The 112463-nt window shown below is 70.5% G+C and carries 108 protein-coding genes and 2 riboswitches (2 of these 110 only partly in view); of the genes, 45 read left to right on the top strand and 63 right to left on the bottom strand.

Features of this window, described 5'->3' with window-relative positions; genetic code table 11:
- The 3 genes in view from EXU32_RS02765 to EXU32_RS02755 are tightly spaced (at most 12 nt apart) and all read right to left on the bottom strand, a layout consistent with a single transcriptional unit that may run on beyond the window.
- On the bottom strand, positions 1-809 hold the 5' portion of the coding sequence (locus EXU32_RS02765) for an alpha-1,2-fucosyltransferase (protein ID WP_130628522.1). It extends 49 nt beyond the left edge of the window; 809 of the gene's 858 nt are visible here — the first part of the coding sequence; its start codon is at positions 807-809; its stop codon lies off the left edge, out of view.
- Between the two features lie 12 nt (positions 810-821).
- Positions 822-2384, bottom strand: coding sequence for a lipopolysaccharide biosynthesis protein (locus EXU32_RS02760; protein WP_165399548.1), 1563 nt, complete (start codon positions 2382-2384; stop codon positions 822-824).
- Positions 2381-3355, bottom strand: coding sequence for a UDP-glucuronic acid decarboxylase family protein (locus tag EXU32_RS02755; protein WP_242612863.1), 975 nt, complete (start codon positions 3353-3355; stop codon positions 2381-2383). Before EXU32_RS02755 ends, EXU32_RS02760 begins: the two co-directional genes overlap by 4 nt.
- 93 nt (positions 3356-3448) lie before the next feature.
- Between EXU32_RS02755 and EXU32_RS02750 the strand changes: the two genes are divergently transcribed.
- A complete protein-coding gene (locus EXU32_RS02750) occupies positions 3449-4426 on the top strand; it encodes a glycosyltransferase family 2 protein (RefSeq protein WP_130628520.1) in 978 nt (325 codons plus the stop codon).
- Here EXU32_RS02750 and EXU32_RS02745 read toward each other — a convergent pair.
- On the bottom strand, positions 4389-4964 hold the full coding sequence (locus EXU32_RS02745; protein WP_165399547.1) for a phosphatase PAP2 family protein: 576 nt from the start codon (positions 4962-4964) through the stop codon (positions 4389-4391). The genes EXU32_RS02750 and EXU32_RS02745 overlap by 38 nt on opposite strands.
- Positions 4965-5137: 173 nt before the next feature.
- Between EXU32_RS02745 and EXU32_RS02740 the strand changes: the two genes are divergently transcribed.
- Positions 5138-5821 carry a hypothetical protein gene (locus EXU32_RS02740; RefSeq protein WP_130628518.1) on the top strand — a complete coding sequence of 228 codons (684 nt, stop codon included), beginning with the start codon at positions 5138-5140 and terminating at the stop codon, positions 5819-5821.
- Positions 5822-5898: 77 nt separating this feature from the next.
- Here EXU32_RS02740 and EXU32_RS02735 read toward each other — a convergent pair whose 3' ends face one another.
- A complete protein-coding gene (locus EXU32_RS02735) occupies positions 5899-7302 on the bottom strand; it encodes a polysaccharide biosynthesis tyrosine autokinase (RefSeq protein ID WP_130628517.1) in 1404 nt (467 codons plus the stop codon).
- Positions 7303-7501: 199 nt separating this feature from the next.
- On the opposite strand from EXU32_RS02735, the gene EXU32_RS02730 reads away from it, so the two are divergent.
- Genes EXU32_RS02730 through EXU32_RS02715 form a run of 4 tightly spaced genes read left to right on the top strand, consistent with a single transcriptional unit; the run spans position 7502 to position 14047 of the window.
- Positions 7502-9382 (top strand): glycosyltransferase, encoded by a 1881-nt coding sequence (locus EXU32_RS02730; protein ID WP_242612948.1) that lies wholly within the window; start codon positions 7502-7504, stop codon positions 9380-9382.
- Positions 9379-10716: an O-antigen ligase family protein gene (locus tag EXU32_RS02725; RefSeq protein WP_130628516.1), complete on the top strand. Its 1338-nt coding sequence runs from the start codon at positions 9379-9381 to the stop codon at positions 10714-10716. The genes EXU32_RS02730 and EXU32_RS02725 overlap by 4 nt, the downstream gene beginning before the upstream one ends.
- On the top strand, positions 10713-13766 hold the full coding sequence (locus tag EXU32_RS02720; RefSeq protein WP_130628515.1) for a glycosyltransferase: 3054 nt from the start codon (positions 10713-10715) through the stop codon (positions 13764-13766). Before EXU32_RS02725 ends, EXU32_RS02720 begins: the two co-directional genes overlap by 4 nt.
- Entirely contained in the window at positions 13763-14047 is a 285-nt protein-coding gene (locus EXU32_RS02715; RefSeq protein ID WP_130628514.1) for a PqqD family protein, read from the top strand. Before EXU32_RS02720 ends, EXU32_RS02715 begins: the two co-directional genes overlap by 4 nt.
- 2 nt (positions 14048-14049) lie before the next feature.
- Here the strand turns inward: EXU32_RS02715 and EXU32_RS02710 are convergent, their stop codons facing one another.
- The 3 genes from EXU32_RS02710 to EXU32_RS02700 form a co-directional block, all read right to left on the bottom strand.
- Positions 14050-14664, bottom strand: coding sequence for an FkbM family methyltransferase (locus tag EXU32_RS02710; RefSeq protein WP_165399546.1), 615 nt, complete (start codon positions 14662-14664; stop codon positions 14050-14052).
- 101 nt (positions 14665-14765) lie between these two features.
- On the bottom strand, positions 14766-16163 hold the full coding sequence (locus EXU32_RS02705; protein WP_130628512.1) for a sugar transferase: 1398 nt from the start codon (positions 16161-16163) through the stop codon (positions 14766-14768).
- A gap of 73 nt (positions 16164-16236) precedes the next feature.
- Positions 16237-16491 carry a hypothetical protein gene (locus EXU32_RS02700; RefSeq protein ID WP_130628511.1) on the bottom strand — a complete coding sequence of 85 codons (255 nt, stop codon included), beginning with the start codon at positions 16489-16491 and terminating at the stop codon, positions 16237-16239.
- A gap of 228 nt (positions 16492-16719) precedes the next feature.
- Here EXU32_RS02700 and EXU32_RS02695 point away from each other — a divergent pair, with 228 nt between their 5' ends.
- The 7 genes from EXU32_RS02695 to EXU32_RS02665 all read left to right on the top strand — a co-directional run bounded on the left by EXU32_RS02695 (position 16720) and on the right by EXU32_RS02665 (position 24831).
- Positions 16720-18939, top strand: coding sequence for an NADP-dependent isocitrate dehydrogenase (locus tag EXU32_RS02695; protein WP_130628510.1), 2220 nt, complete (start codon positions 16720-16722; stop codon positions 18937-18939).
- Between the two features lie 157 nt (positions 18940-19096).
- Positions 19097-19840: an aquaporin Z gene (gene aqpZ, locus EXU32_RS02690; protein ID WP_130628509.1), complete on the top strand. Its 744-nt coding sequence runs from the start codon at positions 19097-19099 to the stop codon at positions 19838-19840.
- A gap of 148 nt (positions 19841-19988) precedes the next feature.
- The gene (locus EXU32_RS02685) at positions 19989-21512 is read left to right on the top strand and encodes a molybdopterin-dependent oxidoreductase (RefSeq protein WP_130628508.1); all 1524 of its coding nucleotides are present in this window, start codon (positions 19989-19991) and stop codon (positions 21510-21512) included.
- Positions 21513-21663: 151 nt separating this feature from the next.
- Complete coding sequence (locus EXU32_RS02680) at positions 21664-22317, top strand: fasciclin domain-containing protein (protein WP_207233865.1); 654 nt, start codon at positions 21664-21666, stop codon at positions 22315-22317.
- A gap of 86 nt (positions 22318-22403) precedes the next feature.
- Positions 22404-22979 (top strand): ECF RNA polymerase sigma factor SigK, encoded by a 576-nt coding sequence (gene sigK, locus EXU32_RS02675; RefSeq protein ID WP_242612947.1) that lies wholly within the window; start codon positions 22404-22406, stop codon positions 22977-22979.
- Positions 22976-23746 carry an anti-sigma factor gene (locus EXU32_RS02670; protein ID WP_130628506.1) on the top strand — a complete coding sequence of 257 codons (771 nt, stop codon included), beginning with the start codon at positions 22976-22978 and terminating at the stop codon, positions 23744-23746. Before sigK ends, EXU32_RS02670 begins: the two co-directional genes overlap by 4 nt.
- 89 nt (positions 23747-23835) lie before the next feature.
- Positions 23836-24831, top strand: coding sequence for a malate dehydrogenase (locus EXU32_RS02665; protein WP_130628505.1), 996 nt, complete (start codon positions 23836-23838; stop codon positions 24829-24831).
- Between the two features lie 127 nt (positions 24832-24958).
- Here EXU32_RS02665 and EXU32_RS02660 read toward each other — a convergent pair whose 3' ends face one another.
- The 5 genes from EXU32_RS02660 to EXU32_RS02640 all read right to left on the bottom strand — a co-directional run bounded on the left by EXU32_RS02660 (position 24959) and on the right by EXU32_RS02640 (position 29924).
- Positions 24959-25294 (bottom strand): DUF3017 domain-containing protein, encoded by a 336-nt coding sequence (locus tag EXU32_RS02660; protein ID WP_130628504.1) that lies wholly within the window; start codon positions 25292-25294, stop codon positions 24959-24961.
- Positions 25291-26151, bottom strand: coding sequence for a bifunctional methylenetetrahydrofolate dehydrogenase/methenyltetrahydrofolate cyclohydrolase (locus EXU32_RS02655; RefSeq protein WP_130628503.1), 861 nt, complete (start codon positions 26149-26151; stop codon positions 25291-25293). The genes EXU32_RS02660 and EXU32_RS02655 overlap by 4 nt, the downstream gene beginning before the upstream one ends.
- A 29-nt stretch (positions 26152-26180) precedes the next feature.
- The gene (gene purH, locus EXU32_RS02650; RefSeq protein ID WP_130628502.1) at positions 26181-27779 is read right to left on the bottom strand and encodes a bifunctional phosphoribosylaminoimidazolecarboxamide formyltransferase/IMP cyclohydrolase; all 1599 of its coding nucleotides are present in this window, start codon (positions 27777-27779) and stop codon (positions 26181-26183) included.
- A 31-nt stretch (positions 27780-27810) separates the two neighbouring features.
- A riboswitch (ZMP/ZTP riboswitch) is annotated at positions 27811-27891 on the bottom strand.
- Between the two features lie 41 nt (positions 27892-27932).
- Positions 27933-28550, bottom strand: coding sequence for a phosphoribosylglycinamide formyltransferase (gene purN / locus EXU32_RS02645; RefSeq protein ID WP_130628501.1), 618 nt, complete (start codon positions 28548-28550; stop codon positions 27933-27935).
- Between the two features lie 219 nt (positions 28551-28769).
- Entirely contained in the window at positions 28770-29924 is a 1155-nt protein-coding gene (locus EXU32_RS02640) for a cell division protein PerM (RefSeq protein ID WP_242612946.1), read from the bottom strand.
- 123 nt (positions 29925-30047) lie between these two features.
- On the opposite strand from EXU32_RS02640, the gene EXU32_RS02635 reads away from it, so the two are divergent.
- Together EXU32_RS02635 and EXU32_RS02630 are read left to right on the top strand one after the other, a co-directional pair.
- Positions 30048-30554 carry an RNA polymerase sigma factor gene (locus EXU32_RS02635; RefSeq protein WP_130628499.1) on the top strand — a complete coding sequence of 169 codons (507 nt, stop codon included), beginning with the start codon at positions 30048-30050 and terminating at the stop codon, positions 30552-30554.
- Positions 30547-31350 (top strand): hypothetical protein, encoded by an 804-nt coding sequence (locus EXU32_RS02630; protein ID WP_130628498.1) that lies wholly within the window; start codon positions 30547-30549, stop codon positions 31348-31350. Before EXU32_RS02635 ends, EXU32_RS02630 begins: the two co-directional genes overlap by 8 nt.
- A gap of 199 nt (positions 31351-31549) precedes the next feature.
- Here EXU32_RS02630 and ribH read toward each other — a convergent pair whose 3' ends face one another.
- From ribH to sucC, 7 genes are all read right to left on the bottom strand, one after another.
- Positions 31550-32020, bottom strand: a complete 471-nt coding sequence (gene ribH / locus EXU32_RS02625; protein ID WP_130628497.1) for a 6,7-dimethyl-8-ribityllumazine synthase — start codon at positions 32018-32020, stop codon at positions 31550-31552.
- Positions 32017-33264 (bottom strand): bifunctional 3,4-dihydroxy-2-butanone-4-phosphate synthase/GTP cyclohydrolase II, encoded by a 1248-nt coding sequence (locus EXU32_RS02620; RefSeq protein WP_130628496.1) that lies wholly within the window; start codon positions 33262-33264, stop codon positions 32017-32019. The genes ribH and EXU32_RS02620 overlap by 4 nt, the downstream gene beginning before the upstream one ends.
- Entirely contained in the window at positions 33261-33872 is a 612-nt protein-coding gene (locus EXU32_RS02615; protein ID WP_130628495.1) for a riboflavin synthase, read from the bottom strand. The genes EXU32_RS02620 and EXU32_RS02615 overlap by 4 nt, the downstream gene beginning before the upstream one ends.
- Positions 33872-34963, bottom strand: coding sequence for a bifunctional diaminohydroxyphosphoribosylaminopyrimidine deaminase/5-amino-6-(5-phosphoribosylamino)uracil reductase RibD (ribD, locus tag EXU32_RS02610; protein WP_207233864.1), 1092 nt, complete (start codon positions 34961-34963; stop codon positions 33872-33874). Before ribD ends, EXU32_RS02615 begins: the two co-directional genes overlap by 1 nt.
- 142 nt (positions 34964-35105) lie before the next feature.
- Positions 35106-35235, bottom strand: a riboswitch (FMN riboswitch).
- 107 nt (positions 35236-35342) lie between these two features.
- A complete protein-coding gene (locus tag EXU32_RS02605) occupies positions 35343-36176 on the bottom strand; it encodes a lysozyme (protein ID WP_130628494.1) in 834 nt (277 codons plus the stop codon).
- Positions 36177-36383: 207 nt separating this feature from the next.
- Positions 36384-37274 (bottom strand): succinate--CoA ligase subunit alpha, encoded by an 891-nt coding sequence (gene sucD, locus EXU32_RS02600; protein ID WP_130628493.1) that lies wholly within the window; start codon positions 37272-37274, stop codon positions 36384-36386.
- 18 nt (positions 37275-37292) lie between these two features.
- Positions 37293-38474 (bottom strand): ADP-forming succinate--CoA ligase subunit beta, encoded by a 1182-nt coding sequence (gene sucC, locus EXU32_RS02595; RefSeq protein WP_130628492.1) that lies wholly within the window; start codon positions 38472-38474, stop codon positions 37293-37295.
- A 177-nt stretch (positions 38475-38651) separates the two neighbouring features.
- Between sucC and EXU32_RS02590 the strand changes: the two genes are divergently transcribed.
- Positions 38652-39578, top strand: coding sequence for a lipase family alpha/beta hydrolase (locus tag EXU32_RS02590; RefSeq protein WP_242612862.1), 927 nt, complete (start codon positions 38652-38654; stop codon positions 39576-39578).
- A 146-nt stretch (positions 39579-39724) separates the two neighbouring features.
- Positions 39725-40630, top strand: a complete 906-nt coding sequence (locus EXU32_RS02585; RefSeq protein ID WP_130628491.1) for a M23 family metallopeptidase — start codon at positions 39725-39727, stop codon at positions 40628-40630.
- 120 nt (positions 40631-40750) lie between these two features.
- Here the strand turns inward: EXU32_RS02585 and pcrA are convergent, their stop codons facing one another.
- Positions 40751-43198 carry a DNA helicase PcrA gene (pcrA, locus tag EXU32_RS02580; RefSeq protein WP_130628490.1) on the bottom strand — a complete coding sequence of 816 codons (2448 nt, stop codon included), beginning with the start codon at positions 43196-43198 and terminating at the stop codon, positions 40751-40753.
- A 160-nt stretch (positions 43199-43358) separates the two neighbouring features.
- Entirely contained in the window at positions 43359-44444 is a 1086-nt protein-coding gene (locus tag EXU32_RS02575; RefSeq protein WP_130628489.1) for a DUF2510 domain-containing protein, read from the bottom strand.
- A gap of 229 nt (positions 44445-44673) precedes the next feature.
- On the opposite strand from EXU32_RS02575, the gene EXU32_RS02570 reads away from it, so the two are divergent.
- From EXU32_RS02570 to ligD, 3 genes are all read left to right on the top strand, one after another.
- Positions 44674-45951: an MFS transporter gene (locus EXU32_RS02570; protein ID WP_130628488.1), complete on the top strand. Its 1278-nt coding sequence runs from the start codon at positions 44674-44676 to the stop codon at positions 45949-45951.
- A 21-nt stretch (positions 45952-45972) separates the two neighbouring features.
- Complete coding sequence (locus tag EXU32_RS02565) at positions 45973-46563, top strand: GNAT family N-acetyltransferase (protein ID WP_130628487.1); 591 nt, start codon at positions 45973-45975, stop codon at positions 46561-46563.
- A gap of 92 nt (positions 46564-46655) precedes the next feature.
- Positions 46656-47624, top strand: a complete 969-nt coding sequence (gene ligD / locus EXU32_RS02560) for a non-homologous end-joining DNA ligase (RefSeq protein ID WP_130628486.1) — start codon at positions 46656-46658, stop codon at positions 47622-47624.
- On the opposite strand, the gene EXU32_RS02555 is transcribed toward ligD, so the two are convergent.
- Positions 47625-47957 carry a TfoX/Sxy family protein gene (locus tag EXU32_RS02555; protein ID WP_130628485.1) on the bottom strand — a complete coding sequence of 111 codons (333 nt, stop codon included), beginning with the start codon at positions 47955-47957 and terminating at the stop codon, positions 47625-47627.
- Between the two features lie 33 nt (positions 47958-47990).
- Here EXU32_RS02555 and EXU32_RS02550 point away from each other — a divergent pair, with 33 nt between their 5' ends.
- The 3 genes from EXU32_RS02550 (at position 47991) to EXU32_RS02540 (ending at position 50804) form a co-directional block, all read left to right on the top strand.
- Positions 47991-48821, top strand: a complete 831-nt coding sequence (locus EXU32_RS02550; RefSeq protein ID WP_130628484.1) for a uracil-DNA glycosylase — start codon at positions 47991-47993, stop codon at positions 48819-48821.
- A gap of 55 nt (positions 48822-48876) precedes the next feature.
- Positions 48877-49866 carry a quinone oxidoreductase family protein gene (locus tag EXU32_RS02545; protein WP_130628483.1) on the top strand — a complete coding sequence of 330 codons (990 nt, stop codon included), beginning with the start codon at positions 48877-48879 and terminating at the stop codon, positions 49864-49866.
- 65 nt (positions 49867-49931) lie between these two features.
- Positions 49932-50804, top strand: coding sequence for a hypothetical protein (locus tag EXU32_RS02540; protein WP_130628482.1), 873 nt, complete (start codon positions 49932-49934; stop codon positions 50802-50804).
- 83 nt (positions 50805-50887) lie between these two features.
- Here EXU32_RS02540 and EXU32_RS02535 read toward each other — a convergent pair whose 3' ends face one another.
- The 3 genes from EXU32_RS02535 to EXU32_RS02525 are packed head-to-tail and all read right to left on the bottom strand — an operon-like array spanning position 50888 to position 53083.
- Entirely contained in the window at positions 50888-51223 is a 336-nt protein-coding gene (locus tag EXU32_RS02535) for a hypothetical protein (RefSeq protein ID WP_130628481.1), read from the bottom strand.
- A gap of 34 nt (positions 51224-51257) precedes the next feature.
- Positions 51258-51926 (bottom strand): NUDIX hydrolase, encoded by a 669-nt coding sequence (locus EXU32_RS02530; RefSeq protein WP_130628480.1) that lies wholly within the window; start codon positions 51924-51926, stop codon positions 51258-51260.
- Entirely contained in the window at positions 51923-53083 is a 1161-nt protein-coding gene (locus EXU32_RS02525; protein ID WP_130628479.1) for a glycosyltransferase family 4 protein, read from the bottom strand. Before EXU32_RS02525 ends, EXU32_RS02530 begins: the two co-directional genes overlap by 4 nt.
- A 43-nt stretch (positions 53084-53126) precedes the next feature.
- Here EXU32_RS02525 and EXU32_RS02520 point away from each other — a divergent pair, with 43 nt between their 5' ends.
- The gene (locus tag EXU32_RS02520; RefSeq protein ID WP_130628478.1) at positions 53127-53972 is read left to right on the top strand and encodes a PIG-L deacetylase family protein; all 846 of its coding nucleotides are present in this window, start codon (positions 53127-53129) and stop codon (positions 53970-53972) included.
- Positions 53969-55057: a lysylphosphatidylglycerol synthase transmembrane domain-containing protein gene (locus tag EXU32_RS02515; RefSeq protein WP_242612861.1), complete on the top strand. Its 1089-nt coding sequence runs from the start codon at positions 53969-53971 to the stop codon at positions 55055-55057. Before EXU32_RS02520 ends, EXU32_RS02515 begins: the two co-directional genes overlap by 4 nt.
- 16 nt (positions 55058-55073) lie before the next feature.
- Here EXU32_RS02515 and EXU32_RS02510 read toward each other — a convergent pair whose 3' ends face one another.
- Genes EXU32_RS02510 through EXU32_RS02500 form a run of 3 tightly spaced genes read right to left on the bottom strand, consistent with a single transcriptional unit; the run spans position 55074 to position 57971 of the window.
- Positions 55074-55883 carry a type 1 glutamine amidotransferase gene (locus EXU32_RS02510; protein WP_130628477.1) on the bottom strand — a complete coding sequence of 270 codons (810 nt, stop codon included), beginning with the start codon at positions 55881-55883 and terminating at the stop codon, positions 55074-55076.
- On the bottom strand, positions 55880-57223 hold the full coding sequence (locus EXU32_RS02505) for a Mur ligase family protein (protein WP_130628476.1): 1344 nt from the start codon (positions 57221-57223) through the stop codon (positions 55880-55882). Before EXU32_RS02505 ends, EXU32_RS02510 begins: the two co-directional genes overlap by 4 nt.
- Before the next feature lie 49 nt (positions 57224-57272).
- On the bottom strand, positions 57273-57971 hold the full coding sequence (locus EXU32_RS02500) for a lysophospholipid acyltransferase family protein (RefSeq protein WP_130628475.1): 699 nt from the start codon (positions 57969-57971) through the stop codon (positions 57273-57275).
- Between the two features lie 30 nt (positions 57972-58001).
- On the opposite strand from EXU32_RS02500, the gene EXU32_RS02495 reads away from it, so the two are divergent.
- Positions 58002-58478, top strand: coding sequence for a hypothetical protein (locus EXU32_RS02495; RefSeq protein WP_130628474.1), 477 nt, complete (start codon positions 58002-58004; stop codon positions 58476-58478).
- 3 nt (positions 58479-58481) lie between these two features.
- Here the strand turns inward: EXU32_RS02495 and guaA are convergent, their stop codons facing one another.
- The 6 genes from guaA to EXU32_RS02465 all read right to left on the bottom strand — a co-directional run bounded on the left by guaA (position 58482) and on the right by EXU32_RS02465 (position 65836).
- On the bottom strand, positions 58482-60059 hold the full coding sequence (gene guaA / locus EXU32_RS02490) for a glutamine-hydrolyzing GMP synthase (RefSeq protein ID WP_130628473.1): 1578 nt from the start codon (positions 60057-60059) through the stop codon (positions 58482-58484).
- Between the two features lie 53 nt (positions 60060-60112).
- Positions 60113-60457: a DUF3817 domain-containing protein gene (locus EXU32_RS02485; RefSeq protein ID WP_242612860.1), complete on the bottom strand. Its 345-nt coding sequence runs from the start codon at positions 60455-60457 to the stop codon at positions 60113-60115.
- On the bottom strand, positions 60454-61212 hold the full coding sequence (locus EXU32_RS02480) for an SURF1 family protein (RefSeq protein WP_130628472.1): 759 nt from the start codon (positions 61210-61212) through the stop codon (positions 60454-60456). Before EXU32_RS02480 ends, EXU32_RS02485 begins: the two co-directional genes overlap by 4 nt.
- A gap of 30 nt (positions 61213-61242) precedes the next feature.
- Positions 61243-63045: an FAD-dependent oxidoreductase gene (locus EXU32_RS02475; protein ID WP_130628471.1), complete on the bottom strand. Its 1803-nt coding sequence runs from the start codon at positions 63043-63045 to the stop codon at positions 61243-61245.
- Complete coding sequence (locus EXU32_RS02470) at positions 63042-64634, bottom strand: succinic semialdehyde dehydrogenase (protein WP_130628470.1); 1593 nt, start codon at positions 64632-64634, stop codon at positions 63042-63044. The genes EXU32_RS02475 and EXU32_RS02470 overlap by 4 nt, the downstream gene beginning before the upstream one ends.
- 80 nt (positions 64635-64714) lie before the next feature.
- Positions 64715-65836: a GuaB3 family IMP dehydrogenase-related protein gene (locus EXU32_RS02465; RefSeq protein ID WP_130628469.1), complete on the bottom strand. Its 1122-nt coding sequence runs from the start codon at positions 65834-65836 to the stop codon at positions 64715-64717.
- Between the two features lie 135 nt (positions 65837-65971).
- On the opposite strand from EXU32_RS02465, the gene EXU32_RS02460 reads away from it, so the two are divergent.
- Positions 65972-67633: a DHA2 family efflux MFS transporter permease subunit gene (locus tag EXU32_RS02460; RefSeq protein ID WP_130628468.1), complete on the top strand. Its 1662-nt coding sequence runs from the start codon at positions 65972-65974 to the stop codon at positions 67631-67633.
- 94 nt (positions 67634-67727) lie between these two features.
- The gene (locus EXU32_RS17300; protein WP_207233863.1) at positions 67728-68006 is read left to right on the top strand and encodes an antitoxin; all 279 of its coding nucleotides are present in this window, start codon (positions 67728-67730) and stop codon (positions 68004-68006) included.
- A 53-nt stretch (positions 68007-68059) separates the two neighbouring features.
- On the opposite strand, the gene EXU32_RS02450 is transcribed toward EXU32_RS17300, so the two are convergent.
- Positions 68060-69082, bottom strand: a complete 1023-nt coding sequence (locus EXU32_RS02450) for a dipeptidase (RefSeq protein ID WP_130628467.1) — start codon at positions 69080-69082, stop codon at positions 68060-68062.
- Between the two features lie 46 nt (positions 69083-69128).
- On the opposite strand from EXU32_RS02450, the gene EXU32_RS02445 reads away from it, so the two are divergent.
- On the top strand, positions 69129-70160 hold the full coding sequence (locus EXU32_RS02445; protein ID WP_130628466.1) for a P1 family peptidase: 1032 nt from the start codon (positions 69129-69131) through the stop codon (positions 70158-70160).
- Here EXU32_RS02445 and EXU32_RS02440 read toward each other — a convergent pair.
- Positions 70144-71121 carry a PepSY domain-containing protein gene (locus EXU32_RS02440; protein WP_130628465.1) on the bottom strand — a complete coding sequence of 326 codons (978 nt, stop codon included), beginning with the start codon at positions 71119-71121 and terminating at the stop codon, positions 70144-70146. The two genes, EXU32_RS02445 and EXU32_RS02440, sit on opposite strands and share 17 nt — an antisense overlap.
- An 11-nt stretch (positions 71122-71132) precedes the next feature.
- Positions 71133-72674, bottom strand: a complete 1542-nt coding sequence (gene guaB / locus EXU32_RS02435) for an IMP dehydrogenase (RefSeq protein ID WP_207233862.1) — start codon at positions 72672-72674, stop codon at positions 71133-71135.
- A gap of 178 nt (positions 72675-72852) precedes the next feature.
- On the opposite strand from guaB, the gene EXU32_RS02430 reads away from it, so the two are divergent.
- Positions 72853-73155 (top strand): WhiB family transcriptional regulator, encoded by a 303-nt coding sequence (locus tag EXU32_RS02430; RefSeq protein WP_130628464.1) that lies wholly within the window; start codon positions 72853-72855, stop codon positions 73153-73155.
- 31 nt (positions 73156-73186) lie between these two features.
- The gene (locus tag EXU32_RS02425; protein WP_130628463.1) at positions 73187-73432 is read left to right on the top strand and encodes an RNA-binding S4 domain-containing protein; all 246 of its coding nucleotides are present in this window, start codon (positions 73187-73189) and stop codon (positions 73430-73432) included.
- A 129-nt stretch (positions 73433-73561) separates the two neighbouring features.
- On the opposite strand, the gene EXU32_RS02420 is transcribed toward EXU32_RS02425, so the two are convergent.
- On the bottom strand, positions 73562-74257 hold the full coding sequence (locus EXU32_RS02420) for an aspartate/glutamate racemase family protein (RefSeq protein ID WP_130628462.1): 696 nt from the start codon (positions 74255-74257) through the stop codon (positions 73562-73564).
- Positions 74258-74376: 119 nt separating this feature from the next.
- Here EXU32_RS02420 and serA point away from each other — a divergent pair, with 119 nt between their 5' ends.
- Positions 74377-75579: a phosphoglycerate dehydrogenase gene (gene serA, locus EXU32_RS02415; protein WP_130628461.1), complete on the top strand. Its 1203-nt coding sequence runs from the start codon at positions 74377-74379 to the stop codon at positions 75577-75579.
- A gap of 131 nt (positions 75580-75710) precedes the next feature.
- Here the strand turns inward: serA and EXU32_RS02410 are convergent, their stop codons facing one another.
- Genes EXU32_RS02410 through EXU32_RS02400 form a run of 3 tightly spaced genes read right to left on the bottom strand, consistent with a single transcriptional unit; the run spans position 75711 to position 78435 of the window.
- Positions 75711-77201, bottom strand: coding sequence for an FtsX-like permease family protein (locus EXU32_RS02410; protein ID WP_130628460.1), 1491 nt, complete (start codon positions 77199-77201; stop codon positions 75711-75713).
- Entirely contained in the window at positions 77198-77908 is a 711-nt protein-coding gene (locus EXU32_RS02405; RefSeq protein WP_242612859.1) for an ABC transporter ATP-binding protein, read from the bottom strand. Before EXU32_RS02405 ends, EXU32_RS02410 begins: the two co-directional genes overlap by 4 nt.
- Entirely contained in the window at positions 77905-78435 is a 531-nt protein-coding gene (locus tag EXU32_RS02400; protein WP_130628459.1) for a helix-turn-helix transcriptional regulator, read from the bottom strand. The genes EXU32_RS02405 and EXU32_RS02400 overlap by 4 nt, the downstream gene beginning before the upstream one ends.
- A 202-nt stretch (positions 78436-78637) precedes the next feature.
- Here EXU32_RS02400 and EXU32_RS02395 point away from each other — a divergent pair, with 202 nt between their 5' ends.
- Entirely contained in the window at positions 78638-79780 is a 1143-nt protein-coding gene (locus EXU32_RS02395; protein ID WP_130628458.1) for a helix-turn-helix domain-containing protein, read from the top strand.
- Positions 79752-80579: a GSU2403 family nucleotidyltransferase fold protein gene (locus EXU32_RS02390; protein ID WP_130628457.1), complete on the top strand. Its 828-nt coding sequence runs from the start codon at positions 79752-79754 to the stop codon at positions 80577-80579. The genes EXU32_RS02395 and EXU32_RS02390 overlap by 29 nt, the downstream gene beginning before the upstream one ends.
- A 92-nt stretch (positions 80580-80671) precedes the next feature.
- Here EXU32_RS02390 and groL read toward each other — a convergent pair whose 3' ends face one another.
- Positions 80672-82279, bottom strand: a complete 1608-nt coding sequence (gene groL, locus EXU32_RS02385) for a chaperonin GroEL (protein WP_130628456.1) — start codon at positions 82277-82279, stop codon at positions 80672-80674.
- A gap of 103 nt (positions 82280-82382) precedes the next feature.
- A complete protein-coding gene (gene groES, locus EXU32_RS02380; RefSeq protein ID WP_130628455.1) occupies positions 82383-82676 on the bottom strand; it encodes a co-chaperone GroES in 294 nt (97 codons plus the stop codon).
- 188 nt (positions 82677-82864) lie between these two features.
- Between groES and EXU32_RS02375 the strand changes: the two genes are divergently transcribed.
- Positions 82865-84109 (top strand): class I SAM-dependent methyltransferase, encoded by a 1245-nt coding sequence (locus EXU32_RS02375; RefSeq protein WP_130628454.1) that lies wholly within the window; start codon positions 82865-82867, stop codon positions 84107-84109.
- Between the two features lie 106 nt (positions 84110-84215).
- On the opposite strand, the gene EXU32_RS02370 is transcribed toward EXU32_RS02375, so the two are convergent.
- A complete protein-coding gene (locus EXU32_RS02370) occupies positions 84216-85727 on the bottom strand; it encodes a DUF11 domain-containing protein (protein WP_130628453.1) in 1512 nt (503 codons plus the stop codon).
- Positions 85728-85924: 197 nt separating this feature from the next.
- Positions 85925-86173, bottom strand: a complete 249-nt coding sequence (locus EXU32_RS02365; RefSeq protein ID WP_130628452.1) for a hypothetical protein — start codon at positions 86171-86173, stop codon at positions 85925-85927.
- A 13-nt stretch (positions 86174-86186) separates the two neighbouring features.
- On the opposite strand from EXU32_RS02365, the gene EXU32_RS02360 reads away from it, so the two are divergent.
- The gene (locus tag EXU32_RS02360) at positions 86187-87200 is read left to right on the top strand and encodes a glycoside hydrolase family 3 N-terminal domain-containing protein (protein WP_130628451.1); all 1014 of its coding nucleotides are present in this window, start codon (positions 86187-86189) and stop codon (positions 87198-87200) included.
- Positions 87201-87242: 42 nt separating this feature from the next.
- Here the strand turns inward: EXU32_RS02360 and tsaD are convergent, their stop codons facing one another.
- The 6 genes from tsaD to alr are packed head-to-tail and all read right to left on the bottom strand — an operon-like array spanning position 87243 to position 92430.
- Positions 87243-88322 carry a tRNA (adenosine(37)-N6)-threonylcarbamoyltransferase complex transferase subunit TsaD gene (gene tsaD / locus EXU32_RS02355; protein ID WP_130628450.1) on the bottom strand — a complete coding sequence of 360 codons (1080 nt, stop codon included), beginning with the start codon at positions 88320-88322 and terminating at the stop codon, positions 87243-87245.
- Positions 88319-88846: a GNAT family N-acetyltransferase gene (locus tag EXU32_RS02350; protein ID WP_242612858.1), complete on the bottom strand. Its 528-nt coding sequence runs from the start codon at positions 88844-88846 to the stop codon at positions 88319-88321. Before EXU32_RS02350 ends, tsaD begins: the two co-directional genes overlap by 4 nt.
- Entirely contained in the window at positions 88843-89601 is a 759-nt protein-coding gene (gene tsaB / locus EXU32_RS02345; protein ID WP_130628449.1) for a tRNA (adenosine(37)-N6)-threonylcarbamoyltransferase complex dimerization subunit type 1 TsaB, read from the bottom strand. The genes EXU32_RS02350 and tsaB overlap by 4 nt, the downstream gene beginning before the upstream one ends.
- Positions 89598-90080: a tRNA (adenosine(37)-N6)-threonylcarbamoyltransferase complex ATPase subunit type 1 TsaE gene (gene tsaE, locus EXU32_RS02340; RefSeq protein WP_130628448.1), complete on the bottom strand. Its 483-nt coding sequence runs from the start codon at positions 90078-90080 to the stop codon at positions 89598-89600. The genes tsaB and tsaE overlap by 4 nt, the downstream gene beginning before the upstream one ends.
- Positions 90077-91222, bottom strand: a complete 1146-nt coding sequence (locus EXU32_RS02335; protein ID WP_130628447.1) for an alpha/beta fold hydrolase — start codon at positions 91220-91222, stop codon at positions 90077-90079. Before EXU32_RS02335 ends, tsaE begins: the two co-directional genes overlap by 4 nt.
- A complete protein-coding gene (gene alr / locus EXU32_RS02330) occupies positions 91222-92430 on the bottom strand; it encodes an alanine racemase (protein ID WP_130628446.1) in 1209 nt (402 codons plus the stop codon). The genes EXU32_RS02335 and alr overlap by 1 nt, the downstream gene beginning before the upstream one ends.
- A gap of 48 nt (positions 92431-92478) precedes the next feature.
- Here alr and mgrA point away from each other — a divergent pair, with 48 nt between their 5' ends.
- The 3 genes from mgrA to EXU32_RS02315 all read left to right on the top strand — a co-directional run bounded on the left by mgrA (position 92479) and on the right by EXU32_RS02315 (position 95702).
- Positions 92479-93522, top strand: a complete 1044-nt coding sequence (mgrA, locus tag EXU32_RS02325; RefSeq protein WP_130628445.1) for an L-glyceraldehyde 3-phosphate reductase — start codon at positions 92479-92481, stop codon at positions 93520-93522.
- A gap of 95 nt (positions 93523-93617) precedes the next feature.
- Complete coding sequence (locus EXU32_RS02320) at positions 93618-94175, top strand: glycine cleavage system protein R (protein WP_130628444.1); 558 nt, start codon at positions 93618-93620, stop codon at positions 94173-94175.
- Between the two features lie 222 nt (positions 94176-94397).
- Positions 94398-95702, top strand: a complete 1305-nt coding sequence (locus tag EXU32_RS02315; RefSeq protein ID WP_130628169.1) for an ISL3 family transposase — start codon at positions 94398-94400, stop codon at positions 95700-95702.
- A gap of 102 nt (positions 95703-95804) precedes the next feature.
- Here the strand turns inward: EXU32_RS02315 and EXU32_RS02310 are convergent, their stop codons facing one another.
- The 3 genes from EXU32_RS02310 to glmS all read right to left on the bottom strand — a co-directional run bounded on the left by EXU32_RS02310 (position 95805) and on the right by glmS (position 99583).
- A complete protein-coding gene (locus EXU32_RS02310; RefSeq protein WP_130628443.1) occupies positions 95805-97280 on the bottom strand; it encodes a bifunctional ADP-dependent NAD(P)H-hydrate dehydratase/NAD(P)H-hydrate epimerase in 1476 nt (491 codons plus the stop codon).
- A gap of 85 nt (positions 97281-97365) precedes the next feature.
- Positions 97366-97719 (bottom strand): holo-ACP synthase, encoded by a 354-nt coding sequence (locus EXU32_RS02305; RefSeq protein WP_130628442.1) that lies wholly within the window; start codon positions 97717-97719, stop codon positions 97366-97368.
- Positions 97720-97723: 4 nt separating this feature from the next.
- Positions 97724-99583, bottom strand: coding sequence for a glutamine--fructose-6-phosphate transaminase (isomerizing) (gene glmS, locus EXU32_RS02300; protein WP_130628441.1), 1860 nt, complete (start codon positions 99581-99583; stop codon positions 97724-97726).
- A gap of 58 nt (positions 99584-99641) precedes the next feature.
- Between glmS and coaA the strand changes: the two genes are divergently transcribed.
- Positions 99642-100598, top strand: coding sequence for a type I pantothenate kinase (coaA, locus tag EXU32_RS02295; protein ID WP_130628440.1), 957 nt, complete (start codon positions 99642-99644; stop codon positions 100596-100598).
- 329 nt (positions 100599-100927) lie between these two features.
- Here coaA and EXU32_RS17100 read toward each other — a convergent pair whose 3' ends face one another.
- From EXU32_RS17100 to EXU32_RS02275, 3 genes are all read right to left on the bottom strand, one after another.
- Positions 100928-101722, bottom strand: coding sequence for a hypothetical protein (locus tag EXU32_RS17100; RefSeq protein WP_165399545.1), 795 nt, complete (start codon positions 101720-101722; stop codon positions 100928-100930).
- Positions 101723-101926: 204 nt separating this feature from the next.
- The gene (locus tag EXU32_RS02280; protein WP_431603058.1) at positions 101927-103297 is read right to left on the bottom strand and encodes a PhoH family protein; all 1371 of its coding nucleotides are present in this window, start codon (positions 103295-103297) and stop codon (positions 101927-101929) included.
- 351 nt (positions 103298-103648) lie between these two features.
- Positions 103649-104404 carry an isoprenyl transferase gene (locus tag EXU32_RS02275; RefSeq protein WP_130628436.1) on the bottom strand — a complete coding sequence of 252 codons (756 nt, stop codon included), beginning with the start codon at positions 104402-104404 and terminating at the stop codon, positions 103649-103651.
- A gap of 128 nt (positions 104405-104532) precedes the next feature.
- Between EXU32_RS02275 and trhA the strand changes: the two genes are divergently transcribed.
- Positions 104533-105249, top strand: coding sequence for a PAQR family membrane homeostasis protein TrhA (trhA, locus tag EXU32_RS02270; RefSeq protein ID WP_130628435.1), 717 nt, complete (start codon positions 104533-104535; stop codon positions 105247-105249).
- Here the strand turns inward: trhA and EXU32_RS02265 are convergent.
- Together EXU32_RS02265 and mca are read right to left on the bottom strand one after the other, a co-directional pair.
- The gene (locus EXU32_RS02265; protein ID WP_207233861.1) at positions 105193-105495 is read right to left on the bottom strand and encodes a hypothetical protein; all 303 of its coding nucleotides are present in this window, start codon (positions 105493-105495) and stop codon (positions 105193-105195) included. The two genes, trhA and EXU32_RS02265, sit on opposite strands and share 57 nt — an antisense overlap.
- Positions 105492-106427 (bottom strand): mycothiol conjugate amidase Mca, encoded by a 936-nt coding sequence (gene mca / locus EXU32_RS02260; RefSeq protein WP_130631008.1) that lies wholly within the window; start codon positions 106425-106427, stop codon positions 105492-105494. Before mca ends, EXU32_RS02265 begins: the two co-directional genes overlap by 4 nt.
- Before the next feature lie 160 nt (positions 106428-106587).
- On the opposite strand from mca, the gene EXU32_RS02255 reads away from it, so the two are divergent.
- Positions 106588-107013 carry a DUF4307 domain-containing protein gene (locus tag EXU32_RS02255; protein WP_165399544.1) on the top strand — a complete coding sequence of 142 codons (426 nt, stop codon included), beginning with the start codon at positions 106588-106590 and terminating at the stop codon, positions 107011-107013.
- A gap of 170 nt (positions 107014-107183) precedes the next feature.
- The gene (gene greA, locus EXU32_RS02250; protein WP_130628433.1) at positions 107184-107678 is read left to right on the top strand and encodes a transcription elongation factor GreA; all 495 of its coding nucleotides are present in this window, start codon (positions 107184-107186) and stop codon (positions 107676-107678) included.
- Positions 107679-107731: 53 nt separating this feature from the next.
- Here the strand turns inward: greA and EXU32_RS02245 are convergent, their stop codons facing one another.
- The gene (locus tag EXU32_RS02245; protein ID WP_130628432.1) at positions 107732-108397 is read right to left on the bottom strand and encodes a WXG100 family type VII secretion target; all 666 of its coding nucleotides are present in this window, start codon (positions 108395-108397) and stop codon (positions 107732-107734) included.
- A gap of 128 nt (positions 108398-108525) precedes the next feature.
- On the opposite strand from EXU32_RS02245, the gene msrA reads away from it, so the two are divergent.
- Positions 108526-109203 carry a peptide-methionine (S)-S-oxide reductase MsrA gene (gene msrA, locus EXU32_RS02240; RefSeq protein ID WP_242612856.1) on the top strand — a complete coding sequence of 226 codons (678 nt, stop codon included), beginning with the start codon at positions 108526-108528 and terminating at the stop codon, positions 109201-109203.
- A 35-nt stretch (positions 109204-109238) separates the two neighbouring features.
- On the opposite strand, the gene EXU32_RS02235 is transcribed toward msrA, so the two are convergent.
- Together EXU32_RS02235 and EXU32_RS02230 are read right to left on the bottom strand one after the other, a co-directional pair.
- Positions 109239-109709: a hypothetical protein gene (locus EXU32_RS02235; RefSeq protein ID WP_130628430.1), complete on the bottom strand. Its 471-nt coding sequence runs from the start codon at positions 109707-109709 to the stop codon at positions 109239-109241.
- The gene (locus EXU32_RS02230) at positions 109706-111718 is read right to left on the bottom strand and encodes an NADPH-dependent 2,4-dienoyl-CoA reductase (protein WP_130628429.1); all 2013 of its coding nucleotides are present in this window, start codon (positions 111716-111718) and stop codon (positions 109706-109708) included. The genes EXU32_RS02235 and EXU32_RS02230 overlap by 4 nt, the downstream gene beginning before the upstream one ends.
- A gap of 129 nt (positions 111719-111847) precedes the next feature.
- Between EXU32_RS02230 and EXU32_RS02225 the strand changes: the two genes are divergently transcribed.
- Positions 111848-112463: the 5' portion of an SGNH/GDSL hydrolase family protein gene (locus EXU32_RS02225; protein WP_130628428.1), read on the top strand. Its footprint extends 380 nt past the window's final position; only the first 616 of its 996 coding nucleotides appear in the window; its start codon is at positions 111848-111850; the stop codon falls past the right edge of the window.

Below are 112463 nucleotides of genomic sequence, written 5' to 3'. Positions count from 1 at the left end.
TCGAGGGATGGCCACGGCGTTCCGTCGAAGGGCCTCGTACCGAAGGCCGGAGCGTGGATCAGCGCGTGATTGTCGCCGTAAAGGTGGTTGCTGATGTATGCGGCCCAGATGGAAAAAGACGAGTTCATGATGACGAGCTCCCGTGAGCGGGCGACACAGGTGAGATCATCCATGGGTCCCCCCGACTCGACGAAGTGCATGATGTGCTGCCCACCATCGAGATGGGACAACCGTTCGCGGCACCACGCCAGGTCATCGGACACGACGCGGATCTCCTCGGGGGCGCGCCCCTCGGCTCGCAAACGCTTGAGCACAACCTCGATGTACGCGACCTGGTCGAAGCTGAACTTGCCCCGCACCTCTGGGTCCGAAAAGTAGTCCCCACGACGCACGTTCAGTGTCACCCCACGCGCCAGCTCGACCGTGGGCGCGAACAGCTCCGACGGCATCAAGTACCGCTCGATGAAGTACGTGAGCTCATCACGGGTCGGCCCCTCCGGTCGCCCCACGGCCGTGATGTCCTCCCAGGAAGTCAGATCGCGATGATCCGAGAGCCTCACGTCTTCACGCCCGATTGTCAGCTCCGACGCGAGCAGCGGAAAGTACTCGAGCCAGCGAGTTGAGCGGGCGCTTCGCACCAAGCACAGGTCGGCCCCTCGCTGCCGCTGAGCACTCGCCCAAAGGCAGAAGAAGAGCTGGTTGCCGAAACCGGCCCACGGAGGCAGATCCTTGATCACGCGCGTCGAAGGACTGAACCACCTGACAACGCCCCCGACAACCGTGCGCGCCGTTGATCGATAACGCACCATGCGGCGATCCTCTCACTCGTGACGGCGTGGATCTGAGACCAGCCCAACACACATACGGGCCGGCCGTCGCAGTCGCCCAGGAACCGCCTTAACGAGCGCCTCACGGTCAGAAGTGGTCAGGCCAGTGCGGGACACCCGAACGGCCAGTATGAAGAGGGTCAACGACAGAAGGCCACCGACCGGCGACGAGATCCAGGCAGGCGCTGACACGTGTGCCATCCAACCAAACCAGACGACGTGGATCGCCACGATCGCGGCGAGCACAGGGGCGAAGGCCCGCGCCATCTCGGACCGGTCGACCTCGTAGGCGCGCATCTCGAGCACCACCATGAGCAGAGCCCGTACGAGCGTGCCCACCACCATCGAGGCAACGGCGCCCCAAGCACCCCACCACGGGATCGATGCCAGGGCAACGGCCGCCATGCTGACGAGTGCGACGAGATTGATTCGGAGGTAGCTGCCGCCGCGCAAGCGGGCCATGAGGGATGCGTAGGAGCCCGACCCGACGATGACGATGCCAGCGGCGCACGACATGACCACAAAGTAGTCCGCGCTCGCGGCGAACTGCACCCCGTAGATCCACGGGATCAGCGCCCCCAGCGCGGGGAGACCGCAGGAGAGAACGACACCCGCCATGATCGCTGCCACCCGCGTCACCCGGAGCAGACCGCCGCGCGCGTGCTCCTCCCCGCGTTCGCGCAGGGCGGCGAATGCCGGGAGGAGCGGGCCGACCGCTGCCTGCACGGGCGCGAGGATCTGGACCGCCAGACCGAAGGCCAGTGCGTAGAGGCCTACCGTCACCGAGTCGTCCAGCCACTCGAGGAAGAAGATCTGCACCCTGTCCGTCACGAGCTGGCTCACCAGGACGGCCGCCCCGGTGGGAATCGCGAAGATCCAGAAGTCGCGGGGCAGGCTCCACGGGGTCCGCGGCCGGAGCGCGGCCCGCCGCAGTCGTGGCGTAAGGGCGAGCAGAGGCAGTGACATAAGGACGCCAGTGGCGACGATGCGTGCGGTCCACACCGCCGAGGCGGTCGGACGGACGAGCACCGTCGTCACGACGATCACTTGGGTCACCAGGTTGCTGATCATCGCGATCTGGGCTGCCCGATCTGAGCGGTGCTGGGTCGCCAGCAGGATCGGTCCCGCCTGCAGCACTGCGGGACCGAAGATGCCGAAGACGATCGCCAGGAGGAGAAAGGGCCACGGCACGTCGACCACAACTGCGACGACGACGGCGACGAGTGGCGCCGCGACGAAGATGTTGTAGCCCTGCGCGCCGGAGACCAGCCGATCCACGTCGTGTGTTCGTCCTGCTTCGGAGGCCTTAGTAACGAATTGCATGAGAGCAGAACCGACACCGAGCGAGGCGGCAGCCGTTGCCAGCGCGAGGATCATCGTGAGGATCGCCAGACGACCGTAGTCCACCGCGCCGAGACTGCGCGCCACGACGACGTTAGCCAAGAAGGCAATGGGTACCGAGACCGCGACGTGGACCACCGTCCACGCCGTGCCGTTGATCAGCCCTTGGCCGACCCCGCGTCTAGCGGGTGGCGGCACATCGAGGGCTCCTGTCACGACGTGGGCAGCGCAGCGAAGTAGTCGATGGTGCGCTGCAGCCCGGCCCGCAACTGAGCCCGCGGCTCCCACCCGAGGACCTCGGTGGCCTGCGTGATGTCGGGACGTCGCCTGGTCGGGTCGTCCTGGGGCAGCGGCAGGTGGACGAGCTCGGAGCTGCTGCCGGTCAGCTCGAGCACGAGCTCGGCGAGCTCGAGCATCGTGAACTCGACCGGGTTGCCGATGTTGATCGGACCGGTCACCTCGTGCGGAGTCGCCATCAGCGACATCAGCCCGTCGACCATGTCGTCCACGAAGCAGAAGGAGCGGGTCTGGCTACCGTCGCCGTACATCGTCAGCGGCTCGCCCGCGAGTGCCTGGACGATGAAGTTGGAGACGACCCGACCGTCGTTGGGCTGCATCCGAGGACCGTAGGTGTTGAAGATGCGGGCGACCTTGACCGGCATGTCGTGCTGACGGCGGTAGTCGAAGAAGAGCGTCTCCGCGCAACGCTTGCCCTCGTCGTAGCAGGACCGGATGCCGATCGGGTTGACGTTGCCCCAGTAGTCCTCGGTCTGGGGGTGCACCTGCGGGTCGCCGTAGACCTCCGAGGTCGAGGACAGCAGGATCTTGGCCTTGGTGCGCTTGGCCAGACCGAGCATGTTGATCGAGCCCAGGACGCTCGTCTTCGTGGTCTGGACAGGGTCGCGCTGGTAGAAGATCGGGCTCGCGGGGCAGGCCAGGTGGTAGATCTCGTCGACCTCGACGTACAGCGGGAAGGTCACGTCGTGACGCAACAGCTCGAAGTTGGGGTGCTCGAAGAGGTGCGTCAGGTTGCGGCGGGTGCTCGAGTAGAAGTTGTCGACCACGAGCACCTCGTGCCCTTGCTGGAGGAGTCGCTCCGCGATGTGCGACCCGATGAACCCGGCCCCACCGGTCACCATCACCCGTCGTGGCGCCTGCGTCTGCTCATGTTCGGTCGGCTCAGTCACGGCGCCAGCGTATCGGGCGGCGTGACGGGCGGGGCCGGTTGCCGACTACCCTGAGGCTCCGGCTCGTCTCAGCGCATCTCGGAGGACCCCCGCATGAAGGTGATCGTCCAGATCCCCTGCCTCAACGAGGAGACAACCCTCCCCCTCGTGCTGGCCACGATCCCCACGTCGATCCCCGGCGTCGACGTCATCGAGACCCTGGTGATCGACGACGGCTCGAGCGACCGCACCGCGCAGGTGGCGCGCGAGCTCGGCGTCACGCACATCCTCAGCCACAGCAGCCCGCTCGGCCTGGCCCGATCCTTCCGCGACGGCGCGGACTTCGCCCTCGCCCACGGCGCCGACATCCTCGTCAACACCGACGGCGACAACCAGTACCCGCAGGAGCGCATCGGCGACCTCGTCCAGCCGATCATCACCGGCGAGGCCGACATCGTCGTCGCCGACCGACAGACCCAGACCATCGCGCACTTCTCCCCCTTCAAGCGGCGGATGCAGGCGGTGGGTTCTGCGGTCGTCAACGCGGCTGCGAGCACCGACCTGCCCGACGCGGCGAGCGGGTTCCGCGCCTACTCGGCCGCCTCGTTGATGCGGCTGAACATCGTCACCGAGTTCTCCTACTGCATGGAGACGATCATCCAGGCAGGCCACAAGCGGATGTCGATCGTCTCCATCCCCGTGGTGACCAACGAGAAGACGCGCGAGTCCCGTCTCTTCAAGAACATCTGGCAGCACATGGGCAAGTCGGCGTCGGCGATCATGCGCTCCTTCATCATGTTCAAGCCGCACGCCTTCTTCGGCCTGCTCGGCACGCTGCTGCTCCTGCTGGGCCTGATCCCCTTCGTGCGCTTCCTCGTCCTCGTCGCGATGGGTGACGGCGGCGGCCACGTCCAGTCGTTGATCTTCGGGACCGCGCTCCTCGTCGGAGCGCTCTTCTCCTACGCCCTCCTGATCATCGCCGACCTGCAACGCACCAACCGAGTCCTGCTCGAGGAGACCCTCGAGCAGCTGCGCATCCTGCGCTTCGGGCCCGTCACCACCCGCGATCCCGACGGGCGAGTCGAGCGCTGAGGCCCCGCACGACGCCAGCCACGGCGATCACGAGGAGCACCGAGGCGAGCACATCGCTCGGCCGGTGGGCGTGGCCCACGACATTGCCCAGGCACGCCACGGCAACCACCCCGCCGAGGCACCAACCGAGCCACGCCGGACGCTGCGAGGGCCACATCATCGCGACGGCGACCACCGCTGCGACGACGACGGTCGCGTGCGTCGACGGCATCGTGTTGTCGACATAGGAGTACCCGTGGTCGGGACGCGGCAGGCTGACCCGCAGCCATCGAGCCAGCGGGATCGAGACGAGAGGGACAAGGAGAGCCCCCGCGACGACAGCCCACCTCCCCACGGCCAGCCGCCATCCCGCCACCAGCACGAGGGCGATGAGCATGGCGAAGGGGAGGACCACACGTGCGGCGGTCGGCAGGACATCGCGCAGTGGCCCGTACGGCGGTCGTTGGACCCAGCCGAAGATCTGGTCGTCGAGCCACTGCCCCGGCACCGTGAGCACCGCGACGCCGTACAGGCCCAACAGGACCACGACAGCGGCCAAGGCGGAGCGCCCGTCGAGGCGTCGACATCCACGACCATCTGGTCCGTCATCGTGCACAGCGCGCCCCCTTGCCATCTCGACTTGGTCAGGGTATTGCCAGTTGACTGCCAAAGTCAGTAAGGTTTTGGTAAGTCGCGGGCATTACGCACCGCACACACATTGAGGGGAAGTCAATGACCGAGGCAACCAGCAGGCCCATCTCACGCAGGACGGTGGCCAAGGGCGCAGCGTGGACGGCTCCGGTCATCTTGGGAGGGGTCGCGGCTCCGGCATATGCCGCATCGGGCAAGACACCGGTCCTGTCCATCGGCGGTGCCTGCAAGGCCCCCGGAAACAGCTGCAACCCCTTTGTCAAGGGATACGTCGTCAACCTGACGATCACCAACCCCTCCAACAAGACCATTTGGCTCTACGTTCCCCCGTCAATCTCGGCCGTGGGGACCTCACTGGCCTTCGGCTACGCGGGCTACGACGACGGTGGCGTGCTCAACACGGGCAATATCGAGGTACCGGCGGGCGCCAGCGTCACCGTGAGGCTGAGCACCACCGCTCAGAACAGCGCCAACGCGGTCTTCACGATGACGTTGACCTTCGAGTGGGGTCACACCCCGGCCGCGGCCGGGGACACCGAGCACGACCCCGTCTCCGTGTCCACAACCGTTCCCGGGACGCCTCCCGACTGCTGCAAGGATGCTGCCGTCGCGACGACGAGCGCCCCCGCTGCCCGCTCGAGCGCCGAGACCAGCTCCTCGACGAGCACGGCTGCCGCCCCCACGTCGTCCTCGACATCGGCTCCGGCCACTCAGGCTCCGCCGGCTTCGCTGGAGCCCACCCCTGCCACCACCGCGGCGCCCTGATCGGGTCCACCACTGACTGATGACGAAGGGCGCCGCGCGAGATCTCTCGCGCGGCGCCCTTCGTCATGCCCGACTGCTCAGGTGCGGCTGCGGGTCTTCGTCTTGCGGGCACGCCGGGTCTCACGCTCGACCTCCTGCTCGTAGGCGTGGTAGCCGTAGCGGTAACCACCCTCTGCCTTGCTGGCGACGAAGTTACGGGCGAACCCCGAGACGCGCGCCCCGACGGTGTCGAGCTGTCGCAGCGCGGCGGCCAGGTCCTTCTTGCGGGTCCGGTCGGTGGCCACAACCATGAGCAGACCACCGGTGAGCCGCTCGATGACGACGGCGTCGATGACCGGCACGACCGGTGGGGAGTCGATGAGGACGAAGTCGTACGTGCCCACGAGGGAGCGCAGCAGCTCCTCCATCGGGGCCGAGCCGAGCAGCTCGCTCGGGTTGGGCGGGACGGGCCCTGCCGGGAGCACGTCCATGCCATGAGAGCCCCACGGCTGGATGACGTCGCGCACCTCCGCCTCTCCGAGCAGTACGGTCGTGAGGCCCACGCTGCCCTCCATGCCGAGGGTGCGCGCGACCGACGGGTTGCGCAGGTCTGCGTCGACGAGCAGCGTGCGACGTCCGGAGTCGGCCATCGCCAGCGCGAGGTTGGCAGCCGTGGTCGTCTTGCCCTCGCCGGGCATCGCCGAGGTGACGACGAAGGAATGTCTGCCGGTCGTGACGTCGACGAACATCAGGTTGGTGCGCAGCCGACGGATCGCCTCGGCATGCCGGCCATGCGGGTCGTCCTCGACGCTGACGAGCCCCGTGGTCGAGGACCGGTCGAGGGGCAGCGCGGCCAGCATCGGCGCATCGGAGTGCGCGCGGATGTCCTCCTCGCCACGGACCTTGGTGTCCAGGGCGTGCCGGATGAAGGCGAGACCGATCCCGAGGACGAGACCTGCGAGCAGGCCGAGGCCGATGTTGCGCACCGGGTCTGGGGACACCGGTCGCGACGGCGCCGAGGCTGGCTGGATCGGCGTCGAGACGACCTTCTGCCCCGACGACTTCAGCAGCGTGGAGAACTCGCCAGCCACTGCCCCGAGCTGGGGGCCCACCTCGTTGGCGACCGCGGCAGCCTCCTTCGGGTCGGACGAGCGGGCGGTGATGTTGAGGATCGAGGTCGAGCCGGTGACCTCTGCGCTCACGTTGATCGGGTGCCCCGTTGCGAGGCCGAGCTCCTTGCGCAGCGGGCCGAGCACCGCAGGGGTGTTGAGGATCGAGACATAGGTGTCGAGGTCGTCGCTGGTGAGGACGAAGACACTGCCCGTGCTCCGCGCAGCGTCCCCGCCGCGCCCCTCGGCACTGAGATAGATCCGGGCTCGGGCCTCGTACACCGGGGTCGTGAGCAGGGTGAGCGCCGTGGCGGCCAGGACGGCCAGCACGACGCACGCGGCGATGAGCTTCCATCGCGTCCTCAGGACATTCAAGAACTCGCTGAACTGCAACTCTTGCTCCTACCCCTGGGCGCGAACGGCCAGCGCCCGATGCGCGGCCGGTAAGGTCAGTGTGACGCCCCCCACCCACTCGCGAGGAGTCTATAAGGTGCGGATCCTTCGGATCTCCCACAGCGGTGTGGTGGACGACTGGCGAGCACGGGAGCGAGTGGTCCGCCGGGCCGGTCACGAGGTCACGTCGGTGACCGCCATGCAGTGGGACGAAGGGGGCCGCACCGTCCCCCTTCGACCGCGCGACGGCGAGGACGTGCGCGGAGTCCGCACCCTCGGCAGCCACCCGGCATTGTTCGTCTACGACCCCCGACCGCTGTGGCGTCTCCTCGGAGAGGACTGGGACGTGCTCGACCTGCACGAAGAGCCCTTCGCGCTGGCCACCGCCGAAGTGCTGGCCATCCGGGCACTGCGCCGGTCTCGCGCCCCCTTCGCCTTGTACTCGGCGCAAAACATCGACAAGCGCTACCCACCCCCCTTCCGTTGGATGGAGAGGTGGTCCCTGCGCCACGCGAGCGCCGTGAGCGTGTGCAACGACGAGGCCGGTCGCATCGTGACCGCCAAGGGGCTGACCGGGCGTGCCGTGACCATCGGTCTGGGGGTCGACGTCGAGCGTTTTTCGCCGGCAGCGGATGCGCCACGACGGCAGGGCTCCCGCGTGCTGGTGGGCTACGTCGGCAGGCTGGAGCAGCACAAGGGGGTCGACGTCCTCCTGGAGGCGGTCGCCGCCCTCCCCTGCGCAAGGGTGTCCATCGCCGGCGCGGGCTCGCGCGAACCCGAGCTGCGCGCCCGAGCCACCCACCCGGATCTCGCGGGCCGGGTGGACTTCAGCGGGCCGGTCGACAAGGCGGACCTGCCGGACTTCTACCGCGGCCTCGACGTACTCGCCATCCCGTCCCTCACGACGCCGACGTGGACCGAGCAGTTCGGCCGCGTGGCGGTCGAGGCGATGGCCTGCGGTACGCCGGTGGTCGCCAGCGACAGCGGTGCGCTCCCCGACGTGGTGCGCGGTGCCGGTCTGCTCGTCCCACCGGGTGATGCGGCCGCCCTGGCGAGTGCGCTGGACCACGTGGGCACCGACCCTGCGGTGTGGGCGACAATGCGACGTGAGGGGCTGGCGCGCGCAGACGCGTTCACCTGGGACACGATCGGTGGGGACTACGTGGCGTTGTACGAGGGCATCGGTGGCACGGGCGCGGTCACCCCCGCGACGGACCCCGAGGTCATCGTCGTGGCCTACCACCGACCGGACCTCCTGCGAGCGAGCCTCGAGCCCGTCCGCCACCTCCCCGTCACCGTCGTCGACAACTCGTCCGACCCGCTCGTGCGCGAGGTGTGCACCGACCTCGGCGTGCGCTACCTGGACCCGGGTCGCAACGGCGGATTCGCCGCCGGGGTCAACCACGCACTGGCCGACCGGCTCACGCCCGGCAGCGACGTGCTGCTGCTCAACCCCGACGCCGTGATCGACGAGGCCGGGGTCCGTGCGCTGCACGCTGCCCTGCGCGCCCGACCTGACCTGGCGAGCGTGGGGCCACGGCAGCTCGACGGCGACGACCGGCCCGGGCGGGTCGCCTGGCCCTTCCCCACCCCGTGGGGGGCGGCCCTCGAGGCGATCGGTCTCGGTGGTCTCCACGGCGGGCCGGGCTATGTCATCGGCTCCGTGCTCCTCCTGCGAGCCGAGGCCCTCGAGCAGGTCGGGGGCCTGGACGAGTCCTTCTTCCTCTACGCCGAGGAGACCGACTGGGCCCGACGCGCCCACGACCTCGGGTGGCGCCATGCGCTGGTGCCCGAGGTCACCGCACGACACCTCGGGGCCGCCACGAGCTCCGACCCCGGCCGGCGCGACGCGCACTTCCACGCCTCGCAGGAGCGCTACCACCGCAAGCACTTCGGGTCGCTCGGCTGGCAGGTCACGCGGGCCGCAGTCATCGTCGGGTCAGGGGCGCGAGCGCTGCTCCTGCGGAACGAGCGCGCACAGGCAGCTCGCGACCGGGTCCTTCGGTACATGCGCGGTCCGATCCGGGTGGAGTCCGACCTGCTGGGTGGCGCTCCGACGACTGCGTCCGAGCAACCATGAGCAGCACCGCTCGTGACCGCGTCACCGCCGCCGGCGCCCTCCTGCTCACCGGCGGCGCCGCAGCGGCCCTTGGCTGGTTTGCACCCCAGTACCCCGGCCTGGCCCTCGTGGCCGGGCTGGGCGTGCTCCTGCTGGGCATCTCTGCACTCCAGCCCGTCGCCGTCCCGCTGCTCGCACTCCCACTGCTCTACGTCGCTGCTCGGGTCGTCTACGGCGGCACGGACATCTCGGTGTCGGATGTCGCCCTCGCCATCGGCACGCTGTGCGCCCTCCTCTTCGTGCGACACCCGATCAGTGCGCCGGGGCGCAACCTCCTGTGGCTCGTCGCCATCTATCAGAGCGCGACCCTCTTCACCGTGGTGGCCAACCCCTATCTGGCCAACACCTTGGACTGGGCGCGCTCCGGCCTGCTCATCGCAGGCGGACTCATCCTCGGCTGGAGCGTCGGGAGATCAGGGATGGGCGGCGTGGGTCTGAAGCTCATGCTCGCTGCGGCGCTCGTCCTCGCCACGTGGACCATCGTGGTCGGTGTGCTGCAGGCCCTGCAGGGCGACTTCCGGCCCGTGTACCTCCAACCCGGCATGCACAAGAACTTCCTCGGAACGGTCATGGGCATCACGGCCTTGATCGCTTACGTCCGGCCCGCCTGGGCCAACCTCAGTCGCCGGGCCGGCGTCACTGCCTTCTGGTGGCTCGCCATCGGCATCGGCTTCACCCAGTCCCGCCAGGCGGTGGTGGCCTTGGGGGTGGCGCTGATCGTGCTCGTGCTGCGCAGCCGCACCGACCGGCGACGCTCCAAGGTCATCCTGCTCGGCATTGTCCCCGCCCTCGTGGTCGTCTTCACCCTCGTCCGCGACCAGGTGTCCAGCGACAACGTGCACAACTCCGTCTTCCAGCGACTCACCTGGTTCCAGGACGCCATCGACATCTGGCAGACGTCGCCGATCGTCGGGGTCGGGCTCCGATGGTGGTACACCGACCGCTTCCCCGGTGGCTTCCAACCGCCCAACGCCGAGCTCGAGGTCCTCACCTCCGCAGGCATCCTCGGGCTGCTCGGGTTCCTCGTCCTGATGGTCGGCACCATCGTCGTCCTGTGGAAGCTCCCCCCTGCCTACGGCACGCTCGCCGTCCTGGCCGTCCTCTCACGCTTCGTGCAGGGCCAGCTCGACCTCTTCTGGGTGGCCGCCCAGACCTCCATCCCCTTCGTCATCGCTGGCATCTGCCTCGGCGCCCTGGCCCGGCGCGAGCACGAGGATGCCGAGCAGGCAGCTCTCGGTGACCTACCGCTGCCGACCGCCGAGCAGACCACGGGAGTCGCAGGTGCCCGGGTATGAAGATCACCCACGTGGTCTGCACGACCAACTTCGCGGGGGTCGAGCGGCACGTCGCGATCCTCGCCGCTGCGCAGCACGACCAGGGCCATGAGGTCACGGTCCTCGGCGGCGACCAGAGACGCATGAGGGCATCGATCGACCGCGCTGGGGTCATGCTGTGCCCAGCCCCCGGCCTGAGGGCTGCCCTGCGCTGCCTCGCCGGGCCGGCCGGTCGTGGCGCAGACGTGGTCGCCACCCACATGACGACAGCCGACGTCGCGGCCCTGATCAGTCCGGCACTCGCCCAGACACCTGTCGTCAGCACACGACACTTCGCGGCGCCGCGAGGCGCCTCGACCCGAGCACGGTCCGTCGCCGAGCGACTGCAGTCACGGCTGAGTGCCGAGATCGCGGTCAGCGAATACATCGCCGGGGGGCTCGACGTGGACTCGACAGTCATCCACCCCGGGATCGCCGACCGACCCGACGCGCTCTCCCCTTCGCGGCGCGACCACACCGTCCTCGTCGCCCAGCGGCTCGAGGAAGAAAAGGCCACGGACATAGCCGTGGCCGCTTTCGCCGCATCAGGCCTAGCCGCCCAGGGCTGGCGCCTCGTCGTTGCCGGCGACGGAGCCATGCGCGAGGACCTGCAACTGCTCGCCGAACGTCTGGCCATCGGCCCGTCCACAGACTTCCTCGGCCATCGAGACGATGTCGCCCACCTGATGTCGGCTGCTGCGATCACCCTCGCACCATGCCCCATCGAGGGGTTCGGCCTCGCCGTGGTGGAAGCGATGGCCTCGAGCACGCCTGTCGTGGCCGCCGCTGCGGGGGGCCATCTCGAGAGTGTCGGAGGTGTGGACGACGCAGCGCTCTTCCCTCCTGGCGATGTCCGGGCCGCAGGTCGCCTGCTGGCCGAGCTGGCTGACGACGCAGAACGCCGCGACCGATACGGGCGAGCGCTGCGGGACCGGCAACGCGAGCACTTCTCGATCTCGGCCCAGGCCGCCACGACGGATGAGGTCTATCGACACGCGGTGGAGAGTCGACGTGGAGACCTCCCCCTCGCGCCGGGCAACGGCATCATCGTGATCTCGCTCGAGCCGTGGGACCGAGTGTGGAGGCGCAATCAGCACCTGCTCGCCGGCCTGCTGCGAGACGACCCCACCCTGCGCGTCCTCGTGGTCGAACCGGGTACCGATCCTCTGCACGACCTGCGCTCGGGCAGGCCGACCCGACGAGGCAAGGGGCTGCGTCGCGGTCCGCTCCTGCCCGGTGTCGACCCCGACAACCTGTGGCTCCTCGAACCGACCAAGCTCCTGCCCCGACGACTTGACCCCCGCCAGGACGAGCGTTGGGCGGACGCGGTCCGCCTCGCCGCCGCCAAGCTCAGGCTCGAGCACCCGGCCCTGTGGGTCAACGACCCGCAGGGAGCGCTCGTCATGCAACGCACCGGGTGGTCAACGCTGTATGACATCACGGACGACTGGCTCGAGGCCAAGCGCGGCCCGGAGACTCTCACGCGTCTGCGCAGGCACGAGGACGCGCTGATGGACCAGGCGGCAGCGGTGGTCGTGTGCTCACCCCAGCTCGTGAGGACCAAGTCTGGGCGGCGACCGGTGACGCTCATCGCGAACGCGGTCGACGGCGAGACCACCCGGCCGACCGCCAGACCTGACGACCTCCCGGTCGGTCCGGTCGCGGTGTACGTCGGCACCCTCCACGCCGACCGCCTCGACGTGGACCTGTGCGTGGCGACCGCGCACGCCATAGCCGCTGCCGGCACAGTTGTGCTCGTCGGTCCGGATGCGTTGTCACCGCCCGACCGGGATCGCTTGGCCGCTGCTGGTGTCGTGCGCCTCGGGTCCAAGGACCGTCGGGCCGTGCCGGCCTATCTTCAGCACGCCGACGTGCTCCTCGTCCCTCACGTGGTCGACTCGTTCACCGACAGCCTCGACCCGATCAAGCTCTACGAGTACCGCGCTGTCGGTCGGCCAGTCGTGAGCACGCCCGTCGCAGGATTCCGGGACAGCACCGACGAGCGGATCACGGTGACCGGGCAGGCAGGCTTCCCCGCCGCAGTGGCTGCGGCCATCCCGGCGACCTACCAGTACCCGAAGGGATCCGATCCCCAGGTCCCGACATGGGGTGACCGCGTCCGCGAGATCCGCAAGGTCGTCGATCGCGTCCTCGTGCCCGTGATGGTCTCTCCCACCGACGACACCCAGAGCTCGGTCCCCTTGAAGGTGCGTGTGCAGCTGGGACACGCTGCGGTTCAGCACATCGCCGGGCAGCAGGGGATCGACCTGCTCCACATCAAGGGCAGTGCGCTCGACCCTCGCCTGGCCTCCCCAGGGCGCTACTCGACGGATGCCGATGTGCTGGTCCGGCCTGATCACATCGAGAGGCTGCTCGCGGCGTGCGCATTGGCCGGGTACCGCACCCAGGCCCGGTTCCCCACCAGCTCACCCTTCGAGCACTCAACGACCCTGTGGCACCACCTCTGGGGATACGTCGACGTCCACCGGCACTACCCAGGCATCGGGCTGCCTCCAGATGTCGCCTTCGACCGCCTCTGGTCCGAGCGCGCCACCCGTCAGATCTGCGGGATCGACTGCCCGACACCCTCGCTCGCCGCTCAGGTCGCGATCCTCGTCATGCATGCGGGGCGCAACCCTCCAGGAGGCCAGTCGGACGGCGATGTGGCTCACGCCTGGCGCGGCGCCGACGAGGACCTGCAGCAGTCCGTGGGGCGTTGGGTGGACGAGTTCAAGGCGCAGGTGGCCTTCGCTGCCGGCACTGGTCAACTCGAGCAGCTGCCGCCTTCTCCCGAGCGAGAGCTGTGGTCTGCCGTCACCCGGCCGGGACGACTGCACGAGTGGCGGGCTCGCATAGCCGCGGCGCCCAACCTGCGCAGTCGCGCTGTCCTCGTGGCCAGATCTCCACTCGTGAACACCGATCACCTCGCCACCCGACTGGGGCGACACCCATCTCGCAGGGACATCGCAGTTGAGTTCGTCGATCGCCTGCGGCGAGCGCTCGACGAACTCACCGGACGGCCCCGCCCATGACGAGAGCGACGCCGCCGTACGCCGTGCCCCCGGGTGTGGGCTGGACCTACGGCGAGGCGGATGACGGGGCAGACCTGGTCTATGTCGCCCACCTGCCCAATGGGCCGATCTCCGTCCTGCCGGGCATCGCTGCGCTGATCTGGCGTGCGGCCGTCGAGGGCAGCATGCCCGTTGTCGACACTGTGTCCGCAACCACCGGGCATCCCGCCACCACGGTGCGCGAGGACGTCGAGTCCTTCGTCGCCGACCTGATCCGGCAACGGCTCATCGAGCCGACCTGACATCAGTTGCGGATGCGGCGCACCCCGCCCGGGTACTCGTGGACGATCTCCCCGATGCTCGCGCGCAGGTGGGTCGGGATGGCGGCGACGATCGCGTCCTCGCTCCCTTCGGTGTCGACCTTGACCAGGTCGATGCGTCCCTCCCGCTCGAGGACTGCGGTGAGCGCGTCGGCGACGGCCTCGCACCGGACCTCGACGGCCACCCGGCCCTCGGTCGTGGACTGGTACTCGGCGAGCCCGCTGTAGCGGCCCACCGGATCGATGAGGAAGGTGGCCGGTCCGGCCACCGGCGCGAGTGCCGCCTCGTGCACGACGCACCTGTCCCCGAAGGGAGCGACGTTGTGCCGCAGGGTCTCCAGGTTGTGGGGCACCGGCTCCCAGACGTGCACCCGGCTCGTGGCCGAGCGGCTGAGCCAGTAGGCGGCACTGATGCCGATGTTGCCGCCGATGTCGACGACGACCTCCGGGCGGCCGGTCCCGTAGTCGTGACGGTGGAAGACCTCGTTGACCGTGCGCACGTCGTGCGCGTGGGGCACGAGCAGGTCCAGCGGGCCGATCGGTGTGCGGAGCGTGACCGTCCAGGGGTAGTCACCGCTCCCCCGGACGTACCGGTCCAAGGCATCGACCGGTCGCCTGCTGGTCGTCAACGTCGACCAAGCCGCCCGGTAGTTGCGTGGACGGAAGGGAGCACTCCATCGCCGTCGCACGTCCGTCACCATCAGTAGGCCCCGTCCTTGGCCACCACGGCCGCGATCGTGCGCCACAGGATGATCATGTCCTGGGCGACCGACCAGTTCTCCACGTAGTAGAGGTCGAAGCGCACCGACTCCTCCCACGACAGGTCGCTGCGGCCGTTGATCTGCCACAGACCGGTCATGCCCGGCCGCACGAGCAGCCGTCGACGCACGTCACCGTCGTACTGCGACACCTCGGCCGGCAGCGGGGGCCGAGGCCCCACGAGGCTCATCTTGCCGGCGAGCACGTCGAAGAGCTGGGGCAGCTCGTCGATCGAGTAGCGACGGATGAAGCGGCCGATCGGTGTCACCCGTGGGTCGTCCTCCAGCTTGAAGAGGACACCACGGTCCCGGTCGGAGACCTGCGCCCGGCGCAGGTCCTCCAGACGGTCCTCGGCGTCGACGTCCATCGACCGGAACTTCGTCATGAGGAAGGTCTGGCCGTCCAGGCCCACGCGCTCCTGCCGGAAGAAGACCGGCCCCCCGTCGTGCAGCTTGATCAGCGCAGCGACCACGAGCAGGACGGGAGAGAAGGCCACGGCCAGCAGCAGGGCACCGATCCAGTCGATGATGGACTTCATCGCCAGCTTGGGCCCGGAGAAGGTGGGCGCCTCCACGTGGAGGAGCGGCAGACCGGCCACCGGGCGCGTGAGGACGCGCGGGCCGGCGATCTCGGTCAGCCCGGGTGACACGACGAGGTCGATACCGCTGCCCTCGAGAGCCCACCCGAGTCGGCGCAGACCGGTGCTCCCCAGCCCGTGGCCGTCGGCGCACGCCACGACATCGACGCCCAGCTCGATGGCCACACGACCGGCGTCCCGCTCACGCCCGAGGACGGGTATCCCCTCGATGGCCTGGCCCTCGCTCGCGCCGCAGACACCGATGACGCGGTAGCCCGCCTCGGGTACCGCGGCGAAGACCCGGACGAGCTGGTGGGCCGAGCTCTCGTGCCCGACGACGAGCACGTCGTGGCTGAGGTCGCCGGCCACGCGACGACCACCGAGCCAGGTGCGCCACAGGCGACGGGCCACCCACAGGCCGACGATCCCGGCCGGCAGCGCCAGCAGGATGTAGCCACGGGCCAGGTCCACCTTCAGGGCGAAGGCGAGCATCGCGACCGCCGCGAAGACCCACAGGGTCGCCTCGGCGATGATCCGGTACTCCGCTGCTCCGTGACCCAGGATGTGCGCCTCGTAGGCGCCGTTGACGCGCAGCGCCAGCCACCACACGAGCGCCAGACCGGCGCTGAAGGTCGTGTAGCTCAGGGTGAAGCTGTCCGCGCTCGCCGCGACATCGCTGCCGCGCCCGTCGATGCCGAAGCGGACGACCTGCGCACCGAAGGTCGCCCAGAGGATCACGAGCAGGTCGGTGACCGCGAGCATCCCCTGGAGAGGACGCAGAGCGGCACGACCCGCACCGACATCAGGGTGGACCAGACGTGCCGGCCCGACCACGTCAGCCCCGGTGCGTGGTGGTCAGTGCGCCAGGTCCTTGGGGCCCGTCAGCAAGGCGGATGGCCTCGGCCATCCGGCCTCGGGTCACAGCGCTGTCCAGGGTGCGCTCGCGCATCTGCGCCAGGCGGGTGGTGGCATCCATGTGGGGATGCTCGGCGGTGAGCCGGTTGGACCTCCGGATCAACATCCGCCCCATCACATAGGCCGTGACGGGTAGCGCCACCCAGCCCACGAACATCATGCTCTCGATCTGCACCGCAGCCCCTCCCAGCAGCCAAGGCGCCAATCGCCCGGGCACGGCCTCAGAAACCTCCCCGGTCCTGAGCCCCGATACGGGACCTTACCAACTGCTTACTCTTCTTGACTAGGCCTTTACCGGCAAGTCAGCGGCAAACAGAGCAGCACACGGAGCCGCGAGCACCCCCCTTCGGGCCCGTGGGAGAATCACGGGGAGACCCACCCCACATCCCACGGAGGGACACACATGACCGCGAAGATCATCTGGACCAAGATCGACGAGGCGCCCGCGCTGGCGACCTACTCCCTGCTGCCGATCGTCCAGGCCTTCACCTCAGGTACCGGGGTGGAGCTCGAGACCAGCGACATCTCGCTCGCCGGCCGCATCCTCGCCCAGTTCCCCGACCGCCTCACCGACGAGCAGCGCGTCCCCGACAACCTCGCCGCGCTCGGCGAGCTTGCCGGGACGCCCGAGGCCAACATCATCAAGCTGCCCAACGTCTCTGCCTCCGTGCCGCAGCTCAAGACGGCCATCGCCGAGCTGCAGGGCCAGGGGTACGACCTGCCGGACTACCCGGACTCCCCCAGCACCGACGAGGACAAGCAGGTCGCCGCGGCTTACGCCAATGTCCTCGGCTCCGCCGTCAACCCCGTGCTGCGCGAGGGCAACTCCGACCGTCGCGCCCCCCTGGCCGTGAAGAACTTCACGAAGAAGCACCCGCACCGCCTCGGCCCGTGGACCGCGGACAACACGGCGCGCGTCGCCTCGATGACCGAGGGCGACTTCTACGGCAACGAGAAGTCGGTCGTCGTCCCCGCCGACGACACCCTCACGATCACCTTGGCTGCAGCGGACGGCACCGAGGTCGTCCTCAAGGACTCCGTCCCGGTGACCAAGGGCGAGATCGTCGACGCCACCTTCATGTCGGCGAAGGCACTGCGGGCCTTCTACGCCGAGCAGATCGAGGCCGCCCGCGCCGAGGGCCTGCTGCTCTCGCTGCACCTCAAGGCCACGATGATGAAGGTCTCCGACCCGATCCTCTTCGGCCACGGTGTCGCTGCCTGGCTCGGCGACCTCGTCGACAAGCACGCCGAGGCCCTCGCCGAGGCCGGTGTCGACCTGCGCTACGGCCTCGCCTCGCTGTACACCCAGATCGAGAAGCTGCCCGCCGCGAAGCGCGACGAGATCCGCGCCGACATCGAGGCACTGTCCGCCGAGCGCCCGGCCCTGGCCATGGTCGACTCCGACAAGGGCATCACCAACCTCCACGTGCCGAGCGATGTCATCATCGACGCCTCGATGCCGGTCGTCATCCGCGACTCGGGTCAGATGTGGAACGCCGAGGGTGGGCAGTCCGAGACGCTCGCGCTCATCCCCGACCGCTCCTACGGCCCGATGTACGCCGCGGTCTTCGAGGAGCACAAGCGCAACGGCGCCCTCGACCCGGCCACCATCGGCACCGTGCCCAATGTCGGCCTCATGGCGCAGAAGGCCGAGGAGTACGGCTCGCACCCCACGACCTTCGAGATCCCGCAGGACGGCACCGTCACCGTCACCAGCTCCGCGGGTGAGGTCCTCCTCGAGCACACCGTCGAGGCGGGCGACATCTGGCGGATGAGCCGGGTCAAGGACATCCCCGTCCAGGACTGGGTCAAGCTCGCCGTCACCCGGGCCCGCGCCACCGGCTCGCCGGCCGTGTTCTTCCTCGACGAGCAGCGCGCCCACGACGCGCAGGTCATCGCCAAGGTGGGCGAGTACCTCCAGCAGCACGACACCGAGGGCCTGGACATCAAGATCCTCCCGCCGGTCGAGGCCGTGACCTACTGCCTCGAGCAGATCCGCGCCGGCAAGGACGCCATCTCGGTCACCGGCAACGTGCTGCGCGACTACCTCACCGACCTCTTCCCGATCCTCGAGCTCGGGACGAGCGCCAAGATGCTCTCGATCGTCCCCCTGCTCGCGGGTGGCGGCCTCTTCGAGACCGGTGCCGGCGGCTCCGCACCGAAGCACGTCCAGCAGTTCGTCAAGGAGGACTACCTGCGCTGGGACTCGCTCGGTGAGTTCTCCGCGCTGGGCGCCTCCCTCGAGCACCTCGCGACGCACTTCGACAACCCCAAGGCCCAGGTGCTCGCCGACACGCTCGACACGGCGATCGCGACCTTCCTGGAGGAAAACAAGTCGCCCGCCCGCAAGATCGGGCAGATCGACAACCGCGGCAGCCACTTCTACCTGGCCCTGTACTGGGCACAGGCACTCGCTGCCCAGGACACCGACGCCGAGCTCAAGGAGCGCTTCACCGGCGTCGCCGAGCAGCTGGCGGCCAACGAGGCGAAGATCAACGAGGAGCTCATCGGCGCCCAGGGCTCCCCGGTCGACCTCGGCGGCTACTACAAGCCGGACGCCGCCAAGGTCGAGGCCGCGATGCGTCCGAGCAGCACGCTCAACGCGATCATCGACGCGCTCTGACCGCTCACCCCGCTCGCCGGGGTGAGCACGACCCACGGAGGGCCCCGGCAACCGCCGGGGCCCTCCCTTCGTCCTGCGGGTGGTCCACCCGCTGTCTAGGATGCTCGCCGTGCCCGGATCGACGATCGGGGCGACCATCACCACGACAGGAGCCTGAATGCACCACTCCCTGGTCCACCGACTCGGCGCCGAGTTCCTCGGCACCTTCTGGCTCGTCTTCGGCGGCTGCGGGTCGGCGATCTTCGCCGCCCAGCACCTCGTCGACGGCAAGGACACCGGTCTCGGCATCGGCTTCGTCGGGGTCGCCCTCGCCTTCGGCCTGACCGTGCTCACGATGGCCTACGCCGTCGGTCACGTCTCCGGCGGCCACTTCAACCCCGCCGTCACCATCGGCCTGGCCACCGGCCGGCGCTTCGAGTGGAAGGACGTGCCGGCCTACGTCGTCACGCAGGTCGTCGCGGGTCTCGTCGCCGGTGGCGCGCTCTTCGTGATCGCCAGCGGCAAGGAGGGCTTCGACGCGAGCGCCGGCTTCGCGGCCAATGGCTACGGCATCCACTCCCCAGGTGGCTACTCGCTGGCCGCCGTGCTCATCGCCGAGGCGATCCTGACCGGGTTCTTCCTCTACGTGATCCTCGGCGCCACCGACGAGCGAGCACCGGTCGGCTTCGCCCCGATCGCGATCGGTCTGAGCCTGACGCTGATCCACCTCATCTCGATCCCGATCAGCAACACCTCGGTCAACCCGGCCCGCTCGACCGCCGTCGCCTTCTTCCAGGACGGCGCCGCCGGCCAGCTGTGGGCCTTCTGGCTCGCCCCGATCGTGGGTGCGGCCATCGCCGGTGCGACCTACGCTGTCATCACCGGCGTCAACCGCGCCGAGATCGACATCGAGGGCGTCTGAGGCTGATCCACATGGACGAAGGGGGCGCGCCGGCTTCGTGCCGGAGCACCCCTTGTCGTGTGGCGGGCGCCGTCGCGCCGGACCACGACGTCCGTCGTCCTGCGCGACGGCGCCCATCCGGGGGCGGCCAGTGCTCCGAACCCCCGACATGAGATCTCGGATCGCACCCGCTGCCGCCTGCGGAGTCCTCGCGGCAACCCTGGGCACGGCGGCGGCGCACCTCGTCGCGGCCCTGACCTCCCCGCCCTCCTCGCCCGTGCTGGCGGTCGGCAGCCAGGTCATCGACGCGACGCCGACGCCGGTCAAGGAGTGGGCTGTCGGGACCTTCGGCACGGCGGACAAGCCGGTGCTCATCGGGTCCGTCGCCGTCGTCACCCTGCTGCTCGCTGCCGTCGCCGGAGCCGTGCGTCCTCGCTCCCGGCTCCTGGCGACGGGTCTGCTGCTCGTGCTCACGGGGCTCGCGGGAGCGGCTGCGGTGCTGCGACCCACCGCTGACACGCTGGCCTGGCTCCCGGCCCTGGTGGCCGCGGTCGTCGGCGTGCTGACCCTGGACTGGCTCGTCACCCGGGTGGTCCCGTCCGAGGCCGCCCACGGCCGGCCCGACCAGCCCACCCGACGCAGGCTCTTCGCCCTCGGGGGCACCGGCGCTGCGGCTCTCGCCCTCGGCGCCGCCGGACAGGGACTGATCTCCCGCAGCCGGCCCGCGACGCTCGCCCTCCCGACGCCTGCCACGCCCCTGCCACCCCTGGCGAAGGGGGTCGACCTCGGCAAGGCGGGGATCGCTCCCTTCGTCACGCCCAACCGGGAGTTCTACCGCATCGACACCGCGCTGCTGGCGCCCAACGTGGACCCCGGCGACTGGCGGCTGACGATCGACGGCGACGTGCCCAAGGGCTTCTCCCTCGACATCGACGAGCTGCTCGGCCTGCCGATGGTCGAGCGCGACATCACGCTCAACTGCGTCTCCAACGAGGTGGGGGGCCCTCTCATCGGCAATGCCCGGTGGCTGGGTGTCCCCACCCGCGAGCTGCTGGCCCGCGCCGGTCTGGACGTCGACCCCAAGGACCCAGCCCTGCAGGTGCTCTCCACGTCGACCGACGGCATGACGATCTCCACGCCGCTGTCGGCGTTGCTCGACGACCGTGACGCGCTCGTCGCCGTGGGGATGAACGGCACGACCCTCCCCCGCGAGCACGGCTTCCCTGCCCGGCTCGTCACACCCGGCCTCTACGGCTTCGTCGGCGCGACCAAGTGGCTGACCCGGATGACCGTCACCCGCTACGACGCCGCGAGCGCCTACTGGACGGACCGCGACTGGGCCACCGACGGTCGCGTTCACACCCAGGCCCGCATCGACACTCCTCGGGCCCTGCGCCGCATCGCTCCCGGGCGCACCGTCATCGGCGGCGTGGCCTGGGCGCAGCGCCGGGGCATCAGCAAGGTCGAGGTGCGCGTCGACGACGGTCCCTGGCAGCGCGCGACCCTCGGCGCCGAGGCCGACGTCGACTGCTGGCGCCAGTGGTTCCTCCCGTGGAACGCCACTCCCGGTCGGCACGACTTCGTCGCCCGCGCGACCGACGGCGACGGACAGCTCCAGACGCAGGACATCGAGGCTCCGTTCCCCGCGGGCGCCACGGGCTGGCACCGGTCTGCCGTCACCGTCACCGACTGACCCTTCGAGACGCTTGCTACGCAAGCTCCTCAGGGATCCAACCCGCCGTCGCGACGCTTGCCGCGCAAGCTCCGCAGGGATCCAATCCGGTTGCGCCGCAGCTCCGAACCCCTCTCGCACCTCTTCCCATCCACGCCTTCTGGAGGCAGACATGATCCGCATGACCACGACCCGCACGGCCGCCACGCTCGCCGCGATCGCCCTCCCCTTCGCCCTCACCGCATGTGGTGGCACGGACTCGGGCTCCGGCAGCAGCAGCTCCTCGAGCGCCGCATCCAGCTCGACGCCGAGCGACTCGATGAGCTCGTCGCCGATGGCCGACAAGGCCTCCGCTCCCTTCGGCGACGGCTGCGCCTCCGTGCCGAAGTCCGGCAAGGGGTCCTTCGATGGCATGGCCACCGACCCGGTCGCCACCGCCGCGAGCAACAACCCCGCGCTGAAGACCCTCGTCACCGCGGTGACCAAGGCCGACCTGGGCTCGACGCTCAACTCCGCGAAGGACATCACCGTCTTCGCCCCCACCAACGACGCCTTCGCCGCCATGGACAAGGCCACGATGGACAAGGCCATGGGCGACCCCAAGGGTCTGCTGACGACCGTGCTCACCCACCACGTCGTCGAGGGTCGTCTGGCCCCCGAGGACCTGGCCGGCACCCACGAGACGCTCGCCGGTGACACGATCACCGTCGAGGGCTCTGGCGAGGACTTCACCGTCGGCGAGGCCGCCGTGGTCTGCGGCGACGTGCAGACCGCCAACGCGACCGTCTACATCATCGACGGCGTCCTCATGCCGACCGCCAAGTAACCCTGACTGACCACAGGGTGACCTGAGAAGGCATCATGTACCTCGTGCCTCCACCCCCCGACCACGACGCCCCGTACGACCCCTCCGTGGTCGATCGGGCGCCTGGTCGGGGGGCCGGCGAGCAGCTCGCCGACCGTCTTCGTCAGGTGGCGAAGGGGGACGAGGATGCCTTCGCCGCCCTCTACGACGAGACGGCACCGCGGGTGCACGGCTTGGTCCTGCGGGTCCTGCGCAATCCCTCCCAGTCGGAGGAGGTCACGCAGGAGGTCTACCTCGAGGTCTGGCGGGGAGCCAGCCGCTTCGACCCGCACAAGGGGTCGGCGATCGGCTGGTTGCTGACGATGGCCCACCGCAGAGCCGTGGACCGGGTCCGCTCCAGCCAGTCGGCCACGGTCCGTGACGACAGCTGGCACGCACGCAGCCGCGATGTCGCCTTCGACACCACGGCGGAGCTGGCCACCGCCAGGATCGAGGCCCGCAGGGTGCGCTCCGCGCTCGACGGCCTGACCCAGGTCCAGCGCGAGGCCGTCAGCCTCGCCTACCTGGGCGGCTACACGCACACCGAGGTGGCGAGCCTGCTGGACCTGCCGCTCGGCACCGCCAAGACACGCATTCGCGACGGACTCATCCGTCTGAGGGACCAGTTGGGAGTGACACCATGAGCGAGGATCTGCACAGCCTCTCCGGTGCCTATGCTGTCGATGCCCTGAGCGATCAGGAGCGCGCTGACTTCGAGGTGCACCTCGACCGGTGCGAGAGCTGCCGCGACGAGGTCGACTCCCTGCGCGCAGTCACCCCGCTGCTCGCCGAGACCGTTGCCGTCACCCCTCCCCCGGCACTGCGCGCCGACATCATGGCGGCCATCCGCACCACCCGCCAGGACCCGCCGGTCGTCGACGAGCCCGCCGCTGAGGCGCCTGCTGTCGCAGAGCCGGCCGTCGTAGAGCCCGTTGCCACAGCGCCCACCGAGGGGGCGACCGTCGTCCCCCTTCGTCGCCGGGTGAGCCGACAGTGGGCCGCGCTGGCCGCTGCCGCCGCACTCGTCGTCGGCGGCGGAGTCACGTGGCAGGTCGTGGAGCAGGTCACCACGAGCGCCGCGGACGAGGTCCTGGCTGCCGCCGATGCCCAGAGCTGGCAGACGACCACGGCGGACGGGGGCACGGTCCGCGTGGTTCGCTCCGACCAGTTGGGCAAGGCCGTGCTGCGGGTCGAGGGGCTGGCGGACCCCGGGAGCGGCAAGGCCTACCAGGCGTGGCTCCAGGACTCCTCCGGCTCCATGGTCCCGGCCGGCATCATGACCTCCACCGACGGCGAGATGCTCCTCGAGGGCGATGTCGACGGTGCAGCGGGCGTCGGCCTGACCACGGAGCCGGCTGCCGGATCACCGCAGCCGACCACCGCCCCGGTCGCCCTGATCGAGCTCGGTTGACGGACGGGGATGACCTCGGGTCCCGGCTGCGGAGTAGGGTCGACCCCGTATCTGCTGCCCAATCACCGCACTAAGGGGTACGACTTCTCGTGAGCACCACTCCCGTCAAGGTCGCCGTCACCGGCGCCGCCGGCCAGATCGGCTACAGCCTTCTCTTCCGCATTGCCAGTGGGTCCCTCTTCGGCCCCGATACCCCCGTCGAGCTGCGCCTGCTCGAGATCACCCCGGCCCTGAAGGCCCTCGAGGGTGTCGTCATGGAGCTCGACGACTGCGCCTTCCCGACGCTCGCGGGCGTCGAGATCGGCGACGACGCCGAAAAGGTCTTCGACGGCGTCAACCACGCCCTCCTCGTGGGCGCCCGTCCGCGCGGCCCGGGCATGGAGCGCGGTGACCTCCTCGAGGCCAACGGCGGCATCTTCGCCCCGCAGGGCGCTGCCCTCAACAAGGTCGCGGCCGACGACGTGCACATCACGATCACCGGCAACCCGGCCAACACCAACGCGCTCATCGCGATGAGCAATGCGCCCGACATCCCCAACGAGCGCTTCAGCGCGCTGACCCGCCTGGACCACAACCGGGCCATCAGCCAGCTGTCCGCCAAGCTCGGGGTGCCGGTCACCGAGATCAAGAAGATGACGATCTGGGGCAACCACTCCGCCACGCAGTACCCCGACCTCTTCCACGCCGAGGTCTCCGGCAAGAACGCCGCCGAGACCGTGGGCGACCAGGAGTGGCTGGAGAGCACCTTCATCCCGACCGTCGCCAAGCGTGGCGCGGCGATCATCGAGGCCCGGGGCGCGTCCTCGGCCGCCTCCGCCGCCTCCGCGACCGTCGACCACGCCCGTGACTGGGCCCTCGGCACCCCCGCGGACAACTGGGTCTCCATGTCGGTCTGCTCCGACGGGTCCTACGGCGTCCCCGAGGGCCTCATCTCCTCCTTCCCCGTCACCGTCAAGGACGGCAAGTGGGAGATCGTCCAGGGCCTCGAGATCGACGACTTCTCGCGCGCCAAGATCGACGCCTCCGTCGCAGAGCTCGCCGAGGAGCGTGAGGCCGTGACCAAGCTCGGTCTCATCAAGGGCTGACCGGCCCTACCCTGCATTGCCCTAGGGCAATGCAGGGTCTGGTGGCATGCGCTGGACCGTCAGCCAGTCCCGCCTGACAGATTGCCGAAGGGCCCCGCACCACTGGTGCGGGGCCCTTCGGCACGCGTCAGCGTGCGGCGAGATCCAGCGTGAACCCCGAGACCAGGACCGCCACGCCCAGCAACACGAGCAGGACGACGTCGACGACGGGACCGCGCACGGCGATCCCGCCCACCCTGGACCCGGGCAGCGCCACGCGGAGCACGGCCGCCAGCAGGAGCGCACCCCCGAGGGACACCGTCGCCCGGAGCATGTGGTCGGTGAGCACGAAGAGCAGCCCGACGACCAGGCCCGCGAAGATCACCCACCACGCTGCCAGCGGTCGGGTGTCGAGAGCAGGACGACGCTGGGCGTGGGCACCCACGCCCCCGTCCTCACGCTCTCCAGCACCCGGATCGCTCATGCCAGGCTGCGCTCCGCCGCCTCGACGACATTGGTCAGCAGCATCGCCCGGGTCATCGGGCCGACCCCGCCGGGGTTGGGGCTGACCCAACCAGCGACCTCGGCCACGTCCGCCGCGACGTCGCCCGCGACCTTGGACCTGCCGTCCTCGGCCACGATCCGGCTCACGCCCACGTCGAGCACGGCAGCGCCGGGCTTGACCATGTCCTTGGTGATGATCCCCGGGACGCCGGCTGCGGCCACGACGATGTCGGCCTGACGGACCTCGGCCGCCAGATCACGCGTGCCGGTGTGGCAGGAGACGGTCGTCGCGTTCTCGCTGCGTCGGGTGAGGATCAGGCTGAGCGGCCGGCCCACGGTGATCCCGCGGCCGACGATCACCACGTGTGCGCCCGCGATCGGCACGTCGTGACGACGCAGCAGCTCGATGCACCCCATGGGGGTGCAGGGCAGGGGCGCCGGCTCGCCGAGGACGAGCCAGCCCAGATTCGTCGGGTGCAGCCCGTCGACGTCCTTGAGCGGGTCCACCGCGGAGAGGATCCTGTTCTCGTCCAAGCCGGTCGGCTGCTGGACGAGGAATCCGGTGCACGCCGGGTCCTCGTTGAGCTCACGCACGACCTCGAGCACCTCGTCGAGGCTCGAGCTGGCCGGCAGGTCTCGGCGGATGCTCGTGACCCCGATCTCGGCGCAGTCCTTGTGCTTGGCGCCGACGTACCAGCGGCTGCCCGGGTCATCGCCCACGAGGACGGTCCCCAGGCCCGGGGTGACGCCCCGCTCCTTGAGCGCGGCCACCCGCACCGTGAGCTCGGCCTTGATCGAGGCGAGTGCCGCCTTGCCGTCGAGGATCTGTGCTGTCACGTGATGTCCTTTGCGGTCGAGGTGGCGGGTCAGTGGGCGAAGTGGCGGGTGCCGGTGAAGTACATCGTGATCCCGGCGGCCTGCGCCGCCGCGACGACCTCGTCGTCCCGGACCGAGCCGCCGGGTGCGACGACGGCCGTGACGCCGGCGTCGAGGAGGACCTGCAGCCCGTCGGCGAAGGGGAAGAAGGCGTCCGAGGCCGCGGCGGCCCCCTTCGCCCGCTCCTCGCCCGCGCGGTTCACGGCGAGGTGGCAGGAGTCGACCCGGTTGACCTGACCCATGCCGATGCCGACGGACCCCTGGTCCTTGGCCAGCAGGATCGCGTTGGACTTGGTGGCACGCACCGCGCGCCAGGCGAAGGCGAGGTCGACCAGGGTCGTCTCGTCGGCGGCGTCACCCGTGACGAGCACCCACGCGCTCGGGTCGTCGCCGTGGCCCTGGGTCGGCTTGTCGTCGCCCGTCGTCTCGACGACTCCGTCGATCGCGTCGCGCTGCTGCACGAGGAGACCACCGGAGATCGGGCGGGTCTCGACGCCACCGGGAGCCGGGGTCGCGACCTTGAGCAGGCGGCGGTTCTTCTTCTCCTTGAGGGTCGTCAGCGCCTCCGCGTCGAAGTCCGGGGCGACGATGACCTCGGAGAAGGTGTCGTTGAGCGCAGTCGCCATGGCCGCGGTCACGGGGCGGTTGGTGGCCACGATGCCGCCGTAGGCGGAGACGGGGTCGCACGCGTGGGCGCGCTCGTAGGCGAGCTCGATGCTCTCCCCCACCGCGATGCCGCAGGGGTTGGCGTGCTTGATGATCGCGACGGTCGGCTGGTCGCCGTGGTCGTGGGCGGCGCGCAGCGCGGCGTCGGCGTCGACGTAGTTGTTGTAGGACATCTCCTTGCCGTGGAGCTGCTCGGCCTGCGCGAGCCCGGAGGCGCCCTCGGTGACGTAGATCGCGGCGGACTGGTGCGGGTTCTCCCCGTAGCGCAGCCCCGACTTCTTGGCCCAGGTCCCACCGATCCAGCCGGGAAAGGGGGTCTCGTCGCTCGTGCTGACCACGGAGCCCATCCACGAGGCGACCGCGACGTCGTAGGTGGCCGTGTGGACGAAGGCATCGGTCGCCAGGCGCTGGCGCTGCGCGAGGGTGAAGCCACCGCCGCGCACGGTCTCGAGCACCTCGCCGTAGGAGGTGGGGTCGGTGACGATCGCGACGGACGCGTGGTTCTTGGCCGCAGCGCGGACCATGGTCGGCCCACCGATGTCGATCTTCTCGATGCAGTCCTGCACACCCGCGCCGGAGGCGACCGTGTCGGCGAAGGGGTAGAGGTTGACGACGACGAGGTCGAAGGGGGCGACCTCCAGCTCCTCGAGCTGGCGCACGTGGTCGGGCAGGCGGGTGTCGGCGAGGATGCCGGCGTGGACGCGCGGGTGCAGGGTCTTGACCCGCCCGTCGAGGCACTCGGGGAAGCCGGTCAGGTCCTCGACCTTGGTCACGGGCAGCCCCAGGCCGGCGATGGTGGCGGCGGACCCACCGGTCGAGACGAGCTCGACGCCGGCCTCGGACAGGCCACGCACGAGGTCCTCGAGGCCGGTCTTGTCGTAGACGGAGACGAGGGCACGGCGGACGGGACGGCGGTCTGACACGAAGAACTCCTGGGGTCGCTGTGGTGCGGGATGGGTGCACCCAGGCGGGCGATGCACCTCGACGTCGTCACTCCCCGGTGGTGACCCACCTTCGCCAGTCGTGTTGGGGCCGAGTCTACGGCCGCCCGCCATGGGCCGTGAAACCGCACGACCTCACGCTCGAGCAGGTCCCACGACCACTCGCCGGCCGTCGACGCGCCAGCCACCGTGCGCCATGCGCGTCACGACGTCGACGAGCATCTCGCGCTCGACGACCTTGATCCGCTCGTGGAGCGTGTCCTCGGTGTCGTCGTCGGTGATCGTGACGGTCCGCTGCTCGATGATCGGGCCGGTGTCGACCCCGGCATCGACGAGGTGGGCGGTCGACCCGGTGACGCGCACGCCGTAGGCCAGCGCGTCGCGCACCCCGTGGGCCCCGGGGAAGGCCGGCAGCAGCGCAGGATGGGTGTTGAGGAAGGTGCAGGCGTCCAGGGTCCGCGGACCGAGGATCTTCATGAACCCCGCGGTCACGACGAGGTCCGGCTCGTACCCGGCGACCCGCGCCGCGAGCGCGGCGTCCCAGGCGTCGCGGTCTGGGTGGTCGGCCAGGGGCTCGACGAAGGTCGGCACACCGGCGGCGTCGGCACGGGCCAGCCCGGTGCAGTCGGCGCGGTCGGTCCCCACGGCGACGACCTGGGCGGGGAGGGTCCCGGCCGCGGTGGCGTCGAGCAGGGCCTGCAGGAGGGTCCCCGAGCCGGAGACGAGGACGACGAGACGAAGGGGGGCGCTCACCCAGCGGAGTCTAGATCCCCTGCCATCCTGTCAGCCGGGCTCCCACTCCCTTCGCCCGCCCTCACCCTGTGGCACATCTCCTTAAGGTCGTGCGCAGGCCTGGCGCATCTCCTTAAGGTCGTGCGCAGGCCTGGCGCATCTCCTTAAGGTTGTGCGCAGGTCGGGCGCATCTCCTTAAGGTTGTGCGCAATCAGGCACGGCCCGTGGTCCATGGCGGCCTCAGCGGCGCAGGACCCACCAGTCGCGGGCGAGTGCGGCGAAGGCGCCCAGCGCCAGCTCGCCGGCCAGCGCGAGGGTGAGCACGACGGCGGGAGCGCCCAGTTGTGACAGCCGGGCCGCCCCCAGGGATCCACCGGCCAGGGCGTCGATCACGGCGACGGTCAGGGCCGCGACGACGACCGCCGCCGACACCGCGGCGAGCTTGGTCTGGGTCGCCGCGAGGCGGGGCACGCGGGCCAGCGTCTCGCGGCCGAGCCACACCCCGGCCACGATCGGCAGCAGGACGAGGAGGTGGGTGATCCACGGGAGACCACCGGGCTGGGGCTGCGCAGCCAGGACGGGGACCATCGGGAGCAGTCCGGCCTCGGCGCCCGACCACGTGGTCATCGCCCCGCCCGCGGTGGAGAAGCCCGGGCCGGCGGCGAAGGAGAGCCCCCAGATGGCCAGGTTGGGCAGCAGGGCCACCTGCAGCAGCACGAGGACCAGGCCGCCGAAGAACCCGGCCTCGAGTGCCGACTGGATCTGCGTGACCCGACCGATGTGGACGAGCGTGGCCAGCACGACGAGGACGGCGCCCATCGCGAGGAGGAGGAGCGCGCCCTTCGCTCCCGGGACGATGCCGCGACGCACCGACAGGGGCGCGCGGGACCAGAGGTCGGCGGGCCGCTCCGGCAGCCCGTGGGCCCAGGCGAGGCCGAGCGTGGGGACGAGGATGAGGGGCAGGACCAGGCTCACCAGCACCGGTCCCGCGGGAGAGAGCAGGCCGACGAGCGCGGCGAGCACCCCGATGGCGGTGTAGCCGGCCAACCAGGAGCCCTGCAGACGCAGGTCGGGAGCCTCGGGCAGACCGCGGCGCGCGCCCACCCTGGCGAGCAGGACGAGGAGGGCGGCCCCGAGCAGGGGGGTCAGCGCGAGGGCTCCGTCACCCAGGTGGAGCCGGGCGCCACCGAGGACGAGCCACAGCAGGCTGCCGGAGCCCACCGCGTCGCCGAACCCCGCGGAGGCGCGTGGGACGGCCAGGGCACCGAGGACGACGAGGAGGACCGGAAGTGCCCAACCGGTGGCTGCCGTCAGGGCACCCGCAGTCGCAGCCCGCAGCTCAGGGCGTCTCCGAGTACCGTCATCCACGGTCGTGGCCGACCGGAGGATCTCCATCACCGTCACGCCCCCATGGTCACCGACGAAGGGGGATGGTTGGTGGAGGCCAGCCGATGGTCACGAAAAGATTTCGGTTCCGGGAGCAACCCACGTGCCCCCGCAGGCGTCTGGAGGGGTGAGATGAAGGGAGGCGAAGCATCCGCCGAGGCCGAGTTCGACGACTTCTACCGCTCCACGGCGCAGGGCGTCGTCCACCTCGTGTACGCCGCGACGGGCGACCTCGAGCTGGCACGGGACTCCGCCCAGGAGGCCTTCGCCCGAGCATGGCAGCGGTGGGACCAGGTACGCGCGACCGACGAGCCGGGCGCGTGGGTACGGACCGTTGCCCGGCGGATCGCGATCTCCGCATGGCGCAAGGACACCAACAGGCACAAGGCCATGGAGCGGCACGGCGAGCCGTCCTCACCGGCTGGCCCCACCGTGGACCGGGTGACGGTCGTCACCGCCCTGCGCACGCTCGGCCCCGAGGTGCGCGAGACCCTCGCGCTGCACTACCTCGCCGACATGTCGGTCGAGGACATCTCCCGGCAGACCGGCACGCCACCGGGAACCATCAAGGCCCGCCTGCACCGCGGGCGCGCGCAGCTGGCCAAGACACTCACCGACAAGGAGGACCACGATGACTGACCATCACGACGACACGCCGTGGGACCTCGACGACGACGAGCTCGTCCGGTCGGCACTGATGTCCCTCCGGCACGACGTCTCCGCCCAGCCCCTGCCCGAGCCGGCCTTCGTCCGGGCCCGCGCCGAGGGCCGCGACGAGGTGTCGGGCGGCACGGTCACCACTCTGGCCTCGCGTCGACGTCGCTCCTTCGCCATCCTCGCGGGGGTCGCGGCAGCGGCCCTCATCGCCACGGGCGCCGGGCTCCTGGTCCAGGCCCAGGACGGCACCGCTCCCCCCGCAGCGACCTCCACGGACTCTGCCGGTGAGCCGACGATGCAGATGCTCGACTCCGCGGAGTGGTCGGCCGCCCTCGGCCTGCCGGTCGCGAGCACCATGGGCACCGCAGAGCCCGACGGCCAGTGCTTCCAGACGCCCCGGTCGGACACGTGGGAGCGGCGCGTCTCGACACTCTCCGACGGCCGGGTGGTCGCCGGGCAGTGGATCGGCACCGCCTCCGGTGGGACCAATGCCCCGACCGACGCCATCGACACGGCCGTGGCCCAGTGCGAGAAGACCTACACCGTCACCCAGCGGGTGACCGAGGACCTGCCCGGGGACTCCCGGTTCCGCTCCTGGCACGCCCGGGGCAAGGACGGGTCGACCTACTGGTGGGTCGAGGCGACCCGCGGTGCCTCGACCTCGTACCTCACCGTCGCCGAGCTCGACGGCATGACCTACACGTCGGAGGAGATGCGTCAGGTCGCGCAGTCCGCCCTCGGCGACGTCGACCTCACCACCCAGAGCATCGCTCCCTGAGGCTGCGGGTCACCCCCTGGGGCAGCGCGGCCGACCCGGGCCTGCGGCCGACCGGGCCTGCGGCCGACCGGGCCCCGGACGCATGACAGCGCCGACCCGGGAACAGGGGGGATCGACCAGGTCGGCGCTGCCCCGCAAGGCTAGACCTGCACGGCGCTCCGCGTCACCACCGCTGAGCCACAGCGCACCGTGTGCTCCGTCACGCTCGTAGACCGCGCAGGGTGACAGCCGTGGACAGCGCGGCCTCCGTGGCCTCGCGGCCCTTGTCCTCCTGGGAGCCGGCCAGCCCGGCGCGAGCGATCGCCTGCTCCTCGTCGTCGCAGGTGAGCAGGCCGAAGCCGATGGGGGTCCCCGAGTCGAGGGCCACCCGCGACAGGCTGTCGGTCGCCGCGGCACACACGTAGTCGAAGTGCGGGGTCCCCCCGCGGATGATCACGCCGAGGGCGATGACCGCGTCGTGCGTGCGGGCCAGCTGGGCTGCCACGACGGGCAGCTCGAAGCTGCCCGCGACCCGCACGAGGGTCGCCTCGATGCCGGCCTCGGCCAGCGCCGCCTCGGACCCTGCGACCAGGCCGTCCATGACCTCGGTGTGCCAGCTCGAGGCGACGATCGCGACCGTGAGGCCCTCCGCCCCGTCGAGCTGGATCTTCGGTGCTCCGTGACCACTCATGGTGTGCTCCCTTCGTCGTCGGTGCCCGGGAGCCACGGCAGGTCGTGGCCCATCCGGTCGCGCTTGGTGCGCAGGTACCTCAGGTTGTCGCTCGTGACCTGTGCCGCCAGCCCCACCCGCTCGACGACCTCGACGCCGAGCGAGGTGAGGGCCGAGACCTTGGCCGGGTTGTTGCTGAGCAGCCGCACGCTCTCGACCCCGAGGTCACGCAACATCTGCGCGGCGTGCGTGTAGTCGCGGGCGTCGACCGGCAGACCCAGGTCGGAGTTGGCGTCGACGGTGTCGGCGCCGGCGTCCTGGGCGGCGTAGGCCCGCAGCTTGTCGACCAGCCCGATGCCACGCCCTTCGTGCCCGCGGACGTAGACGATGACCCCGGAGCCGGCCGCGACGACCGCGGCCTGGGCAGCGTCGAGCTGCGGTCCGCAGTCGCAGCGCAGCGAGCCGAAGACGTCACCGGTGAGGCACTCGCTGTGCACGCGCACGAGCGGCGTCCCGGTGGTGATGTCGCCGTGGACGAGCGCGATGTGCTCGGACCCGTCGATGCCGCTGCGGAACCCGTGCGCGGTGAACTCACCGTGGGCGGTGGGCAGCCGGGTGGAGACGACGCGCTCGACGAGCGCCTCCGACCGTCGTCGCAGGTCGACGAGATCGGCGATGCTCACCAGCGGCCACCCCCGCTCGTCGGCCAGCCGACGCAGCTGCGGCAGGCGGGACATCGACCCGTCCTCCTCGACGACCTCGCAGATGACCCCGGCCGGTGCGCGACCGGCGAGCCGGCACAGGTCGACCGCGGCCTCGGTGTGGCCGCGGCGCACGAGCACTCCCCCGTCGCGAGCACGGAGGGGGAAGACGTGGCCCGGCCGGGCCAGGTCACCGCGACCGGTCGCGGGATCGGCGAGCAGGCGCGCGGTGCGCGCCCGGTCGGCGGCACTGATGCCGGTCGTCACGCCCTCCCGGGCATCGACGGAGACGGAGTAGGCGGTCCCCTTGGAGTCCTCGTTGATGGCGGTCATCGGCGGCAGCGCGAGACGGTCGAGCTCCTCACCCGTCATCGCGACGCAGATGACGCCGCTGCCCAGACGCACCGTGGCACCCATGAGCTCGTCGGTGGCCGCGTCCGCGGCGAAGATGATGTCGCCCTCGTTCTCCCGGTCGGCATCGTCGACGACGAGCACCGGGCGGCCCTCGGCGATCGCCTCGATCGCGCTCTCGATGGGATCGAGCAGGGTGTCGTCGTGACTCATCGGGTTTCCTTCGGGTCGAGCGCCAGCATGCGCTGCACGTACTTGCCGAGGATGTCGACCTCGACGTTGACACGGTCACCGACTCCCTTGCGGCCCAAGGTGGTCAGCTCCATCGTCGTGGGGATGAGGGCGACCTCCACGTGGTCGTCCCCGGCCACGGTGAGGGTCAGGCTCACGCCGTCGAGGCAGATCGAGCCCTTCTCCACGACGAAGGGGGCCAGCGCCGGGTCGATCGCGAGCCGCACCTCCTCCCACCGGTCGCCCGGTCGGCGCTCGGTGATCGTCGCGGTCCCGTCGACGTGCCCCTGCACGAGGTGCCCGTCGAGGCGGGCGCCGAGCACCATGGCGCGCTCGAGGTTGACCGCGTCGCCGACGACCAGGTCGCCGATGACGGTGCGGCGCAGGCTCTCCGCCATGACGTCGAAGGTGACGACTCCTCCCTTCGCCTCGTGGTCGGTGACGGTCAGGCAGGCGCCGTTGACGGCGATGGAGGCTCCGTGCGCGGGGTCGGCGGTGGTGACGCTGCCCCGGACGGTGATCCGGCTGGAGTCGGCGCCCGGCTCGATGGCGACCACCTCCCCGAGCTCTTCGATGATCCCGGTGAACATCAGTGCTCCCTCCTCACGGTGGCCGTGATGGCGATGTCGTCGCCGAGGCGGACGACGTCGGTGGTGGTGAGGCGCAGCGCCTCGGTGATGGTGGTGATGCCGGCGTCCGCGAGGACCGGCGAGCCGGCCCCGAGCAGCGTCGGTGCGATGTGGGCGACGACCTCGTCGACGAGGTCGGCCGCGACGAAGGAGGCCGCGAGGTGCGCTCCTCCCTCGAGCAGGACCGAGCGCACGTCGCGCTCGTGGAGTCCCGCGAGGAGTGCGGCGAGGTCGAGCCCCGCAAGGTCGGCGGGGACGGCGAGGACGTCGACGTCGGCAGCGCGCAGGCGAGCGGCGTCAGCCCCCTCGGCGACGACCACGAGCGTCGGAGCCGCGTCGTCGAGGACGCGCGCGGTGAGCGGCACCTCTGCGCGGCTGTCGATGACGACGCGCAGCGGCTGGACCGCACCATCGATGTCCCGGACGGCCAGATGGGGGTCGTCGGCGCGCAGGGTGGCACCGCCGACGAGCACGGCGTCGCTCTGCGCCCGCAGCCGGTGGACGTCGGCACGCGCCTGGGGCCCGGTGATCCAGCGGCTGGTCCCGTCGGCGGCGGCGGTGCGTCCGTCGAGGGTGCTGGCCAGCTTCCACGTGACGAGGGGGCGGCCGGTCGCCATGGCATGGAGCCAGGCGCGGTTGCCGTGAGCGGCCGCCTCATGCCCGATGCCTTCGATGACGTCGATCCCGTTGTCGCGCAACAGGTCCGCTCCCCCACCGGCGGCCTTGGTGGGGTCCGGGACGGCCACGACGACGTGGTCGACGCCGGCGTCGAGGAGCGCACCGGTGCACGGGCCGGTGCGACCGGTGTGCCGGCAGGGCTCGAGGGTGACGACCGCGGTGCCCCCTCGGGCGGCGTCGCCGGCCTCGGCGAGCGCCATGACCTCGGCGTGCGGCCCGCCGGCCCGCGCGTGCCACCCTTCGCCCACGACCCGCCCCGCCGCGTCGAGGACGACGCAGCCGACGACGGGGTTGGGCGCGGTGCGACCCAGGCCGCGCGCCGCCAGCTCGACGGCACGGGTCATCGCGCTCTCGATGGTGGTCTGCTGCTGCATCTGCCCTCTCCGTGGTCCGACGCGGACCACGGGGGCGAAGGGAGGCACGCCAACGGCGTGTCACGGCGTGCGCGGAGACCTCGGGAGATGCCCGATGACGTCGTACCGGAGAGGGCGGACCCACCACGGAACGACCGCGACGCCGCGTGCTGCCTCCCATCCGGACTTTCACCGTCGGTGCTGGAGTTTCACCAGCTCAACCCCACCTCGAGAGGAGGGGCTCGCGGACTGTCACCGCCGGCTCGGAATTACACCGACCCCGGAGCACGCGTACGACATGACTCGTACTCCGTCGAGGGTACCCCGCACCCATGGATGACCACACGCCCTGTCCCACCCTGCGGTACGGGCTCGGTGCACAGGTCACCCGATGCGTTCGTCAGTGCGTCGCGAAGTACCGCAGCCGCGCCAGCGTCCCGTTCCACACGTTCTGGTCGACGGGGGTGGTGGAGTACTGCCAGAAGCTGTAGGTGGACCAGCCGGCCGGCTTGGTGCCGGGTGCGCTCGCGTAGCGGGCGAGCCACAGCGGAGACTTCGCGGCGAAGGAGGTGTCGCCCCCAACGCACTTGTTCCACCAGCTCGTCGCCGTGTAGATCACCGGGTAGCGGCCGGTGCGGGCGCGGTACCGGTCGAGGAAGGCGTTGATCCAGGAGCGCATCTGGGTCTGGGTCTTGCCGTAGCAGGCGGCTCCGTACGGGTTCCACTCCATGTCGAGCGCCCCCGGGAGGGTCTTGCCGTCAGCGGACCAACCGCCGCCGTGGTCGACGAAGTGGTTGGCCTGGGTCGTCCCGCTGGAGCTGTCCGGCAGCGCGAAGTGGTAGGCGCCCCGGATGAAGCCCTGGGAGTAGGACCCCGTGTACTGGTGGCCGAAGGTGGGGCTGGTGTAGGTGCTTCCCTCGGTGGCCTTGACGTAGGCGAAGCGCTTGCCGGCCTGCCACTGGGCGGCCCAGTCGACGCGTCCCTGCCAGCTGGACACGTCGATGCCCGGCACCCCCGGGGGCGTGGCTGCCACGGCGGCCGTGCTCCGCTTGGGCGTCTGCTGCACGTCGTGCTGCCGCCAGCCCATCGCCGCCTCGCCGGGGCCCGTGACCCCAGCGTCTCGTGCCTCGGCGGTCGGGGTGCGCTCAGCCGGAGCGGCACCCGCGCCGGTGGGGACGAGCAGGCCGACGGCGGTGAGCGCCGCCGCGGCCAGAGTCATGGTGGTGCGGGACATCAGGGATCCTCCAGCGACGAGTGGTGGCCCTGGGACGGGCCGAGTCGCAGGCTAGATGCCGCAGGTGGCCAGCCGGCCACGATCGTCCCCGGATCCCGTCAGGGGACGGTCACGATGTCTGCAGACCTGACGAAGGGCGACTCCCACCTCATCGGTGGGAACCGCCCTTCGTCATCGGTCCCGGAAGACCTGGGTGCCAGGGGGCACTTACTTGGCCAGGGACTTCATGATCTCGCGCATGAGGTCAGCGGTCTCGGACGGCGTCTTGCCGACCTTGACCCCGGCGGCCTCGAGGGCCTCCTTCTTGGCGGAGGCCGTACCGGAGGAGCCGGAGACGATGGCGCCGGCGTGGCCCATGGTCTTGCCCTCCGGGGCGGTGAAGCCCGCGACGTAGCCGACGACCGGCTTGGTCACGTTGTCCTTGATGTACGCCGCAGCGCGCTCCTCGGCGTCGCCACCGATCTCACCGATCATCACGATCGCGTCGGTGTCGGGGTCCTGCTCGAAGGCCTCGAGGCAGTCGATGTGGGTGGTCCCGATGACCGGGTCGCCGCCGATGCCGACGCCCGTGGAGAAGCCGAACTCACGCAGCTCGTACATCATCTGGTAGGTCAGCGTGCCGGACTTGGACACCAGGCCGATGCGGCCCGCACCGGCGATGCTCGCCGGGATGATGCCCGCGTTGGACGCTCCGGGGCTGATCAGGCCGGGGCAGTTGGGCCCGATGATCCGGGTGGCCTTGCCCTTGCTGTAGTTGTAGAACTCCGCGGAGTCCTTGACCGCGATGCCCTCGGTGATGACGACGGCGAGAGGGATCTCGGCGTCGATCGCCTCGACGACGGCCGACTTGGCGAAGGCCGGCGGCACGAAGATGACCGACACGTCAGCGCCGGTCTCCTTCATCGCGTCGGCGACCGAGCCGAAGACGGGGACGGTCTTGCCGTCGGGGAAGTCGACGCTCTGGCCGGCCTTCTTGGGGTTGACGCCGCCCACGATGTTGGTGCCCGAGGCGAGCATGAGCGTGGTGTGCTTCATGCCCTCGGAGCCGGTCATGCCCTGGACGATGACCTTGGAGTCAGCAGTGATGAAGATTGCCATGTCTTTTTTCTACGTCCTTTACTTCGCGGCCAGCTCGGCGGCCTTGCGGGCAGCGCCGTCCATGGTGGCCTCGATGGTGACCAGCGGGTGGTTGAACTCGGCCAGGATCCGGCGGCCCTCCTCGACGGCGTTGCCGTCGAGACGGACGACGAGCGGCTTGGTGGCCCCGTCACCGAGGGTCTTCAGCGCGCCGACGATGCCGTTGGCGACGGCGTCGCACGCGGTGATGCCACCGAAGACGTTGACGAAGACGGACTTGACCTGCTCGTCGCCCAGGATGACGTCGAGGCCGTTGGCCATGACCTCGGCCGAGGCGCCGCCGCCGATGTCGAGGAAGTTGGCCGGCTTGGCCTTGCCCCCGGTGAAGTCCTCGCCCGCGTAGGCGACGACGTCGAGGGTGCTCATGACGAGCCCGGCGCCGTTGCCGATGATGCCGACGTTGCCGTCGAGCTTGACGTAGTTGAGGCCCTTGGCCTTGGCCTTGGCCTCGAGCGGGTCAGCTGCCTCGGTGTCCTCGAGGGCAGCGTGGTCGGGCTGACGGAAGTCGGCGTTCTCGTCGAGCGTGACCTTGCCGTCGAGGGCGACGATGTCGCCCTGCTCGGTCTTGACGAGGGGGTTGACCTCGACGAGGGTGGCGTCCTCCTCGCGGTAGACGACCCAGAGCTTCTTGATCGCATCGGCGATCGCGCTCTTGTCCGCGTCGTCGAAGCCTGCGGCGTCGACGATCTCCTTGGCCTTGGCGTCGTCGATGCCGACATTGGGGTCGACCGCGATGCGGGCGAGCGCCTCGGGGCGCTCGACGGCCAGCTGCTCGATCTCCATGCCGCCCTCGACGGAGCACATGGCCAGGTAGGTGCGGTTGGCCCGGTCGAGCAGGATCGAGAAGTAGTACTCCTCGGCGATCTGCGCGCCCTGGGCGATCATCACCTGGTGGACCGTGTGGCCCTTGATGTCCATGCCCAGGATGGCCTTGGCGTGAGCCTCGGCCTCATCTGCGGTCTTGGCGACCTTGACGCCACCGGCCTTGCCGCGGCCCCCGGTCTTGACCTGGGCCTTGACGACGGTGACACCGCCGCTCTTCTGACCGATGGTCTCGGCGGCGGCTCGCGCCTCCTGAGGGGTGGTGGCGACGGCGCCGGCAAGAACCGGGACACCGTGCTTCTCGAACACGTCGCGTGCTTGGTACTCGAAGAGATCCACGAGGTTGATTCCGTCCTCTGCTGTGGTAACGGGGTGCGGGTCGAGAGTAACCCCCGTCCGCGGGCCGGGGCACCTCCGGCCATGGGATGAGCTCCTCGGCGATCGTTGAAGCGTTGATCACAGAGTCGTCACAACACCTCACACGCAGGTGCTCTTGGGGGTTACTCTGCAGTCACCATGGCCCCGCAGACACGCACGGTGACCGCCACCGTTTCGAGGAGCGAGCCGGCGACGACGCCGGCCCGCCTGCGCACCGGCGTGTGCCAGCAGCTGCGGCAGATGGCCACTGCGCAGGCTGCGGTGGGCGCCGCCGTCGAGATCGTCTGGGCCACGACGCACCTGTCGCTCTACCCCTTCGGCGCTCGCGCACCGCGGCGCGGCGGACCGCGCAACGGGTACCGCATCGAGCACCTCAGCCCCGTCCAGCGGGGACGCCTCGTCACGGACGTGACCGAGGCGGGCACCCCGATCCTGCTGCTGCACGGCATGGCCGACAACCACTCGATCTTCGCCCTGCTGCGTCGTGGCTTGCTGCGTCGGGGGTTCAGCCGGGTGTTCTCCATGAACTACTCGGTCCGGACCAAGGACGTGCGCACCGCTGCGGTCCAGCTCGCCGAGGAGATCGAGACGATCGCGGCCGAGACCGGCTTCGAGCGGATCCACGTGGTGGCGCACAGCCTGGGCGGTGTCGTCGCGCGCTACTACGTGACGCGGCTCGGAGGCGACGAGCGCGTCCACACCCTCGTCACCCTGGGCTCCCCGCACGGAGGGACCCTGCTCGCCCACCTCGTGCCGGCGTCGCTGCTGCGGCAGCTGCGGCCGGGCAGCGCCTTCATGCAGGAGCTCAACCAACCGGCACCCGAGTGCCGCACCCGCGTCATCGCCTTCTGGTCCGACACCGACGAGGCGGTCGTGCCCGCGGTCAACGCCTCGCTCCACCAGGAGGGGGTCCACAGCACCAACATCCGGCTGCGTGGCGTCGGCCACCTCTCCCTGCCGATCCTGCCGAGCGTCGTGCACCAGATCGCGACCCGGCTGACGCAGCTGGACAGCGAGGGTGCGCCGACCGCGTCGGTCACCTCCATCGCCGACCGCCCCGCCTGACCTCGATCCGTCGACGTGGTCGACGAGGTCGACGAGCGCGCGCCGGCCGTTCCGCATGAGCCAGATCACCCCAGTTTTGCATAACGAAAAGGTCACGCTAGGGTTTCCGGGATTTGTCCACGACCCCCTGCGAGGACTCTCCCTTCATGTCTGACTACTCCGGACGGCACCGGCCGCCCACTCGCGCTGAGCGGCGCGCCATCGAGCACCGCTCGCGTCTGCCCAAGAGCTTCGGCCCTGCCTACCTCGTCCCCACCGCCGCGGCCGCCACCCTGGTGCTCACCGCTGCGGGAGCGACCGCGGCCCAGTCCGCGTCCTTCGGAGGCGGTGCGGGCACGCAGGCCAAGGCCGCCTTCCTCTCGGCGGACAAGGACAACGGCACCACGTCGCTGCTGTCCGACCCGAGCCTGGGTGACGACGCCCGCGAGGAGGTCGCCGCCTCCGCGCAGGAGAGCAGCGGTCTGGCCGCGCGCCGGCAGGCCGTCTCGACCTCGGTCGCCAAGGACCAGGGACGCACGCAGGAGCGCAAGCGCGTCGCCCGCGCCAAGGAACGCACGGCGATCGCCGCGGACAAGAAGAAGCAGGAGAAGTCCTCGACGGCTGCTCCCGCGTCCGCCGGCTCCTCCACGGCGCAGGGCGCGCCGCAGGCTGCGCCTCAGGGCGCCCAGAGCTGGGTCAAGCCGCTCGACAACGCCGTCTTCACCTCCCCCTTCGGCCCCCGCTGGGGCAAGCTGCACGCCGGACAGGACTACGCCGCCGCGATCGGCACGCCCCTGAAGGCCCTGAGCAGCGGCACGGTCATCGGCGCCGGCCCGATGAGCGGCTACGGCATCTACATCGACATCAAGTACTGGGACGGCACCGTCGTCCGCTACGCCCACATGAGCTCGTTCAGCGCCAGCGTCGGCCAGCAGGTCGCCCCGGGCGACGTCGTCGCCCTGTCGGGCAACACCGGCCGCTCCACCGGACCCCACCTCCACATGGAGATCCACCCCGGTGGCGGCGGCGCGATCGACCCGGCGGGCTGGCTCGCCGAGCGCGGCATCAGCTGAGCCACGGCTCCACCGACGAAGGGGGCCCGACGAGCGATCGCTCGTCGGGCCCCCTTCGTCTGCATTCCCCTATGGCAATGCAATCCGGGCGTGCATTGCCCTAGGGCAATGCACGGTTGGTCAGAGCTTTTCGAGGGGGGCGTAGCGCAGCAGCAGCCGCTTGACGCCGTCCTCTCCCCCGAAGTCGACGTGGGCCATCGACTTGTCGCCCTCGCCCTCGACCCGGATGACGGTGCCGAGGCCGAAGCTGTCGTGGGTGACCTTGTCGCCGTCCGCGAGGGCGATGACCGGCCGGTTGCCCGGCGAGCGCACGCCGGGCCGAGCGGCCAGGCGGGCGACCGCGGGCTGGCGACCGTCACGGGAGCCGGATCCGCCGAAGCCACCGAGCGGTGGGCCGGTGCGCTCCCACCGCACGAGGTCCGCGGGGATCTCGTCGAGGAAGCGTGAGGCCGGGTTGTACTGCGGCGTGCCGAAGGCGCTGCGCACCGCTGACCGGGACAGGTGCAGCCGCTCGCGGGCGCGGGTGATGCCCACATAGGCCAGACGGCGCTCCTCCTCGAGCTCGGTGGCGTTGGCCAGACTGCGCTGGTGGGGGAAGGTGCCGTCCTCCATGCCGGTGAGGAAGACGACGGGGAACTCCAGGCCCTTGGCCGTGTGCAGCGTCATGAGGGTGACCACCCCCTGCTCCTCGCCCTCACCTCCGTCGGGGATCTCGTCGGCATCGGCCACGAGGCTGACCTGCTCGAGGAAGTCGTCGAGGCTGATGACCTCACCGGTGGCCTCACGGGTCGCGTCGAACTCACGGGCGACACCGACGAGCTCCGCCAGGTTTTCCAGCCGGGTCTCGTCCTGGGGGTCACGGCTGGCCTGCAGCTCGCTGACATAACCACTGCGCTCGAGCACGGCCTCGAGGAGGTCACCGATGCCGGCGCCCCCTTGGTGGAGCTCGCCCAGCGCCTCGAGCAGGGCGGTGAACCCCTTGACCGCCTTGACCGAGCGGGTCGCGATGCCCGGCGCGTCCTCGACCCTGCCCAGCGCGGCGACGAAGGGGATCCGCTCGCGCTCGGCGAGCTGGGCGACGGCGAGCTGGGCCCGGTCACCGATGCCCCGCTTGGGGGTGTTGATGATCCGGCGCATGTTGACCGTGTCGGCCGGGTTGGTGACCACCCGCAGGTAGGCCAAGGCGTCCTTGACCTCCCTTCGCTCGTAGAAGCGGGTGCCGCCGACGACCTTGTAGGGCAGCCCCGTCCGGACGAAGATCTCCTCGATCGCGCGGGACTGCGCGTTGGTCCGGTAGAAGACCGCGACATCGCCGGGGCGCACCCCGTGCGCGTCGTGCAGGTCGTCGATGGTCTTGGCGATGAAGGAGGCCTCGTCGTGCTCGTTGTCCCCGACGTAGCCGACGATCTGCTCGCCGGCCCCCGCCTGCGTCCACAGGTTTTTCTTTCGCCGGGACTCGTTGCGCTCGATGACGGCATTGGCCGCGCTGAGGATCGTCTGGGTCGAGCGGTAGTTTTGCTCGAGGAGGATCGTGCGGGCGTCCGGGTAGTCCTCCTCGAACTCGACGATGTTGCGGATCGAGGCGCCGCGGAAGGCATAGATCGACTGGTCGGCGTCACCGACGACGACCAGCTCGCTCGGCTCGACGGAGTGGTCCGAGCGGGCCGCGTCCTTGTCCCCGCCGACCAGCTCCCGCACGAGCATGTACTGCGCGTGGTTGGTGTCCTGGTACTCGTCGACGAGCACGTGGCGGAAGCGGCGACGGTAGTGCTCGGCGACATCGGGGAAGGCCTGCAGGATGTGCACGGTCGTCATGATGATGTCGTCGAAGTCGAGCGCGTTGGCCTGCCGCAGCCGGCGCTGGTACTCGGTGTAGACCTGCGCCAGGATCTGGTCCTGCTGGGTCCCGCCGGTCTGCGCGTCCTCGTCGACCGACGCACGCCGGGCGAACTCCTCCTCGTCGACCAGCTCGTTCTTGAGGTTGCTGATCCGGTGGCCCAGGGAGCGTGGCGGGTAGCGCTTGGGGTCCAGGTCGAGGTCGCGCATGACCATGGCGACGAGGCGCTGGCTGTCGGCGGCGTCGTAGATCGAGAAGCTGCTCTTCATCCCGACCTTGCCGGCCTCGCGGCGCAGGATGCGCACGCACGCGGAGTGGAAGGTCAGGACCCACATCGCCTTGGCCCGGGGGCCGACGAGGTCCTCGACGCGCTCACGCATCTCGGCGGCGGCCTTGTTGGTGAAGGTGATCGCCAGGATCTGGCCCGGCTGGACGCCCCGGGCACCGAGCAGGTGGGCGATGCGGTGGGTCAGCACCCGGGTCTTGCCCGAGCCGGCCCCGGCGATGATGAGCAGCGGGCCGCCCGCGTGCAGGACCGCCTCGCGCTGGCCCGGGTTGAGGCCGGCGACCAGCTCCTCCGGGTCCCGCTGGACGGGAGTGTGGTGCCGGCTGTGCGCGGCCCGGGTCGGACCCTCGTCACTCATCGCCCAGGTGGGGACACCGGTATCGGTGACCTCCTGGCTCCAGTCACCGGGCAGGGCATCGGGAAGGTCGTCGAAAAGGCTGCTCATGTCGCCGACCAGCCTACGTCGCAGGACCGACACCCTTTGAGCCGCTTGCAGGGCAAGCTCCAGATTCCGCAGCGGTCGAGGCGTGTGAACGCCCGAGGCCGTCACGCCTCATTCACCGGTGGTACGTGGCTTCGCCCTCAGGCCTCGACTGGCCGTGTGGTCAGGTGATCCCGCCATCGTCCGAACGCACCGATAGAGGCAGCGCACCGTCCTGCCGGACGTTACGGGAGCTGACGAAATGCCCAAGGAAGTCTTCGATGTCAGTAAGACTGCGCAGCTGGGGATGCGTCGCCAGGAGACGCGAGAGCTCCTTGGCACCGTCTTGTGCGGTCAGCTGCTCCATGCGCTGCTGTGCTTCCAGCGTCACGTGGTCAGGATCGCTGATGCGGGCATGGGATAGCCGGCGCCACATCTCCTTCTCGATGACACCTGCTGTCAGCCAAGCCTCGACGTGGGCGCGCCACTCCGCGGTACTCATGTTGATCCGAGTGTCGTCCTCGTCCGGAAGCCTGCGCCACCCGACGGCCGGAGTCGCGTCGGCCTCAGTCCCGATGGCGCGGATAGTCGTCACGTGCTGCGTCCACGTTGCCCCGTCCCAGAATCGCAATTGCATTCCGTGCCATGGGTCCGTGTACCAGTCGGCCGGGTACGTCGACGCCCCGGGCAATGGCGAGACGTGGTGGGTCCATGCCGAACCGTCCCACCAGCGAAGCTGCACTGGGTTCGACGGATCGGCATGCCATCCAGAAGCCGCCGCCCACGAGGTCTGAGCACGCTCCGCGTATTCGTGGGTCCACGCAGCGCCATTCCAGAAGCGGAGGCGGGTTGAATCAGGAGATGTCTCGTACCAACCCGCAGGAATGACTGCCGGAGGGGCGGTCGTCTCTTCCTCCTGGCGCTGCAGCTTCCGGCGGTGCGCAAACCTCGCGCTGGCTACACCGACCGCGATGCCAACCCCGGCAACAAGCGCGAAGGGAACCAGTCGCGAGATGTCGGGCGTGTCCGACTCCCAAGATGCCACGTCGTGGTCACGGGGCCAGTCGAGGACCTCACTAGGGGCCCTGTCGCGGTCAGCGTCCTGTTCGACCTGGTCGCCGATGACCGGATGCGACATATCGCCCGTCGACTTGTCGCGGGCGAGAGGACTCTTGAGCCCGTCGTGCTCGCGAGAGTTCGAGAAATCGGCATTCTCCTTGAGGAAGATCTCGCGAATCTCGCGACGGTAACCGAGGGGCGGCTCAGTCACGTGCGACCTGCTCGAAGAACCTCACCGGCGCAAATGAGCGGGCGGCGACTCCTCAGATGACAGCCTTCCAGGGCCCTCCGGCACACAGCCTCATTCACGGCGTCTCCCTCGTCGTGCTCGCGATACGCGTCGTCTGAGTGTATGCGCGCCGTCGACCGTCATGGCGTGCTCGTGGTCGGGGTTCACGCCCAAAGGACCGACGCCGTCGTCGGCCGGATAGCGTGCCGCGGTGAGCCCCATCCGCGACGACCTGAGCCTGCTGCGCGAGCGCCGCTTCGCCGCGCTCTTCGCCGCACGGACCCTGTCGATGCTCGGACTGGCCTTCGCCCCGGTCGCGCTCGCCTTCGGCGTCCTCGGCCTGCCGGGGGCCGATGCCGGCACCCTCTCGCTGGTCGTCGCGGCCGAGGCGATCCCCCACGTCCTCGGGCTGCTCCTCGGCGGCGTCGTGGCCGACCGCTACCCGCGTCGGTTCGTGATGTTCGCCGGGGAGTGCCTCTCCCTCGTCGCGTGGCTCGGGATCGGCACCATGCTGCTGGTCGGGTGGGCGCCGATCCCGATGGTCTGCGCCTTCGCCGTGCTCACCGGCCTGGCCGGAGCGGTCGTCTGGCCGGTCCTGTCGGGGATCATCCCCGAGGTGGCGCCCGCCGGGCACCTCCAGCCGGCCAACGCCCTGCTCGCCGTCGGCGCCAATGTCGCGCGTATCGGTGGGCTGATCGCGGCCGGGGCGGTCGTCGTCCTCGTCGGGCCGGGCTGGGCCCTCGTCGGTGCCGCAGTGATCTACGCGGCGGCCGCGACCTTCGCCTGGCGGATCGGCTCCACCCCCCGCCCCGGACGCGAAGGGGGGACCTCCGTCGTCGGCGAGCTGCGGGAGGGGTGGGTCGAGTTCTCCTCACGTGAGTGGCTGTGGGTGGTCGTCGCGCAGTTCGCGCTGCTGGTCCTCGCGTGGCAGGGCGCCCACACCGTCCTCGGACCGGTCGTGGCCGAGGCCGAGCTCGGCGGCGCCGGAGCGTGGTCGGCGATCCTCACGGGCGAGGCGGTCGGCATGCTCGTCGGCGTCGTCATCGCCCTGCGGATCCGGCCGCGCCGACCGATCCTGCTCGGGGTCGTGCTCACCTCGCTCACCGCGCTGCCGTACCTGCTGCTCGGGGTGGGCGCCCCCCTTCCGCTCATCGTGCTCGGCGGGTTCGTCATGGGCCTGGGCATGGACACCTTCACCGTGCTGTGGCAGACGACGATGCAGCGCGAGGTCCCGGCCGAGGCGCTGTCCCGGGTCGCGTCCTACGACGCCTTCGGGTCGATGCTCTTCGGGCCCGTCGGGGTGCTGCTCGCCGGGCCCGCTGCCGTGCACTTCGGCGCGCACCGGGCTCTGCTCGGGTGTGCTGCGCTCATCCTGCTGTCCAGCCTGCTGGCGCTGCTCTCCCGCGACGTGCGCACCCTGCGGGCGCCCGAGCGGATCACGCCGGTCCCCGAGGGTGAGTTCACGCCACCGGTCGATCCGGTCGTCTGACCCGGGATCTAGGGTGGGCGCATGTCCCTGATCGTGCGCCCCGACCCCCGCTACCAGACCTCCTACCTCGAGGCGCACGACGAGTTCGGCGGCGTGCACCGCGACGGCGACGGCGACCTGGCGCAGGCCGCCGACCCGACGGTCGGCTTCGACGGCTTCACCTTCACCCGGGAGGGCCTGACCGACCCCGAGGAGTTCCGCCGGCTCGTGCAGGTCCGGCGGGCCGACGAGCTGCCCGAGACGCCCCGGCCGAACGGCTACGTGCCGTGCACCTACCTGTGGATCGTCGAGGGTGACGAGTACCTCGGCTCGATCGCCCTGCGCCACGAGCTGACCGACTTCCTCCTCGAGCAGGGCGGGCACATCGGCTACTCGATCCGCCCCACGGCGAGGCGGCAGGGGCACGCGAGCACCGCCCTTCGTCAGGTGCTGGAGCTGGCTGCCGAGATGGGCCTGGAGCGCGTCCTGATCACCTGCGACGAGGACAACGCTGCCTCCCGGGCGACCATCGAGGGGGCCGGCGGCGAGTACGAGGACTCTCGTCAGGGCAAGCGGCGCTACTGGGTGACGACGATCGCGACCGACCGCCCGGAGGGCGCCCGGATCGGGTGACCCCTCGAGACGCTTGCTGCGCAAGCTCCTCGGGGACCGTGAGGAGGCGCGCCCAAGCTCCTCGGGGACCGTGAAGTGAGTACGGTCGGTGCATGGCGCGCGGCGAGCACGGCGAGGACGTCCATCTCGATGTCGGTGGCCGGGATGTGCGCATCTCCTCCCCCGACCGGGTGTACTTCCCCGAGCGCGGTGAGACCAAGCTCGACCTCGCGCAGTACTACCTGTCCGTCGGCGACGGGATCCTGCGCGCGCTGCGCGAGCGGCCCACGATGCTGCACCGCTTCCCCAAGGGTGTCGAGGGCGCCAAGGTGCACCAGAAGCGCCTGCCGAAGGGAGCCCCGGACTGGGTCGAGACCGTCCGCCTCCACTTCCCCCGCTACGACCTGCACGCCGACGAGCTGTGCCCGACCGAGCTGGCCCAGATCATCTGGGCGGTGCAGATGAGCACCGTCGAGCTGCACCCGTGGAATGTCCGCCGCGCCGACGTCGACCGGCCCGACGAGTGGCGGATCGACCTCGACCCCATGCCGGATGCTCCCTTCGAGCGGGTGCGGCGGGTGGCCGGCGTCGTGCACGAGGTGCTCGACGAGCTGGGCATCGTCGGCTTCCCCAAGACCTCCGGCGGGGCCGGGCTGCACGTCTACGTCCGGATCGAGCCACGGTGGGAGTTCGGCGACGTGCGAAGGGCGGCGCTCGCCTTCGCCCGCGAGGTCGAGCGGCGGGTCCCCGACGAGGTGACGACGACGTGGTGGCGCAAGGACCGCGACCCGGCGGCCATCTTCGTCGACTACAACCAGAACGCACGCGACCACACGATCGCTGCCGCCTACTCGGTGCGGGGCAATGCTGCTGCCACCGTGTCCACCCCGATCACGTGGGACGAGGTCGCCGACGTCGAGCCGCAGGACTGCACCATCGCGACGGTGCCGGAGAGGTTCGCACGACTCGGTGACCTGCACACCGACATCGACGACATCGCGCACGACCTCACGCCGCTGCTCGAGTGGGCCGACCGCGACGAGGCCGAGGGGGCCGAGCCGCCTGCCGACCCCGAGGACTGATCAGGGGGCGCGACGCAGACAGGCCTCGATCCAGTGAGCCAGACCGGTCTCGTCCTCGACGGCATCGGGCGAGACGTCGAGCCAGCTCGGCCCCATGCCCCGGCCACCCATGTCGGCGACCCGGGCGTAGTAGCGGCCGGCGTCGGCCAGGAGCCGCTCGCCCTCCTGCGGGTCGACCCGCACGAGCAGGCCGCCGCCACCCCGGACACCCATGAGGATCGAGCCCCCGACCAGGAAGATCAGCGCCCCGAACATGCGCCGCTCCTCCCACTCGATGCCGCGGGCGAAGAGGGCGTCACGCACCCGGTCGGCGAGCTGCTCGTCGATGGCCATGGGTCCACGGTGGCAGATGTCTAGGGTGGGCGGGTGGCTGACGACGTCCTGCTCCCGCACCCGGTGACGGGTGCTCCCTTCGCCTCCCCGGTGCCACCGGGTACCGGCTGGCCCGACGACCTGGCCACCCCCGAGACCCCTGTCGCGCGCACTGCCGCCCAGGTGCGCCGCCTGGCGAAGGGAGCGATCGGCCAGGACGAGCTCGACGCCCGCATCTCCGTCTGCCGTGCCTGCCCGCGCCTGGTCACGTGGCGTGAGGAGGTCGCCCTCACCAAGCGGGCCGCGTTCAGCGACGAGCCCTACTGGGGACGGCCGGTGCCGACGCTCGGCCCGCCCGACGCGCCGGTGCTCGTGGTCGGGCTCGCACCAGCGGCCCACGGCGCCAATCGGACCGGCCGCAACTTCACGGGTGACCGCTCGGGTGACTGGCTCTACGCCGCGCTGCACCGCGCGGGGTACGCGAGCCAGCCGCAGTCGTGGGCGGCCGGCGACGGGCTCACGCTCGACGGGGTGCGGATCGTCGCACCGGTGCGCTGCGCTCCCCCGCAGAACAAGCCGACGACGCTCGAGAAGCAGACCTGCGCTCCGTGGCTCGATGCCGACCTGGCGAGGAGCGCTCCCTTCGTCCGGTCGATCATGTGCCTGGGCTCCATCGGGTGGGACGCGACGATCGCCGGCGTGCGCCACGCGGGGTGGGAGGTGCCCCGGCCCAAGCCGAAGTTCGGTCACGGTGCGCGCGCCACGCTCCGCACCCCGGACGGGCGCGAGGTGGCGCTGGTCGGCTGCTACCACGTGAGCCAGCAGAACACCTTCACCGGCAAGCTCACCGAGACCATGCTCGACGAGGTCATCGCCTCCCTGTGACCTCTCGAGACGGCGCTGGCGCGCCTCCTCGGGGAGCGGGTCCTAGGGTGGCCGCATGACCACCACCACAGCCCTTGTCGTCACCCGTCACGGCGGACCCGAGGTCCTCGCCCTCGAGGAGCGGGAGGTCCCGGACCCCGGCCCCGGCGAGGCGCTCGTCGAGGTCGCAGCTGGTGGCGTCAACTTCGTCGACGCGTACAAGCGCGAGGGGATCTATCGCATGTCTCCGCCCTACGTCCAGGGCTTCGAGGCGGCCGGGACCGTGAGGGCCGTCGGCGAGGGTGCGGCCGTGGCCGTCGGTGACCGGGTCGCGTGGTCGATGGTCGATGGCCTGCACGCCGGGCTCGTCATCGCCGACTCCAGCCGGTTGCTCCCGGTCCCGGACGACGTCGACCTCGAGACCGCTTGTGCCGCAACCTTGCAGGGACTGACCGCGCATGCACTCGTCACCGGGTGCTACCCGGTGGGCGAGGGCACGATCGCTCTCGTGCACGCGGCCGCGGGTGGGGTCGGCCAGCTGCTCACCCAGATGATCACCTCACGTGGTGGCACGGTCATCGCGACCGCCGGGTCCCACGCCAAGCTCGAGATCGCCCGCTCCCGTGGCGCCTCCGAGCTCATCGACTACTCCGACACCGACGACCTGGCCAGCGAGATCACGGCTGCCGCGCAACGGCTCGGCGCCACGAAGGGAGTCGACGTCGCCTATGACGGCGTGGGCAAGGCGACCTTCGACGCGTCGCTCGCCTCGCTGCGCCCCCGCGGCACCATGGTCCTCTTCGGCGGGGCATCCGGGCAGGTACCCCCCTTCGACCTGCAGCGGCTCAACGCCGGGGGGTCACTCTTCGTCACCCGCCCGTCCCTGGCCCACTACATCAGCGAGCGGGAGGAGCTGATGATGCGCGGGCGAGAGCTCTTCGACGAGATCTCCAGCGGACGGCTCGACATCGCCATCGGTGGCCGGTACTCCTTCGCCGACGCTGCCGAGGCCTACCGGGCGCTGGAGGGCCGGGAGACGACCGGCAAGCTGATCCTCGTCCCCTGAGGGAGGCGCGGCCCTGCTGTGGAAAAGTCGGCGGCCGCTCGGGCCGGCTGCGCCAGTGTGTGGGGATGTCAGTCGTCCCACTCATCGTCGCCCAGCACGGCGGCTCGGCCACGCGTGCCGAGCTGCTCGAGTACACGACGCAGGCGACGCTGGACGATGCGCTCACGGCCGGGCTCGTGGCTCGGCACCGGCGTGGCGTCTACGGCCTGCCGCTCGACGGGGTGCCCGCTCGCGCGGCACAGCTCGGGGCACACCTGAGCCATCGCAGCGCCGCCCTGCACCACGGATGGGGCGTGCTCCACGCCCCTGACCCTCCCGAGCTGGTCGCCCCTCGGTCGCGGCGCATCCCGGTGCCCGACGACGTGGCCCTGCGGCTTCGCACCATGGCTCCGGGCGACGTCGGGCTGCGGGCGACGAAGCCGCTGCGCACCGTCATCGACTGCGCCAGGGACCTTCCGCTGGCGGAGGGGCTGGCCGTGGCCGACTCGGCACTGCGCTCGGGCGCGGTGACGGCCGAGGAGCTCGCCGCGGTCGCGCTTCCCCGGACGGGGCGGACGGCCGCGCGTCGGGTCCTGGACCTGGCGAGCGCGGAGGCGGCCAACCCCTTCGAGTCGGGCTTGAGAGCTGCGGCCATCGAGGCCGCCGACCGCCACTGGGCGCCTCAGGTGCCGATCCGACTGCGTGACGGGCGGGTGCTGCACGCCGACGTCGGCAACCCCGACACCCGGATCGCTCTGTGGGCCGACAGCCTGGAGCTCCACAGGACCCGCGAGGACGTCCGGCGTGACTCCTGGCGGCACGACGAGATGACACTCGCCGGGTGGGTCGTGCTCCACTTCGCGTGGGAGCACGTGATGTTCCACCCCGACTGGGTCCGCGAGGTCATCGGGTGGGTGACACGACAACGCGTGCCGCACTGCAGCTCACTCATCGCCTGACGAGGAGTGGGGCGACAGGCGCCCCTTCGCCGGCGAGCTGCAGTACGACACGCGGTGGATGCGGGTGGGTCACCCGCGCGAGATCACCAGGCGAAGGCGATGACGGCGTTGACGACCGCCAGACCAGCAGCGACCAGGGCGAGGGTCTTGCCGTTCTCCCCGCGCTTGCTCTTGGCGTTGCCGATCTCGGCGCAGGCGAGGACCGCGATCATGACGACGAGCTTGGTGCCGATCTTGGCGTTGTTGACCTCGGTGTCACCCGCCTCCGCAAGTCCGGTGAGGCCGAGACCGAGCAGCAGCTGGATGCGCGCGCCCCAGACCTGGACGAGGTGTCCTCGACCAGCGACGAAGGGGCCGACGACGATCGCCAGCATCGCGAGCATGTGCAGGCTGTAAAGGACGAGACGCAGGGCTTCCATGCCCGGCAGCCTAGGCGACCACGGACGGTGTCTCCTACACCGGGTAGGAGACACCGCCGGGGACGTGCGGCCAGGCCAGGCGCACCATGTCGGAGAGGGGCAGGTCGCCCACCTCGCCCAACGGGACCCATGCCGCAGCAGCCGTGGACCCGTCGACCTCGACCACATGGGCGGGCGTCGGGTGCGGGCAGGTCGCCGAGTGGATCAGCCGGACGGCGTGGAAGTCCTCGTGCCGCTCCCCCGCCGCGACGTCCCCGACCCAGTGCCGGGACTGCACCTGCACGAGGGCATCGACGACGACGTGCTGCCCGGCCTCCTCGTGGACCTCGCGCACGACGCCGTCGAGCGGCGCCTCGCCGGGGTCGACCCCACCGCCCGGCAGGGTCCACAGCCCGGCCCCGCCACCGACCCAGGACGCGAGCTGCGACAGGAGCAGCCGGCCCTCGTCGACGACGATCGCGTAGGCCGCCAGCCGCTGCAGGGTCCGGGCACCCGGCGCCCCGACGGGGACCTCCGGCGCCGGCTCCACCGCACGCGGGTACACCTCGTAGCTGATCTCCACCAGGTCCGCCACGAGCTCGGACCGCACGGGCACACCGGCCCAGCCCTGCTCGGCCAGCAGTTCCTGCGGGTCCTGCCCGTGCCGCACGGACCAGCGCCCGACCTCTCCCCTGTCGCCGAGGGCCACGACGACGACCCTCATGCCCCGGCCCGTCGGTACTCCGCCACGGCCAGGTCGACCACGCGGTCCCAGGTCTGCGCCGGCGGCGTCCGCCGGTTGTGGCGAGTGATCCGGGCGCGCAGGCTCTCGTCGGCGACGAGCCGCACCAGCGCGTCCGTCAGCCCGGGATCGTCAGCGGCGAGCAGACCCGACAGGCCATCGGTGACGACCTCGCGCACGCCCGAGTCGCCACGCGCGATGACCGGCAGTCCCGTCGTGCGCGCCTCGAGCGCCGCGATGCCGAAGGCCTCCAGCCGGGTCGGCGACAGGTACACGTCGGCGTCGGCCCACGCCCGCGCGAGCTCACCACGGGTCACCCGACCGGGCAGACGCACCACGTCGCGCAGCCCGAGTGCCTCGACCCGGGCCTCGAGCCACGGCCGCAGCGGGCCCTCGCCGTAGACGTCGACCGTCATCGCGCCGGGGCCGAGCCGCTCGTGGGCCGCAGCCACGACCGCCAGCAGGGCGCCGACCCGCTTGCGGGGAGCCAGCCGCGAGGCCGTCACCACCCGCACGGGGCGGGTGCCTTCGAGACGGCGCTGGCGCGCCTGCGGATCCTGAGGAGCGAGTCCGCGCAGCGGGCGAGCGTCTCGAAGGGCAGGCAGCGTCGGGAGATCAGGCACGCGCCACGCGCTCGGGTCGATGCCGTTGGGGAGCACGGCGACGGGCGCTCCCTTCGCCGCCTTGCGCACGCCCTGAGCCGCGAAGCCCGAGACGGCCGACAGGGCCGCGCCACGCCGCACCCAGCGGCGGACCGCCGGACCGAGCGGACGGGCCGCACGGTCGAGCACGCAGTGCCAGGTGAGCGCCGTCGGCAGCCCCAGACCCGTCGTGACCCCGGCCATGTCCCAGGCGAAGGGAGAGACCACACCCATGTGCACGTGCGCCACGTCGAAGCCGCCTGCGACGAGCAGCCGACGCACCTGCGGCGCCGCCATCGGGTTGACCGGCAGCCCCAGTGCGAGGGGCGTGCTCAGCCGGTGCACGCGCACACCGTCGACACCCGGCCCGCCCGCAGTCGCGGTGAAGACCTCGACCTCGTGGCCGGCCACGACGAGCTGGGCCGCGAGGTCACTGACCTGCGACTCGATCCCGCCGGTGCGCGGCGGGTAGCAGTCGGAGAGCAGGGCCACCTTCACGGCTCCAAGGGTGCCACGGACCTGTGTGGCAAGGTTTCACCCGATGGACTCCGCAGCTCGCACCCTCGTGGTCTTCCACGCCCATCCCGATGACGAGGCACTGCTCACGGCCGGGACGATGGCCCGTGCGTCCGCCGCCGGGCACCGGGTCGTCCTCGTCGTGGCCACGGACGGCGCGCTGGGGCTCACCGACGAGTCAGCCTTCGGGAGCCGGGGCGATGCCCTCGCGGCCACCCGCAGCCGGGAGCTGTCAGCCAGTGCACGCGCCCTCGGCGTCGCCCGCACCGTCGAGCTCGGCTACGCCGACAGCGGCAGCGGACCCGACGTGTGGCCGGACCCGCCGGGGGGCAGACGCTTCGTCCGCGTGCCGCTCGAGGAGGCCGCCACGGCACTGGCCGACGTGCTGCTCGAGGAGGGCGCCGACGTGCTGACGACGTACGACCCCAACGGCGGCTACGGCCACCGCGACCACGTGCGCATCCACGAGGTCGGCGCGCGAGCCGCCCAGCTGGCCCGCGAGCGCGGGCTCGACGTCCGGGTGCTCTGGGCGACCGTCCCGCGGGACCTGATCTGCCGGGCCATCGACCTCGTCGCCACGGTCTACCGATTCCCCCCGGAGTTCGACCGCAGCAGCTTCGACCGGGCCTTCTCCTCGTCGTCCGAGATCACCCACCGCTTCGACGTGCGGCGCTTCGCCGGGGCCAAGCGCGCCTCCATGCGCGCCCACGCCAGCCAGGCCGCCGACACCGGCGGTGGCGACCGCACCCTCGGGATGCTCGTGCGCATCCCCCGGCCGATGTACGACCTCGTCTTCGGCCGCGAGTGGTTCGTCGACCCGACCGCTCCGGCCGGCACCACCCAGACCAACCTCTTCGAAGGGCTGTCGTGACGACCGCACCGTCCGAACCCGCACCGACCGACGCTGGCCCCACTGCCACCAGGCGGACCTCTCCCTTCGTCCGGGGGCTGCAGATCTGCCTCGGCCTCGGCCTGGCCGTCGCGATGCTGTGGTGGGGCCTGCCGTACTTCGCCAAGACGTCGTGGAGCGAGGTCTTCGACGTCCTGGGCACCGTCCCCCCGTGGAAGGCGGCCCTCTTCATCGGCCTCGTCGTCGCGGGCCTGTACTGCTACACCTTCGTCATGACCGGCGCGATGCCCGGTCTGAGCCACACCAGGGCCCTGATCCTCAACGTGTGCGGCTCCTCGGTCTCCAACCTGCTGCCCGGCGGAGGCGCCGTCGGGCTGGCCGCGACGTACTCCATCGCCAAGTCCTGGGGCTTCTCCGCCGCGAGCGTCACCACGATGGCGGTGGTCACCGGGGTGTGGAATGTCCTGACCCGGGTCGCGCTGCCGATCATCGCCGTCCTCGGGCTGGCTTGGGGTGCCACCGATCTGCCGACAGCCATGCGCGAGGCCGCGTGGGCCGCAGTGCTGTCCGGCACCGCGATCGTCGTGCTCTTCGCCGTCGCCATCGGCACGGACGCCGGAGCGCGGGCGATGGGTCGGGCCGTCGATCGGCTCGTCCGGCTGGTGCGTCACGGGCACGGCGACACCGTCGAGCGCGGACTGACCGGGATGCGAGAGCGCACCGCCGACACCGTGCGCACCGGATGGCTGCAGATGACGCTCGGGATGGTCGGGTTCTTCGGCCTGTACTACGTGCTCTTCCTGCTGTGCACCGAGACGACCGGGATCGAGCTGCCCTTCGGCCAGCTCTTCGCGGCCTACGCGATCGGCCGCCTGCTCACTGCGGTCGGCGTGACGCCCGGTGGGCTCGGCGTGACCGAGACGGGCACCGCTGCCGCGCTCGTCGCGTGGGGCGCCGACCCGGCCGCGTCGATGGCCGGCGTCGTCCTCTTCTCGATCTTCACCCACCTCATGGAGATCCCTCTGGGAGCCATCGGGTGGCTGGCGTGGAGCATCATGCCCAAGGCCAGCGCCGAGGAGCTGGCCGACGCGGAGGCGCCGGCCTGATCGGGACCTTGACCGGTCAGCCGAGCAGGCGTCGCACCTGACGGGTCTGCGCCTGCCGCGCCACCTCGTCGTCCAGCTGCGCGGGCTCGAAGTCTCGCCCCGTCGCCTGCTCGGCCGCCCACCCGATGAGCCTGTCCGCGAGGCGCGGGTTGGCCGGCAGCACCGGGCCGTGGAGGTAGGAACCGATGACGTGGGCGGTGACAGCACCCTCGGTGCCGTCGCTGCCGTTGTTGCCCTGGCCGTGCCGCACCGTGCCGAAGGGAGCCTGCCCCGCGCCGAGCAGGGTCGAGCCCGAGTGGTTCTCGTACCCGACGACGTCACCGTGGTCGGTGCTCAGCACGACCGGGCCGATCATCCGCTGCTCGTTGCCCCGGGTCGTGACGTCGAAGATGCCCAGACCGGGCAGCGTCTTGCCCTCGACGGTGACGAAGGCCTTGCCGAAGAGCTGGTACATGCCGCAGATCATGAGCATCGCGGCCCCGTCGGCGGCGAGTCCGCGCAGCCGGTCGGCGATGCGCTCCAGGTCGTCCTCGACCGTGGACTGCCCCGAGTCCTGGCCGCCGCCACCGACGACGAGGTGCGCCTGCTCGGGGAAGGGCTGGCCCGGATGGTGCTGGTGCACGACCGGTACGTAGCCGTGCCGCCGGATGCGGGCGGCCAGGCAGCGGGTGTTGCCGAGGTCGCCGTAGATGCTCATCTCGCGCGGGTAGAGATGGACGAGGTGGATCTCGCCCTTGCCCTCGTGACCCGAGTCGGCGGGCAGCGAGGAGCCCTCCGGCTCGCCGAGGATCGGGATGTCGCGGGTGCTCGTGCCGGCATCGCTCATGCCGCGCCTCCGGTCGTGTCGGGGGCGTCGACGCCCATCTCGGGCAGGTCGTAGCGCTCACCGAGCATCCGGCGCAGGGCGAGCATCGCCGTGTAGGTGCAGAAGATGCGCTTGGGCTCGTCGTGGTGATCGGCGAGGAAGGTCTCCAGCGCGCGGGCCAGGTCCACCTCGGTCGCGGCGACCGGCACGTCGTCGTACTGCAGCCGCAGGGCCATGTCCCAGCCGCGCACCCCCGTGGTGAGCGCAACGCCCTTGTCCCGCAGCGACTCGAAGCTCACGTCGTAGAGCCAGGAGACGTCGCGCCCGTCGGCGTAGTCGTCGTTGATCGCGATCATCGTCGCGGTGGGCGTGCTGCCGTAGGTCCCGAGCGCCACGGTGAATCCGGCGGGGTTCTTGACCAGCACCAGCTCGAGCGGCGTCCCGTCGGCGTCGACCACCTCACCCCGGCCGAAGGGGGGCGCCACGGTGCGCAGTGCCTGCTCGGTGGCGTCGGTGCGGAAGTCGCTCCCGAGGAGGTGCCGGGCCATCGCGGTCGCGGCGGTCGCGTTGATCATGGCGGCCAGGCCGCGCTGGCGGAGCGTGACGGGGCCGACCCGGCCCCCTTCGCCCTCGGCGCCGAAGGTGATCTGCAGCCGCTGCTCGTCGATGGGGGTGAGGAGTCCGTCCCGCTCACCGGCGGCCGGCGGCGCGAAGTCGTCCTGCTCGCGGGAGTCGTGCTCCGACAGCTCGCCGAGGCGGTCGGCCGCGGCGGCGTCGAGGCCGAACCAGCTGACGTCGATGCCGGGCGCCAGCGTCGTGGCGATCCGGTTGACGAAGGGGTCGTCCCGGTTGAGCACGACCCCCTGCGTGGTCATGGCGGCGAGCTGGGTGAGCAGCCCTGCGGTGTGGTCGATCTCGGCGAAGCGGTCGAGCTGGTCACGCGCGACGTTGAGCAGCAGCGCGTGGGTCGGGGCGACGGCGCGACCGAAGTGGAGGGCGTGGGCCTCGTCGAGCTCGAGGACGGCGATGTCGGCCTGGAGTCGGCCGCGCCGGAGCCTCTCGCTGAGCAACGAGGAGATGACACCGCGGGTGAAGTTGCTGCCGGTCGGGTTGGTGAAGACGGTCTCGCCGTGGGCGCGCAGCACCGCTACGAGCATCTTGGTCGTCGTCGTCTTTCCGTTGGTCCCGGAGACCACGACGATCCCGCCCCGGACATCGGCCAGGGCGTGCGCGAGGAAGCCGGGGTCGATCTTCTCCGCGACCAGGCCGGGCAGCGCGGACCCTCCGGTCCCACCGCCCCTGAGGCGGGCGGCGCGGCGGGCGGCCTTGCCGGCGAGGGCGGCGACAGTGGTCTTCAGCACCGCGCCAGCGTACCCAGCCGCGTGGGCGGCTCGTGCCCGACGCGCACGCTCAGGCGGCGTCGGGGCGGTTGGCGTAGTCGTCGGAGCGTCCTTGGGGCGAGCGCTCGGCGATCGCGTCCATCACCTCGTCGGTGACCGCGCGCAGCAGGCGGGCCTTGACGAACTGCGCCTCGAGGGCCGCGACGTCGACGGGTGGGGCGAAGCGCACGGTGACGCGATGGGGCCGCAGGCCGCGGGCGTCGATCGGCTGCGCCTTGTCTGTCCCCTCGAGCGCGCACGGGATGACCGGTGCGCCACTGGCCAGGGCCAGCCGGCCGACCCCGGTGCGTCCCTTGTGGAGGAGGCCGTCCCTGCTGCGGGTGCCCTCGGGGTAGATCCCGAATGCTCCCCCGGCCGCCAGGTGCTCCTCGGCGAGCTCGAGGGAGCGGGCCGCGGCGCGTGCGTCGGACCGGTCGACCGGGATCATGCCGCCGAACTCGCCGAACCACAGCCGGCCGATCCAGCCCGAGACCCCCGTGCCCTGCAGGTACTCGGCCTTGCCGAGGAAGCCGACCTTGCGACCCGCGGCGAGCGGGATGACCATCGAGTCGACGAAGCTGAGGTGGTTGCTGGCGATGATCACCGGGCCGGTGGGTGGGATGTGCTCGGCCCCCTCGACCCGCAGACGCAGATAGGCCCGCAGCGGAGGTCCCACGACAACCCGTCGCAGGAGCCACTCGAGGGTGCGCATCGCCAGGTTGCCAGTCACTCGGCCAGAGTAGTCATTAGCCTTCGGTCCATGACGAGCGTCCCACCGCAGCCCGCGCAGCATCCGCACTCCCCCCAGCCGGTCATGCCGGTCTCCGGGCCACAGGCCGCCTGGATGCAGCCTCCCGCAGGCCACGGGGCCCTCATGCTGACCATGCAGGGCAGCCGCGTCTCGGCCGGGCTGACCCCTACGGTGCGCATCGACGGCTACCCCGTCCCGGCGTCCTTCGGGCCGAACTTCTACCCCCTTCGCCCCGGCCAGCACCGCGTCGACGTGCACGCCCAGTGGATGCGGCAGTACGGGCAGGCGGCGATGCCTCTCGACATCCGCGAGGGGCAGACGGTCCCCGGCTTCTACGCCGTCCCGTGGCACCAGTTCACGACCGGGTCCATCGGTCACCAGCAGCAGTCGCGCAAGGGCATCGGCGTGATGCTCACGCTCCTGATCGTGCCGCTGCTCGCCGTCTTTGCCATGTGCCTGCTCGCGCTGGTGTACAGCGCGAGCTGACGATCACTCCCACTCGATGGTGCCCGGCGGCTTGCTCGTCACGTCGAGCACCACGCGGTTGACCTCTTCGACCTCGTTGGTGATGCGATTGGAGATCTGCGCGAGGACGTCGCCCGGCACGCGGGTCCAGTCGGCGGTCATCGCGTCCTCGGAGGAGACCGGGCGCAGCACGATCGGGTGACCGTAGGTGCGACCGTCGCCCTGGACCCCCACCGAGCGCACGTCGGCGAGCAGGACGACCGGGCACTGCCAGATCTCCTTGTCCAGACCGGCTGCGGTCAGCTCCTCACGAGCGATCGCGTCGGCCCGGCGCAGGATGTCGAGGTTGGTCTCGGTGACCTCACCGATGATCCGGATCCCCAGACCGGGACCGGGGAAGGGCTGACGGTCGACGATCGCGTCGGGCACACCGAGCTCGCGACCGACCTGGCGAACCTCGTCCTTGAAGAGGGCGCGCAGCGGCTCGATGAGCTTGAACTGCAGGTCATCGGGCAGGCCCCCGACGTTGTGGTGCGACTTGATGTTGGCCGCGCCGGTGCCGCCGCCGGACTCGACGACGTCCGGGTAGAGCGTGCCCTGCACGAGCCACTTGACCGGGTGGCCGTCGTCGGCACCGTCGCCGACGACATCGCGCGCCGACTGCTCGAAGACGCGGATGAACTCGCGACCGATGATCTTGCGCTTCTCCTCCGGGTCGGTGACGCCGGCGAGCGCGCCGAGGAAGCGCTCCTTGGCGTCGACGACCACGAGGTTGACGCCGGTCGCGTCGACGAACTCCTGCTCGACCTGCTCGGCCTCGCCCTGGCGCAGCAGGCCGTGGTCGACGAAGACACAGGTCAGCTGGTCGCCGACAGCGCGCTGCACGAGCGCTGCGGCGACGGAGGAGTCGACGCCGCCGGACAGCGCGCACAGCACGCGGTCCTGGCCGACGGTCTCCTTGATCAGGGCGACCTGCTCGTCGATGACATTGTCAGCGGTCCAGTCGGGTGTGAGTCCGGCGCCGCGGACGAGGAAGTTCTCGAGCACGGGCTGGCCGAAGGTCGAGTGCATGACCTCGGGGTGCCACTGCACGCCGTAGAGCCGACGCTCGTCGTCCTCGAAGGCCGCGACCGGGGCACCGGACGTGCTCGCGGTGACCCGCATGCCTGCGGGTGCCTCGGTGACGGAGTCGCCGTGGCTCATCCAGACCGACTGCTCGGCGGGCTGTCCGTTGAAGAGCGTGGACTCGCGGTCGCTGACCTGCGCCCGGGTGGAGCCGTACTCGCGCAGGCCGGTCCGCTCCACGGTCCCGCCGAGGGCCTTGACCATCGCCTGGAAGCCGTAGCACATGCCGAAGACCGGGACGCCGGCCTCGAGCAGCGCGACGTCGAGCCCGGGAGCGTCGTCGGCGTACACCGACGAGGGGCCGCCGGAGAGGATCACCGCGGCCGGGTCCTTGGCGAGGATGTCCGCCACCGACATCGTGTGCGGCACGACCTCGCTGTAGATCTTGGCCTCACGCACCCGTCGGGCGATGAGCTGGGCGTACTGGGCGCCGTAGTCGACGACGAGAACCGGGGAGGTCTTGAGCGAATCCGTCACCCGCACAGGCTACCGGGACCCGGCCCCTCCCCCTTCGCCCCGTCCGCGGGCGGTCAGGTGGTGAGCGGGGTGACCTCGCGGACGACGCGGCGCTCCTCGACGAAGGCGACGAAGGGGATGCACGCCAGCAGGATGGTCAGGACCATCCGGCCCACCGGCCAGCCGATCTTGAAGCCGAGGTTGGCGGTCGCGACGGCGAAGGCCATGAAGATCAGTCCGTGGACCGGCGACCACCAGGCGAGGGCGTCGTTGCTCATCGCGTACTTGAGGACCATCTCGACGATGAGGACGAACATCGCCAGGCCCGCGAGGATCGCGGTCACGCGGAACATGCCCAGGGCCGTCCCGATCGTCCTCGGGTCGGCGGTCGTCGCGCCCTTGGTCTCGTCGTTGCTCACGTGCTCTCCTCCATGCTCTTGGCAGACTCCTCCGCCTCGTCCTGATCGGCGCGCGCGGCCTGGCGCACCATCTTGATCCACATCCACAGCGCGAAGGCCGAGAACAGCCACCACTGGCCCGCGTACATGACATTGCGGAACTGCAGCGAGGTGTCCGGCAGCGGCGGCGGGACCCGCTCGAGCCCGTCCGCGCTCGCGGAGCCGTCCTCGCTGATCGCGAAGACAAAACCGTTGTAGATGTCGCCGTCCCACACGTTGACCAGCTGGGCGATGTCGACCGAGGTCAGCTCACCGTCTGCGGAGCCACCCGACTGGTCAGGTGGCTCCGGTGGTGCCAACGAGCCGACGAGGTCCACGGTTCCGTCAGGGGCCGAAGGGGGGTCCTCCCCGGCGGGTATCCACCCACGGACGACCACGAGGTTGGCCCCCGTACCGTCCACGACGAAGCGGTCGAGCACCCAGCTGACCTTGGCGTCGTCGAAGCGGCGGTTGACCACGACCAGCGGGTCGCCGGTGTACTCACCCCGCGTCGACACCTGCTGGCCCGACCCCTCGTCGGGGAAGGTCGCGTGCGGCGCGACCACGTCGGTCAGCGGGCGGACCGGCCGCTCCTGGACCGCGCGCACCGCGTCGGCCCTCGCCACGTCACGGGCCACGGACCACTGCCAGCGTCCGGCTATGATCCCGAGGACCGCGATGAGGAGGGCCACCACGAGCAGCCACAGGAAGCGGGGTCGAAGGGCAGTCCGGAGCACCCGCTCAGGCTACGCGAGCAGGTTGGAGGGTCAGGACGACACCCCGTGGCGGACGGCGGGCATGGGCAGGGACACCTTGGAGCTGGTGTGGGTGAACTCGCGCACGGCCGGTCGACGCGCCGCGATCGGCTCGACCCGACGGTAGGCATCGCCCTGCGCCGGGCGCACATCGCCGTCGCCGGTGTTGGGCCACATCGAGAAGGTCCGCTCCGACTGCGCCGTGATCGTCAGCGACGGGTTGACGCCGAGGTTGGCCGAGACGGCCGACCCGTCGACCACGCTGATGCCGGGGTGACCCCACAGCCGCTGGTAGGGGTCGATGACACCCGTGGCGGGCGAGTCACTGATCGCGGCGCCCCCGAGGAAGTGCGCGGTGAGCGGGATGTCGAAGGCCTCGCTCCACGTGCCACCCGGGTGGAAGGGCTGACCGAGCCGCGCTGAGAGCTTGTCGGCGAGGACCTTGATGCCGTCATGACCGGCCTTGATGTAGGTGGGGTTCTCCTCGCCGTGTCCCTGCTTGGAGGTGAGCCGGCGACGACCGCCACGCCCGTCCGTCAGGTAGGTCGTCAGCGAGTTGTCCAGGGACTGCATCACCAGACCGATGACCGTGCTGTCGGCGAAGTGGGTGCCCGGGGGGAACCACGCCTTGAGCGCCGGGAGGTTGCGCGGCAGGTCGGCGATGAGCTTGACGAAGCGCGGGGTCCTGCCCGTCCTCGGCGGCGCGAGCAGCGTGGTGAGCATGCCCATGGCATCCGAGCCCTTGCCGTACCGGACGTTCTCGATGTGGGTGGCCGCATCCGGGTGGAAGGAGGAGGTGATGGCCACTCCCTTCGTCAGGTCGTACTCACCCTCAGGAGGCGTCGAGGCGAGCGCGCCCACGAGGGCCTCGGAGTTGGTGCGCGTCAGCTCACCGAGCCGATCGCTGATCCCGGCGAGCTCGCCGTCGGCCTTCATCGCGTGCAGGAGGTTCTGCGTGCCCCAGGCGCCGGCCGCCACGACCACCTTGTGTGCCGTGGTGACGCGAGCGCTCTTGTCCCCCAGTGCATCCGTGGCTTCGTGGCGCACCCGGTAGACCTCGCCGGGTCCCTCGGTCCCCGGGACCACACCGACCCGGGTGACGGTGCGCATGGGCACGATCTGGGTGCCCAGCCCCTCGGCCAGGGCGAGGTAGTTCTTGACGAGCGTGTTCTTGGCACCGACGCGGCACCCCACCATGCAGTTGCCGCACTCGGTGCACGTGGTGCGCGTGGGGCCGGCGCCACCGAAGTAGGGGTCCTCGATGGTTCGGCCCTGCTCCTGGGCAGAGCCGTCCTCCCCGAAGAGCACCCCGACGGGCGTCTTGCGGAAGGTCTCCGGCACGCCCATCTCTGCGGCCGCGTCGCGCATGGCGTCCTCGACGACCGACTCGCACGGGTTGGTGACGACACCGAGCATGGTGCTGGCCATGTCGTAGTGCGGCAGCAGCTCGGCCTGCCAGTCGGTGATGTGCCCCCACTGCCGGTCCTTGAAGAAGACCTCCGGCGGGACGTAGAGGGTGTTGGCGTAGTTCAGCGAGCCTCCCCCGACACCCGCACCGGCCAGGACCATGACGTCCTTGAGCAGGTGGATCCGCTGGATCCCGTAGCACCCGAGCTTGGGCGCCCACAGGAAGTTCTTCAGGTCCCAGCTGGTCTCGGCGAAGTCGGAGTCCGCGAACCGTCGACCTGCCTCGAGGACGGTGACGCGATAGCCCTTCTCCGACAGGCGAAGGGCGGCGACGGAGCCTCCGAAGCCGGACCCGATGACGAGGACGTCGGTGTCGACCGTCGTGTCGACCGCGTGGTCGTCGTTCACTTCATACCCACGATCTTCATGGCCCGCAGGCTGAGTGTCAGTGCCGCTGCGTGCGCCTTGTCGCTCATCCCGAAGGCGGGCGCGATCGGCACGAGGTACTGGGCGGCGACGGTCTGGGCCTCGGTGTACTTCAGGATGCCCTCGGCACCGTGGCGACGACCCATCCCGGAGTCCTTCATCCCGCCCATCGGTGCGCCCATCGACGCCCATGCGGCCGCGTAGCACTCGTTGATGTTGACGGTCCCGGTCTGGATCCGGGCAGCGATCTGGCGGCCTCGCTGCACGTCGCGGGTCCACACCGACGAGTTGAGGCCGTACTGGGTGTCGTTGACGAGCGCGATCGCGGCGTTGTCGTCGGCGACGCGGTAGATCGACACGAGCGGGCCGAAGGTCTCCTCGTCGCGGCAGGTCATGGCCGCGGTCACGCCCTCGAGGACCGTCGGCTCGTAGACGAAGGGCCCGACCTCGGGGCGGCGCCGGCCACCGGTGAGCACGGTGGCGCCCTTGGCCTTGGCGTCCTCGACGTGCTCGGTGACGGTGTCGAGCTGGGCCTGGCTGACCAGGGAGCCCATGTCGTAGCCGTACTCGAGAGCCGTGCCGAGGGTCATCGCCTCGACCGCCGCGACGAACCTCGGGATGAACTCGTCGGCGATCGCCTCGTGGACGACGACCCGCTCGGTGGAGATGCACAGCTGTCCGGCGCTGGAGAAGCACGCCCGCACGGCGCCCTCGACCGCCCGGCCGAGATCCGCGTCGTCGGCGATGTAGACGGAGTTCTTGCCACCGAGCTCCATGCTGAAGGACACGAGTCGCGCGGCGGCCGACTGGGCGACCCGGCGGCCCGTGGGGGTCGATCCGGTGTAGCAGACGTAGTCCGTCTGGTCGACGACCGCCTGGCCGGCCTCGCGCCCGGCCCCGAGCACCACCTGGAAGACACCCTCGGGCAGCCCCGCCTCGCGGAGCAGCTCGACGCCGGCGAGTGCGGTGATCGAGCCCTGCTGGTCGGGACGCAGGACGACGGCGTTGCCGGCCATGAGGGCGGGCAGTGCGTCGGTGATCGCCAGGCTGAGCGGGTAGTTCCACGGGGAGACGATGCCCACGACGCCCTTGGGGTGGTGCAGGACGCGCGTCTGCGTCAGGACCGGGTAGGCACCGGCGACCCGGCGCGGCTTGAGGTGCCCCTCCGCCGTGCGGGCGTAGTAGCGGGCCGCGAGCGCGGTGTCGAGGACCTCCTCGAAGGCCTGCTTGCGCACCTTGCCCGACTCGATCTGGATCAGGTCGAGCAGCTCGACCTGCTTGGCCAGCACGAGGTCGTGGAAGCGGAGCAGGATGCGACGACGCTCGTCGAAGGAGGTGGCGGCCCACCGGACCTGGGCGGCACGGGCAGCGGCCACGGCCCGCGTGACGTCCTCGGCGCGCGACAGCGGCAGGGTCGCGATCGGACCGCCGGTGAGCGGCGAGGTGCGGGTGAAGGTCTCTGCGGTCGGGGAGGCGACCACCCGACCGGCATAGCGCCGGGCGCGCCCGGGGTCGACCGCGTAGGTGGCCGTGGGGTCCAGCTCTGGGTCAGCGATGATCTCCGAGGTCATTACCCAAAGGTAACTGTGCGTCCATCCCAGTGCCAGAGGTCATCCACGTGCGAGACACCACACCCGTGGCGAAGGGAGGGTCAGCTCGGCTGGTGCGGCGCGACGACGACCTCGATGCGCTGCAGCTCCTTGACCTCGGTGTAACCGGTGGTCGCCATGGCACGACGCAGCGCGCCGATGAGGTTGGTCGTGCCGTCGGCCACCTTGCTCGGTCCGAAGAGGACCTCCTGCAGGGGCGCGACCGAGCCGACCTCGACCCGCGACCCGCGCGGAAGCTCCGGGTGGTGCGCCTCGGCACCCCAGTGGTAGCCGCGGCCCGGGGCGTCGGCGGCGCGGGCGAGGGCAGCACCGAGCATGACGGCGTCGGCGCCGCAGGCGACGGCCTTGACGATGTCGCCGCTCGTACCGAGACCACCGTCCGCGATGACGTGGACGTAGCGGCCACCGGACTCGTCGAGGTAGTCGCGTCGGGCGGCGGCGACATCGGCGACGGCGCTGGCCATCGGTGCGTGGATGCCCAGGGCCTGGCGGGTCGTGTGGGCCGCTCCCCCGCCGAAGCCGACGAGGACGCCGGCCGCGCCGGTGCGCATGAGGTGGAGGGCCGCCGTGTAGCTGGCCGCGCCACCGACGATGACGGGGACGTCGAGCTCGTAGATGAAGCGCTTGAGGTTCAGCGGCTCGCTGCGGCTGCTCACGTGCTCGGCCGAGACGGTCGTGCCGCGGATCACGAAGAGGTCGACCCCCGCGTCGACCACGGTCCTCCAGTGCTGCTGGGTGTTCTGCGGGCTGAGGGCGCCCGCGACGGTCACGCCCGCGGCGCGCAGCCCGCGCAGCCGCTCGGTGATCAGCTCGGGCTGGATCGGGGCGGCGTAGATCTCCTGCATCCGGGAGGTGGCGACGACCGGGTCGAGCGAGGCGATCTCGGCGAGCAGCGGCTCCGGGTCGGAGTAGCGCGTCCACAGCCCCTCGAGGTCGAGGACCGGAAGGCCGCCTGCCTCGCCGAAGGCGACAGCCGTCGTCGGCGACATCACGGAGTCCATCGGGGCGGCGATGACCGGCATCTCGAAGTGGTAGGCGTCGATCTGCCAGTCGAGCGAGACCTCCTCGGGGTCGCGCGTGCGCCGACTCGGCAGCACCGCGATGTCGTCGAAGGAGTAGGCCCTGCGGCCACGCTTGCCTCGGCCGATCTCGATCTCATTCACCCGCCCAGCCTAAAGGGCTTGGTCCTCCGCGGTGGAGGGCGCATACTTGCTTGGCCGATGCATGCATCTTTTCGCTCGGTCCGGGTGGCGACGAGGCCGCCGCCACCCCCTTCGCAACCCTCTCAGGAGACTCCTGTGTCCACGACCGTCCACGACTCCCCGCCACAGGAGTACCCCGAAAAGATCGACGCCGCCGTGCTCAAGGTGGCCGGCGTCGTCGTCCTCGGCGCGATCATGTCGATCCTCGACATCACCGTCGTCAACGTCGCCCTCCCCCACTTCCAGACGGACCTGGCCACGGGCCCCGAGCCGCTGCAGTACTCCACCGTCGCGTGGACGGTCACCGCCTACACCCTGGCGCTCGCGACCGTCATCCCGCTGACCGGCTGGGCGGCCGACCGCTTCGGCACCAAGCGCCTCTACCTGGCGGCCATCGCCTTCTTCGTCGCCGGCTCCGTGCTGTGCGCCTTCGCCCCGTCGATCCAGATGCTCATCGGCGCGCGCGTCCTGCAGGGCCTCGGTGGCGGCATGCTCATGCCGCTCGGCATGACGATCATGACCCGCGCGGCCGGCCCGCAGCGCATCGGTCGCCTCATGGCGATCCTCGGTGTCCCGATGCTCCTGGGCCCCATCGGTGGACCGATCCTCGGCGGCTGGCTCATCGACAACGCCCACTGGCTGGGTCGCCCGAGCTGGACCTGGATCTTCCTGATCAACCTGCCGATCGGCATCGCCGCCCTCGTCTACGCCTGGATCGTCCTGCCCAAGGACGACACCCACCCCAGCGAGTCGCTGGACGTCATCGGCCTGCTCCTCATGTCGCCCGGTCTGGCGCTCTTCCTCTACGGCGTCTCCTCGATCCCCGAGGCGGGCACCGTCAACTCGCCCAAGGTCTACGGCACCGCCCTCGCCGGTCTCGCGCTGATCATCGCCTTCGGCTGGTGGTCGATGCGGCCCAAGCACCCGCTGCTCGACCTGCGTCTGCTCGCCAACCGGCAGTTCTCCGTCGCGGCCCTGACGATGTTCCTCTTCGCCGCGGCCTTCTTCGGTGGCCTGCTGCTCATGCCGACCTACTTCCAGCAGGTGCGCGGTGAGTCCACGACCATGGCAGGTGTGCTGATGATCCCGCAGGGGCTCGGCGCCCTCATCACCATGCCGATCGCCGGCATGCTCGTCGACAAGTACCCCGTCGGTCGCATCGTGCCCGTCGGCATCGCGCTGATCACGGGTGGCATGTTCGCCTTCACCCAGCTCTCGGCGGACTCCAGCTACTGGGGCTTCGTCATCCCGGCGCTCTTCGTCATGGGTCTGGGCATGGGCGCGACGATGATGCCGCTGATGACCAGCTCGCTCAAGGCGCTGACCGACCACCAGGTCGCCCGCGGCTCGACCCTGCTCAACATCACCCAGCAGGTGGCCAGCTCCTTCGGTGTCGCCATCGCCTCGGTCGTCCTGACGCGTGGCTTCGAGAACCGCCCGCTCATCGGGCAGGCACAGGCCTTCGGCGAGGAGAGCAGCAAGGTCTCCGACCCCAACGCGATCCAGCAGCTCCTCGCGAAGTTCCCCGAGGTCGCCCAGATCCTCGGCCAGTACGCCAGCGACCCGGCGGCCGGCGCGCAGGCGCTCATGCACGCCGTCCGCATGGACATGGCCGATGCCTTCGCCGCGACCTACTGGGTCTCCGCCTTCATGTGCCTCGCGACCCTCGTCGTGGCGGCCTTCCTCCCGCGCAAGCAGGAGAAGAGCCACCTGCTGGACGACGAGCCGCAGGACAGCGCTCCGGTGCTCATGCACTGATCCACGACGGCGAAGGGGGCGGCGCGCAGGAATCCTGCGCGCCGCCTCTTCGTTGGACAATGGGAGACAACCGCACCCGACCGAAGGATCACTGATGGCCAAGTTCAAGAACGCCGCCCTGATGCTCACCGCCGGCGAGACCGCCCGCCAGTGGGCGAAGAACAACCCCGAGAAGGCCAGCGACTACGTCGACAAGGCCACGAGCTTCATCGACCAGCGCACCAAGGGCAAGTACCGCAAGCAGCTCGCTGGGCTCTCCCAGACCGTGAAGAAGAACCTCGCCGGCGACACCATCAAGGGCTCGGCGGTCCGCGGCGAGACCCCCGACGCACCCCGAACCTCGCAGAAGCCCTTCCCCGACCTGCGCGCCTGACGAGCAACGCGCTCGATCCCTGAGGAGGTTGCACGGCAACCTTCTCGACGGGATCAGACCTGCGTCGCCTCGAGGACCCGCAGCACGTTGCCGTGTGCGAGGGCCTCGAGGTCGGCCCGGGACCAGCCCCGCTCCCCCAGTGCGGCGAGCAGCCGCGGATAGCTCGCGACATCCTCCAGCCCGACCGGCGTCTCGTCGACGCCGTCGTAGTCGGCCCCGATCCCCACGTGCTCGATCCCCACGACCTCGCGCAGGTGCTCGAAGTGCGCCACGACGTGCTCGATCGTCGCGACCGGCTCCGGGACGGCATCGGTGCGCCCGAGCGACGCATCGGCACGAGCCTGGTTGACGAACTTGGGCACCACGTTGGCCATGACGATCCCGCCGTTGGTTGGTATCCGCTCGAGGACGTCGTCGGGCACATTGCGCGGGTGGTCGCAGATCGCGCGCGCGCCGGAGTGGCTGAATATCACCGGGAGCCGCGTCGCGTCGAGCGCGTGGTGCATGGTCTCGGCGCTCACGTGGGAGAGGTCGACCACGACACCCAGGTGGTTCATCCGGGCGACGACCTCGCGACCGAAGTCCGTCAGGCCGCCGTGGACCCGCTCGTCGGTCGCTGAGTCCGCCCACTGCGTGTTGTCGTTGTGCGTCAGCGTCATGTACCTCGCACCACGGTCCGCGAAGTCGGCCAGGTGGTCCAGCGACCCGTTGATCGAGTGCCCGCCCTCCATCCCGATGAGGGCGGCGTGCCTCCCTTCGCCCCAGGCGGCGTGCACGTCCGCGGCGGTGCGGGCCGCGACCATCTCGTCGTAGCGCTCGCAGAGCGCGCCCACGAAGTCGATCTGCTCGTGGGTCGCCGCGACCGCCTCCTCTCCCGCCATGGAGCACGGCACCCAGACCGACCAGAGCTGCGCCGCCAGTCCGCCCTCACGCATGCGCGGCAGGTCGGTGTGCAGGTGTGGCTGCGGCTGCGCGATGTCGCATGCGTCGAGGTCGTGGCCGGCCACCTCGCGATGGCGCCACGGCAGGTCGTTGTGGCCGTCGAGGACCCGGATCGGCTCGTTGCGCGTCGTCATCGCCCCAGTCAACCGCACACGCTCGCCCACCGGGCATGCTGGAGCCATGCGCCCCGGAGCCCACAACGCCATCACCGATGTCCCAGGAGTACGGGTCGGCCACGCCACCCGTGACGAGACGGGCTGGTTGACCGGCACGACCGTCGTCACGCCCCCGGTGGGGACCACCGGCGGCGTCGACGTGCGCGGCGGCGGCCCCGGGACCCGTGAGACCGACCTGCTCGACCCGCGCAACCTCGTCGACGCGGTGGACGCGATCGTGCTGTCGGGGGGCAGCGCCTTCGGCCTGTCCGCGGCGGACGGCGTGATGTCGGCGCTGGCGGACGAAGGGAGGGGCTGGCCCGTCGGTGGACCGGGACAGATCGTGCCGATCGTGCCGGCGGCGATCCTCTTCGACCTGGGTCGCGGCGGCGCCTGGCGCCATCACCCCGGACCCGATGAGGGCCGGGCTGCGTACCTCGACGCCAGCGACGGGCCGGTGGACGAAGGGAGCGTCGGCGCCGGCACCGGAGCCCGCGCCGGTGGTCTGCGGGGCGGCATCGGGACGGCCAGTGTCGTGCTCGACTCGGGAGTGACCGTCGGGGCGATCGTGGTGGTCAATGCCGTCGGCTCGCCCATGGGACCTGATGGCCGGCTGCTGGGCGAGCGGCTGTTGGTCCCGGGTGAGGTCGCTGTTCCCGAGCCCGATCCCGTTGCAGTGCAGGCGCACTGGCAGCGCCAGGCAGACGAGGCGCAGGCACTGCAGGCGGGGACCGCGACCACGCTGGCCGTCGTCGCGACCGACGCGGCCCTCGACAAGGCCGGTTGCGCGACGCTTGCCGGCGTGGCCCACGACGGCTTCGCCCGGGCCCTGTCGCCGGTCCACACCGCCTTCGACGGCGACACCGTCTTCGCCCTGTCGACGGGCGGCCGGCCCCGGCCCTCCCCCTTCGAGCTCGTGGCCGTGCAGACCGCCGCCGCCGACTGCGTGACCCGGGCGATCGTGCGGGGGATGCTCGGCGCGCGGTCGATCGACCGCACCCTCGACGGTGGTGCCGCCCTGCCGGCCTACCGGGAGTCGATCAGTCGATCAGACTGAGGTCGGGAGGCGGGTCGTGGACGTCGGGGTCGCGGTCCGGTCCGCTCGGGATCTGGTGTCCCAGCTCGTGCTTGCAGATCCACCCGCACAGCACCATGAGCGGGAAGCAGACCAGGGCGATGCCGGGGTAGTCCTCGCGCATGACCACTCCCGTGTACGCCATGAGCGCGAGGACCACGGCCGCGACGAACCCGCTCACGGCGTGCCACTGCGCGAGGTCGCTGCGGCTCCTGCGGGTCCGCAGCACGCGGTGGCGCAGGACCTGGTGGGCCTCCATGAGGATCCAGCCGATCGGGAGCAGGAGCATCGGGAGCAGGCCCCACATGGGGTCGACGCGGTCCTGCAGCTCGACCAGCACGACCACCACCACGAGGGACAGCGGCAGCCACCCGTAGAGGCAGTTCAACGCCGTCAGGCGCAGCAGGCGAAGGGGGCGGGACCACCGGCCGGTCGGCGGCGCTGCGGGGACATCCATGCCCACCTCGCGTCGCCGCAGCGCGGCCGAGCGCAGCTCGTGCTCGGTCATCTCGGTGGTGGCCACCTGGTCGTCGCCCTCGGACGCTGATCGCTGGTGCTCGATCGCCCTCTCGCGGGCGCGGGTGTCGGCGGCCACCTGCTCGAGGAAGCGCTGCCGCTCGTGCGGTGGTGACCACCGGTCGATCCGCAGCTCGTTGCCCAGGACGTCGACGTGGACGCGCTCGTCCTCGAGCTCGCGCCAGGTCGACCTCGCCATCGAGCCGATCACCGTCACGGAGCACAGGACGAACCAGACGGCGAAGGTCGGCCAGTGCACGTCCGGGTCCGTCTTCCCCTCGACGGGCATCCGGGTGAGCATCATGAGCGCGAAGGCGAGCACGACCATGAGGCCCAGCGTCATGGCCAGCCCAGCGCCCTGCAGGAGCCACCAGCCGACACCGATCTGCTTCGGCGCGGCGATCGGGGTGGGCTGGTGGTGGTCCACCCGCGCTCCCGTCAGCCGAGGCTGTAGTTGGGTGCCTCGACGACGCCCTGGATGTCGTGCGGGTGGCTCTCCTTGAGCGAGGCCGAGGTGATCCGCACGAACTTGCCCTTGGCCTGCAGCTCGGGGACGGTGCCGGCGCCGACGTAGAACATCGACTGCCGCAGCCCGCCGACCATCTGGTGGGCGACCTGTGCGAGCGTGCCGCGGTAGGAGACCCGGCCCTCGACGCCCTCGGGCACGAGCTGGTCGTCGCTGGTGACCTCGGCCTGGAAGTAGCGGTCCTTGGAGAAGGACTTCTTGCCACGGCTGCTCATCGCACCGAGGCTGCCCATGCCGCGGTAGGCCTTGAACTGCTTGCCGTTGACGAAGATCAGCTCGCCGGGGCTCTCCTCGCAGCCGGCCAGCATCGAGCCGACCATGACGGTCTCGGCGCCGGCGACGATCGCCTTGGCGATGTCACCGGACTGCTGCAGGCCACCGTCGGCGATGACCGGGACACCAGCCGGACGGGCGGCGAGCGACGCGTCGTAGACGGCCGTGACCTGAGGGGCTCCGACCCCGGTGACGATGCGGGTGGTGCAGATCGAGCCCGGCCCGACACCCACCTTGATCGCGTCGACACCCACGTCGATGAACGCCTGGGCACCCTCGCGGGTGGCGACATTGCCACCGATGACCTGGACGTGCCGAGTGGCCGGGTCCTTCTTCAGCCGCTCGCACATCTCGAGCAGGAGCTTGACGTGGCCGTGGGCGGTGTCGGCGACGAGGACGTCGACGCCGGCGTCGATGAGCGTCGTCGCGCGCTCCCAGGCGTCGCCGAAGTAGCCGATCGCGGCACCGACGAGGAGCCGACCCTGGCCGTCCTTGCTCGCGTTGGGGAACTGCTCGCTCTTGACGAAGTCCTTGACGGTGATGAGCCCGGCGAGGCGGCCCTGGTCGTCGACGATCGGCAGCCGCTCGCGCTTGTGCTGCCGCAGCAGGAGTGTGGCGTCCTCGTTGGAGATGCCCACGGGGGCCGTGATGAGGGGCATGTTCGTCATGACGTCGCGCACGATGGTGGTCGACCACTCGGCGACGGGGGTGAAGCGCAGGTCGCGGTTGGTGATGATGCCGATCAGCACGTTGTCACCGTCGACGACCGGCAGACCCGAGACGCGGTACTCGCCGCAGCGCTGGTCGAGGTCGTCGAGGGTCGCGTCCGGACCGATGACGACCGGGTTGGTGATCATGCCGGTCTGCGTCCGCTTCACGAGGTCGACCTGGTAGGCCTGGTCCTCGATCGACAGGTTGCGGTGCAGGACACCGATCCCGCCCTGGCGAGCCATCGCGATCGCCATCCGCGACTCGGTGACGGTGTCCATCGCCGCCGAGATGAGCGGCGTCTTCAGGCTGATCTCCCGCGTCAGGCGGCTCGTGGTGTCGAGGTCGCCGGGTGCCAGCTCGCTGTACCCGGGGAGGAGGAGCACGTCGTCATACGTCAGACCGACCTTGGTGAAGGGGTCCGGGCCCACGGCCCCGGTGTCGTCACGGTCCGTCGGGTCACCGAAATCCATTTCCCTATCCTAAGCCACCGTCACAGCGCCTCCGGACCTGACCATCTCCTGACCAAATCCCTGATTTCCGGGGCCAATCCATACCTTCTGTACGACCTCTGTTGGCATCGATCTCCTTAGGTTGGCCATCAGAAGCGGGGAACGGCGCCCGCCGACAGCTTGATGCACGGAGGAAGATATGGGACACGTCGACAGCGCGCCTGGACCGGTTGCAGACCTGTGGGAGTGGCAGTTCGAGGGTGCCTGCCGCGACATCGGCAGCGAGTCCTTCTACCACCCCGACGGTGAGCGAGGAGCCGCCCGACGGCTTCGCGACGCCGCGGCCAAGGAGGTCTGCGCCGGCTGCCCCGTCATCACGGCATGCCGCGACCACGCCTTGGCCATCCGTGAGCCCTTCGGCGTCTGGGGCGGCCTCACCGAGGACGAGCGGCAGCTCCTGCTCGCCGAGCGCGACATCGCCAGCGCCGGCCTCGCTGGCTGAGCCGCCCCCCTTCGCGATCTAGGCTGGTCGGGTGACATCTCCCGAACCGGTCCACATCCGCGACGAGTCGATCCGCCTCGGCCAGCTGCTCAAGCTCGCCGGGCTCGTGGAGGACGGCGCCATGGCCCGTGAGGTCATCGCAGCCGGCCAGGTGAGCGTCGACGGCGCTCCCGAGACCCGCCGCGGCGCGCAGATCAGCGCCGGCAGCATCGTCGAGCTCGCCGGCCAGCAGATCGAGGTCGTCACCGGAGAGGCCGAGATCGACGTCCCCTGGTGACCACGGCCCCTGAGGACTTCGCCCCCCCCGCTCCAAGAGGATTGCGTCTCTCCACTCCTGAGGACTTTCGCGTCCCCGCTCCCTGAGGAGCTTGCGCAGCAAGCGTCTCGAAGGGACGACGACGGACGCTCAGCCCTCGGTCAGCATCCAGTCCAGCGCCCGGTCCACGTGGATGGCCGTCGTGTCGTGCATCGGCACCGGGCAGTCGTCCTCGTCGATGAGCAGGCCGATCTCGGTGCCGGCCAGGACGACGCACTCGGCGCCCCGGTCGGCCATCCCGCGCATGATCGCGCGCAGCTCACGGCGCGAGGAGTCCTTGATGACGCCGTGGACCAGCTCTTCGTAGATGATCCGGTCGACCTCGGGGCGCTCGCCCTCCTCCGGCAGGATCACGTCGATCCCCCGCTGCTCGAAGGGCGTGGTGTAGAAGTCCCCCGCCATCGTCGTCGCCGTGGCGACGAGCCCGACCTTGCGCTGGTGCGAGGCCTCGACCCGACTCGCGGTCGCCTTGGCGATGTGGAGGAAGGGGATGTCGACGGACTCCTCGATCCGGTCGGCCACGGCGTGCATCGTGTTGGCCGCCAGGAGGAAGCCCTCGGCTCCCCCGGCCTGCAGCCCCTTGGCCGCGTCGACGAGGACCTCGGCCATCGCGTCCCAGTCACCGGCGTTCTCCGCGTCGTCGATCGGCTGGAAGTCGACGCTGTGGATGAGCACCCGGGCGCTGTGCAACCCGCCGAGACGCGCGTCGACCCCTTCGTTGAGGCGGCGGTAGTACTCCGCCGTCGCAGACCAGCCCATACCGCCGAGGACACCAAGGAGACGCATGGCCACACCCTAGTCAGCAGCCTTGCGTCCGTGGGCTTTCGGTTCCGCCCAGCAGTCCCGGGGTTCCGGATGGCGGGCGCGTGCCAGGTCACACGGGGTGCGGGCATACCCTGCTGAGCGTGAAGGTGCTGCTGCTCGAAAACATCCATGACGCTGCCCGTGATGCGCTGACCGACGCCGGGTTCGAGGTCGAGACCCGCTCCGGCGCGCTCGACGAGGCCGAGCTGATCGCTGCGCTGGAGGGGGTCGACATGGTCGGCATCCGCTCCAAGACGCATGTGACGCGGGCCGTGCTCGAGGCCCGCCCGGAGCTGAAGGTCGTCGGCGCCTTCTGCATCGGCACCAACCAGATCGACCTCGATGCGGCCGCCCAGGTCGGCACCGTGGTCTTCAACGCTCCCTTCTCCAACACACGCAGCGTCGTCGAGCTGGCCCTCGGCGAGATCATCTCGCTGGCCCGTCACCTGACGGACAAGAGCACCGCGTTGCACGCCGGCGTCTGGGACAAGTCGGCGAAGGGGGCCCACGAGGTCCGCGGCCGCACGCTCGGCATCATCGGTTACGGCAACATCGGCGCCCAGCTGTCCGTGGTCGCCGAGGCCTTCGGCATGCACGTCTCCTTCTACGACCTCGAGGACAAGCTCCCCCTCGGCAACGCCAAGAAGGTCGACACCCTCGACGAGCTGCTCGAGACCTGCGAGACGATCACGCTCCACGTCGACGGTCGGGCGGGCAACGCCGGCAACTTCGGGGCCGAGCAGTTCGCCAAGATGCGTCCCCGCAGCCTCTTCCTCAACCTCTCGCGCGGCTTCGTCGTCGACCTCGAGGCCCTGCGCGACAGCCTGGTCTCCGGGCACATCGCGGGCGCCGCCATCGACGTCTTCCCCAGCGAGCCCAAGAAGGCGGGCGACCCCTTCGAGAACTGCCTGCAGGGCATCCCCAATGTCATCCTCACCCCGCACATCGGTGGCTCCACCGAGGAGGCGCAGCTTGACATCGGGCGCTATGTCTCCGGCAAGCTGCGCGACTGGGCGACCAGCGGCGCGACGACCATGTCGGTCAACGTCCCCGCCGTCGCCGCGCCCGTCGCGCAGGGCGGAACCCGCATCCTCCACCTGCACAAGAACGTCCCGGGAGTCCTGGCGCGGGTCAACACGATCCTGTCCGAGGGCGATGTCAACATCGACAGCCAGCAGCTGAGCACCAAGGGCGAGTACGGCTACGCCGTGACCGACCTGGCCAGCACCCTCCCCGCCGACACCGAGCAGCGCCTGCGCGACCTCGAGGAGACCGTCGAGGTCCGGGTCATCGTCACGACCTGACCCTCCTCCCTTTCCACGACGAGAGGTGGTGGCGACCGGATTGCCGGTCGCCACCACCTCTCTTTGCGTGGGTGGGTCTTGAGTCTGCATTCCCCCACGGCAATGCAGGGCTCAAGGCATGACGAAGGGGGTCACTCGCGATCGCGGATGCGCTGCGGGTCAGAGGTGCGGGGAAGGGCGAACCCTCCGACCCAGGCTGCCAGCGTGGCCCCACCGACCAGCAGGACCCACAGTCCGGCAAGACGTCCCCAGTGCATCGCGTCCACGATGACCGCGTCCGAGGCGCTCATCGCCAAGCCCATCGGGGCCGCCACACCGACCGCCATCGCGATGCTGACCATGACGCTCACAGGCGCCACCACCTCGATGACGAGTGAACGCCGCAGCACACCTCGTGGGACTCCGAGCGCGACCTGTCTGGCCAGACCACTGCCACGACGCGACACCTGATCGGCCACTGCCACCAGGAAACCCACCGCTCCCAGACATCCGGCCACAACCGTCAGCACCTGCACTGCGTCGACGGAAGCGGTGAAATAGACGACGTCGAAGGGAAGAACCCCTCCGAACTCGTCCGCCGAGTACCCGTTGACCTCGGCATTGTGGACAGTCACGCTCCCCGCGCTGCTACGCAAGGACACGGCCAGACCACCGACGAGGGCGACCAGGACGAGCGATACCGCGGTTCGTGTCGCGAGTGAGGGTCGCGCCTGCATCATGCGACCTGCCAAAACCGAGGTCGCCGAACTCCGACCGCACAGCAATCGCCCCATCCAACTGGTCAGCCCCTCGGCAGACCAAGCAAGGGTCGCGACGACATTGAGGACCAGCACGAGCGGGGTCACCATGAGCACCCCTGCCATCGCTGCCTGCGCCATCGCGGACTCCTGCAGGCGGACCAGCACCAAGAGTCCGACCACGATGACGATGGCGGCGATGTAGGTGCCCACCAGGGTGATCGCCACCCATGGAGATCGATGCGCGCGACCCTCGCGCCGAATCGCGCTGCCGGTCCCCGGGGTGCGCCCGACCATGGGGACGATCCATGCCAGCAGGATCGGCACCAGGAGCGCTGCCCCGACGACGGCAAGGGGATGCGGCCAGTCCTTCATGATCAAGACCGGGAGCTGCTCCACCCTCGCCTCGTCGTCATACCCCTGCACGAACGCCACCGTGAACCGTGGGACCACCACGGACATCAGCAGGTAGAACAGGCCCAGGCCGACGAGGACCCCCGGGAGGCTCCACATGTGGGCCTCGACCCGTTGCACCGCCGAGACATCGTCCCCGGTTGCCCCTGCTGCACGCATGGCGGCAAGACGTCGGTCGCGTGCAGGGGCGCCAAACGCCGCAGCCGTCGCCGTCAGGTGGATGACGATGACCACCAACAGGGACAAGCCCACCATCGCCCCGATCCCGATGTCACGGTCACCGACGACAAAGCCCAGCATCGACTCAACCGACACGCTGTCGTTGGAGCTCCAAAAGCTGGGAATGCTGACAATCGCTGATGTCAGGAGCGTTCCGAGCGCCGCACACCCCGCGATCAACCACCTCCGCAACCGATCGGCTGGTCCCCCCTTCGATGCGAGCCGGGTCGCCTCGACCCAGGACAGGCTCACCGCGCACCCACGCTCTCGTCGGCATCGACGCGCCCGTCGCGCAGGACGACCTCGCGGTCGGCGTATGCCGCGATGCGCGCGTCATGCGTGACCAGCACGACGGTGAGCCCTTCTTCGGCGGCGATGTCAGAGATCAGCTCCATGGCCGAATCCCCCGCCCGCGAGTCCAGCGCTCCGGTCGGCTCGTCGGCGAAGAGCACCCCCGGATTGGTCACGAGCGCCCGTGCGAGAGCGACCCGCTGGGCCTGGCCGCCACTCACCTCACCCGGCAGCTCGTCAGCGAGGTCCACCACGTCGACCCTGGCCAACCACGCCTTCGCCGTCGCGAGCGCGTCGTCCCGCTTGCGACGCTCCAGCAGAAGCGGCAACGCGACATTTTCGGCAAGGGTCAGCTCGTCGATGAGCTGACCGAACTGGAAGAGCACGCCCACATCGGTCCGGCGCAGCCGCGAGCGCGCGTCCTCGCTCATCGAGGTGACCACGTGCTCACCGAGGCGGACCTCCCCTTCGCCCGGGCGGAGGACACCAGACAGTGCGTGGAGGAGCGTGGACTTGCCCGAGCCGCTGGGTCCGGTGACGGCCACCATCTCTCCGGCCGCGACGGACAGGTCGACCCCATGCAGCGCCGGGCGCTTGCCGTAATCGTGGTCGACCCCCGTCGCTGAGATGGCGAGGGCATGCCCCTCGCTGTGCAGCGTCATCATCATCGGTCCCCTTCGAGGTCGTGGACGCGCTCGAGCGCGTCCTCCATCCACCGGACGTCAGCATCGAGGTGGCTCAGTGCGTAGTCGGCGGCGAGGACCCGGTGCAGGTCCCCCTTCGCCTCGCGCTTGTCACGGGTCAGTACCCGCATGCGCTCCAGGTGAGCCGTGCGCTGGCGGCGCAGGAAGGCCACTGCGGCCGGCTCGCCACCCACGAGCAGGGCGACGGCGATCTTGGTCGCGAGCGGGTTGGCGACGTGGTCCCCAGGACCGTCAGCCTCTGCAGCCCACTCCCCGACCTCTTCACGACCGGCCGGCGTCAGCTCGTAGACGACCCGCTCCGGACCGGAGTCCTGCTCGGTGGCCACCTGGGTCACTAATCCCTTGCCGGCGAGCCGCCCCAGCGCCGCGTACACCTGACCGAAGGCCATGGGTCGCGCCGCCGGGAGCAGCTCGTCGTGATGACGTTTGAGGTCGTACCCGTGCTGCGGCCCCCTGCTCAGCAGCCCCATGAGTACGTGCCCCGTTGTCATGACGCCACTATTCACTGTGTGAATAGATTGTGTCAAGAGATTCGTTCAGGCATTCCTTCCCGCGAGTTGAGTGCGTGGTGGGCGATCGGATGATCGGCCTCCCACCAGACCTTGCACTCGCCTGGACGCGAATCCACACGCGCGTGTAATTTCTGGAAACTACGACCCTCCGCCCTTGACGGAACTTTGCTATTATCGAGAAATGTCGACCCAGCGGCGCACACTGATCATGCCCTCCGACGGATACGGCCCCCAGCCCCTTTCCGAACGAGATGTCATGCTGCAAGCAGGCGGGCGGTTGCAGGCGACCCTGCCGCCGGACTGGTACGTAGACCTCTCCACCAGCTCCGATCCAAAAACCGATGCCATCCTCAAACTCCGGCGATCCGACTCATCCGCCCTCACCTTCCGAGTCGAGGTCAAGCGATCCATCACCCGCGCCGGCGTGCTCTCCCTCTTGGACCAGCAGCGCTACGTCAGCGGGCCTCCCGCCCGCCAGGAGAGCAAGGAGCGCGGCCCGTGGATGCTCGCGACCCGCTATCTCAGCAGGCAGATCCAGGACCTGCTCCGCGAACGAGGCGTCTCCTACATGGACGCCACAGGAAACATCTTCCTCCGCGCAGAGGACCCGCTGGTTCTCATCGCCGACCGCGGCGCGACGACCGACCCCTGGCGGCGCGCCGGCCGACCAACTGCCAGCCTCAAAGGCCTCCCCGCCGCGCTGATGGTTCGAGCACTTGCCGACTACGTACCACCACTCACGGTGCCCGAGCTGGCCAACGTCGCGGGGACATCAATCGGCGCCGCCTACCGGCTGGTCGATTACCTGACGAACGAAGGCCTGATCACGCGGGAGAGCCGCGGACCAGTAACAACCGTGGACTGGCCCGAGCTCCTGCGGCGCTGGAGCCAGGATGCTCCCTTCCTCGACACGAACAGCACCCGCGGCTATCTCGAGCCCCGCGGCATCGACGCCCTCGCAACAAAGCTTCGAGGGCTGACCGAAGGGCAGTCCTACGCAGTGAGCGGCTCCTTGGCTGCACAGCCGTACGCGCCGTACGCAGAGCCTCGACTCGCACTGCTGTATACGACCGAGCCGGAGACGCTGGCGACCACGCTCGGTCTCCGTCCGGTGGAGACCGGAGCCAACGTCATCGTCGCTTCTCCGAGATCTCCCGTCGTCTACGCCCGCTCGACCACTTGGCAAGGCATCACGATCGTTGCTCCGAGCCAGTCCGCGGCGGACCTGCTCGGCGGACCCGGCCGCAACCCCTCGGAAGGCGAGTTCCTGATCGCGTGGATGAAGGAGAACCCAGATGACTGGCGACGACAACTTGATCGTTGAAGCCCGCGCCGCCCTACTGGACGCGGTCATCGCGCTCGATGCCCACCATGACTCGATCATCTTGATCGGCGCACAAGCAATCTACCTTCGGACCGGCGCCGCGTCCTTCGCACTCGCGGAAGCAACCAAGGACTCCGACCTGGCGATCGACCCCCGCAGCCTCGGCGAGGACCCCCTTCTCGAGGAGGCGATGGCGCGAGCAGGCTTCATCATCAATCCGACCAGCAAGCAGCCTGGTGCCTGGATTTCACCGCGAGGCATCCCCGTCGACCTCATGATTCCCGAGGTGCTGGCTGGCGGACATGCTCGGCGAAGCGTGCAGGTCCCGCCACATGACAAGAACTCCGCTCGACGGGCAGCCGGTTTGGAAGCATCTGTCGTCGATCACTCGCCCATGACAGTCAACTCGCTCGACGGCGACGGGCGAAGCGCCTCCATCAATGTCGCAGGCCCCGCGGCACTCCTCATCGCGAAGATGCACAAGCTGGGCGAGCGTCTCCACACCCCGGACCGCCTCAACGACAAGGACGCCCACGACAGCTACCGGCTCCTGGTCGCAACGACCACCTCGGACATGGCCGCGACCGTACGGCGACTGCTCGATGAAGAGATCGCAGGCGAGAGCACGCGGCAGGCGCTCACCTATCTCCGCCAACTCTTCGCAGATGGGCCGGAGGCGCTCGGGTCGATGATGGCCGGACGAGCAGAGGCAGGGGTAGGTGACCCAGGCAACGTCTCGATGTCTGTCGCCTTCCTTGCTCAGGACCTCCTAGCTGCCATCCCGGACCCACGAAAGTAGTGCCTGTCGATTGCGGCGAACTCGCTGACGAGCATGACGAAGGGGGTCGCCCACCAGCTGGTGGGCGACCCCCTCCGGGTCAGATCAGGAGATCAGTGGGAGTGTCCGTGGCCGGCAGCCTCGGGCTCCTCCTCCTTCTTCTCCACGACGAGGGCGTCGGTGGTCAGGACCATCGAGGCGATCGACGCGGCGTTGATGAGCGCCGAGCGGGTGACCTTGACCGGGTCGATGACGCCCTGGCCGATGAGGTCGCCGTACTCGCCCGTCGCGGCGTTCAGGCCCTGACCGGGGGTCAGCTCCTGCACCTTGGCGACGGCGACATAGCCCTCGAGGCCGGCGTTCTCGGCGATCCAGCGCAGGGGCTCGACCGCGGCGGTGCGCACGATGTTGGCCCCGACCTTCTCGTCGCCCTCGAGCGCGAGGTCGTCGAGGACGGCGACGGCGTGGGCCAGCGAGGAGCCACCGCCAGCGACGATGCCCTCCTCGATCGCCGCACGGGTCGCGGAGATCGCGTCCTCGATCCGGTGCTTCTTCTCCTTGAGCTCGACCTCGGTGTGGGCACCGACCTGGATGACGCAGACGCCACCGGCGAGCTTGGCGAGGCGCTCCTGGAGCTTCTCGCGGTCCCAGTCGGAGTCGGTGCGCTCGATCTCGGCCTTGATCTGGTTGACCCGACCGGTGACCTCGCCACCGTCGCCCTGGCCGTCGATGATCGTCGTGTTGTCCTTCGTGACGACGACGCGACGTGCCTGGCCGAGGTCCTCGAGGGAGACCTGGTCGAGCTTGAGCCCGACCTCCTCGGCGATGACCTGGCCACCGGTGAGGATGGCCATGTCCTGCAGCATCGCCTTGCGGCGGTCGCCGAAGCCGGGGGCCTTGACGGCCGCGACGTTGAAGATGCCCTTGAGCTTGTTGACCACGAGGGTCGACAGGGCCTCGCCGTCGATGTCCTCGGCGATGATCAGCAGCGGCTTGCCGGACTGGACGACCTTCTCCAGCACCGGGAGGATGTCCTGGATCGTGGAGATCTTGCCCTGGTTGATCAGGACGTAGGCGTCCTCGAGGACACCCTCCATGCGCTCCGGGTCGGTGACGAAGTACGGGCTGATGTAGCCCTTGTCGAACTGCATGCCCTCGGTGAAGTCGAGCGAGGTCTCGGCGGTCGAGGACTCCTCGACGGTGATGACGCCGTCCTTGCCGACCTTGTCGAAGGCCTCGGCGATGGTGGCGCCGATGCCCTGGTCCTGGGCGGAGAGGGACGCGACCTGGGCGATCTCGTCCTTGCCGTCGACCTCGCGGGCGATCTCGAGCAGGCGACCGGCGACGGCCTCGACGGCCTTGTCGATGCCGCGCTTGAGGCCGGACGGGGCAGCGCCCGCGGCAACATTGCGCAGGCCCTCCTTGACCATGGCCTGGGCGAGGACGGTCGCGGTCGTCGTGCCGTCACCGGCGACGTCGTTGGTCTTGGTGGCGACCTCCTTGGCGAGCTGGGCACCCAGGTTTTCGTACGGGTCCTCGAGCTCGATCTCACGAGCGATGGTCACACCATCGTTGGTGATGGTCGGCGCACCCCAGGCCTTGTCGATGACGACATTGCGGCCCTTGGGGCCGAGCGTCACCTTGACGGCATTGGCGAGCTGGTCGACGCCACGCTGGAGGGCGTCACGGGCGGAGTCGTTGAACTCCAGTTCCTTGGCCATGTTTGTCCTTAAAAATGCTGCGAAGGGGGGAAATGGAGCGACGCCCCGGTGGGCCCGGGAGGGGCCGCACCCGGGGCGTCAGCTACATGCGTTGTGCTCTGGTTCAGGAAACGATCGCGAGCACGTCGCGGGCGCTGAGGATGAGGTACTCCGTACCGCCGTGCTTGATCTCGGTGCCGCCGTACTTGGAGTAGACGACGCGGTCACCGACCGCGATGTCCATGGGGACACGCTCGCCGGCGTCGTTGAAGCGGCCGGGGCCGATCGCAACGACCTCGCCCTCCTGGGGCTTTTCCTTGGCAGTGTCCGGGATGACGAGACCGGATGCGGTGGTCCGCTCGGCCTCGACGGACTGGACCACGATGCGGTCCTCGAGCGGCTTGATGGAAACCGACACGCTGACTCCTTTAAGTGAGGGTCGTGAAATTGAGTTCTTGGGTGCCGGGCCGGGCGCCGTCGCGGGGGTCGACCAGCCGTAGCGTTCTGGCACTCGCCAGTGGTGAGTGCCAAGAGCAAATCTAGGCCGACGCTGGCACTCGGTCAACCTGAGTGCCAATTCCGCACATGTACGTGACAATGGGCGACGTGGAACTGACGACCGTGCGCTGGCTGGCCTCCCCCGAGGGACACGCTGCCCTGCACGATCTGCCCGACTACACCGAGGGCGACGCCGTCACCCAGGCAACCCGGCTGCGAGGCACGGGCCTCTCACCTGACCAGGTGTCCGCGCTCCTGACGCAAAAGCGCCTGCAGGGCCGCGCCCGCGACAAGTTCGGCGATTTCGCCGAGGGGATGCTCTTCACCCCCGACGGCCTCGAGCAGTCCAGCCGGCTCGAGGTCGCCGCCACCCACGCCGGTCGGTATGCCGCAGCCAGCCTGGCCACGGTCCACGATCTCGGGTGCGGCATCGGATCCGACGCCATGGCGATGAGCGCCCTCGGCGTCACGGTCCACGGCGTGGACGCCGACCCTCTGACTGCGGCGATCGCCGACGTCAACCTGCGCCCGTGGCCCGACAGCCGCGCCCGCACCGGCGTGGCCGAGGACTTCGACGCCCCGGTGGACCCCCTGCACTCACGAGCCGGGGTGTGGCTCGACCCCGCGCGCCGGACGCCGGGCGTCACCGACCGGTCCGGACGCACCCGCCGCGTCTTCCGCCTCGACGAGATCTCGCCGTCGTGGGACTTCGTCCTCTCGGTCGCCCGCGACGTCCCGGCGACGGGCGCGAAGCTCTCCCCCTCCCTTCCCCACGACATCCCGCCGCTGGGTACCGAGGCGCAGTGGACCTCGTGGCAGGGCACGGTCCTGGAGTGCGCCGTGTGGTGGGGCCCGCTCGTCAAGGAGGCCGGCCGTAGCGCCCGCGTCCTGAGGAAGGGAGCCCCACCGGTCGAGGTCGATCAGCGCACCTGCGAGGACGACCCGGCTGCCGCCGGGTCGATCGACGACATCGGACGCTGGCTCTACGAGGGCGACCGCGCGGTCAACCGCGCCGGGCTCATCGGCACTGTCACCGGCGCAGTGTCGGGCATGGAGCTCGAGGCCGGTCTCGGCTACGTCACCAGCGACCTCGCGCTCGACCTGGGCCACGCCCGGCGGTTCGAGGTCCTCGAGGCGATGCCCTTCTCCGTCAAGGGCCTGCGCTCCTGGCTGCGTCAACGCAACATCACCGGGCTCACCGTCAAGAAGCGCGGTATCCGCCTGGACGAGGACCAGCTGCGCAAGCAGCTGAGGATCGGCCGCGACGCCGGCAGCGGCGAGAGCGCGACGATCGTGCTGACCCGCGTCGCCGGGGCCCAGACCGTCCTCGTGGTCCGTCCCCCGGACTCCTGACCTCTCGCAGCCGGCCCTCCCGCCGCCGCGCTGCCCCACGCACGACGAGGCCCACAGGAGCCGGTGCTCCTGCAGGCCTCGTCGGTCAGTCGGGCTGGACCGCCGCTCAGTGGCGGCGGATCGGTCGCACGACGGTCCAACGCAGTGCGAGGAGCAGCGCCAGACCACCCGCGCCTCCGAAGAGCCACAGTCCGGCGTCACCGAGCCCGGAGCGCATGGGCCCGCCGTCGGTCTGGACCTTGTCGGGGGTCTGCGGTCCCTCGGGCGAGATCGTGGCCGTGGGCTGCGTCGTGGTGGTCGACGTGGTCGCGGTCGACGTGGGCTCGGCCGTCTCGCTCGACGTGGTCGACGAGGAGCTCGTCGGCGAGGTCGAGGTGGTCGACGACGAGGTCGAGGTCGAGGTGGTCGACGACGAGGTCGAGGTCGAGGTGGTCGACGTGCTCGTGGCGGTCGCCGCGACGACGGTCACCGGAGCGGTGTCGTCGGCCGTGACCACGGTGGCGCCGGGCCCCTCGGCGCCAGCCGAGTTGGTGTAGGTCCCCGGGACGTCGGAGACCGTGGCCCGGAAGTTCAGGGTCGCGGTACCCGGACCGTCGTCGCCGGCAGCCGGGACCTCGAAGTCACCCGTCCAGGTCAGGTCGGAGGTGCCCGTCGGGTCGGTGGCGGTCAGGCCGCTGGTCGAGCCCGGCACGTAGGTGAAGCCCTCGGGAAGGGAGTCGGTCACCGACGTGATCTCCTGTGCCGTGGCGCCGTCGTTGGTCAACGTGATCGCGTAGGTCACCTCGGAGCCGGCCGTGGCCTGCGCCCGGTCAACGGTCTTGGTGACCGTCAGCGGGGTCGTGCCCTGAGGAGAGAAGAAGGTCAGGCTCGACAGGGTGACGGTAGCGCCCTGGGAGAGGTCGCGCGCCCAGGAGATGGCGATGCCGTTGTCGACCTGCTCGTCGCAGCGACAGGTGTTGGGCAGCATGGCCCCGGTGCCGATGAGACGCCAGACCTCACCGAAGGTCCCCTCGGCGTATGCGGCCCCGCTCGTGAGGGGCCGGAAGCCCTCGACGCGGTCGGGGTTGTCGGAGTCGGGCTGCGCCTTGCACACCGGCGCGTTGCCGTCGAGCACCTGACCGAGGCCGAGGTCGCTGTCCTGCAGGAAGCAGTCCCCGCCGCGGTAGACCACCGCGTTGCCGCTGGTGGCACCACCGGTGAGGTTGATGTCGGTGCGGTAGGCGGTCGCGCCGCTGACGTAGGAGTCGACCTGGGTGAGCGTCGCGCCCGTGTCGCCGAGCCCCACCTTGGTGGTGATCGCGAAGGGGTCGGAGCTGGTCCCCGTGCCCGTCATCCCGCTCTGCGTGATCGCGGTGAAGGGGACGTAGTTGTCGACCGAGGTCGCGCCTGAGCCAGCCGGCAGCTCCTCGGGTCCGTAGAGCCTGCCGTCGAAGGAGACGAAGGTGCCGCAGGCGACGTCGTCGAACCACTCGCCGTTGACATCGCCCTGATGGCGCACATCGCAGTTGAGCAGCGGCGAGATGTTGATCGAGGTCAGCGGCCCACCCGACTCGATCTCGGCCGCGGACGCCGCTGGCGCCATCGCGAACCCGGTGAAGATGGCCAACGCGGTGGCCATGAACCACCGGAAAATCACAGCGTGTGTACGCACAACGCCCTCCCAGACGACAGACAGGTCACCCCAAGGTAGCGCAAAGAGTGACGAGAGTGGCCCACGAGGCTGCTGGTACTCGTGTGGCTCATGTGGTTTGTGGGTCTCGAGCGTCGGTGAGCCGCTGCCCGCAGGTAGCCTGCGGGCATGCCGACCCGCTCCAGTCACCTGCCCCGCGCCGCCGCCGGCCTGGCCGTCCTCGCCCTCGTCGGGTGCGGATCCGACACCGGAGGGGGCGCGACCACCTCTACCTCCACCTCCTCCGCCACGTCCTCGACGAGCGCGACGTCCTCCTCCTCCGAGTCCTCCACCACGGCGCCGTCGTCGTCGAGCAGCTCCCGTACGTCCTCGAGCAGCTCGGCCTCGGCGAGCACCACTGCGACCGGCCCGAAGGCCAGCGCCTGTGTGAGCACGGTGCGCGATGCGATGACCCCGACCCAGCAGGCGGGTCAGCTGCTCATGGCGGCCATGCAGCCCGGCTCCCCCACCGGCCTGGACGCCGCGATCAGCCAGCAGGGACTCGGCTCGATGCTCTACCTCGGCGGGTGGCAGGGCGCCTCCACCGTGGCAGCCGCGAGCAGCCACCTGCAGGAGGTCTCCCCGACCGTCAAGGGCACCAAGGTCGGCATGCTCGTCTCCGCCGACCAGGAGGGTGGTGAGGTCCAGCAGCTGACCGGCGCCGGCTTCACCTCGATGCCCTCCGGCCTCGAGCAGGCCAAGGACCCGCAGCTGCGCGCCTCTGCCAAGGCCTGGGGCAGCGAGCTGAAGCAGGCCGGGGTCAACGTCAACCTCGCGCCCGTCGCCGACACCGTGCCCGCGGAGATCGGTCGCGCCAACGAGCCGATCGGCAAGTGGGGTCGCGAGTACGGCTCGACCCCTGCGGCAGCAGGCAAGGGCGCGCTCGCCTTCGCCCAGGGGATGCAGGACGCGGGGGTCGAGCCGACCGTCAAGCACTTCCCCGGCATCGGCCGGATCACCGGCAACACCGACCTGACGGCGACCGGCATCAGTGACACGGTGGCGACGACCACCGACCCCCACCTCGCCCCCTTCGCCAAGAACATCGAGGGTGGCACCCGGATCGTCATGGTCGGGTCGGCCCACTACCCCAAGATCGACGGCGAGAAGCCGGCGCTCTTCTCCCGCAAGATCGTGACCGGCATGCTGCGCGACGAGATGGGCTTCGACGGGGTCGCCATCACCGACGACGTGGGCGCGGCCAAGGCCGTCTCGGCGACGCCGGTGGGTGAGCGCGCCACGAAGTTCATCGCCGCTGGCGGCGACATCGTGCTCACCGCCGACCCGGCCCAGGTGAGCACCATGGTCACCGCCATCCAGACCACGGCGAAGGGAGATCCCGCCTTCGCCCAGCAGGTGACCGCCTCGGTCACCCGGGTGCTCACCCTCAAGGAGGACATGGGCCTGCTGCGCTGCGGCTGAGCCCGACCCCTCGGTCGCGTCGCCGCGGCTCGTCCCGGCGGGCTAGTGCGCGTGGTCGTGGTCGACGTGCACCGGGAGCCCGGTCTGCACGTCGGTCACGGGCAGCGAGCTGTCCGCCGGCAGCGAGAGGTCGCTGGCCGGTCGGCCCTTGAGCATCATCTGGACACCGAGGCTCGCGACCATCGCGCCGTTGTCGGTGCACAGGCCGGGTCGCGGGATGCGCAGCAGGATCCCGGCCTCGTCGCACCGCTGCTGGGTCATCGCCCGCAGCCGCGTGTTGGCAGCGACCCCACCGCCCACCTGCAGGGCGGCGACGTCGTACTCGGTACAGGCGAGCACGGCCTTGCGCGTGAGGATGTCGACGACCGCCTCCTGGAAGGACGCGGCGACGTCGGCGACGGGCACGTCGCGCCCGGCGGCCTGCTCGGACTGGACCCAGCGGGTGACCGCGGTCTTGAGCCCGGAGAAGGAGAAGTCGAAGCGGTGGCGCTCCATGTCCTTGCGGCTGGACAGACCGCGCGGGAAGTCGATGGTGATCTGCCCGTCGCTCGCCGCGCGGTCGATGTGCGGCCCGCCGGGGAAGGGCAGGCCGAGGACGCGCGCGACCTTGTCGAAGGCCTCGCCGGCGGCGTCGTCGATCGTCGCCCCGAGGCTGCGGATGTCGTGCGTGACGTCGGGGACGAGCAGGAGCGAGGAGTGCCCGCCGCTGACGAGCATCGCCATCGTCGGCTCGGGCAGCGGGCCGTGCTCGACGATGTCGACGGCGACGTGGCTGGCCAGGTGGTTGACGCCGTAGAGCGGCTTGCCGAGGGCCACGGCAAGTGCCTTGGCGGACGCGACCCCGACCATGAGGGCACCGGCCAGACCGGGTCCCGAGGTCACCGAGATCCCGTCGAGGTCGGACAGCGCGACGCCGGCCTCGCGGCAGGCGCGCTCGATGGTCGGGACCATCGCCTCCAGGTGCGCCCGCGAGGCGACCTCGGGCACGACGCCGCCGAAGCGGGCGTGCTCGTCGACGCTCGAGGCGATCGCGTCGAAGAGCAGCTCGGTGCCGTGCACGATGCCGACACCGGTCTCGTCGCAGGAGGTCTCGATGCCCAGGACCAGAGGGGCGTCCTTCATGCTGCGTCCTTAGTCGTCGTCAGGTCGAGGGCGAGGACGAGTGCGTCGACCCCGCCCGGGTAGTAGCCGCGACGGGTCTGCACCAGCGTGAAACCGCGTGCGGCGTAGAGTCCGCGGGCCGCGGCATTGTCCTCACGAACCTCGAGGAGCAGTCGCTCCGCCCCAGCGGCACGGGACCGGGTGACGAGCTCGTCGAGCAGTCGGCGCCCCAGGCCGGTGCGGCGGGCGCGCGGCAGGGTCGCGATCGTCATGACGTCGCTGATGTCACCGGCGTGGTCGATCCCCGCGTAGCCGGCGATGCCGGCCTCGTCCTCGGCGAGGAGGTACTCCCTTCGCGGACGTCCGGCCAGCTCACCCCACCAGGACCGGACGGTCCACGCCTCGCTGCCGAAGAGGTCGCTCTCGTGGTCGGCGAGCACCGAGAGGTCCTGCCAGCGCACCTCACGCAGCGCGAAGGCGCCGTCCTGAGGTGCGAGCGCCCCCGGGCGCGAGCCTCGAAGGGGGGGCCCCGTCACCGTGGTCACTGGGTGGCCTCCCCGCCCCGCGCTTCGCGCGCGGCCGCGCGGCGCAGGTCTCGCTGCTGCTGGCGGGGCGAGGACCCCAGCGACGACTTGGGGTGAGGTGCGGCAGCCACCGCGTCGGGCCGGCGCAGGTAGAGGGGCTCGATCGGCATCTCCTCACCGGCCGCGATGCGGGCGACCGCGACGCCGGCGAGGACGCCGGCGTCGACGTCGAGGAGGTCGAGGCCGCCCGGAGCGAGGGCGTGCGGCAGCAGCTCGGGGTAGAGCCCGGGACCCCGACCGACGGTGGGGAGTGCCCGCACGTCGTCGGGCAGGTCGGCCGGCTTGGTCACCGTGGGCTGGTCGAACGCGCTCGCCTGCCCTGCGGCACAGCGGTACCGGGCCCAGTAGACCTCCTTGCGGCGGGCGTCCGTGGCCACGAGCAGGTCACCCTCGTGCCCCTGCCGCGCCGCCGCTGCGGCCAGCGCATCGAGCGAGCAGACGCCGTGCACGGCGATCCCGCGGGCATGGGCGAAGGTGTGCGCCGTGACGAGGCCGACCCGCAGACCGGTGAAGGGCCCCGGGCCGGTACCGACCGCGACGTGGGTGATCTCGCCGGCGGTGGTGCTCGCGGCAGCGAGCGCCTCCAGGACCAGCGGGGCGAGCAGCTCGGTGTGCCGCCGGGCGTCGATCGTGGAGCGAGCGGCGAGGACCGTCTCACCGTCGTGGACGGCGATCGTGATCGCCGAGGTCGCGGTGTCCATCGCGAGGATCCTCATGCGGCTCCCCCTTCGCCACGCAGTGCTGACTCGATGTCGGTGCCCTCCCAGCGTGGGCCGACCGCACGCACGTCGAGCCGTCGCTGCTCGGTGGCCGGGTCGGCGACGAGGGTCATCTCGAGCCGGTCGTCGGCCAGCCCCTCGGCGAGCCCCTCGCCCCACTCGACGACGGTCACGGCAGCCTCCAGGTCGGCGTCGAGGTCGAGGTCGTCCAGCTCGGCCGTGCCACCGAGCCGGTAGGCATCGACGTGGACCAGCTCCGGTCCCCCGACGAGCGATGGGTGCACCCGCGAGATGACGAAGGTCGGCGAGGTGACCGCTCCCCGCACCCCCAGCCCCTCGCCCAGGCCGCGGGTCAAGGTCGTCTTGCCGGCACCCAGTCCCCCGGTGAGCACCACGAGATCACCGGCCCGCAGCAACCCGGCCAGCCGCCTGCCCAGCGCCACGGTGTCCTCGGCGTCGGTCAGGAGCACACTCACGCCGACTGCCCCCGCACGGCCGCCTTGGCCCGCTCGGCGTCCTTCTCCGCGTCGACACCGCGGGGTCGCTCGAGCAGCGCGAGGACCGCATCGGTCACCGGCCCGGGGCGCTCCAGCTGGAGCAGGTGCCCGACGCCCGGGATGACGATGAACTCGGCCGCGGGGAGGGCCTCGGCCAGGCGCTCGCTGTGCTGGGGCGGTGTCAGGACGTCCTTGGACCCGGCCACGATGAGCATGGGCGTCTCGACCAGCCCCGGCAGGCTCTCGCGCACGTCGAGCTCGTCGAGCTCGGGCAGGAAGGCACCGATGGCGTCCAGCCGGGTGCCGAAAACCATCGTCGCGACCGCGCGGAGCATCTCCTTGGGCATCTCGGTGCCGAAGGCGTACTTCTGCACGAAGTGGTTCTCGACGCCCCGTCCGATGGCCCGCAGGCCACCCCACACGCCCTCGCGCTGGCCGAGCCCGTCGAGGAACCCGGGGCCCAGCTTCGCGATGATCCGGTCGAAGGTCATGCCCAGGCCGAGCTGCACGAGGCTGTCGCCGCCCGCGCTCGTCGCGATGAGGGCGGCGCCGGTCACCCGGTCACGGGTCAGCTCGGGGTAGCGCCCGGCGAAGCTCATGATCGTCATGCCGCCCATCGAGTGCCCGACGAGGACGAGATCGCCGTCCGGCGTGGTGGCGTCGATGACCGCCCGCAGGTCCTTGCCGAGCTGGTCGATGGTGCAGCGGGCCAGGTCCCCGGACTCGGAGACGCCGTGGTTGCGCTGGTCATAGCTGACGACCCGGTACCCGGCGTCGACGAGCCCGCGGCGCTGGTGCACCCACGAGCTGAGGTTGAGCACGAAGCCGTGGACCAGGACGACCGTCGGGCCCGCCACCGGCGTCCACCCGTCGGGCTCGTCGATCTCGGCGTGCAGGACGACGCCGTCGTTGGCGGGGACCGCCACCACCTTGTCCGCGACGAAGGGGAAGACGTGCACCTTGTCGCGGCCGGTGACGGCGTAGGCACGCGAGCGCCTGACGGCGGTCCTGCCGGCCAGCCCGGCACCCGCGATGGCGACCCCGCCGACGGCGGCGGCCGCCAGACCGAGGCCCGTGGCCGCCGCTCGGCCGACCTGCTTGCCCTTGTGCTGCTCGTCCATCAGGACCCTTCCAGGTAGCGACGCGGGACGCGGGGGCCCAGCCGGGTGACGATCTCGTAGTTGATGGTGTCGATGGCCGCGGCCCAGTCCTGAGCGGTCGGCTCACCCTGCGACTCACGACCGATCAGGATGACCTCGTCACCGGCCTGCGCCGGGCTGTCCGGGCCGAGGTCGAGGACGATCTGGTCCATGCAGACCCGACCGGCGACGGTGTAGCGCGTGCCGTGGACCTGCATCGGGCCGACGCCGGTCGCGTGGCGCGGGATGCCGTCGGCGTAGCCGAGGGGGACGAGGCCCAAGCGGGTGTCCCCCTTCGTCGTGTAGAGGTGACCGTAGGAGACGCCTTGCCCGGCCGGGCAGTCCTTGACCGCGATGAGGCGGGCGGTGACCCGCATCGCCTCACGCAGGCCGAAGTGGGTGGGACCACCGATGTGGGGCACGGGGCTCAGCCCGTAGACCGAGACGCCCGGACGCACCATGTCGAGGTGGGCGGAGGGGTTGGTCAGCGTGGCCGCCGAGTTGGCGATGTGCCGGATGCGAGGGCGCAGACCGGCGCGCTCGGCATCCGCCACGATCGCGAGGAAGGTCTCCTGCTGCGCGCGGACCGTCGGGTGGTCCGGGGAGTCCGCGTAGGCGAAGTGGGAGAAGATCCCCTCGACGTCGACGACGCCCTCGGCTTCGAGCCGGGCCGCGTCGACGAGCATGCCGGCGAGGTCGTCGTGCCAGGCCCCGCCGCGGCCGAGCCCGGTGTCGACCTTGATGTGGACGCGCGCGGTCGTGCCGGTGGCGCGAGCCGCCGCAGCGATCTCGGCCAGCGCCCACGGGGCTCCGGCAGAGAGGGTGAGGTCGGCGTGGATCGCAGCGGCGAGGTCGGCGCCCGGGGGGAAGATCCAGGTGAGGATCGGCGCGCTCACCCCGGCCGCGCGGGCGGCGAGGGCCTCGCCGAGCTGGGCGACACCGAGGTGGGTCGCTCCACCGGCGATGGCTGCCCCGGCGACGGGGACGAGGCCGTGGCCGTAGGCGTCACCCTTGATGACGGCCATGACCGCGGCGTCACCGGCCCGGCGGGCGAGCTCGGCGACGTTGTCGCGGATGGCACCGAGGTCGACGTCGGCCCACGCGGACAGGCCGACCGTGGACGCTCCCTCCGGGAGGACGGAAGGGGTCGCGACGGACGGGAGGGCGGGGTGCGGGTTCGTGATGTCCATGGTCAAGGCACCGAGTCTAGGACGGCACCGACAGGCAAACTGGCAGGCATGACCTACCGCACTGACGACTACCAGGCCGACCGGACCCGCTACGACGCCACCGACTACCGCCGCTGCGGACGCTCGGGCCTCCTCCTGCCGCCGATCTCCCTCGGTCTGTGGCACAACTTCGGCGATGCCGAGCCCCTCGAGACGCAGCGTGCGGTGCTGCGGCGTGCCTTCGACCGGGGTGTGACGCACTTCGACCTGGCCAACAACTACGGGCCGCCCTACGGCGCCGCGGAGCGCAACTTCGGCGCGATCTTCGCCGACGACCTCCGCCCGTACCGCGACGAGCTGGTCCTGTCGACCAAGGCCGGCTGGGACATGTGGCCCGGCCCCTACGGCCAGGGCGGCGGCTCGCGCAAGTACCTGCTCGCCTCGCTCGACCAGTCGCTGCAGCGGATGGGCGTGGACTACGTCGACATCTTCTACAGCCACCGCTTCGACCCCGACACCCCGCTCGAGGAGACGATGGGCGCGCTGGACGCGGCCGTGCGCTCCGGCAAGGCGCTCTACGCCGGGATCTCCTCCTACGGCCCGGAGCGCACCCGTGAGGCGCACGCGATCCTGAGGGAGATGGGCACCCCCCTGCTCATCCACCAGCCGTCGTACTCGATGATCAACCGCTGGATCGAGGACGAGCTGCTCGACACGGTCGACGAGCTGGGCGTCGGCACCATCGTCTTCACCCCGCTCGCCCAGGGGCTGCTCACCGACAAGTACCTCGACGGGATCCCGCAGGACTCTCGCGCCGCGCGTGAGGGCACCGGCATCGCCGACCAGCTGACCGACGACAACCTCGCACGCATCCGCGGGCTGCACGCCGTCGCGCAGGAGCGCGGCCAGAGGCTGGCCCAGATGGCGCTGGCCTGGGCGCTGCGGGACCCCCGGGTCACCTCGGTGCTCGTGGGGGCCCGCACCGTCGAGCAGCTCGACAACAGCCTCGACGCGCTCGAGCGGACCGACTTCACCGACGAGGAGCTCACCCGCATCGACGAGCACGCCGGCGACGGCGGGGTCAACTGGTGGGCGGAGTCGGCCGCCGGCTGAGCCGACCTCGGGTGGCTGCTCGGCACCCAGCGGCGCGACGGCAACCACCCTGTCAGGAGCTCCCACGACAACCTCGCGAGGGCTAGCCTCGATGCATGAGAACCGTCGTCGTCAGCCTCATCGCAGAGGACCGTCCCGGGTTGGTCGCCGAGCTCGCCCGCACCGTCGCCGAGCAGGGCGGCAACTGGTTGGAGGGCCAGATGGGACGGCTGGGCGGCACCTTCGCCGGCGCCGTCCTGGTCGAGATCGAGGACGACCGGATCGACGACCTGTCGGCCGCGGTACGCGATCTGCCCGACGTCGACGTCGTCGAGGTGACGGCCGCGACCACCGCCACGGATGCCGCCGAGGAGCTGGACGAGGTCCGGCTGCAGGTCATCGGCCAGGACCAGCCGGGCATCGTGCGCGACGTGACCGCAGCGCTCGCGCAGCACGGCTTGGGCATCCATGACCTCTGCACCTCGATCAGCGATGCCCCGATGAGCGGCGAGCGGCTCTTCGAGGCGATCGCCGTGGTCGGGGTCGCCAAGGACGTCGACCTCACCGAGCTGCGCACTGCGCTCGACGAGGTCTCCACCCAGCTGAGCCTGGACGTCCAGATCGATGACGGCGACGAGACCTCCGCCTGGGGCGAGGTCCCCGAGCAGGCGTAGGAGCATCTCCTTGAGGTCGTGCGCCCGGGGTGCGCTTGGGGTGCGCATCTCCTTAAGGTCGTGCGCCTGACGTGAGCCCGGGGCGCGCATCTCCTTAAGGGGCTCTTCACAGATGAGGGTGTAACTGGGTTTGTGGCCCCGGGCGGCGTGGCGGTGGCGGGGTAGGCGTCGAGGCCTTCACATGATGGAAGTTCTCACACAACCCATCAGGAAGACCTCGACATGTCTGACGCTACCTTCACTGCCCCGGATCTGACCACGTTCGCCCGCTTGGACCAGCTCGGACTGGAGGTCACTGGCCAGTGCCTCGAGGCCGGGCAGGCGGTGCTGGCCTGCCGGGTGGTCGAGCCGGATGACTGGTGCCACCGCTGTGGCTGTCAGGGCCGGCCACGCGGCAGCGTGGTGCGCTCCTTGGCGCATGCCCCCTTCGGTCAGCGCCCCACGACCCTTCGGGTGCGGGTGCGCCGCTACACGTGCACCGACTGTGGTCATGTGTGGCGTCAGGACACCTCCCGGGCGGCTGAGCCTCGAGCCAAGCTCTCTCGTGGGGGGCTGGCGTGGGCGTTGAGCGCGATCGTGTGCCAGCACCTGTCGATGTCCCGGGTCGCCGAGGGCTTGGGCGTGGCGTGGAACACCGCCAACGACGCGGTCCTGGCCGAAGGGCGACGGGTGCTGATCGATGACCCGGCCCGCTTCGAGGGGGTGAAGGTCCTGGGTGTCGATGAGCATGTGTGGCGCCACACCCACCGCGGGGACAAGTACGTCACCGTGATCATCGACCTGACCCCTACTCGTCAGGACGGCGGCACGGCCCGGTTGCTGGACATGGTCGAAGGGCGTTCCGGGGAGGTCTTCGCTGCGTGGCTGGCCCAACGGCCCCAAGCCTGGCGTGAGGGCATCGAGGTCGTCGCGATGGACGGGTTCACAGGATTCAAGGCTGCCGCCACGAAAATGGTCCCCACCGCGGTCACGGTCATGGACCCCTTCCACGTCGTCGCCCAGGCCGGTGAGGCGATGAACCGGTGCCGACAGCGGGTGCAACGAGAGACGTGTGGGCGCCGCAGCCGCAAGGGCGACCCGTTGTACCGCGTGCGCAGGGCACTGTTCGTCGGCGACCAGTTGCGCACCCAGCGCCAGAGCGAACGCATCACGCCCGTGCTGGCCGATCCCGCCCACGCCCAGCTCGCGCAGGCCTGGCGCGCCTACCAAGAGATGATCAACGCCTACCGCGACGAGAAGCCTGCTCGAGGACGCCAGAGGATGGCCGATCTGATCGATCACCTCAACTCCCAGCCCCCCGAACAGATCGAACTACGCAAGCTCGGCAAGACCCTGCACCACCGCGCTGAGGACGTCCTGGCCTACTTCGACCACCCCGGCTCATCCAACGGACCCACCGAAGCCATCAACGGACGCCTGGAACACCTACGCGGCCTGGCCCTGGGCTTTCGCAACCTGACCCACTACATCGCCAGATCCCTCCTAGAATCCGGCGGCTTCAGACCCCAACTACACCCTCAGTTGTGAAGAGCCCCTTAAGGTCGTGCGCCTGACATGCGCTTGGGGTGGGCATCTCCTTAAGGTCGTGCGCCTTGGGTGGGCATCTCCCTGAGGTCGTGCGGGCTCGCGTCAGTCCGCGTCGCGCAGCAGTGCCGCGACGGTGCGGCCGAGAGCGTGGGCCAGGTCGAGTGCTCTGACCGGTCCCCCCGGGTTGGCCAGGTCCGCCGCCCGACCGTGGACGAGCGCCGCCATCGACCCCGCGATCGCCGGGTCGAGGCCCCCGGCGAGCAGCGCGCCCGCCAGCCCGGCCAGCACGTCACCCGTGCCGGCCGTCGCCAGCCAGGTCGGCGCGTCGTCCTGCACGAGGACCGGACCGTCCGCGTCGACGACGAGCGTCGTGGCCCCCTTGAGCAGCACCGTCGCCCCGGTGATCCCGGCGAGCAGGCGCGCGTGCTCGAGCGGTGCGCCCTCCACCTCTTCACGCGTCAGGTCGGTGGCGCGACCCCGCAACCGGGTGAGCAGGCGAGCGCACTCCCCCGCGTGCGGGGTGAGCAGCGTCGGTGCGTTGCGAGGTCCCTCGACGAGGTCGAGCCCACCGGCGTCGACGAGGACCGGCAGGTCCGAGTCGAGGGCCGCCCGGGCGGCGGAGAGCTGGGCGTCGGCTCCCTTCGCCGTGGACGTGATGTCGAGGCCGGGACCGATGACCCAGGCCTGGACCCGCCCTTCGCCGTGCACCGCCTCGGGGACGGCCGCGCGGACCAGGCCGGTCGGGGTCGACGTCCCGACGTAGCGCACCATGCCCACGCCGGCCGTCACCGCCGCTGTGGTCGTGAGGACCGCTGCGCCGCTGTACTCCTCGCCGCCCGCGATGATGCCCAGGACCCCCCGCGAGTACTTGTCGTCGTCCGTGGTCGGGACCGGCCACCGCGACGCGATGTCCTCGGGCGTCAAGCGCACCACGGCGGGGCTCGCCTCGGCCAGATCCAGGCCGATGTCGATGACGGTGAGCAGCCCGCACGCCGTCTCGGTGGGTGGCAGCAGGTGCACGGGCTTGGGCGCACCGAAGGTGACGGTCTCGTCGGCGAAGACCGCGTCGGCGAGCGCGTCGCCGCCGTCGACCGGCTGCCCGCTCGGGGTGTCGACGGAGATCACCCAGGTCCGGTCACGGATCGCGTCCACCCACGGCCGGGCGAAGGGGGGTAGTCCCGGCCTCCCACCGATGCCCGTGATGCCGTCAAGGACCACCTCTGCCCGGTGGATCGCGGTGATGGCCTCGCGGCTGGCTCCGTCGAGCACGACGACGCCGCGGCTGCGGGCCAGCTCGGCGGCCTGCGTCTGCACCTCGGAGGCACTCGGGTCGACGCACACGGCGGTCGAGAGGAAGCCCCGCTTGGCCAGCCGGGCGATGGCGAAGAGCGTGTCGGCACCGTTGTTGCCCGGCCCGACGAGCGCCGTCACGGTCCGGGCACCGCGCTCGCGCATGCGGCCGGCCGCCACGCGGGCGATGCCTCGGGCGGCGCGCTGCATGAGCTCGCCGCTCTCGAGCAGCTCGGGCAGTGCCGCCTCGGCCGCACGGATGGTCTCCACGGAGTAGCCGGTGATCATGATCGGACCGTACCGCGCCCCGCGGCCGACCGACCCGGCCACGCACGAGCTGTGGCCAGCCACGGCTCGTGCGGCGAAGGGAGGGTCAGGCGGACTCGGCGACGACGAAGGCCGTCGCGATACCGCCGTCGTGGCTGAGCGAGATGTGCATACGGGCCACGCCCATCGCCTCCGCGCGGGCCGCGACGGTCCCGGAGATGACCAGGACCGGCTCGCCGTGCTCGCCGTTGGTCACCTCGACGCCCTGCCACGGCAGGTCGCCCGGGGTGCGCAGCGCCTTGCCCACGGCCTCCTTGGCCGCGAACCGCGCCGCGAGCGAGTGCAGCGGCAGGCCGCGCTCGCTCTGCGTGAAGACCCGGTCGCGCAGGGCCGGGGTGCGGTCGAGCCGCTCCCCCAGCCGGGCGATGTCGACGACATCGATGCCGACTCCGACGATCATCGGATCACTCGACGGTGACGGACTTGGCGAGGTTGCGCGGCTGGTCGACGTCCAGGCCCTTGGCCGTCGACAGGTGCAGGGCGAAGACCTGCAGCGGCACCACGGTCAGGAGCGGCTGCAGCAGCGGCGACGTGTGCGGCACGCGGATGACCTCGTCGGCGAAGGGGGTGACCTCCTCGTCGCCCTCCTGCGCGATGACGAGGGTGCGGGCACCGCGAGCGCGGATCTCCTGGATGTTGGAGACGACCTTCTTGTGCAGGTCGTTGGGGGTGTCGGGCCCGGGCACGACGACGAAGACCGGCTGGCCGGGCTCGATGAGGGCGATCGGGCCGTGCTTGAGCTCGCCGGCGGCGAAGCCCTCGGCGTGGATGTAGGCGAGCTCCTTGAGCTTCAGGGCGCCCTCCATCGCGATGGGGTAGCCGACGTGGCGGCCCAGGAAGAGCACGGCGCGCGTGTCGGCCATGAAGCGGGCGATCTCCTTGACCCGGTCCATCTCGCCGAGCAGGGACTCGATCTTGGCCGGCACCTCGTGCAGCTCGGCCATGACGGCCTTGGCGTCGTCTGCGTAGGTCTCGCCACGCAGCTGCGCGAGGTAGAGACCGAGCACGTAGCAGGCGGTGATCTGCGCGAGGAAGGCCTTGGTCGAGGCCACCGCGATCTCCGGACCGGCGTGGGTGTAGAGCACTGCGTCGGACTCGCGCGGGATGGTCGCGCCATGGGTGTTGCACACCGAGACGGTCAGGGCGCCGAGCGAGCGGGCGTGGCGCACGGCCATCGCGGTGTCGGCGGTCTCACCGGACTGGCTGATCGACACGACCAGAGTGCGGTCGTCGACGATCGGGTCGCAGTAGCGGAACTCGTGGGCGAGCGCGACCTCGACGGGGATCCGCGTCCAGTGCTCGATCGCGTACTTGGCGACCATGCCGGCGTAGGCGGCGGTACCGCAGGCCACGATGGTGATCCGGTCGATGTTCTTCAGCTGCGCCTCGTCGATGCGCAGCTCGTCGAGGACGAGCCGGCCGTCGGCGTCGGTGCGACCGAGGAGGGTGTCGCCGACCGCGTGCGGCTGGTCGTTGATCTCCTTCTCCATGAAGGTGTCGTAGCCGCCCTTCTCCGCAGCAGCGGCATCCCAGGTGACCTCGTAGGGCTTGCCCTCGGCAGGCGTGCCGTCGAAGTTCATCACCGAGTGGCCCGTCGGGGTGATCGTGACGATCTGGTCCTGGTCGAGCTCGACGGCGTGCTTGGTGTAGCCGATGAAGGCAGCGACGTCGGAGCCGAGGAAGTTCTCGCCCTCGCCCAGGCCGATGACCAACGGGCTGTTGCGGCGGGCGGCCACGACGACGTCCGGCTGGTCGGCGTGCACCGCGAGGAGGGTGAAGGCACCCTCGAGGCGGTTGACGACCGCGCGCATCGCCTCGGCGAGGTCACCGGTCTCGGCGAAGGCCGCAGCCAGCAGCTGGGCCGCCACCTCGGTGTCGGTCTCGGAGGTGAAGGTCACGCCCTGCGCCAGCAGCTCCTGCTTGAGCTGGTGGAAGTTCTCGACGATCCCGTTGTGGACGACGGCGAGCTTGCCGTCGGATCCACCGCGGTGAGGGTGCGCGTTCTCGTCGGTCGGGCCACCGTGCGTGGCCCAGCGGGTGTGCCCGATACCGGTCGCGGCCGAGGGGACCTGCTCTCCCTCGAGGGCCGCCCGGAGGTTCTCCAGCTTGCCCGCTCGCTTCTCGGTGAAGACCTCGTCACCGGCGACGAGCGCGATGCCCGCGGAGTCGTACCCGCGGTACTCGAGGCGCGCAAGGCCCTCCATGACAACGTCCAGGGGACGGGTGCCCGTGTCGGGCCCGACGTATCCAACGATTCCGCACATGAGCGACAGGCTATCCGCCGCGACACCGTCCGCCGAAAAGGTGGGACACAATGGGCGCGTGTCCACCGCCGCCACGACGAGTCTCCCGTCCCCCTTCGTCGAGCTGGACCGGCAGGCGTGGGCGCACCTGAGGGAGAACCACCCCCTCAACCTCGACGAGAGCGACCTGGTCAGGCTGCGTGGCCTGAGCGACCCGATCGACCTCGAGGAGGTGCAGGAGGTCTACCTGCCGCTGTCCCGGCTGCTGACCTTCTACGTCTCGGGCACGACGCGGCTGCACCGCATCACCTCGACCTTCCTCGGGGAGCGCCCGCCCAAGTCCCCCTTCGTCATCGGTGTCGCCGGGTCGGTGGCGGTCGGCAAGTCGACGACCGCCCGGATCCTGCGCGAGCTCATGCAGCGTTGGCCCGACACCCCCAAGGTCGACCTGGTCACGACCGACGGGTTCCTGCTGCCCAATGCCGAGCTCGAGCGGCGAGGACTGCTGCAGCGCAAGGGGTTCCCCGAGTCCTACGACCGGAGGGCGCTGCTGCGCTTCATGTCGGCGGTCAAGGCCGGCCAGCCCGAGGTCACCGCCCCCGTCTACTCGCACCTGACCTACGACATCGTCCCGGACGAGCGGATCGTCGTGCGCCAGCCCGATGTGCTCATCGTCGAGGGGCTCAACGTCCTGCAGCCTCCCGGCTCGCGCAGCGATGGCCGCACCGGGCTGGCGGTCAGCGACTTCTTCGACTTCTCCGTCTACGTCGACGCCAACCTCCAGGACATCCGCCGCTGGTACGTCGACCGCTTCCTGCGCCTGCGCAAGACCGCCTTCGCCGACCCCCAGTCCTACTTCCACCGCTACGCCGGCCTCACCGACGAGCAGGCCGAGGCCCGCGCGCTGCACATCTTCGAGACGATCAACGAGCCCAACCTCCTCGACAACGTCCTGCCGACCCGTGGCCGCGCCACCCTCGTGCTGACGAAGGGAGCCGACCACCAGGTCCGCCGGATCCGTCTGCGCAAGCTCTGACCCGCGCCGGCCCAGGAGGTGGGCAGCCGCAGGAGGTGGGCCGAGAAGGCGGGCTGCGCAGGAGGTGGGTCGAGAAGGCGGGCTGAAGGTGATGACGGCGCACATCAAGCCGAAGTCCGACAAGACACCGTGACCTCATCGACGAACGAAGGGACTTCGGCGGGCGCCGTCGTCACCTTCAGCCCGCCGGACGCCGCCGGACGCCGGAACGCACCCTTCGAGACGCTCGCTGCGCGAGCTCCTCAGGGAGCGGTGGGGAGCGCCACTGCGCGAGCTCCTCAGGGAATCGTGAGGCGCGAGCTCCTCACGGAGCGGTGGGGAGGTGAGGCTCAGTACCAGTGCGGGTTGTTGCTGTCCCAGAAGGACTTGGCGCCGCACGGGGTGCCGTAGGAGGCCTTGATGTAGTCCATGCCCCACTGCATCTGGGTGACCGGGTTGGTCTTCCAGTCGGGGCCGGCCGTGGCCATCTTGCTCGCGGGGAGGGACTGCGGGATGCCGTAGGCGCCGGAGGAGCTGTTGGTCGCGTCCCAGCGCCAGTCGCTCTCGCCGATCCACAGGCTCATGAGGCAGGACCACTCGCCCTCGCCCCAGCCGTACTCGCCCAGCAGCTGCTTGCCGTAGGGGGCGGGGTCGGCCTGGATCTGCTTGATCTCGGCGTCGGTGAACTGGCGCTCCGAGATCGGCTTGGCCTTCTCTGCAGCGCGCTTCTTCTTGGCAGCGGCCTTCTTCTTCGCTGCCGCGGCCTTCTCGGCGGCTGCCTTCTTGGCGGCCGCCTTCTTCTGGCGCTCGGCGACGGCGAGGCGGTCCTGCTCACGCGAGGCGCTGCGCGAGACATTGCTCTCGCGGCGGTCCTGCGCCAGGCGGGCGGTGTCGGCCTGGGTGGCGTCGGCGAGGGCCGCGTCGGTGGACGGCGACGGCACGCTCACGGCGGCGACTCCGGTGGAGTCGGACGGCTCACCGATGGCGACGCTCGCGCCGACGGAGCCGAGCATGGCGACGGCCAGGGCCCCGCCCACGACGGGTCGACGGACGGCGGCGCGCAGCGCGGCGCGCTTGCTGGTGGTGGCGGACGTCGTGGCGTGCGCAGCGGTGCCGTGTCTGGGCGTGTAGTTCGACGAACGCACGACGCCAGCTCCTTCCATGGGACAGCCACTCACGAGGAGTGGCTGTCGGTGTGCCGGACGCGATCGAGGGGGAACGCCCGGCCGTTATCTGTTCGAGACCTTAACGGACCTCCCCTCGAGCACGCAAAGCAGGGTGTGGACAATCACGCCACGACGAAGGGGGGAGGTCCGCATCGTGCGGACCTCCCCCCTTCGGTCCGTGGCTCAGACGTCCAGGCCCTCCAGCAGGTCGGTGACGAGCGCGGCGATGGGGCTGCGCTCGCTGCGGGTGAGGGTGACGTGGGCGAAGAGGGGGTGGCCCTTGAGGGTCTCGATGACCGCGGCGACCCCGTCGTGCCGACCCACCCGCAGGTTGTCGCGCTGGGCCACGTCGTGGGTGAGGACGATCTTGGAGTTCTGCCCGATGCGCGACATGACGGTCAGCAGCACATTGCGCTCCAGGCTCTGCGCCTCGTCGACGATGACGAAGGAGTCATGGAGGCTGCGTCCGCGGATGTGGGTCAGGGGGAGCACCTCGAGCATGTCGCGGTCGAGGATCTCCTCGACGACCTCCGTGGAGACCACCGCACCGAGCGTGTCGTGCACCGCCTGCGCCCACGGCCCCATCTTCTCGGACTCGCTGCCGGGCAGGTAGCCGAGCTCCTGCCCGCCGACGGCGTAGAGAGGGCGGAAGACGACGACCTTGCGGTGCTGGCGGCGCTCCATCACGGCCTCGAGTCCGGCGCACATCGCCAAGGCGCTCTTGCCCGTGCCGGCCCGGCCCCCGAGGCTGACGATGCCCACGTCGGGGTCGAGGAGCAGGTCCAGGGCGATCCGCTGCTCGGCCGAGCGGCCGTGCAGGCCGAAGGCATCGCGGTCCCCGCGCACGAGACGCACCTGCTTGTCGGCGCCGACCCGGCCGAGGGCGTTGCCTCGCTCCGAGATGATCTTCAGCCCGGTGTGGCAGGGCATGTCGGCAGCGGTGAGGTTCTCCACCCGTCCGGTCTCGTAGAGGTGGTCGACCTCCTCGCCGCTCAGCTCCAGCTCGGCCATGCCGGTCCAGCCGGAGTCGGACGGCCGCTGCTCGTGCCGGAACTCCTGCGCGTCGATGCCGACCGCCGACGCCTTGACCCGCATCGGCAGGTCCTTGGAGACGACCGTGACGTCGGCCCCCTCGAGGGAGAGGTTCTTGGCGACGGCCAGGATGCGGGAGTCGTTGTCCCCCAGCTGGAACCCCGACGGCAGCGAGCGCGGGTCCGTGTGGTTGAGCTCGATGCGCACCGTCCCCCCGTCGTCACCGACGGGCACAGGGGCATCGAGGCGGCCGGCTGCGATCCGCAGGTCGTCGAGGTGACGCAGCGCGGTGCGGGCGAAGTACCCCAGCTCCGGGTGGTGGCGCTTGCCCTCGAGCTCGGTCACGACGACGACCGGCAGGACGACCTCGTGCTCCTTGAAGCGCAGCATCGCGCGCGGGTCGGACAGCAGCACCGAGGTGTCCAGGACATAGGTGCGGGGGCCTTCGTCCTGCGGCGGGAGGTCCACAGGGTCGGGCACGCCGTCGGTCTGCGAGCCGGTGAGGGTGACGGTCTGGGTCATCAGGTCGTCCACGTCGATCTCCTCCACGGGCGCCGCGCCGGCAGGCGCGTGCGCGCCTACTGTCGGTGCTGGTGCCGGGACCGGGCCGTCGGCAGGAGCCGGGGCCGGGTCCGGCCCCTTCTCGTGAGCGTGAGCTCCATGCTGAGGGCCTCCCGGACGTCCTGCGGTGTGCAGTCCGTCACGGTCAACGTAGGACCCGGCGACGGCGAGTCAGCTCACATCGGGGGCGTGTCGGCCCGACCGTGGAGATGTTCACGCTCTCGCAACCCACACCCGTCACACCAGCCACGCCATCCCCCTTCGTCGCTCTCACCGCGCACGTCCTTGAGGTCGTGCGGGGCGAAGGGAGGGTCAGGAGCCGAAGCGGCGGTGCCGGTCGGCGTAGGCGCGCAGCGCGCGCAGGAAGTCGACCCGGCGGAACTCGGGCCAGTACACCTCGCAGAAGTAGTACTCGCTGTGCGCCGACTGCCACAGGAGGAAGCCGGAGAGGCGCTGCTCCCCCGAGGTGCGGATCACCAGGTCGGGGTCGGGCTGGCCCTTGGTGTAGAGGTGGCCGCTGATGTCCTCGACGGTCAGCTCCTGCGCGACCTCCTCGAGGCTCGCCCCCTCGGCGGCTCGGGTGCGCAGGAGGGAGCGCACGGCGTCGGCGATCTCCTGACGACCGCCGTACCCGACCGCGACGTTGACGATGAGCCCGTCGACCCCCGCCGTCTCCTCCTCGGCCCGCCGCAGGGCGGCCGCGGTCTGGACGGGGAGCATGTCGAGCGCACCCGCCGCGTGCAGCCGCCACCGCCCCGCGGAGGCGAGGTCGGAGATCAGCCCCTCGATGATCCGCAGCAGGAGGTCCAGCTCCTGGGGCGGCCGGGTCAGGTTGTCGGTCGAGAGCAGCCAGAGCGTGACGACCTCGACACCGGCGTCCTCGCACCACTCGAGGAAGCTGCCCACATTGGCCGCGCCGGCGCGGTGACCGTCGTCGGCGTTGCCCCCGCGGGCCTTGGCGAAGCGGCGGTTGCCATCGACGATCATCCCCACGTGTCGCGGCACCGAGTGGGGGTCGAGCTGGCGGACGAGCCGACGCTCGTAGGCGGTGTAGAGCGGGTTGCGCACTCGCGGGTGTCCCTTCGGGCGAGGTCAGTGCGCCCAACTTACCGTCGGGCGCCACGTGCCTCGGGGCAGGGCACCGACGTGCTCCACGACATGGCCAACCTACGGGTGCGTAGGTTACCGTCGACGTCATGGAGTCCCCGCGAGGAGAGATGAAGGAGCTGGCCAACGAGGTCGGCGAGCACGTCGACGCCTTCGTCGACGCGGTCAAGCCCCACCTGCGCGGCTGGCTGCACCTCGCGATGGCCCCGCTGGCTCTCATCGGCGGGCTGATCCTGACCTCCACGGCACCGACGCAGAACGGCCGGATCGCGGCGATGATCTTCACGATCACCGCCGGACTGCTCTTCGGCACCTCTGCCGTCTACCACCGCGGCAAGTGGGGCGGTCGGATGGCGGGGGCCCTGCGGCGCTGGGACCACGCCAACATCTTCCTCATCATCGCCGGGAGCTACACCCCCTTCGCGCTGATGCTGCCGCGCAGGCAGGCGGTCACGCTGCTCGTCATCGTCTGGACCGGCGCGATCCTCGGGGTCCTCTTCCGCGTGCTGTGGATCGGCGCCCCGCGCTGGCTCTACGTGCCGGTCTACGTCGCGCTCGGCTTCGTCGCCGTCTTCTACATCAAGCCGCTGCTGACCCACGGCGGGTGGACCATCCTCGCCTTCGTCATCGCTGGCGGGGCGCTCTACACCGCCGGCGCGATCGTCTACGGCTTCAAGCGGCCCAACCCGTCACCGCGGTGGTTCGGCTTCCACGAGATCTTCCACGCGCTGACGATCCTGGCCTTCATCTCACACTTCGTCGCTGCGACCCTGGCCCTCTTCGGGCCCATCGCCCAGTCCGCCTGACGCCACGGGATCCTCCGACCCGGGTTCGTCCGACCCCGACGCTCGTGGCACGTCCATCTCCCGGGCCCGATCGGCCATCTCATCCCGCGCCCGCTCCTCCTCGCGCTTGCGCTCCTGCTCGACGAGGTTCATCCGGCGCAGCCGCACGAACATGTTGCGCATGAGGAACCACAGGACCAGGGCCAGGACGAAGAAGGCGACGAAGCCCCACAGACCGGGGCTGACCTCACTGCTGGGTGTGTTCACGTCCACTCCTTGACGGTCGGCTCGGCCCGGCGGTCCAGGATCGGCTCGGCCCCACCCAGACGCTGGGCCAGGGCGTCGGCCTCGGCGAGGCGTGACGGGATCCCCGCGAAGAGGTCGTCCTCGCGCTCCTGGGTCGGCACATGGCTGACGGCGAGCTCGTACTCCTCGGTCGGCCAGAGGTCGGCCTGGACGTCGTTGGGCAGGGCGAAGAAGAAACCGGCAGGGTCGATCTGGGTGGCGTGCGCGCGCAGGGCGTTGTCGCGCGCCTCGAAGTGGTCCGAGCACGGCACCCACGTGGTGAGGTGACGCTGCGGTCGGCTGCCCGCGCGCTCCATCCACGACTCGAAGGGAGAGTCCGCACCATGGGCGACGAGCGCCTCGTGGAAGGTGCGGATCCGGTCGATGCTGAACCCACCGATGTAGTAGAGCTTGAGCGGTTGCCACGGCTCGCCCGCGTGGGGGTAGGCCTCGGGGTCGCCGGCCGCCTCGAAGGCCGCCTCGGAGATCCGGTTGGTCATCACGTGGTCCGGGTGCGGATAGCCGCCGTTCTCGTCATAGGTCGTGACGACGTGCGGACGGAAGCGGCGGATCTCGCGCACGAGGGCCTCGGTGGCCACCTCGAGGGGCTCGAGGTAGAAGCACCCGGCCGGCAGGGGCGGCAGCGGGTCCCCCTCGGGGAGGCCGGAGTCGACGAAGCCCAGCCACGTGTGCTGCACCCCGAGGAAGGCGGCCGCCTTGGCCATCTCCTCGCGGCGCACCTCCACGATGTCGCGCAGGATGTGTGGGTCGTCCTTGAGGCCGGGGTTGAGCACGTCCCCGCGCTCACCGCCGGTGCAGGTCACGACGAGGACCTCCGCGCCCTCGTCGACGTAGCGGGCAGACGTCGCCGCGCCCTTGCTCGACTCGTCGTCGGGGTGCGCATGGACGGCCATGAGCCTGAGTGCTTCCACTGCTGGGTCCTCCCGGGGAGGGTGTGCCGCACGGCCCGGTGTGCCGCCGCGGTCTGGTGTCACGGACAATGAGGTCCATCCTCTCACCGCCCGCCGGGGTCCTCGACGACGGCCGGTCCACCCCAACCCCACAGGAGCAGCCATGACGTCCGGTGCCCCACACATCGAGCCCGACTGGGACCCGGCGCGCGAGGAGGCGGAGGCCGAGGCCCGTCCCGACCGCGGTCGGCTCCTGTGGTGGGTCTTGGGCAGCGCCTTCGTCGTCGTCGCGATGGCCATGACGATCTGGTACGGCGTGTCGGCGACGCGGGGCGCGGTGACGAGCACCGACATCGGCTTCGAGCGCAACGGGGACCTCGAGATCGTCATGATCTTCGACCTCACCCGCCCCACCGGCACGGCGGTGACGTGCACCGTGACCGCGATGGACGGCAGCTACGCACGAGTGGGCACCAAGAGGCAGACCGTGCCGGCGAGCGAGGAGGCCACCACACGGGTTCGCGCCGCCGTGCGCACCACCACGACGGCCGTGACCGCCACGGTGGCTGACTGCGCTGCAGTGGACTGACACCTGCACCTGGGGCGTCGGCGCGTTACACTGGTCCTTTACCGCAACCGTGGGTCTGGACCGCTGGGTCCAGACCTTTGTGCATCACCCGACACACCGGGTGCACCACGGTTCACCGTCTGTGGGGGATCGATTCGCGGTCCCGCACGACCTGAAGCAAGGAGTTCCCCGTGACCCAGACAGCGTCCAACGCGTCGTACCTGACCCAGGAGGCCTTCGACCGGCTTCAGGCCGAGTTGCGCGAGCTCTCTGGCCCGGGTCGCGTCGAGATCGCCAAGCGCATCGAGGCCGCCCGCGAGGAGGGCGACCTGAAGGAGAACGGCGGCTACCACGCCGCCAAGGAGGAGCAGGGCAAGATGGAGGCCCGCATCCGCCAGCTCAAGCAGATCCTCCAGGACGCCGTCGTCGGCGAGGCCCCGCCGGACGATGGTGTCGTCGAGCCCGGCATGGTCGTGACCGTCGAGATGTTCGACGAGGAGGAGACCTTCCTCCTCGGCTCGCGCGAGATCGCCGACGGCAGCGACACGATCCAGGTGTACTCGGAGCAGTCGCCCCTCGGCGGCGGCATCAACGGCAAGAAGGTCGGCGAGACCGCCACCTACGAGGCGCCCAACGGCAAGATCATCGAGGTCAAGATCCTCTCGGCGAAGCCCTACACCCCCTGAGACTCGCTCGACACAAGGGCGGTCACGACCACTGGTCGTGACCGCCCTTCGCGTTACTCGCCGCTGAGCTCGGTGATCACCGGGTCGAAGGCCACGCTGGTCTCGCCCGCGGCCCTGGTCGTGGTGGTCAGGTGCGCACCCTCGCCGGTCGGCACCTGCTCCGCGGCCCACGGGAGGGACCGCTCGAGCGCCGGGCCCTCCGCCGCGGCCAGCGGCACGTCCTCGGCCCCCGTCAGGGTCGGGAGCACGGGCACCATGAGCGAGGCGAAGGGGGGCCCCGCCACCGGGGGGTGCGGCTCGGGTCGACCCGGTAGCGGGCGGTCCAGGTCGTCGCGTCGTCCGGCCCAGTCCCAGGTGGCCTCCTCGTGTCGGGCCGGCACCACCCGCTCGAAGGCCGCTCCCCCACCGCCGCCACCAGCGTGGCTGCCGCCCTGCCCCGAGGACAGGCCGGAGGTGCGCCGCTGCGCGTCCGACTCCTCGAGGAGCGCCCGGCTGTGGGCCCGCACCGCGCCCTGGGCCGCGTCGATGCCGCGGTGTGCGGCGCGCCACTTGCTGACGAAGTCCTCGAAGTCGGGACCCTCCCACGTCACCCGCAAGGTCTCCAGCAGACGCGATCCACGCTCGCCGACGTCGCCGATCCGCTCACCCTGACGCCACAGCCGGACGGCGATGTCGTCGAGCTGCTCGACGTCCGCGCCGTGACTGATGTGCTGGGGCATGTCCCGTCCTTCTCCGTGGTCTCGTCCACAGCCTAGGTACGCCTGGCCACCTCCCACGATGGGGAGGACTCCCCCCTTCGCCGTGGGGCTGAGAGACTGGAGTCATGTTTGGTCGCCAGCTGCCCCCCATGCCCACCGCCGAGACCGCCCTTCCCGGTCGTGACCAGCGCCCCTTCGCCCTACCGGAGCGACACGCGGTGCTCGACACACCTCTCGAGGGCCCGTGGCCCGAGGGCACCGAGGTCATGTACATCGCGATGGGCTGCTTCTGGGGTGCCGAGCGGATCTTCTGGCAGCTGCCGGGCGTCGTGACGACGGCCGCGGGCTACATGGGCGGCTTCACGCCCAACCCGACCTACGAGGAGACCTGCAGCGGCCGGACGGGACACACCGAGAGCGTGCTCGTGGCCTACGACCCGCAGCAGACGCGCCCGGAGCTGCTGCTGAAGTCCTTCTGGGAGAACCACGACCCGACGACGCCCAACCGTCAGGGCAACGACACGGGCACGCAGTACCGCTCGGCGATCTACTGGACGAGCGAGGCGCAGCGCGCCGCCGTCGAGGCCACTGCCGCCAGCTTCGGAGAGGAGCTGACCCGGCACCAGCTGCCGCCGATCGCCACGGAGATGCGCCCGGCCGACGAGGTCGGGCAGTTCTGGTACGCCGAGGACTACCACCAGCAGTACCTGCACAAGAACCCCGGCGGGTACTGCAACCACGGTCCCAACGGCCTGACCTGCCAGGTCGGCATCCTGCGGCAGGACCAGGTCCCGGCGCAGCAGGACGTGGCCCCGCCGAGCGCCTGAGCGCGGTCACCTCACGGCGATGACCGCGCCCGAGGTCACTGGCCCCTGGCGGATATGACGAGCACGTCGGAGTCGTCGACGAGCCAGGCGTCGACCTGCCACATCTGCGGACCGGTGAGCGCCACCTTGCGGTAGCTCTCGCCGTCGACCTCCTCCGCGACCGCCTGGACGAGGTCGGGGCCTGCGGGACCTGCGTCGGACGAGGTGGAGCGAAGGGTGGTGGCCACCTGCGGCTCCAGCGCCACGACCGCATCGATCCAGTACGTCGACGGGCCGGGCGCGGCACGGGAGTCCCCGAGGGTGCCCGACTCCCACGTGGCCGACGTGGGCTGCCCGATCGCGGGGAATCGCTTGGTCAACGGGTCCAGATCCGTGCGCAAACCGCGCTCGTCGACGTTCTTCACCGGGCCATCTCCTCCGTCGTCGCTGCCCGACGGGACGAGCGAGCACCCCGACAGCAGGGCCAGGGCGAGGGCCAGCAGACCGGCGAGGTGGCGCAGGCTCACAGCGTGGCCGCGAGCTCGGTGCCCTGCCTGATCGCCCGCTTGGCGTCGAGCTCGGCCGCGACGTCGGCGCCACCGATGACGTGGACGGTGACCCCCTTGGCCTCGAGCGGCTCGACGAGGTCACGCACCGACTCCTGCCCGGTGCACACCACGACGTTGTCGACGGGGAGTGTCCTGGGCTTGCCGTCGACGGTGATGTGCAGACCCTCGTCATCGATCCGCTCGTAGGAGGCGCCGGTGATCTGGTGGACGCCCTTGGCCTTGATCGCGGCGCGGTGGACCCAGCCGGTGGTCTTGCCCAGACCGGCCCCGATCTTGCTCTCCTTGCGCTGCACGAGGTACACGGTGCGCGGCGACGGGGCGGGGTGCGCCTCCTTGAGCCCGCCACGCTCGGCCGAGCCGGGGTCGACCCCCCACTCGTCCTGCCACTCCTTGATGTCCAGGGTCGGCGACTCGACCGTCGTCAGCAGCTCGGTGACGTCGACGCCGATCCCGCCCGCACCGATCACGGCGACCCGCTCCCCCACCTCGCGGGTCCCGAGGACGGCCTGTGGGTAGGTGATGACCATCGGGTGGTCGATGCCCTCGATGTCGGGCACGCGCGGGGTCACCCCGGTCGCGAGGACGACCTCGTCGAAGCCGGCGAGGTCGTCGACCCCGACCCGGGTGCCCAGGTGCAGGCGGACTCCACGACGGTCGAGCTCACCGCGGTAGTAGCGGACCGTCTCGGCGAACTCCTCCTTGCCCGGGATGCGCATCGCGAGCGCGAACTGCCCGCCGATGTCGTCGCCGGCCTCGAAGAGCTCGACCTCGTGGCCGCGCTCCCCCGCGGAGACGGCGGCGGAGAGCCCGGCAGGTCCGGCCCCGACGACGGCGACCCGCTTGCGCCGCGTGGTGGGCGACAGGACGAGCTGGGTCTCGTGACCGGCACGCGGGTTGACCAGGCAGGAGGCCACCTTGCGCTGGAAGGTGTGGTCCAGGCAGGCCTGGTTGCAGGCGATGCAGGTGTTGATCCGATCGCTCTGCCCGGCCGCTGCCTTGGTCGCCCACTGCGGGTCGGCCAGCCACGGCCGCGCCATCTGCACGAGGTCGGCCTGTCCCCCGGCCAGGACCTGCTCGGCCTGGTCGGGCATGTTGATCCGGTTGCTCGTCACCACGGGGATGCTCACGTGCGGGCGCAGCCGCTCGGCGACCTCGGTGAAGGCCATCCGCGGCACCGAGGTGACGATCGTCGGGACGCGGGCCTCGTGCCACCCGATACCCGTGGACAGGATCGTCGCGCCGGCGGCCTCGATCTCCGTGGCCAGCGCGAGGATCTCCTCCCAGGTCTGGCCCCCCTCGACGAGATCGAGGACCGACAGCCGGTAGACGACGATGAAGTCCTCCCCGACGGCGGCCCGCACCGCACGCACGATCTCGGTCGCGATGCGCCGACGGTTGGCAGGAGTGCCACCCCACCCGTCGGTGCGCGTGTTGGTCCTCGGCGCGAGGAACTGGTTGATGAAGTAGCCCTCGGAGCCCATCACCTCGACACCGTCGTAGCCCGCGGAGCGAGCCAGCTCGGCGGCCCGGGCGAAGGCACGGATCTGGCGGCGGACTCCCTTCTCGCTCAACCCCCGAGCGGCGAAGGGGGTGATCGGCGACTTCCCGCTGGCGGCCGAGACGGAGTACGGGTGGTAGGCGTAGCGCCCCGCGTGCAGGATCTGGAGGGCGATCTTGCCCCCTTCGCGGTGGACCGCGTCGGTGACCTGCTGGTGGTGGCGGGCCTCGCGGCGGGTCGTCAGCTTGGAGGCGAAGGGGTAGAAGCTCCCCTCGATGTTGGGCGCGAAGCCACCGGTGACGATCAGGCCGGCGCCCCCCTTCGCCCGCTCGGCGTAGAAGGCCGCCAGCCGCTCGAAGTTGCTCGACCGGTCCTCCAACCCGGTGTGCATCGACCCCATGATCGTGCGGTTGCGCAGGGTGGTGAACCCCAGGTCGAGTGGCGTGAAGAGGTGCGGGTACTCGGTCATCATCGTCCTCGGTCGGGCAGCAACGTCTCGCGCCGACCGTACCCACACGGGGGTGCGATCGAGCGCTCGTTGGCATTGTCCCGCAGGGATGACAAGGTTGGGCGACAGCAGGCCGACACGAGGAGAGCCATGGCAGAGCTGGGACGCGCGCTGGGACGTGCCGCGCTGGGTGCCGCGGGCACCGCAGCCGCGGGCGCGACCCTCGCCGGGCTGGGCTACGGGCTCATCCAGGCGGAGGCCAAGATCACCCGGCGCATCGTGGGCAACCCCTTCGACGGAGCGCCCGACGACGACGGCGTCTACGGTGCCGCCCCCGGCAACCCCGTGCAGCTCCTCGTCCTCGGGGACTCCACGGCTGCCGGTATGGGCGCGGACAACCGCTACCAGACGATCGGGGCGATCCTGTCGACCGGGCTCGCCGCGATCATGGGGCGACCCGTCGAGCTGACCAACGAGGCAGTCGTGGGCGCCGAGTCCTCGGACCTGAGTGCCCAGCTGTCACGGGCCCTCGCCCGCGTCGACAGCCCGGACGTCGCGGTCATCCTCGTCGGCGCCAACGACGTCACCCACCGGATCGACCGGGCGATCTCGGTGCAGCACCTGCAGCGGACCGTGCGCTACCTGCGCACCCTCGACATCCCCGTCGTCGTCGGCACCTGCCCCGACCTCGGCACGGTCGAGCCGGTGCCCTTCCCCCTCAACAGGCTGCTGCGGCAGTGGAGCCGAGAGCTCGCCACCGCCCAGA

Source organism: Janibacter limosus (assembly GCF_004295485.1).
In the GTDB taxonomy this organism is placed as follows: Bacteria; Actinomycetota; Actinomycetes; order Actinomycetales; family Dermatophilaceae; genus Janibacter; species Janibacter limosus_A.
Note: the sequence above shows the minus strand (reverse complement) of the source record. Positions and strands in the feature narration are given on the sequence as shown.

Excerpts from the sequence above, each read along its gene's own strand:
- EXU32_RS02420 (WP_130628462.1), bottom strand. The coding sequence starts at position 74,257 with ATGCGTCTCCTTGGTGTCCTCGGCGGTATGGGCTGGTCTGCGACGGCG.
- EXU32_RS02685 (WP_130628508.1), top strand. The coding sequence starts at position 19,989 with ATGAGATCTCGGATCGCACCCGCTGCCGCCTGCGGAGTCCTCGCGGCA.
- EXU32_RS02320 (WP_130628444.1), top strand. The coding sequence starts at position 93,618 with ATGAGAACCGTCGTCGTCAGCCTCATCGCAGAGGACCGTCCCGGGTTG.
- EXU32_RS02520 (WP_130628478.1), top strand. The coding sequence starts at position 53,127 with ATGGACTCCGCAGCTCGCACCCTCGTGGTCTTCCACGCCCATCCCGAT.
- EXU32_RS02255 (WP_165399544.1), top strand. The coding sequence starts at position 106,588 with ATGACGTCCGGTGCCCCACACATCGAGCCCGACTGGGACCCGGCGCGC.
- ligD (WP_130628486.1), top strand. The coding sequence starts at position 46,656 with ATGGCGCGCGGCGAGCACGGCGAGGACGTCCATCTCGATGTCGGTGGC.
- EXU32_RS02640 (WP_242612946.1), bottom strand. The coding sequence starts at position 29,924 with ATGGAGATCCTCCGGTCGGCCACGACCGTGGATGACGGTACTCGGAGA.
- EXU32_RS02430 (WP_130628464.1), top strand. The coding sequence starts at position 72,853 with ATGGGACACGTCGACAGCGCGCCTGGACCGGTTGCAGACCTGTGGGAG.
- EXU32_RS02360 (WP_130628451.1), top strand. The coding sequence starts at position 86,187 with ATGACCCCGACCCAGCAGGCGGGTCAGCTGCTCATGGCGGCCATGCAG.
- EXU32_RS02585 (WP_130628491.1), top strand. The coding sequence starts at position 39,725 with ATGTCTGACTACTCCGGACGGCACCGGCCGCCCACTCGCGCTGAGCGG.
- EXU32_RS02720 (WP_130628515.1), top strand. The coding sequence starts at position 10,713 with ATGAAGATCACCCACGTGGTCTGCACGACCAACTTCGCGGGGGTCGAG.
- EXU32_RS02635 (WP_130628499.1), top strand. The coding sequence starts at position 30,048 with ATGAAGGGAGGCGAAGCATCCGCCGAGGCCGAGTTCGACGACTTCTAC.
- EXU32_RS02705 (WP_130628512.1), bottom strand. The coding sequence starts at position 16,163 with ATGCTCGCGGTCACCGACCTGCTCGTGATCCTCTGGGCGACCTTCGGT.
- ribD (WP_207233864.1), bottom strand. The coding sequence starts at position 34,963 with ATGCAGCAGCAGACCACCATCGAGAGCGCGATGACCCGTGCCGTCGAG.
- trhA (WP_130628435.1), top strand. The coding sequence starts at position 104,533 with ATGGAGTCCCCGCGAGGAGAGATGAAGGAGCTGGCCAACGAGGTCGGC.
- alr (WP_130628446.1), bottom strand. The coding sequence starts at position 92,430 with ATGGACATCACGAACCCGCACCCCGCCCTCCCGTCCGTCGCGACCCCT.
- EXU32_RS02620 (WP_130628496.1), bottom strand. The coding sequence starts at position 33,264 with ATGAGTCACGACGACACCCTGCTCGATCCCATCGAGAGCGCGATCGAG.
- EXU32_RS17300 (WP_207233863.1), top strand. The coding sequence starts at position 67,728 with ATGGCCAAGTTCAAGAACGCCGCCCTGATGCTCACCGCCGGCGAGACC.
- EXU32_RS02245 (WP_130628432.1), bottom strand. The coding sequence starts at position 108,397 with ATGCCCCAGCACATCAGTCACGGCGCGGACGTCGAGCAGCTCGACGAC.
- EXU32_RS02695 (WP_130628510.1), top strand. The coding sequence starts at position 16,720 with ATGACCGCGAAGATCATCTGGACCAAGATCGACGAGGCGCCCGCGCTG.
- EXU32_RS02750 (WP_130628520.1), top strand. The coding sequence starts at position 3,449 with ATGAAGGTGATCGTCCAGATCCCCTGCCTCAACGAGGAGACAACCCTC.
- sucD (WP_130628493.1), bottom strand. The coding sequence starts at position 37,274 with ATGGCAATCTTCATCACTGCTGACTCCAAGGTCATCGTCCAGGGCATG.
- pcrA (WP_130628490.1), bottom strand. The coding sequence starts at position 43,198 with ATGAGCAGCCTTTTCGACGACCTTCCCGATGCCCTGCCCGGTGACTGG.
- EXU32_RS02535 (WP_130628481.1), bottom strand. The coding sequence starts at position 51,223 with ATGGAAGCCCTGCGTCTCGTCCTTTACAGCCTGCACATGCTCGCGATG.
- EXU32_RS02335 (WP_130628447.1), bottom strand. The coding sequence starts at position 91,222 with ATGGACGAGCAGCACAAGGGCAAGCAGGTCGGCCGAGCGGCGGCCACG.
- glmS (WP_130628441.1), bottom strand. The coding sequence starts at position 99,583 with ATGTGCGGAATCGTTGGATACGTCGGGCCCGACACGGGCACCCGTCCC.
- EXU32_RS02400 (WP_130628459.1), bottom strand. The coding sequence starts at position 78,435 with ATGACAACGGGGCACGTACTCATGGGGCTGCTGAGCAGGGGGCCGCAG.
- mgrA (WP_130628445.1), top strand. The coding sequence starts at position 92,479 with ATGACCTACCGCACTGACGACTACCAGGCCGACCGGACCCGCTACGAC.
- EXU32_RS02470 (WP_130628470.1), bottom strand. The coding sequence starts at position 64,634 with ATGACCTCGGAGATCATCGCTGACCCAGAGCTGGACCCCACGGCCACC.
- EXU32_RS02280 (WP_431603058.1), bottom strand. The coding sequence starts at position 103,297 with ATGACCCAGACCGTCACCCTCACCGGCTCGCAGACCGACGGCGTGCCC.
- EXU32_RS02390 (WP_130628457.1), top strand. The coding sequence starts at position 79,752 with ATGACTGGCGACGACAACTTGATCGTTGAAGCCCGCGCCGCCCTACTG.
- EXU32_RS02555 (WP_130628485.1), bottom strand. The coding sequence starts at position 47,957 with ATGGCCATCGACGAGCAGCTCGCCGACCGGGTGCGTGACGCCCTCTTC.
- EXU32_RS02725 (WP_130628516.1), top strand. The coding sequence starts at position 9,379 with ATGAGCAGCACCGCTCGTGACCGCGTCACCGCCGCCGGCGCCCTCCTG.
- tsaB (WP_130628449.1), bottom strand. The coding sequence starts at position 89,601 with ATGAGGATCCTCGCGATGGACACCGCGACCTCGGCGATCACGATCGCC.
- EXU32_RS02405 (WP_242612859.1), bottom strand. The coding sequence starts at position 77,908 with ATGATGATGACGCTGCACAGCGAGGGGCATGCCCTCGCCATCTCAGCG.
- EXU32_RS02540 (WP_130628482.1), top strand. The coding sequence starts at position 49,932 with ATGTCAGTCGTCCCACTCATCGTCGCCCAGCACGGCGGCTCGGCCACG.
- EXU32_RS02370 (WP_130628453.1), bottom strand. The coding sequence starts at position 85,727 with ATGGCCACCGCGTTGGCCATCTTCACCGGGTTCGCGATGGCGCCAGCG.
- msrA (WP_242612856.1), top strand. The coding sequence starts at position 108,526 with ATGCCCACCGCCGAGACCGCCCTTCCCGGTCGTGACCAGCGCCCCTTC.
- EXU32_RS02590 (WP_242612862.1), top strand. The coding sequence starts at position 38,652 with ATGGCCCCGCAGACACGCACGGTGACCGCCACCGTTTCGAGGAGCGAG.
- EXU32_RS02315 (WP_130628169.1), top strand. The coding sequence starts at position 94,398 with ATGTCTGACGCTACCTTCACTGCCCCGGATCTGACCACGTTCGCCCGC.
- EXU32_RS02305 (WP_130628442.1), bottom strand. The coding sequence starts at position 97,719 with ATGATCGTCGGAGTCGGCATCGATGTCGTCGACATCGCCCGGCTGGGG.
- EXU32_RS02445 (WP_130628466.1), top strand. The coding sequence starts at position 69,129 with ATGCGCCCCGGAGCCCACAACGCCATCACCGATGTCCCAGGAGTACGG.
- tsaD (WP_130628450.1), bottom strand. The coding sequence starts at position 88,322 with ATGAAGGACGCCCCTCTGGTCCTGGGCATCGAGACCTCCTGCGACGAG.
- EXU32_RS02730 (WP_242612948.1), top strand. The coding sequence starts at position 7,502 with ATGCAGTGGGACGAAGGGGGCCGCACCGTCCCCCTTCGACCGCGCGAC.
- EXU32_RS02310 (WP_130628443.1), bottom strand. The coding sequence starts at position 97,280 with ATGATCACCGGCTACTCCGTGGAGACCATCCGTGCGGCCGAGGCGGCA.
- EXU32_RS02545 (WP_130628483.1), top strand. The coding sequence starts at position 48,877 with ATGACCACCACCACAGCCCTTGTCGTCACCCGTCACGGCGGACCCGAG.
- EXU32_RS02605 (WP_130628494.1), bottom strand. The coding sequence starts at position 36,176 with ATGTCCCGCACCACCATGACTCTGGCCGCGGCGGCGCTCACCGCCGTC.
- EXU32_RS02670 (WP_130628506.1), top strand. The coding sequence starts at position 22,976 with ATGAGCGAGGATCTGCACAGCCTCTCCGGTGCCTATGCTGTCGATGCC.
- EXU32_RS02715 (WP_130628514.1), top strand. The coding sequence starts at position 13,763 with ATGACGAGAGCGACGCCGCCGTACGCCGTGCCCCCGGGTGTGGGCTGG.
- EXU32_RS02495 (WP_130628474.1), top strand. The coding sequence starts at position 58,002 with ATGACGAGCGTCCCACCGCAGCCCGCGCAGCATCCGCACTCCCCCCAG.
- EXU32_RS02395 (WP_130628458.1), top strand. The coding sequence starts at position 78,638 with ATGTCGACCCAGCGGCGCACACTGATCATGCCCTCCGACGGATACGGC.
- EXU32_RS02530 (WP_130628480.1), bottom strand. The coding sequence starts at position 51,926 with ATGAGGGTCGTCGTCGTGGCCCTCGGCGACAGGGGAGAGGTCGGGCGC.
- guaB (WP_207233862.1), bottom strand. The coding sequence starts at position 72,674 with ATGGATTTCGGTGACCCGACGGACCGTGACGACACCGGGGCCGTGGGC.
- ribH (WP_130628497.1), bottom strand. The coding sequence starts at position 32,020 with ATGAGTGGTCACGGAGCACCGAAGATCCAGCTCGACGGGGCGGAGGGC.
- EXU32_RS02630 (WP_130628498.1), top strand. The coding sequence starts at position 30,547 with ATGACTGACCATCACGACGACACGCCGTGGGACCTCGACGACGACGAG.
- mca (WP_130631008.1), bottom strand. The coding sequence starts at position 106,427 with ATGGCCGTCCATGCGCACCCCGACGACGAGTCGAGCAAGGGCGCGGCG.
- EXU32_RS02565 (WP_130628487.1), top strand. The coding sequence starts at position 45,973 with ATGTCCCTGATCGTGCGCCCCGACCCCCGCTACCAGACCTCCTACCTC.
- groL (WP_130628456.1), bottom strand. The coding sequence starts at position 82,279 with ATGGCCAAGGAACTGGAGTTCAACGACTCCGCCCGTGACGCCCTCCAG.
- EXU32_RS02510 (WP_130628477.1), bottom strand. The coding sequence starts at position 55,883 with ATGAGCGATGCCGGCACGAGCACCCGCGACATCCCGATCCTCGGCGAG.
- aqpZ (WP_130628509.1), top strand. The coding sequence starts at position 19,097 with ATGCACCACTCCCTGGTCCACCGACTCGGCGCCGAGTTCCTCGGCACC.
- EXU32_RS02450 (WP_130628467.1), bottom strand. The coding sequence starts at position 69,082 with ATGACGACGCGCAACGAGCCGATCCGGGTCCTCGACGGCCACAACGAC.
- EXU32_RS02615 (WP_130628495.1), bottom strand. The coding sequence starts at position 33,872 with ATGTTCACCGGGATCATCGAAGAGCTCGGGGAGGTGGTCGCCATCGAG.
- EXU32_RS02230 (WP_130628429.1), bottom strand. The coding sequence starts at position 111,718 with ATGACCGAGTACCCGCACCTCTTCACGCCACTCGACCTGGGGTTCACC.
- EXU32_RS02660 (WP_130628504.1), bottom strand. The coding sequence starts at position 25,294 with ATGAGCGATCCGGGTGCTGGAGAGCGTGAGGACGGGGGCGTGGGTGCC.
- EXU32_RS02680 (WP_207233865.1), top strand. The coding sequence starts at position 21,664 with ATGATCCGCATGACCACGACCCGCACGGCCGCCACGCTCGCCGCGATC.
- EXU32_RS02740 (WP_130628518.1), top strand. The coding sequence starts at position 5,138 with ATGACCGAGGCAACCAGCAGGCCCATCTCACGCAGGACGGTGGCCAAG.